Genomic DNA, 113,603 nt, shown 5'->3' on the forward strand with positions numbered 1-113,603 from the left:
CATCTGGCGGTAATCGACTTCCTGGAAGGCCTCGCGATCGCGCTGGTCGGAGGCGACCTGCCCGATGAACAGGATCATCGGCGTCGAATCCTGGAAGGCCGTGTGCAGGCCGATGCTGGCATTGGTCGCGCCGGGGCCGCGCGTCACGAAGCAGATGCCGGGCCGGCCGGTCAGCTTGCCCTGCGCCTCGGCCATGAAGGCGGCGCCGCCCTCCTGCCGGCAGGCCACGAAGCGGATGCGCTCGCGATGCTCATGGAAGCCGTCGAGGACCGCGAGATAACTCTCGCCAGGAACGCCGAAGACATCGGTGATGCCTTGCTCGATCAGGGCCTCGACGAGGACGTGACCGGCGGGACGGGTGACGGTGCGGTGCTGATCCATGGCGGACCACTGTAGCGAGCAGCCCCGCCATTGCAAGCCGGCGTTCGTCCCCTGTTGCGGCGCGGCCCCGGTCAAGCCCTCGGGAGCGGCAACTATGGGTAGAACACCGGCGGGCAAGCCCCTGTTCGGGGCCAGGTCTTGCCTAGCCTGCGCTGATCCGTGGGCGATCAGCCGCGGCCCTTGCGGACCAGGCTGGCCGCGCCGACGCCCAGCAGCAGCGCCAGCGAGGCGCCGAAGAAGACCGCGTTGTTCCAGTGGCGGTCCATCAGCGCGCCGAAGATCGGCGCGGCCACCGCGAAGCCGGTATCCAGGCCCGAATAGACGGTGCCGTACACGCGTCCCGTCGCGCCCGGGGGCGCGGCGCGCTTGATCAGCATGTCGCGCGACGGGCCCGCCAGGCCGGTGCCGAAGCCGGCCGTCGCCGCCGCGATCAGCGCCGCCGTCGCGGGCAGCCAGCCGGTGGCGGTCAGCGCCAGCAGCGCGGCGGCGGCGAACATCGCGCCGGCGATGTTGCGCTCCAGGTTCTGCGACTTCGCCACCAGGAAGCCGCCGACGATCATCCCCGCCGCGCCCGCCAGCATGTAGCCGGTCACCACGAAGGCGGTGCTGGCCAGGCTCACGCCGTACATCGCCGACAGCGCCGGCGAGGCGAAGCTCTGGATCGCGCTCAGCGCCGAGGTCGTGAAGAAGAAGAACGAGAAGCACAGCCACACCGACGGCAGCTTCAGGAAGGCCATCGGATGCTCGTCGACCGGCGCCTTGGCCGCGCCGGCCTTCTCATGGCCCCAGGCGCCCTGGCTGTCGTCGATCGCGTCGCGCTTGAACGCCAGCAGGGCGATCACGAACAGCGCCCAGGCCGCCGTCGCGGCGTAGCCGAGCCGCCATTGGCCGGTCGCCTCGTGCATCGAGATCAGCAGCACCGGCGCCACCGCCCAGCCCAGGTTGCCGGTGATGCCGTGCACCGAGAACGCATGGCCCAGCCGCTGCTGCGACACCCGCTTGTTGAGGATGGTGAAGTCCACCGGGTGGAAGGGCGAATTGCCCAGGCCGGCGAGCGCGGCGGCCAGCGCCAGCCCGGCGAAGCCCTGCGCCGTCCCCGCCGCCAGCGAGGCCAGCACGAAGCAGCCCAGCGCGACGAACAGCACCGGCCGGGCGCCGGTCTTGTCCACCAGGAAGCCCGACAGCGCCTGCCCCACGCCGGAGATCACGAAGAAGATCGTCACCAGCAGGCCCAGCTCGGAGTAGCTCAGGCCGAATTCCCGCATGAACACCGGGAACAGCGGCGGCAGCAGCATGTGGAAGAAGTGGGAGGTGCCGTGCGCCAGGCCGATCAGGCTGATGGTCTGGATGTCTCGCTTGGCGCTCTGCGCGGGGCTCAGCGACGGGAGCGCGGCCGCGGTGGCGGTGGTGGTGGCGGAATTCATGGGCGAAATGGTGACAGGGCCTTCACGACGGAATTACGATAGCCGGCCAAGTTCTGTCGAGTTTCCGCCATGAACCCCTCCCGCCCCGCCGCCTCCCCCCCTGCCCCCTCGGCGCGATCCCGTCCGTCCTCGGGGGGCAGCCCTTCGGGCGTCGTCGGAGCGGCCCGCGCGCCCCACGCGTCACGGGCCTCCCGGGCGCCGCTGCCCGAGGCCCCGGGCCGCACCAGCCTGCCGCCGCTCGATCCCCGCCGCTACGCGCCCAGCGCCGAGCGCCCGGTGCGAGCCAAGTCGCGCAGCCTGGACGGGCACATGGACATCCAGGCGCACTTCCACACCTGGGGCCAGTTCGTCTTCTCGGTGACCGGTGTCGTGCGGGTCAGCACCGACCGCGCCACCTTCCTGGTGCCGCCGTCGCGCGGGGTCTGGATCCCGGCCGGCGTGGTCCATGCGGTGACGGCGGTCGAGCGCTGCGAGCTGCGCACGCTCTACCTGCTGAACCCGCCGGCGGACGCCGCGCCTTGGGCCGCGAATCGGGTGCTGGAGGTCTCGCCGCTGCTGCGGGAGCTGGCCGTGCAGCTGGCCCGGGACGAGGTCGAGCCGGGCGACGCCGTCGCCGACCGCGAGGCCTGGATCGGCCAGTTGATCCTGGACGAGCTGCGCCGCGCGCCGACGCTGCAGCTGGGGGTCGCGCTGCCGACCGACAAGCGCCTGCGCCGGCTGTGCGAGGCGGTGCTGGCCGAGCCCATGCGCCATGCCAGCCTGGACGACTGGGCGGCCGAAGTCGGCGCGAGCGCGCGCACCGTGTCGCGGCTGTTCCGGCAGGAGCTGGGCAGCAGCTACGCCCAGTGGCGGCAGCAGGCGCTGCTGGCCGAGGCCTTGCGCCTGGCCGCGCGTCGCAAGCCGATGCAGGTGATCGCCGCGGAACTCGGTTATGCCAGCGCCAGCGCCTTCACCGCGATGGTCACCCGCACGGTCGGCATGCCGCCGAGCCGGTTTTTCGGTCACACCTAGAATTCCGGCCCTATGGAACAGGTTCTTTACGACTTCGCCCGCCAGGACGCGCAAGGCGCCACCTGCACCGCCCATGCCTGGGCCAAGGTGCCGGCGCCGCTGACGTCGAGCCAGCGCCAGCAACTGAAGGCCCGCGCCGCCGAGCTGCTCAAGGCCAAGGGCGCCGTGCTGGTGGCGCACTACTACGTGGACGGCGACCTGCAGGACCTCGCCCGGGAGACCGGCGGCATCGTGTCCGATTCGCTGGAAATGGCCCGCTTCGGCCGCGATCACGCGGCGCGGACGCTGGTCGTGGCTGGCGTGAAGTTCATGGGCGAGAGCGCCAAGATCCTCAGCCCCGAGAAGCGCGTGCTGATGCCCGACCTGGACGCCACCTGCTCGCTGGACCTGGGCTGCCCGGCCGAGGACTTCGCGGCGTTCTGCGACGCCCATCCCGACCGCACCGTGGTCGTCTACGCCAACACCAGCGCCGCGGTGAAGGCGCGCGCGGACTGGATGGTCACCAGTTCCTGCGCGCTGGAGATCGTCAGCGAGCTCAAGGCTCGCGGGGAGAAGATCCTGTGGGCGCCGGATCGCCACCTGGGCCGCTACATCCAGGAGCAGACCGGCGCCGACATGCTGATGTGGAACGGCGCGTGCATCGTGCATGACGAGTTCAAGGGCCTGGAGCTGGAGCTGCTGCGCGAGCAGCATCCGGACGCGATGATCCTGGTCCATCCGGAGTCGCCGGCCTCGGTGGTGGCGCAGGCGGACGTGGTGGGCTCGACCTCGGCGCTGATCAAGGCGGTGGTCGAGGGCAGCGCGCGCGAGTATGTGGTCGCAACGGACAACGGCATCCTGCATGCGATGCGCCAGCTGGCGCCGGGCAAGGTGCTGATCGAGGCGCCGACGGCGGGCAACAGCGCGACCTGCAAGAGTTGCGCGCACTGCCCGTGGATGGCGATGAATGGGCTGCAGGGCCTGGTCGATTGCCTGGAGCATGGCAGCGGGGAGATCTTCGTCGAGGAGCCGATCCGCTCGCAGGCGCTGGGGTGCATCGACCGCATGCTGGACTTCACCGCTCAGCTCAAGGCCCGCCAGGCGGCCGGTGCGCTGGTGCCGGGCATCGGCGCCGCCTGAGCGCGGCGCAAGACCCCTCACCCCCACCCTCTCCCCGCACGCGGGGCGAGGGAGTCATACCGCCCGCGATCATCCCCTCCCCCGCACGCGGGGTGAGAGCCTCATACCGCCCCGGTCATCCCTTCTTTCCGCACGCGGGGTGAGAGCATCAACCGCCCCGGTCATCCCCTCGCCCCCGAAGGGGGAGAGGGCGAGGGTGAGGGGGTTGGCCGCAGGACCGCGATGCCAACCTCACGCCCCACACGAACGAGGGGTCGCCGGGGGGCTTTTCATTTGCGCCGGAGCGCGCGATGCTGCGCTCCATCCCCGGTCATCCCGGCCAACCCGGCCACTCCGCAGGACGCGCCCATGGACTTCACCTCGCTCTACAACCACCACGAACGCGAAGTGTTCGCCGCGGTGATGGAATCCGCGCCGCAGTATCCCGAGATCCACCGCGAGCCCGAGCTGCTGGCCGATGTCGCCTGCGTCGCGCTCAACCGCCTGCCGCCACGCTACATCCGCCATGCCGTGGACTACTCGTTCTACCTGACCGAGCAGGAACGCCACGACGTCGACGCCGCGATCAAGGAAGCGGTCGCCCACGCCTTCGAATTCGTGCAGTCGCGCAGCGCGCTGCGGGCGAGACAGCGCTAGGCCCGGCGCCGGGCCCGCTCAGCGCGTATTGCCGTTGCGCACCAGCACGGTGGGCAGGCTGGCGGGCAGCGTGCGCGGATAGTCGCGGCTGTAGTGCAGCCCGCGGCTTTCATGCCGCAGCAGGGCCGAGCGCACGATCAGCTCCGCGCAATCGACCAGGTTGCGCAGCTCCAGCAGGTCGCGGCTGACGCGGAAGTTGGCGTAGTAGTCGTCGATCTCCGCGCGCAGCAGGTCGATGCGGTGCAGCGCCCGCTGCAGCCGCTTGGTCGTGCGCACGATGCCGACGTAGTTCCACATCAGCAGCCGCAGCTCGTCCCAGTTGTGGGCGATGACCACCTGCTCGTCCGCATCCTCGACCTGGCTCTCGTCCCAGGCGGGCAGCGGCGCGGGGTCGAGCTCTGGCTGCGACAGGATGTCCGCGGCGCATCCGCGGCCGAGCACGACGCACTCCAGCAGCGAGTTGCTCGCCAGCCGGTTGGCGCCGTGCAGGCCGGTGTGGGCGGTCTCGCCGACGGCATACAGGCCGGGCAGGTCGGCGCGGCCCTGCAGGTCGGACACGACGCCACCGCAGGTGAAGTGCACGGCCGGCACGACCGGGATGGGCTGGCGCGCGATGTCGATGCCCAGCGCCAGGCAGCGCGCGTGGATGGTCGGGAAATGTTCCTTGAGGAAGGCCTCGCCCAGGTGGGTGGCGTCCAGCCAGACGTGATCCAGGCCGTGCTTCTTCATCTCGAAGTCGATCGCGCGGGCGACGACGTCGCGCGGCGCGAGCTCCAGGCGTTCGTCGTGCGCCGCCATGAAGCGGGTGCCGTCCGGCAGCTTGAGATGACCGCCCTCGCCGCGCAGCGCCTCGGTGATCAGGAAGCTGCGTTCCTGCGGGTGGTAGAGGCAGGTCGGGTGGAACTGGATGAACTCCATGTTGGCGATGCGGCAGCCCGCTCGCCAGGCCATGGCGATGCCGTCGCCGGTGGAGGTGTCCGGATTGGTCGTGTAGCGATAGACCTTGCCGGCGCCGCCGGTGGCCATCACCACGGCGCGGGCGGCGATCGCGTCCACGCGCTGCGCGTCCATGTCGAGCGCGTAGATGCCGTAGCAGCGCGACGGCTCCTCGCGCTGCACATGGCGCGAGGTGATCAGGTCCAGCGCCATCCAGCGCTGGCGCAGCTCGATGTTGGGATGGGCCGCGGCCTTGGCCAGCAGCGCGTCGTGGATGGCCTTGCCGGTCGCGTCGGCGGCATGGGCGATGCGGCGCACGGCGTGGCCGCCCTCGCGGGTCAGGTGCAGGCCCAGCGGGCCCTGCTCGTCGGGGGTGAACGGGACGCCCTGCTCGACCAGCCAGCCGACGGCGTCGGCGCTGCGTTCGGCGATGAAGCGGGCGGTGGCCTCGTCGACCAGGCCGGCGCCCGCGTCCTGCGTGTCGCGGACGTGGCTCTCGATGCTGTCGTCGGACCCGAGCACGCCGACGATGCCGCCCTGGGCCCAGGCGGTGGCGGCCTCGTTGAGCTCCCGCTTCGCCAGGACGATCACCGGCACCCGATCGGCCAGGTGCAGCGCCACGGTCAGTCCGGCCAGGCCGGCACCCACGATCACCACCGGCGTCTGCGCGGCACCGGTCGGAACAGCTGCTGTCATCGTCATCGCCCCGTCACCAGGGCGTCATCGCTTGGGAGTCGGCGATTCTACGAGCGGTCAAATTGGCCCGCGTTCCGGTCGGCTCGAGCCAGTGCCTACCGCAAACGGCGCCAGTTGGCCATGGCCTCTCAAAGTCTGGTGTCGTGTCGGCTCGAAACCTAGAGTCGACGGCTTCAACAGCGCCGTCCTCTCATGAACCACGACGCAATCATCTTCATCTGCCTGCTCGTGCTCGCCATCGTGGCGCAAAGCGTGACGCATCCGACGCCGATCTATCTGGCGGGCGTTGCCGCCATCTACCTGCTTCGCAGGCTGCTGGAGCGTTGGGGCGGCTAGGGACGGGGCAACTGAAGCCGCGCCCCCTTGCGCTCAAGCCAGCAGCGACTGCTGCGCGAAGATGCCCGCCATCGCGCCCTGCGACGAAGCCTGGGTGACCGAGGGCAGGAAGGGCGTGGCCAGGTCGCCGGCGGCGTAGATGCCGGGCACGCTGGTCTGGCGGCGGTCGTCGACCTGGAGAACGATGCCGGTGGGCGTGTCGATCGTGGCCAGGCCCAGCGATTCATGCAGGCCGGCGGACGGCTTGTTGCGCGGGTGGGCAAACAGCACGTCGACCGTGACGCGGCGGTCGGCATCGAGATGAACGGCGGCGATGCGGCCCTCTTGATGGGCGATCTCGACGATCCGGCCCTCGACGACAGGGATGCCGCGGTTGGCAAGATCGGTCCGGACCTCTGGCGGCATGTCGTGCCCGTTGGCGAAGACGGTCAGCTGGTCGGTCCAGTGCTGGAAGAGCCGCGCCGACTGGTGGGACTGCGGGCTGGACCAGAGCAGACCCCAGTGCTGGCCGGCGACCTCGAAACCATCGCAGTAGGGACAGGGCACGATCGACGTGCCCCAGCAGTCCGCGAAGCCCGGAACGCTCGGCATCTGATCGGCCACGCCATAACTCAGGATCACGCGGCGTGCCCGACGGCGTTCGCCATCCCCGGTGAGGACCGAGAAATCGTCGATGGCGCCGGTGACGCTGTCCGCCCGCGCATTGACCAGCTTGACCGTCGGGTAACGCGCCAGTTGCCGCCGCGCCTCGGCCAGGATGTCCAGCGGTGACTTGTGATCGTGACCGAGCAGGCCATGCGAATGGCCGGCGAAGCGATTACGCGGCAGACCGGTGTCCAGGACAGTGACCTGGCGGCGGGCGCGGCCGAGCTGCAGGGCGGCGGCGAGGCCGGCAAAGCTGCCGCCGATGATGATGACGTCATCCATGGTGAGGGCTCCGTGTTGCAAGGGGAGTACGCAAGCTTGCGTCAATTATTGGACTTTCAAGTCCAATAATGTGCGGCCGCTATAGTGAACTGTCAAGTCCACTAATTGCGCCCATGTCTTCGACCCCGACTCCCGCTCCCAAGCCCCAACGCGGGCGGCCACGCGATCCGGAGCGCAGCCGACGCATCCTGGAGGCGGCGCAGAAGCACTTCAACGAGCACGGCCTGGAGCGTGCCAGCGTGGACGCGATCGCCGCGGACGCGGGGGTCTCCAAGATGACCGTCTACAACAACTTCGGCTCGAAGGAAGGGCTGTTCCAGGCGGTCGTGCGCGACCGGTCGGCACCGGTGGTGGCGGGCGTCCCGGGCGCCGGGGCGCTGGATCCGGAGCAGCCCGAGAAGGCGCTGCTCGCGATCGGTACCCGCTTCCTGGCACTCGCGCGCGGGGACGACGCCCTGGGGGCGTTGCGCGCCATCTACGGCGTCGCGGGGGTGCAGCCGGACGCCTGCCAGGCGTTCTACCGGGAAGGCCCGGAGCGCGTGATGGGCGAGCTGGCCACCTACCTGCGCCGAGCCCACGCGGCCGGCACGCTGAAGGTGCGGCACCCGCCTCAGGCCGCGGACCTGTTCCTGTCGATGTTCTTCGGCTCCGCGCACATGCGCGGGCTGCTGAAGCTGGAGACGCCAGATCCCCGCGAGAACCGCGCGCTTCTGCGCGAGGCCGTGCGGGTCTTCATGGCGGCGTACGGCGCATGAGCGCCTTCATCGGCGTGGACGCCAGGACGGGGTCTGAAGACGTTCCTAGAACACCGGCTTCTCGCCGGCCAGCACCCGCAGGTCGTCGAGCAGCTGGAGCTGATCGTGGGCCTTGTCGTAGAAGCCGTCGGCGCCGTGCTTCTCGCACAGCGAGCGGTAGAAGTCCGGGTCGCGGCTGCTGAGCACCCACAGCTTGCCGGTGTAGCCGCCGCGGCGCGCGCGGCTCAGCACATGCATGCCGGAACCCACCTGCAGGTTGAGGTCGACCAGCACCACGTCCGGCTTCAGCGCCGGGATCGCCTGGACCGCGTCCTCTTCGCTATCCGCATAACCCACCACCTCGACGAAGGCCAGGCCTTCGAAGAGCCGCAGGAACTGCGTGCGAATGAACTCGGAATCCTCGACGAGCAGAACACGCATGCCCTTTTCCCTTCCCCGGTCTGAATGCTGCGACGCATTCTGGCGCGAGGCCGATTCACGCAGCGGCGTCAGGGGCGTCGAGTTCGCAACGGGTCGTATCCGGCGCGCGAGCAGCGCACCGGTTCAGACCACGACGGCGATCGCCGTGCACACGCCGCCGAAGCCGGCCGCGGAAGCGAGGAAGGTGACGTCGCGCCGCTCGCTGCCGCCTCGCCAGGCCATCAGGGCGACAAGGGCCAGGGTCCCGGTGAAGAGCAGTCCGGCGATGACAGGCGTGGTGAGGAGGTCCAAGGTCGTGAGCGGCGAGGTGGAAGGAAGGCCGCAGTGTGGGCGGCCCGTCCGTGCCACTCAAGGCCGGACTTCCTGGGCGCCGCTGCGGCTTTGCCGAAGCGACGCCCCTCCCCGCCTGGGATCAGCCGATCGTGATGGTCCTGGGTTCGAGGAAGGCTTCCAGGCCCATCACCCCGAACTCCCGTCCCTGCCCCGACAGCTTCACGCCGCCGAACGGCGCGAGCAGGTCGGGCGCGACGCGGTTGACCAGCACCGTGCCGGTCTCGATCCGCCCGGCCACGCGGCGGGCCCGCGCTTCATCGGCCGAGAACACATAGCCCTGGAGGCCGTAGGGCGAGTCGTTGGCGATTGCGATCGCCTGTTCCTCCGAGTCCACCGGCAGGATGGACAGCACCGGCCCGAAGATCTCCTCGCGCGCGATGTCCATGTCGTTGCGCACGTCGGTGAAGACGGTGGGCCGCACGAACCAGCCGCGCGTCAGTCCCTCGGGGCGACCTTCGCCGCCGACCACCAGGGTCGCGCCCTGTTCCTGGCCGCGCCGGATGTAGCGCTGGATGCGCTCGAACTGGGTACGGCTGACCATCGGGCCGATCGCCGTCGCGGGATCGCGTGGATCGCCGACGCGCATCGTCGCGACCGCGGTCCGCACCTGCTCGACGACCTCGGCCAGCCGCGCGCGCGGCACCAGCAGCCGCGTGCCGGCGACGCAGGCCTGCCCGCTGTTCATGAAGGCCGCGCCCAGGGCCAGCGGCACGGCGACGCGCAGGTCGGCATCGTCGAGCAGCAGCGAGGCCGACTTGCCGGTGAGCGCCAGGCTCACCCGCTTCATCGAGTCCACCGCGGCGCGCGCGATCAACTGGCCGGTCGGCGTCGAGCCGGTGAAGGACAGCTTGGCCACGCCGGGATGGGTGCCGATTTCGGCGCCCACGTCGGCGCCGCGGCCGGTCACGACGTTGACGACGCCCGGCGGCAGGTCCGCGTCATGGATCGCGCGGGTGATCACCAGCGCCTGCCAGGGGCTCAGCTCGCTGGGCTTGATCACCGTCGCGCAGCCCGCGGCGATGGCCGCGGCGAGCTTGCTGGCGATCGTCCCCGCGGCGGCATTCCACGGCGCGAAGAGCCCGGACACGCCGACCGGCCGCATCTGCAGGATCGACACGCCGTCCACACCGACGGGCCGCTCGAAGGCATAACTCGACAGCGTGCGGGCGGCGTCGCCGAAGCACTGCGACGCGTAGTTGGCCACCCATTGGGACCGCGCCACCGGGCCGCCGTACTCGAGGATGGAGGACTCGCGCAGCGCATCGGCATTCGCGAGCATCGCGACCTGCAGCCGCTCCAGCATGGCCACGCGGTCCGTCACCGCGGTGCGGCCGAAGTCGGGCTGCGCGCGGACGGCGGCCTCGATCGCGCGGCGCGCGTCTTCGCGACTGGCCATGCGCGCGCGGCCGATCACCGTCTCGTCCGCGGGGTTGACGATGTCGACCTCTTCCTCGCCGGTGGCGGGGAGGAAACGGCCGTCGATGTAGGTCTGGTCGACGTGGATCATGGCGAACGGCCTGCCGGCCTCAAGCTGCGATGCGCTCAATGTAGGAAGCGATCGGCCGCTTGATAAGCCATACGAAGGTTGCAGCCGCGCCGCCGGATCCGGCGGCCGGGCTCAGGCCTTCTTGGCGACCAGCGTGAGGATGTCGTAGCTCGCGACGAGCTCGCCGCGCTGGTTGGTCACCTGCACATCCCAGGCCACGACGCCTTGCGGCGGCTGGTCCGGGCGATTGCCGCGGTCGATGCGCCGCTTGCAGGTCAGGCGCGCCTGGATGGTGTCGCCGATCGCCACCGGATTGACGAAGCGCAGCGTGTCCAGCCCGTAATTCGCCAGCACCGGCCCGGGCGCCGGCGACACGAACAGCCCCGCCGCCGCCGACAGCACGAAGTAGCCGTGCGCGATGCGCTGGCCGAATTGCGTTTCCTTGGCGGCGACCTCGTCGAAGTGCATGTAGAAATAGTCGCCGCTGATGCCGCCGAAGTTGACGATGTCCGCCTCCGACACCGTGCGCCGGTGCGTCAGCAGCGAGTCGCCAACCTGGATCTCCTCGAAGTGCTTGCGGAACGGATGGATCGCGTCCTCCGTCACCTTGCCGCCGCGCACGTACTCGCCGGTGATCGCCGTCAGCATCGTCGGCGAGGCCTGCACCGCGCAGCGCTGCAGGTAGTGCTTCACCGCGCGGATGCCGCCGAGCTCCTCGCCGCCGCCCGCGCGGCCTGGGCCGCCGTGCTTGAGCATCGGCAGCGGCGAGCCATGGCCGGTCGACTCGCCGGCCGCGTCGCGGTCCAGCACCAGCAGCCGGCCGTGGAAGGCGGCCGCGTGGTACACGGCCTGCGCCGCCAGCGCCGGCGTCTTCGTGATCACCGAGCCCACCAGGCTGCCACGCCCCTTGGCCGCGAGCGCCAGCGCTTCGTCGAAGTCGCCGTAGGTCATCAGCGTCGACACCGGCCCGAATGCTTCGACGCTGTGCACCGCCTCGTTGCGCATCGCATCGCGGCACAGCAGCAGCGTCGGCGCGAAGAACGCGCCGTCGCCGACGCCCTCTCCCACCGGGGCGAAGCCGTCGCGTTCGCCGTACACGATCTCGTTGCCCTGCGCCAGCTGCGCCAGGCGCTCGGCCACGTCGGCCTGCTGCGCCTTCGATGCCAGCGCGCCCATGCGCACGCCGTCGATGGACGGATCGCCGATCCTGATCTTCGCCAGCCGCTCGCGCAGCGCCGCGGCCACCGCGTCGACCTGCGCCGCCGGCACGATCGCGCGTCGGATCGCCGTGCACTTCTGGCCGGCCTTGGCGCTCATCTCCCGCATCACTTCCTTGACGAAGAGATCGAATTCGGGATCGCCCGGCTGCACGTCCGGCGCCAGGATCGCGCAGTTCAGGCTGTCCGCCTCGGCGTTGAACGGCACCGAGCGGCGGATCAGGTTCGCGTTGACGCGCAGCTGCGCCGCCGTGTCCGCCGAGCCGGTGAAGGTCACCACATCGGTCTCTTCCAGCCGGTCCAGCAGATCGCCGGAACCCCCGATGACCAGCTGCAACGCGCCCGCCGGCAGCAGGCCGGACTCCTCGATCATGCGCACGCAGGCCTCGGCGACGTAGCTCGTGGCGGTGGCCGGCTTGACGATGCAGGGCATGCCGGCGAGGAAGCTCGGCGCGAACTTCTCCAGCATCCCCCACATCGGGAAGTTGAACGCGTTGATGTGGACCGCGACGCCGCGCTTGGGCACCAGCACATGCGTGCCCATGAACTGGCCGACCTTGCCGAGCTGCTGGGCCGGGCCTTCATGAACGATGTTGCTGGACGGCAGCTCGCGCCGGCCCATCGACGCGTAGGCGAAAAGCGTGCCGAAGCCGCCCTCGATGTCGATCCACGAGTCGGGCCGGGTGGCGCCGGTGTGGGCGGAGATCGCGTAGAGCGTTTCCTTGCGCTCCTGCAGGTAGGTGGCCAGGGCCTTGAGGATCGCGGCGCGCCGTTGGAAGTCGAGCGCGAGCAGCGACGGCAGCGCCTGCCGTCGCGCGAAGTCGAGGCTTTCGCCGAAGTCGATCTCCTCGGCATGGGTCTGCGCCACCAGCCGGCCGTTGATGGCGCTGTGCAGGCCGCGCGCGGCGTTCGAGCCGATCCAGCGACCGGCGATCAGGCTTTGGAGGACGGGGGTGGCGCTGAGACTCATGGCTGATACTTCCAAGTTCCGTTTTCAATCTTGACCATCACGCGGGCGCGCTGGTCCAGGCCCAGGTGGTCATTCGGCGACATCGTGAACACGCCGTGCGCGGCCGGCAGTTCCTTCACGCCTTCGATCGCGTCGCGCAGCGCCGCGCGGAACTGCGGCGTGCCGGGCTGGGCCTTCTTGATCGCGTTCGGGATCGCCGCCTGCAGCAGCAGGCCCGCATCCCAGGCATGGCCGCCGAAGGTCGACACGCTGCCCTTGCCGTAGGCCCTCTCGTACTCGGTCACGTAGGCCTTGGCGCTCTTCTTGGCCGGATGGTCGGCCGGCAGCTGGTCCACCACCAGCACCGGGCCGGCCGGCAGGTAGGTGCCCTCGACATCCTTGCCGCCCACGCGCAGGAAATCGTTGTTGGCCACGCCGTGGGTCTGGTAGTACTTGCCCGCGTAGCCGCGCTCCTTGAGCGTCTTCTGCGGCAGCGCCGCCGGCGTGCCGCTGCCGCCCACCAGCACCGCGTCCGGCTTGGCCGCCATGATCTTCAGCACCTGGCCGGTCACCGAGGTGTCGGTGCGGTTGTAGCGCTCGTTGGCGACGATGCTCAGGCCCTTGCTGGCGGCGACCTTGTTGAACTCGCCGTACCAGCCCTCGCCGTAGGCGTCGGCGAAGCCGATGTAGGCCACCGTCTTCACGCCCTGCGCCTGCATGTGGGTGGCAATGGCCAGCGCCATCATGATGTCGTTCTGCGGCGTCTTGAAGACCCACTTCTTCTTCGCGTCCATCGGCTCGACGATGCGCGCCGACGCCGCCATCGAGATCATCGGCACCTGCGCCTCCGACACCGCGTCGATCATCGCCAGCGAGTTCGGTGTCACCGTCGAGCCCACCACCACGTCGACCTTGTGCTCGGTGATCAGCTTGCGGGTGTTGGCCACCGCGGTGGTCGTGTCCGACGCGTCGTCCAGCACGATGTAGTTGACCTTCTGCCCGGCGATGGTCTTGGGCATCAGCGCGAAGGTGTTCTTCTCCGGGATGCCCAGCGAGGCCGCGGGCCCCGTCGCCGACACCGTCACGCCGACGTTGATGTCGGCGCGGGCGGCGCCGCCCAGCGCCATCAGCGCGGCGCCGGCCACGGCCAGCAGGGTCTTCTCGATGCGTGTCATGTCGTCTCCTTGGAATGTCGTTGTTCAGGAACGCAAGGGAATAGGAGGTACTGCTACTGCGACTGCAAGGGGGCGATGCTCCTCCGCGAAACCTTCATGAGACTTGCGGCGCGGGATCGCGCGGGGCCGGGTCGGCGGCTTCGGTCCGGACCGCGCCCAGGCCGCCGAAGAACAGATCGGCCACCATCGGCGCGACCGCCTCGTAGGTCAGCGCGCCATCGGGGCGCAGCCAGGTGAAGGTCCAGTTGATCATGCCGAACAGCAGCATGGTCAGCGGCTTGTGCAGGTGGGCGCCGCGCAGCTCCGGCCGCACCGCGGCCACCGCGTCGGCGAAGCGCCCCACCACCTGCCGCTCCACTTCGACCATGCGCTCGCGGTGCTCGTCGTCCAGGAACTTCAGGTCCTCGGTCAGCACGCGGTGCTCGTTCTGCGCCTCGCCGTAGGCCTGCACGAAGCGATGGATCAGGCCGCGCAGGTGGTCCGGCGGCGGCAGGCCCTGCGCGCTCACCTCGTCGACCAGGTCGACCAGGTGCTGCAGGTGGTTCTGGCAGATCTGCGCGAGCAGCTCATGCTTGTCGCGGACATAGTGGTACAGCGTGGGCTTGCTGACCTCGCAGGCCTCGGCGACCTGGTTCATCGAGGTGGCCGGGTAGCCCTGGTTGGCGAAAAGTCGGGCGGCCTGCGCGAGGATCTCCTCGCGGGTGGCATCGAATCCGGGGGCGCGACCTCGGGCCATGGGTGTTGTTTTCCTTGTGAATCAGCGTTCGTCGAACGAGATCACGACGCGCGGCGTCAGGGCGTGGGCCTGACAGCTGAGGATGAATCCAGCCGCCACCTCGTGCTTCTCGAGGGCGAAATTCTTATCCATCCGGACCTCGCCCTCGATGAGCTTGCAGCGGCAGGTCGAGCACACGCCCGATTTGCAGGAGAACGGCACGTCCATGCCGGCCCGCGCCGCGGCGTCGAGCAGGCTGGGATCGCTCTTGCGGAACTCGATCTCGCGCGAGACGCCGTCGCGGATCACGAGCACCTTGGCGGCCTCGGCGTCCTCTTCATGGATCTCATGCGGCGCCGGACGGCCGGTCTGCATCTCCGGTGTGCCGAAGCGCTCGATGTGGATGCGGTCCTCGGGCACGCCGGCGGCGCGCAGCGCGGCCTCGGCCTGCTCGTTCATCTCGAACGGTCCGCAGACGAAGACCTGGTCGATGCCGGCCGCCGGCACCGGCCCGGCCAGGAACTCGCCCAGCTTGGCCTGGTCCAGCCTGCCCGCCATCAGCGGGGCGTCGACATGCTCGCGCGAGAACACGTGATGCAGCGTCAGCCGCGTCATGTAGCGGTTCTTCAGGTCCTCGAGCTCTTCCTTGAACATCGCCGAGGCCGGCCGGCGGTTGCCGTAGATCAGCGTGAAGCGGCTCATCGGCTCGCGCGCCAGCACGGTCTTCATGATCGACAGGATGGGCGTGATGCCCGAGCCCGCCGCGATGCCGACGTAGTGCCGCGCCGACGCCGGATCGATGGGCACGTGGAAGCGGCCCTGCGGCGGGAAGACCTGGACCTCGTCGCCGGCCTTCAGCTGCCGGTGGACCCAGGTCGAGAAGGCGCCGCCATCGACATGGCGCACGCCCACGCGCAGCTCGCCGTCGTCGACGCCGGCGCAGATCGAGTACGAGCGGCGCAGGTCCTGGCCGTCGACGTCGCCGCGCAGCGTCAGGTACTGGCCCTGCGTGAAGCGGAAGGTGTCGCGCAGCGCCTCCGGCACGTCGAAGCACAGCACGACGGCGTCGTCGGTGTCCTGGTGCTTGGCGCGCAGGCGCAGCGGGTGGAAGTGCAGGCTCATGGCGATGGCGAGTGAATCGTGAAGGGACGGCGCGACCGGGCGGCGGCTCAGATCGGCTTGAAGTGTTCGAAGGGCTCGCGGCAGGCGAGGCAGCGGTACAGCGACTTGCAGGCGGTCGATCCGAACGCGGACAGCTGCTCGGTGTGCGCGCTGCCGCAGCGCGGGCAGGCGATGGCCTCGCGGCGGCGCACGATGCGCACCGGCACTCCCTGCCCCGCGTCCACCGGCCCCGGCGGCGCGATGCCATAGCGGCGCAGCTTCTCGCGGCCCTCGTCGGTGATCCAGTCGGTGGTCCAGGCGGGCGCGCGGCGCATCGTGACGGTGATCTCGCCGAAGCGGGCCAGCGCCTCGCGCACGCTCTGCTCGATCGCCTCGGTCGCGGGACAGCCCGAGTAGGTCGGCGTCAGCACGACCTCCAGGCCATCGGCGGTCTCGAGCAGATCGCGCACGATGCCGAGCTCCACCAGCGACACCGCCGGCACCTCGGGATCGAGGACCTGCGACAGCACTTCCCAGGCCGCGGACAGGCGCCCGCAGCCGAGGTCGGTGGGACCGGGTCCCGCATCGGACGGGGCCGGACGCGGACCGGCCGTCGTCAGCGACGACAACCAATCCAGGTGCGAGGGCGTCGGGGCAGCGTTCATGGTGGTCCTCGAAGCGTGGGCGTCGCCGCGCTCACCACACCCCGCCGGGGTAGGCGCGCTGCAGCGACTGCATCGTCGCCAGCATGTGGCCCATGTGCTCGCTGTGGACGCCGCGCACGCCGGCGTAGACGTGCGGCGTGTCCTTCGGGCGGGCCAGGCGCGCCTCGGCCAGCACCTCGTCCATCGCGGCGTTCCAGTCCGGCTTGAGCGACGACCAGGCCGGGCCCAGGCCGCTCGCCTCGGCGGCGGCATCGACGGCGTCCGACGCGAACAGCTCGTTCACGTAGGGCCAGAGCGCCGCCAGCGCGGTCGTCATGCGGCGGGTCGATTCCTCGCTGCCGTCGCCCAGGCGCACGACCCATTCGGCGGCGTGCTGCTGGTGATAGCGGACCTCCTTCACCGCCTTGGCGGCGATGGCGGCGACCTCCGCGTCGCTGGAGGCCTGCAGCCGCGTCCACAGCGGCAGCAGCCAGCAGGCGGCGACCAGGTTGCGCGCCTGCGTGAACGCGAAGTCGCCGCGCGGCAGCTCCATCAGCACGGGGTTCAGGTAGTGGCGCTCCTCGCGCAGGTAGGCGAGCTGGTCCTCGTCGAGCGGCTGCTCGTTGAGCTGGCCGGCGCGGGTCAGCAGCGCGCGCGCCTGGCCCAGCAGGTCCAGCGCGATGTTGCCCAGCGCCAGGTCCTCTTCCAGCACCGGCGAGTGGCCGATCCATTCCGAGATCCGGTGCGACAGCACCAGGCAGGCATCGCCGACGCGCAGCAGGTACTGGACGTCCGCGCGCTGGCCGGGTTGAACGGAAGTGCTCATCGTCCGGTCCTCACATGTGGTCCAGCGAGGCGGGCAGGTCATAGAAGGTGGGGTGGCGATACACCTTGTCCTCCATCGGGTCGAACATCATCGACTTCTCGCCCGGATCCGACGCGACGATCGCCGACGAGGGCACGACCCAAATGCTCACGCCTTCCTGGCGGCGGGTGTAGACGTCGCGGGCCATCTGCAGGGCCATCTTCGCGTCGGGCGCATGCAGGCTGCCGCAATGCTTGTGGTCCAGGCCCGCCTTGTTGCGGACGAAGACTTCCCACAGGGGCCATTCGTTGGCGCCGGTCGTTTGGTTGATGCTCATGATTCGTGTGCTTCGAAGGTCGTGCGGAGGGCCTGGTCGTGCGATCAGGCCGCCTGGGCGGCGGTGGCGCGCTTGTTCGCGTGGGCCAGCGCGGCGTCGCGCACCCAGGCGCCCTCCTCCCAGGCCTTGACGCGGGTGGCCAGCCGCTCGGTGTTGCAGGGACCGTTGCCGCCGACGACGCGCCAGAACTCGTCCCAGTCGATCGCGCCGAAGTCGTGCTGCTCGCGCTGAGCATTCCACTTCAGGTCGGGGTCGGGCAGCGTCACGCCGAGCAGCTCGGCCTGCGGCACGGTCGCGTCGACGAACTTCTGACGCAGCTCGTCGTTGGTCAGGCGCTTGATGCCCCAGCGCATCGACTGCTCGGAGTTCGGCGAGTCCTTGTCCGCCGGGCCGAACATCATCAGCGAGGGCCACCACCAGCGGTTCACCGCGTCCTGGACCATCGCCTTCTGCGCCGCGGTGCCCTCGCGCATCATGACGAGCAGGCTCTCGTAGCCCTGGCGCTGGTGGAAGGACTCCTCGCGGCAGATGCGGATCATCGCGCGCGCATACGGCCCGTAGGAGCAGCGGCACAGCGGCACCTGGTTCATGATCGCCGCGCCGTCGACCAGCCAGCCGATCACGCCGATGTCGGCCCAGGTCAGCGTCGGATAGTTGAAGATCGAGCTGTACTTGGCCTTGCCGTTGTGCAGCGCGTCCAGCATCTGGTCGCGGCTGGTGCCCAGCGTCTCCGCGGCCGAGTACAGGTAGAGCCCGTGACCGCCCTCGTCTTGCACCTTCGCCAGCAGGATGGCCTTGCGCTTGAGCGTCGGGGCGCGCGTGATCCAGTTGCCCTCGGGCAGCATGCCGACGATCTCCGAGTGCCCGTGCTGGCTGATCTGCCGCACCAGCGTCTTGCGGTAGTGCTCCGGCATCCAGTCCTTGGCCTCGATGAAGTCGCCCGCGTCGATGCGGGCCTCGAAGGCCTCGTTGCGCTGCTGCTCCTCGGCGGTCTGCAGCTTGGCCGCCTGGTCCTGCGGACCGACGCTCATGGCTTGCGTGTACATGGGGACTCCTTACGAATGCTTCGGACGCTGGTCGACGACGCGGCGCGCCTTGCCCACCAGCGTGCGTTCGATCGAATCGGGCGCGCCGACCGTCACGCGGGTCGACACGCCGATCAGCGTCTTGATGCGGTGCTGCAGCGAGCGGCTCGCCGCCTGCGCGTCGCCGCCCGCGGCCGAGAGCTCGCAGCGCACCTCGACCTCGTCGAGGTGGCCGTCGCGGCTGACGACGATCTGGTACTGGCCCGACAGGCCGGGCTCAGCGAGCACCAGTTCCTCGATCTGCGTCGGGAACAGGTTGACGCCGCGGATGATCAGCATGTCGTCGCTGCGGCCGACGATCTTGCCCATGCGGCGCATGCTGCGCGCCGTCGGCGGCAGCAGCCGCGTCAGGTCGCGCGTGCGGTAGCGGATCACCGGTAGCGCCTCCTTGCTCAGCGAGGTGAAGACGAGCTCGCCCTCCGAGCCCTCGGGCAGCACCTCGCCGGTCTCGGGGTCGATGATCTCGGGATAGAAGTGGTCCTCCCAGATCACCGGGCCGTCCTTGGTCTCGATGCACTCGGACGCGACGCCCGGCCCCATCACCTCGGACAGGCCGTAGATGTCGACCGCGTCGATGCCGGCCTTGTGCTCGATCTCGCGGCGCATCGCCTCGGTCCAGGGCTCGGCGCCGAACACGCCGGTCTTGAGCGAACTGGCGCGCGGGTCCAGGCCCTGGCGCGCGAACTCCTCGACGATCACCTGCATGTAGCTCGGCGTGACCATGATCACGTCGGGCTTGAAGTCCTGGATCAGCTGGACCTGCTTCTCGGTCTGGCCGCCCGACATCGGGATCACGGTGCAGCCCAGCCGCTCGGCGCCGTAATGCGCGCCCAGGCCGCCGGTGAACAGGCCGTAGCCGTAGGCGACATGGACGATGTCACCCGCGCGCGTGCCGGCGGCGCGCAGCGAGCGCGCGACCAGGTCGGCCCAGGTGTCGATGTCGCGCCGCGTGTAGCCCACCACCGTCGGCTTGCCCGTGGTGCCCGAGGACGCGTGCACCCGCACGACCTGCTCGCGTGGCACAGCGAAGAGGCCGAACGGGTAGTTGTCGCGCAGGTCCTTCTTGGTCGTGAACGGGAACAGGCGCAGGTCGGCCAGGTCCTTCAGGTCGTCCGGATGCACGCCCTTGGCGTCGAAGGCGGCCCGGTAGTGCGGGACGTTCTCGTACGCATGCTTGAGCGTCCACTTCAGGCGCTGCAGCTGCAGCGCGCGCAGCTCGTCCTGGCTGGCGCGCTCGATGGGCTCGAGGTCCTCGGGCCGGAAGGTCTTCACCGTCATGGGTCTCGTCTCCTTGTCGCCGCGGGCTCGGGCCGGCTCAGCCGGGCAGCGGCAGGTCCGCCACCACGGGCCGGCCCTTCATGCGGTAGGACCGCCCGCGGAAGACCGCGATCAGCTCGTCGCGTTGATTGGTGATGCGGATGTCGTAGACGCCGGTGCGGCCGGCCAGCGAGGTCTCGCTGGCACGCGCCGTCAGGACATCCCCCAGCCGGGACGGCGCGACGAGGTCGATCGCGAAGCCCGACGCCACCGTCATCTCGTTGTGCGAGTTGCAGGCGAAGGCGAAACAGGAATCGGCCAGCGTCGTCACGAAGCCGCCGTGGCAGATGTCGAAGCCGTTGAGCATGTCCTCGCGCACCGTCATCGACAGCGTCGCGGTGCCGGGGCCGATCGCGTCGATGCACAGGCCCAGGCCCTGCGACGCGCGGTCGTTGGCGAACATGGTGTCGCGCACCGCCTCGGCGATGCGCTGCGGATCGAGGGCCTCGCGCATCAGCGGTCCTTGAACACCGGCGCGCGCTTGGACAGGAAGGCGGCCGCGCCCTCCAGGTAGTCGTGCGCGTAGCCGAGCTGGCTCTGCAGCTTGGCCTCGAGCTTGAGCGCGTCCTCGAACTCCAGGTCCATCGACGCATCGAGCGCCTGGCGCGTCTGCACCAGCGCGCGGGTCGGCATCTTCGCCAGCTTCTGCGCGGTGGCCATGGCTTCGCTCTGCAGCTCGCCGTCGGCGACGCAACGCGCGATCAGGCCCCAGGCTTGCGCGTCGGCTGCGGGCAGCTTGTCGCCCAGCAGTGCCAGTTGCAGCGCACGGGCGCGGCCCACCAGCCGCGTCAGCAGCCAGGTGCCGCCGCAGTCGGGCACCAGTCCGATCTTGGAGAAGGCCTGGATGAACGAGGCCGACTGGCCAGCCAGCACCAGGTCGCAGCCCAGCGCGAAGTTGGCGCCGGCGCCCGCGGCGACGCCGTTGACCGCGCAGACGGTCGGCACTGGCATGCTGCGCAGGCGCAGCGCCAGCGGGATGTAGTAATGGTCCAGCAGGTTGCCGATGTCCTTGGCCTTGGGCTTGCGCTGCGGATCGGCGTCGCCCGCGTGGTCGTCGAACTCGGGCTTGATGTGCGGGTCGGACAGGTCTTGGCCGGCGCAGAACGCGCGGCCGGCGCCGGTGATGAGCACCGCCCTCACCGCCTCGTCGTGCGCCGCCTCGTCCAGGGCGATGCGCAGCTGGCCCAGCAGGCCGGTCGTGAACGCATTCAGCGCCTGCGGCCGGTTCAGTGTCAGGACGCGCACGGCGCCTTCGGTGCTGATCAGCAGCGAACTGTCTTCGGCGGTGGACGGGGGGGTGGGGGTGGTGCTCATTCGGCTTGTCTCCTCGGCCTGAGGGGGATTCAGCTTTTGCAGCTTTTTTGATCGGCTTCTATTTACCGACCGGTCGGTAGATACTACGAGCCATCGGATCCCAACACAAGGCCAGTGACCTAGGGTTACCACCAAGATCGCGGTCATTTACAGGGAAAGTTCCCCTGGTGCTGGGGCCGAGGACGCCCGAACCACGATAGGAGACGAATCCATGCCCTGCTATGCCATCGACGGCCTGTCGCCGGTCGTCCATCCCAGCGCCCATGTGCATCCGACGGCGGTGCTGATCGGGGACGTGATCGTCGGGCCGGACTGCTACGTCGGGCCCTGCGCCTCGCTGCGGGGCGACTTCGGGCGGATCCGGCTGATGGCGGGCGCCAACGTGCAGGACACCTGCGTGATCCACGGCTTCCCGGGGTCGGACACCATCGTCGAGACCAACGGCCACATCGGCCACGGCGCGGTGCTGCACGGCTGCGTGGTGCGCCACGACGCGCTGGTCGGCATGAACGCGGTGGTGATGGACGAGGCGGAGGTCGGCGCCTACAGCATCGTCGCGGCCTGCGCGTTCGTGCGGGCGGGGCTGAAGCTGCCGGAGAGGTCGCTGATCGCCGGGCTGCCGGCCAAGGTGATGCGGCCGCTGACCGAGGACGAGATCCGCTGGAAGCGCGAAGGCACCGAGACCTACCAGGACCTGACGCGGCGCTGCCACGCCAGCCTGGTCGAGGTCAGCCCGCTGGCCGAGGAAGAGGCCGACCGACCGCGCCTGCAGGTCGGCGGCCCCAAGACGCTGGTGGCGACAAGACGCGAGGACGACGGCAGCGCCTGAGCGTGCTGGCACCGCCTTGAACGCGGTGGCGGCGCCTGGGCGCCGTCAGACCATTTCGGCCCGCTGCACCTGCACCTGATCGATCAGCGCGGTCACCAGGCCGGACGTCAGCCCGTGCACGCCCGCGCCCGAGCAGGCCGCGGCGCCGGCCGCGACGGCCCAGCGCAGGTGCTCCTCGGGCTCGTGGGTCGCGCCGTTCATCAGGCTGTAGAGCAGCCCGGCCATGGCGGCATCGCCGGCGCCGATCGTGTCCACGACCGCGTCCAGCGGCGGCGGCGCGGCGCTGAGGTCGGCCTTCGGATGGAACAGCTGGGCGCCGCGCTCCCCCAGCGTCAGCATCACGATGGCGCGCGGGTTCCAGGCGGCGATCTGCGCCAGGCCGACATGGTGGTCGCGGCTGCGGAACAGCCCGCGCAGGTCTTCGTCCGACACCTTGATCACGTCCGCCAGCCGGCACATGCGCTCCAGCGTGCGGTCATAGCGCGAGTCCATCGAGATCCGGTAGTTCGGGTCGTAGCTGATGCGGGCGCCCTCGTCCTTGAGGGACTCGGCCAGCGCGATCAGCCGCGCGGCCAGCGGCTCGCGCGTCAGGCTGATCGAGCCGAAGTGGGCCCAGCGCAGCGCCCGGCGCCAGCCGGCGGGCAGCGCATGGGGGCGGAAATGCAGGTCGGCGCTGTCGTCGCCAACGAAGGCGTACTCCGGCGGCGACACCTGATGGACGAAGGCCATCAGCGGCGACTTGGCGAACTGCTGGATGAAGCGCAGGTCCAGGTGGGCGTCCGCGCTGGCCTGCCAGAGTTCCTGGCCGAAGGGGTCCTTGCTCAGGCCACCGGCGAAGGCGCTGAGCTGGCCGAGCCGCGACATCGCGATGGCCACGTTCCACGGCGAGCCCCCGCTGCGGCTGCACCAGGTGCCGGGACCGGTGCGGATCATGTCGGTGAGGGCCTCGCCGAAGGAGACGAAGCTGGCCAGGTCCGCATGGACCACGGTCGTGGGGGTCAAGCTCATTCCGGGATTCGAACGCGCCTGACCTTCCGGTGCAAGTGACAAGTCCTACAGGGTGACGACCCGCGGGGCCGATTCAGCGCAGTTCCAACAGGACCTCCGGATGGGCCATCGCGACCCGGAGCAAGGCCCGGGCAGCGCCAGTCGGCTCGCGCCGGCCTTGTTCCCATTCCTGCAGCGTGCGCTTGGACACGCCCAGCAGTCCAGCGAAGTCGGCCTGCGACAGACCGGTGCGGGCCCGTGCTTCCGCGGCGCCAGGCACTTCGACGCGAGTGACTCGCGCGGCCTTGCCCGCTTTCATCTGCCGGATCGAGTCCAACAGATCCTGCTGAAACTTCTCCTGATCGTCAGGCATCTTCGACTCCTTGCTTCAGCTGTTCCGAAGATTGTGGCGACCCTCGACGAGTGGGCTGGCCAGGAACGGCTCGCCGTGTCCGATTCACGAGACACCGCGCCGCCCTTGACCATCCTCGGACGAGGCGATGCGGCCGGCGGCACAATCGCTCCCCATGACCGATGGTGTGATTCCGCTGCTCGATCTGCGCCAGATCGGGCGGACGCCTCCCGTGCCGCATCCCCTCCCCCCGCCCCGCCCGGGGCCGTGGCTGGACGCGCGCGGCCGGCCGCTGCGCGACCTGCGCATCTCGGTCACCGACCGCTGCAACTTCCGCTGCAGCTACTGCATGCCGAAGGAAGTGTTCGACAAGCACTACACCTTCCTCCCCCACCGCGACCTGTTGTCCTTCGAGGAAATCACCCGTCTGGCGGGCGTCTTCGCCGGCCTGGGGGTTCAGAAACTGCGCCTGACCGGCGGCGAACCGCTGCTGCGCCGCAACCTCGAGGCGCTGATCGCCCAGCTGGCCGAGCTGCGCACGCCCGAGGGCCAGCCGCTCGACCTGACGCTGACCACCAACGGCTCGCTGCTGGCGCGCAAGGCGCGGGCGCTGCGGGACGCGGGCCTGCGCCGGGTCACCGTCAGCCTGGACGCGCTCGACGACGCCATCTTCCGCCGCATGAACGATGTCGACTTCCCGGTCGCCGAGGTGCTGCGCGGCATCGAGGCCGCCCAGGCCGCCGGCCTGGCGCCGATCAAGGTCAACATGGTGGTCAAGCGCGGCACCAACGACGACCAGATCGTCCCCATGGCGCGCCACTTCCGCGGCACCGGCGTGGTGCTGCGCTTCATCGAGTACATGGACGTCGGCATGAGCAACGGCTGGCGCATGGACGAGGTGCTGCCGTCCGCGCAGGTCCTGGCCCGCCTGCGCGAGGACGCCGAGCTGGTCCCCCTCGCCGCCACCGTGGAGGGCGAAACCGCCACCCGCTGGGGCTACGCCGACGGCAGCGGCGAGATCGGCCTCATCTCCAGCGTCACCCAAGCCTTCTGCGGCGACTGCAACCGCGCGCGGCTCTCCACCGAGGGCCGGCTCTACACCTGCCTGTTCGCCGGCGATGGCCACGACCTGCGCGCGCTGCTGCGCGGCGACGGCGAGCACCCGCCGCGGTCCGACGCCGAGATCGCCGCCGCGCTGGGCGCGCTCTGGACCCGGCGCGGCGACCGCTACTCGGAGCTGCGCGCCAGCCTGCCGGCGGCGGACTCCGGCCCGGCGCGCCGCGTCGAGATGCACTACATCGGCGGCTGATGCGCGCCACCGCGCTGATCCTCTGCGGCGGCCGCGCCACCCGCATGGGCGGCGTCGACAAGCCGCTCCAGCCCTTCCAGGGCCGGGCGCTGGTCCACCATGTCATCGAGCGCATCGCCCCCCAGACCGGCGGCCGGATCCTCATCAGCGCCAATCGACACCTCGACGACTACCGCCGCCTCGGCCACCCAGTCCTGCCCGACCCGCTGCCGGACTTCCCCGGACCGCTGGCCGGCATCCTCGCCGGGCTGACGGCGCTTGCGGATGCCCGGACTGCCTCCGGCCCCCGCCTCACCGACGCCTCCGACGCGAACGGTGCCTCGCCCGTTGATCGCGGCCCCGACGACCGCCATCCCGGCGACCACAGCGCGGGCGATCGCGGTCACGGCGACGGCAATGACCGCGTCGGCACCGACTGGCTGCTCGTCGTCGGCGGCGACTGCCCCTGGCTGCCGACCGACCTGCTCGACCGCCTGGCCGCCGGGATCGGACCGGACCACAGCGCCGCGATGGCGCTAGGCCGCGAGGCGCCAGGCGAGCCGCTGCGCCCCCAGCCTTTGGCCAGCCTGATCCATGTCCGGCACCGTGCCGGGCTGGCGGCGGCGCTGGACGCGGGCGAACGGCGCGTCGAGGGCTGGCTGCGTTCGCTGCCGCTGGCGCGGGTCGCCTTCGACCGGCCGGCGGACGAGCGCGCCTTCGCCAACATCAACGACAGGAGCGAGCTTGAGCGACTCGAACGACTGGACCGCGGCTGAGGGCCGACCGGCCGAGGGCGTGATCACGCTGCGCCTGCTGACCGAAGCGGACCTGCCGGCCTACAAGGCCCTGCGCGACGCGATGCTCGCGCGGCACGAGCAGGCCTTCACCTCCGACGCCGAGACCGAGCGCGCCCGCGACGCGTCGAGCTACCGCGTGCGGCTGCATCCGCAGGCGGGCGGCAAGTCGCTGTTCACGCTGGGCGCGTGGTCGGGCGAGCGGCTGGTGGGTGCCCTGACCTGCGAGCACGAGAACCGCAAGAAGGTGATGCACGTCGCGCACCTGATCGGGATGATGGTTGACGACGAAGTCCGTGGACGCGGCATCGGCAAGCGCCTGCTGCGGCAGGCCCTAGCGCTGCTGCGTCGCGAGCCGCGGCTGGAGATAGTCACGCTCAGCGTCACGGCGGGCAACCAGGCGGCGATCGCGCTCTACCGGCAGGCGGGCTTCACCCGCTACGGCCACCTGCCCCGCGCCATCCGTCTCTCCGATGGCCGCTACTACGCCAAGGACCTGATGAGCCTCGACCTGAGGCCTTGATCGCCGCAGATGCCCAGGCCCGCCACCAGCGAGCATCGCTGGGGCCGGAATACCGCTTGGGGGTCCAGGAGGGATCCCCCATGCGGTGTGGAGAGCCCGCGCCTGGCGCCCCGCAGTCCTCCCGGCGCAAGGCGCTCAATCACACGCCACCGCGGGAACAGCCGCGACGTCGACGTCCACGGTCAACTCGTCCTGGATCGCGAGCAGCCCTCCGAGGATGGAGAACGGCGTGATGCCGAAGTCGCTCTGACGGAGGACGAGCGCCCCCTGCGTCCTCAGGACCGAGCTCCCCGCATCCCCCGCAGGACGGACCACCCGCACCGGCACGTCGAGCAGGCGGGTCTGGCCGTGCCAGTTGACGGCGAGCTTGAGCGCCAGCACCGGGAAGGCGCCAGCGACGGCGGTGCTGCGCATCGCGATGACCGGGAAGCGCTCGCCGTCGATGGCCCGGAGCAGGTTGGCGCGGGTGCCGGCCACGTCGGACGCGGAGGGTGTGCTGGCGAACCCGGGCCCGAGCGGCGCGCGCCACTCGGGTTTGTCGATGGCCAGGTCATCGAGCCGGAAGGCCAGTTCGACGCCGGCGCCGGCGATGCCGTCGGTGGGGACGAAGACCTGGCCGGTGAGCCGCTCGACGCCGATCACGTGGTTGTGGCCGACCTTGGCGAGGCGTCCGGCGCGAAAGACGTGGATGCGGACCTGCGAAGTGGCCGCGTCGACGCGATAGAGCCGGCCTTCGCCGCGTTGCTGCGCGGCGAGCCAGGCCGTGCAGGACGACGGGCCTGGCGACGATGGGGCCTCGCTGGCGCGGGCGCCGGACGTCGTGGCTGTCGGCGTTGTCGCTGTCGGCGTCGTGGCGGGAGGCGCGGTGCCGCACCCGGCCAGCGCGCCTCCGAGCAGCAGCGCGGCGATCGCCGACGCGGCCGACCTTCCGCCGCCGCGCCGATGCGCGCCTGGAGGCACCTCATTTGCCGGCGTCAACACTTGCATAGGGGTAAACCAAGAGTGGTCAGAACTGCATTCTGAACGGCATAAACAAGCTGGTCGCACTAGCATTGCGACATCATGACGACACCTCGCACGGAGACTGCCATGGCACGCCAAGCCACCGACCTGATGGCGCAGTACGCCGCCTACCACCGCGATCGCCGCAACATCGCCACCCATTTTGTCGGCATCCCGCTGATCGTCTTCGCGATCGGCGTGCTGCTGGCGCGGGCGCAATTCCATGTCGGCGACTGGACGGTTTCCGCCGCCTGGCTGGTCTGGGGCGGCGCGACAGTCTGGTACCTGACGCGGGGCAATTTCGTGCTGGGCCTGTCCACGGCGCTGGTCAACGCGGTGCTGATGGCGCTGGCGCATCCGCTGGCGGACGGCTCCTTCGGCAGCTGGCTGGCCTGGGGCCTGGGCAGCTTCATCGTCGGCTGGATCATCCAGTTCGTCGGCCACTATTACGAGGGCCGCAAGCCCGCCTTCGTCGACGACCTGGTGGGATTGCTGGTCGGTCCGATGTTCGTCGTCGGCGAGGCCCTGTTCGCGATGGGCTGGGGCCGCGACCTGCTCGCCGAGATCGAGCGCCGCGCCGGCCCGACCCATCTGCGCGACCTGACCCACCCGGCCTGAGCCGGGCCGGCTGGCGCGGCCGAGCGGGCCGATCCCGCCCGCGCGACCGCGCGTCACCCCTTGTGGGGGTCGGGTCTTGCAGGGGCTTGCAGCCCCGGTCCAAGGCGCTTATCTTGGACGTCCGAGTTCCGTCAGATGTCGCCAGGAGGCCCCATGAAACCGGTGTCCGAACTGCTGAAGAATCGCGGCCCGAGCGTCTGGCGCGTCGCGCCGGAAGCCACGGTGTTCGATGCGCTGCACCTGCTTGCGCAGCATGATGTCGGCGCCTTGCTGGTGATGGAGGGCGATCGGCTGCTCGGCATCTTCTCGGAGCGCGACTACACGCGGAAGATCGCCTTGCAGGGGCGTGATTCGCGGCACACGCCGGTCAAGGATGTGATGACGCCCAACGTGTTCGTGGTGAAACCCGACACCGACTGCCGCGAATGCATGAGCCTGATGAGCCAGCGCAAGATCCGCCACCTGCCCGTCGTCCAGGGCAACCAGGTCGTGGGCATGCTCTCGATCCGCGACTTGATGGACAACATCATCGCCGACGACGAGATGACTATCGCCCACCTCCAAACCTACATCTACGGCTAAGGGGCGAGGCCCTGATTGGGGCGCCCCGCGTCGTTGCAAATCCTCGCCATAGCGCTGCTATGGCTGCGGTTTGCGCCTAGCGCTGCACCCCAATCAGGGCCTCGCCGAACGCAGGACTGCGGCGAAGGCAGGGGCGGTCAGCCTGGCCAGAATTGAAGCGCACTGTCGGCGCCGGACTTCGGCGGGCGTGCCTTCGGGGGCTTGTCGGGGGATGAGGGGGTGCCCATCGCGATCCAGCCGAGCAAGGTCTCGCCCGGCTCGCAGAACGCGGCGATGAGGCCCGGATCGCGCGCCTTCGCACCGCTGAGCATCTTTCCGCCGAAACCCAGCGCCTGCGCGGCATTCAGGAAATTGGTCAGCGCGCCACCGACGCAGGCCCACTGCTCATGCGCCGGCACCTGCGGATGACCCAGGTCCAGGCGCGCGACCACCGCCACCGTCACCGGCGGGCGCAGCGCGCGCTCCTCGTCCATCGCGATGCCCGACTCGTCCTTGCCCGCCCGGCGCGCAGCCGCCGCGAACAGCGCGGCCATCGACCGGCGCGCCTCCCCGCGCACGACCTTGAATCGGAACGGCACCAGCGCCGCATGGTCAGGCGCGTGCAGCGCCGCCTCCGTCATCGCGGCCAGCGCCGCATCGTCCGGGCCCGGCTCGATCAAGTACTTCGGACCCACCGATGCGCGCGTGAGCAGCAGCTTCAGGGCTTGGTCGTTCATGGCGCCCCTCCTTCATCCAAGGGCTTGCGGCATCGTGCCGCCGAAGCGGCGACCCACGACGCCGCCAATCAATGATTCAAGCGCCGCCGCGCCGCGTAGGAGCAGGCATCGACGGCCATCACCAGCACCAGCATCGCCAGCAGCACGGTGCAAGTCTCCCGCATCTGGAACAGGCTCAGGTGCAGGCTGAGCATCTGCCCCAGACCTCCCGCACCCACGACGCCCAGCACCGTCGCGGCCCGGATGTTGTTCTCCCATCGGTAGAGCGTGTAGCTGAGCAGCTGCGGCGCCGCCTGCGGCAGCGTCGCGAAGGCGAAGACCTGCCAGCGCGACGCGCCCGCCCAGCGCAGCGCCTGGGCGGTCTGCGGCGGCGCGTTCTCGAGCGCCTCGGCCATCAGCCGGCCCAGCACGCCGGTCGTGTGCAGCGCCAGCGCCAAGGTGCCCGGCATCGGCCCCAGTCCCGCCGCCACCAGCAGCAGCGACGCCCAGACCAGCTCCGGCACGCTGCGCAGCGCATTGAGCAGCAGCCGCGATGCCCAGCGCAGCGGCCCCGGCGGCCGACTCGCCAGCAGCGCCACCGCGAGTCCGGCGATCGCCGCCAGCCCGCTGCCCAGCGCCGACATCGCCAGCGTCTCCAGCGCGCCCTGCCCGACCCGACCGAGGAAGTCCGGCGCGAGTTGAGGCGGGAAGAACTCGGCCAGGAAGCGGCCCATCTCCGCCAGGGCACCGGCGCCGAGCAGCTCGCCCCAGCGCAGCGGCAGCGTGACGACGCTCATCACCAGCAGCGCCAGCAGTGCCGCCAGCAACGCCCGCAGCCCCCAGCGCGCGGGCGGTCGGGCGGACAGCGGATGCCGCGACTCGCCGCCCTGCCCCGCGGTGCGCGCCGGCCGCAGCCAGGCGCTGATGCGGTCGGCCATGGCCACCAGGGCGATGAAGATCAGCAGGATGGTCGCCACCTCGGAGCCGGCGAACATCTTGGTCGCGTTGTCCAGTTGCTGGCCCAGCCCACCGGCGCCGACGAAGCCCAGCACCACCGAGGAGCGGATCGCGCATTCCCAGCGGTAGACGGTGTAGCTGACCAGTTCCTCCGAGCAGTTGGGCAGCGCACCGAACAGCAGCGCCTGCAGGCGCCCGGCGCCGCCGCGCAGCAGCGCCTGCGTCGGCGCGGCGTCGGCGCTCTCCAGGATCTCGGCGTAGACCTTGCCCAGCATCCCGCCGTAGGACAGCGCGATCGCCAGCACGCCCGCGCCCGGTCCCAGGCCGATCACGCGCACCAGCATCAGCGCCCACACGAGTTCCGGCACCGAGCGCAGCACGATCAGCACTGCTCGCACCGCCCAGCGCAGCGCCGCCGGCCCCGCCGCCATGCGGCCGCTCAGCGCCGACACGGACAGCCGCGCCGTCGCCAGCAGCGCCAGCGGCACCGCGATCACCCAGGCGAGCGCCAGCCCGACCGTCGCCATCGCCACGGTGCGCCAGGTGTCGGCGGCGAGCATGGTCAGGAACTCGAGGTCCACGCGCGGCGTCAGGAACTGCCCGGCAAAGCGCATCGTCGCGCGCAGGCTGCGCTCGTCCAGCAGCTCCCAGGGTCGGAACTCGCACCAGACCAGCAGCGGCCACAGCACGACCAGCGCGGCCACCACGAGCCCGAGCCGCCGAGCGGCCGCCGGGTCGCGCCGCCACGGCGCCGTGGCCGTCGATGACAACGCGCGGTCAGTGCCACCTCCGCCGCCACGACCACTTCCTGGGCCGTCGTGCCGTTCGGCGCTGCCGGCGTTCATCGGCACATCGCCTGCGGCGGTGCGGCGGTCATCGGCGCGTCGTCGGGCGTCGAGGGGGATTCATTCAGCAGGTCGGCGTAGATCTCGTCCAGCTGGCGGGCGCCGAGGCCCTGCGGCGGGCCGTCGTAGACGAGTCGGCCCTGGCGCAGCGCGATCACGCGCGGGAACAGGCGGCAGGCGAGATCGACCTGATGCAGGCTGCACACGAGGGTGCGGTCCTGGGCGCGCGCGGCGTCCTGCAGGACGGCGAGTACCCGCTGCGCGCGCTGCGGATCGAGGGCCGAGAGCGGCTCATCGGCGAGCCAGAGCCGTGCCTGGGACACCAGCAGTCGCGCCACGGCCACGCGCTGGCGTTCGCCGCCGGAGAGCTGGTCCACGCGCGACCAGAGCCGGGCGCCGAGCTCCAGCCGGTCCAGCGCGTCGAAGGCCAGCCGGGCCTGGGCCTGGTCGGGGCTGAACAGCATGCGCAAGCTGCGGGCCACCGAGGCACCGGGCAGCCGACCGGCCAGCACGGCGGTCACGACGCGCTGGCGTGGGGGCAGCGGTGGGTGCTGCGGCGCCAGCATCAGCGTGCGGCGCAGCTGGTGGCGTGCGCGTGAGGACAGCGCCCAGCCGTCCTGGCCGCCCAGGCGCAGCGTGCCAGCGGCGGGGCGCGAGGCCAGGGCCAGCGCATGCAGCAGCGAGGTCTTGCCGGCGCCCGAGGCGCCGATCAGTGCGACCTGCTCGCCGGGCTCGATCCGCAGCGACAGCGGCTCGATCAGCGTGCGCGCGCCGGCCTGCAGCTGCAGGCCGTCCAACACCAGCAGGGACATCGCGCTCGTCTCAGCTCACTTCAGCAGGCCGGCGTTCTCGGCGGCCGCCTTGATGCCGGCGTAGTTCTCCGGCTGCGTTGGCACGAACTTCGTCGCGCGCTGCAGCTCGAGGATCTCCTTGCCTTCCGGCGTCGAGGGGCTCAGCTTCAGGAAGGCGGCCTTGAGCTTTTCCTTCGTCGCGGCGGGCAGGTCGGCGTGGACGCTCCAGTTGTAGTCGTAATACGGCGGGGTGGTGAAGAACACCTTCAGGGTGCCGGTGTCGACCTTCTTCTCGGCGACCAGTTTTTCCCAGACGGAGATGTTGAGCGCGCCGGCGTCGACCTTGCCGGACGCGACTGCGGCGACGGTGGCGTCATGCGCGCCGGAGAAGGAGATGCGTTTGAGGTCGGTATCGGGATTGATCTTCGCGGCGAGGAGGAAGGAGCGCGGCATCAGGTGGCCGGAGGTCGAGGAGGCGGAGCCGAAGCTGAGCGTCTTGCCTTTGAGGTCCTCGAGCTTGCGGATGCCGGACTGGGTATCGGTGATGAAGACGGAGCGGAATTTTTCGTCTTCCTCGCGTTGCACGAGGGGGACGATCTTGCCGCCGGAGCGCACGTTCGCCTGCACGAAGGTGAAGCCTCCGAACCAGGCCAGTTCGACCTTCTTGTTGGCGAGGGCCTCGACGGCGGCGGCGTAGTCGGTGACGGGGGTCCACTCGACCTTCACGCCGAGTTCCTTCTCGAGGTACTTGCCGAGCGGCGCGAACTTGCGCGCCAGTTCGGTTGGTGACTCGTCGGGAATGGCGGTCACGCGGAGGACCGGCGGCGAGGTCTGGGCCTGGGCGGAACCGATGCTGCTCGCGATGATCAGCGAGGCGGTGGCGATCCCCTGCAGCGCACGGCTGACATGGTGGAAGAGGCTGGACATCAGAGAGCTCCTGGGGGTGAGTTATCCGCGGTCAAAGAACTGGCTGCCCGAGCGGCGGCCGCATGAGCCAGCGCCAAGAGGACTGCCGGCAGTCAAAGAATTTGCCGCCCTTAGGGCGGCCGCAGTAGCCAGCGACATCGGATGGCCGTTGCGAGCGGCCCGAGGTTGCGCCGAGGAGCGGAGCCGTACTGTCGTACGGCGAGCACCGCAGGCGCAAGATCGGGCCGCGCAGCCGGCCAGCCGATGTCGCTGGCGGAGGGGCGTGGGGGTCGAACCCACCCAACGGCGCATGGCGCCATTCACCGGATTTGAAGTCCGGCCGATCCACCGGGGTCGTTGCCTCTCCGTTGTTGGGGTGTGCGGTGTTCATGGGGGGTGGGCGGCGGTGGCGGTGGTGTGGCCGTCCTCCTCCATGAACAGTTGGCAGTCGTTCCGCAGGCGATGGGCGTCCCCCACGCGCCGGAGCAGTCCGACCTTGTCGAAGAACTCCAGCACCTGGATGGCGCGCTTGCGGCCCAGGCCGCTGCGGTCGCGGAACTCCGCGGCCTTCACGTCGCCGTCGGCTGCGGACTCCCGCGCGATCCGTGCCAGAGCCTGGATCGCCGGGGGCGCATGGTACAGGTCCTTCACCACCTGGAACAGTTCCCCGCGCTGGGCCAGCCGTGCCAGCGTCGTGCGCACCAGCGCCTCGGGCTCGCCGGCCTCCTTGGCCAGGTCGCGGGCCCAGACGCCTTCGAAGCCGGCCGCCAGCAGCCGCGGCATGACCTTCTGGGCCAGCCGCTCATCCAATGCCGACAGCTGCACCCCATGCGCCGGCAGATGCACGGTCGCCCCGCTGACGACGACGCGCCCTGCCGCGGCCAGCCGCTGCACGAGCGCGCGCCACAGCGGCTCGGCCATGCGCGGCGCGGCCAGCCGGCGCCAGCGCGCGAGGTCGGGCCCGAGTTCCTCCGGCTGCTCCTGGTGATAGCGCTGCAGGCGTTCCTGCGCGGTGTAGGCCCACTGGGCCGTCTGCGCGGCGCCGAGCGCCCACAGCGGCCCGTCGGCGCCCGGCACGACGGTGATGTCGCCCGCCGCCGCGGTGCCGGCGCTGCCCGCCGCGTCCCCCGTCGCCACGCTCGCCGCACCGCCCCCGGTCGTCCCCGCTCCACCCGCAGCGCCGACCCCCGCCACCAGCGCCGCGCGGGTTCCCCCGGCAATGCCCTGCCCGGCCGCAAAGCGGACCAGGTCCACGCCCATCGGCGCCTGGCCCAGCAGCCCTTCGAGCCGCTGCAGCGGCGTGTCCGCCGTCAGCGCGACCAGTTCCGCGAGCCGCTGCGGCGTGCGTCGATAACGCGCCGGCGCCTGCGGATCCAGCACGACGCCGCCGGCCAGCGCCTGCGTCGCCGAGGCATCGCGCAGCACGATCCGATCGCCGGCCCACGCGCCGATCGGTCGGTGCAGCACCACCTGAACGAACGCCTCGCCGCCGGGCTGCAGCGCCTCAACCGGCCTGCCGCCCAGGCCGCCGAGCACCGCCACCGAGCCCGTCACCTGCGCCGCGCCGACATGCACATGCACCGGCGTGCCGCTGCGCAGCGCCCGGGCCTCCTCGGGCCAGAGGCGCAGCCGCGCGTCCAGGCGCTCGGTCCACTGGGCGACTTCCGGCGCGGCCAGCCACTGGCCGTGTCCGACTTCCTCCTTCTCGAGCCCGACCAACCCGATCGCCACGCGCTGCCCGGCCGACGCCTTGACCGCCACCGCGTTCTGCGCATGCAGGCTGCGCACCCGCGCGCGCAGCGGCGCCTGGCCCGGCGCGGGCGGCAGCACCACGAGCTCGTCGCCGACGGCCAGCTCGCCCGCATGCGCGGTCCCCGTGCAGACAGTCCCGACGCCCGGCAGGCTGAACACCCGATCGACCGCGAGCCGGAAACCCAGCCCAGCCCCCACGCGCGGCGGCAGCGCCGCGGCTTCGGCGATCAGGTGCTCGCGTAGCGGGCGCACGCCGGCGCCTGTTGTCGCGGCGACCTCGAAGATCGGCGCGCCCGCGAGCGCCGTGTCCGCCACAAGCGCCCGGATCTCGTCATGCCGACGCGCACGGGTCGCGGCGTCCACCCGATCGCATTTGGTCAGCGCGATGGTGGCCCGCTCCAGGCCCAGCAGCGACAGCAGCGCCAGGTGCTCGCGGGTCTGCGGCATGACGCCGTCATCGGCGGCCACCAGCAGCAGCGCATGGTCGATGCCGGTCGCGCCGGAGAGCATCGTGTGCACCAGGCGCTCATGCCCGGGCACGTCGACGAAACCGATGCGCCGGCCGGCACCGTCGCCCCCTCGCCCCCCCTCGCCGCCCACGCCCTGGCCTTCGCCCCGCCCCTGGCCGGGAACAAGGTCCAGATACGCATACCCCAGCGCGATGCTGATGCCACGCCGCTTCTCTTCGGGCAGGCGGTCGGTGTCGACGCCGGTGAGCGCCTTCACCAGCGTCGTCTTGCCATGGTCGATGTGGCCGGCGGTCCCGACGATCACGCGAGCGACTCCTTCAGCTGCGCGAGCTGCTCGATGAACGCCGCCTCCTCGCGCGCCTCGTCCAGGCAGCGCAGGTCCAGCCAGAGCTCGTCCGACTGCACCCGCGCGATCACCGGCAGCGGCAGCGCGCGCAGCGCGGTCTGCAGCTCGTCGAGCGCGCGCCCCACGCCGCGCTTGCCCGGCAGTTGCGGCGTCAGCACCAGCCCCACCGACGGCAGCGTCTCCACCGGCAGCGACCCCGAGCCGATCTGTCCGCGCATCGTGCTCACCCGCACCGCGAAGCGCGGCGCGACCGCGGCCTGGACGCGCGCCAGCAGCCGGTCGGCCTGCGCCTCGATCTGATCGACCGGGCGCGTCAGCAGCCGCAGCGTCGGCAGGTCCTGCGTCAGCCGGTCCGGCCGCAGGTACAGCCGCAAGGTCGCCTCCAGCGCCGCCAGTGGCAGCTTGGACAGCCGCAGCGCGCGCTTCATCGGGAACTTGCGGATCTGCTGGATCAGGTCCTGGCGGCCGACGATCAGACCGGCCTGCGGCCCGCCGAGCAGCTTGTCGCCGCTGAAGGTCACCACGTCGCAGCCGTCGGCCAGCATCTGCTGCGGCAGCGGCTCGGCGGGCAGGCCCCACTGCGCCAGGTCCACCAGCGAGCCGCTGCCCAGGTCCGTCATCAGCGGCACGCCCGCCGCCCGGGCGATCGGTGCCAGCGCCGCTTCGCTGACCGAGGCGGTGAAGCCCTGGATCGCGTAGTTGCTGGTGTGGACCTTCAGCAGCAGCGCGGTGTGCGGTCCGATCGCGGCCTGGTAGTCCCGCGCGTGGGTGCGGTTGGTCGTGCCGACCTCGACCAGCTTCGCGCCCGCCGCCGCCATCACGTCGGGCATGCGGAAGGCGCCGCCGATCTCGACCAGCTCGCCGCGCGACACGATGGCCTCCTTGCCGCCCGCCAGCGCCGCGATGCCCAGCAGGACGGCCGCGGCGTTGTTGTTGACCACCGTCGCCGCCTCGGCGCCGGTGATCTCGCACAGCAGCGACTCGACCAGGCTGTCGCGGTCCCCGCGCTCGCCGCGCGCGAGGTCGAACTCCAGGTTGTTCGGCGATCCCATGCAGGCCAGCACCTGCTGCAGGGCCTCGTCGGCCAGCAGCGCGCGGCCCAGGTTGGTGTGCAGCACCGTGCCGGTCAGGTTGATCACGCGCCGCATCCGGGGCGCCAGCCGCTGTTCGCAGCGCCGCTCGAGCTCGGCGGGCAGGTGTCGCAATTCATGTGCCGCCAGCGTGCCCTCGACCGCGCGGCGACGCCAGGCCTCGAGCAGCCGGCGGGCCTCCCCGGCCACGAAGGCATGACCGTGGCGCGCCATCAGGTGGGTGACGGCCTCGTCGCGCAGCAGGCGGTCGACGGAAGGCAGGTCCTTCGGCGCGGCGCCGGTCGTCCCGGTGGCCGGGCCGTTGGCGCCGTTGGCGCCGCTGGTGGCCGTAGCCGCCGCCGCGGCGGTCGCGGCCGTGGTGCCAGGAGTGGAAGGGTCGGAAGCGGCTGCCGGGGAGCCTGCCGTCGGACCATGAACCATGGATGCCTCGGGCCTCATGCTCAGCGCCCTCCGGGATCGGGAGGCGGCGCGCCGGGCCGACCCGGCGGATCGAGGCCCGCGCCCGGGCCGCCATCCAGCGAGGCCTCGGCCTCGCCCAGGATCAGCATCGGATTGAAGCCCTGGCGCACCAGGCCGAGCTCGCCGACCAGCAGGTCCAGCGTCAGCGTGGCGAGGTCGTCGGCCAGCGGCTCGACCTGCAGGTCCTTCTCCATGTGGACCTGCTTGAGGTAATGCCCGCAGGTCTCGCAGCACTCGGCGGCGACCGCCTCGGCCTTTTTCCCCTCGTCGTCGACCAGCGTCTGGAAGCTGATGCCCTTGGTGCCCTGGCAATGCGTGCACTTGATGCGCACGTAATGCCATTGCGCGCCGCACAGCGAGCAGGCCAGGAAGCGCTGCCCGGACTGCTCGGCCGCGACGCGGGTGATCGAGGCCACCGGCCGCGAGCCGCAGCACGGGCACACCGTGGGGTCGTCGATCATGCCGAAGGGGGCAACGTTCTCGCCTTGGTCGCTGCGCTCGTAGCGCTCCTGCAAGCCGGTGACCAGCCGCGTCCAGTACACCTGCAGCGCCGCGGCGACCAACGGCGCCGCCGCCGGATCCAGGCCCGGTCCGCCGCCCGCCAGCAGCGCGGCGGCCTGCTGCTCCAACCAGCCCTCGTCGGCCTGCGCCAGCCGGGCGACCAGCGCCTGCGCCGGTTCCGGGATCGCCGCGCCGCGCATGGCGGTCAACAGCGCCTGGAGCTCTTCGCGCCAGACGGCGTCGCGCGGATGGCTCTGGGCCTCCACCGGCGGCAAGCCACCCACCATCGCGCCATTGATCAACACCTCGTCCGGCAGCTTCAGCGCGCGGGGCTGCTTCAGCAGCTCATGCTGGCGCTGCGCCAGCTCAGCCACGAACAGCAGGTAGTCCCGCATCGCATGCCCGTCGGCCAACTGGCGCAGCCGCAAGGCGCGCTCGGCGAAGAGGCCGGGTTCCGGCACCTTCACCGGCGCCGCGCGGGCGCCGGCATTGACGGCGATCTCTTCCGGGCTCATCACCCGGATGGGGCTGCTGGGGGTCATGCGGGGGGACGCTCCTTCACTGCCTTGTGCCACAGCGGATGATGGTGCGCGGCCCAGGTGTCGGTGACTGTGCCACGGGTCATCGCCCGGAACGAGCCCTTGACCCAGATCGCGGCGTAGACATGGATGATGATCGTCAGGATCAGGATCGCCGCCGCCGCCGCATGCAGCACCACCGCGATGCGGCGCATCAGGATGTTCCCGTCGGGGAACCAGGCGTGCCAGAACATGAAGCCGGTCACCAGCAGGATCAGCAGCGACACGACCATGATCCAGAACACGATCTTCTGGCCCGCGTTGTACTTGTGCGCCGGCTGCGTGCCGTGCTTGTGGCCGCCGAAGATCATGTCCCCGCTCTGGCGCATCCATTGGCGGTCCGCGTCGGTCCAGCGGTTGTCCCGCCACAGCTGCGCGGCCAGGAACGCGAACGCGACCACCATGCCCAGCCCCATGTAGGGGTGCAGGATGCGCGCCCACGGCCCGCCGCCGAAGAGATGGCTCAGGAAGAACAGGCTGGGATGGAAGAAGGCCAGGCCCGACAGCCCGGCGCACAGGAACAGCAGCACGATGAGCCAGTGGTTGATCCGCTGGCTGTCGCGATAGCGTTGCAGCAACATGTCGATCTCCCGGTGAAGGTCAGAGACCACCGCCCGCCGGCGGCACGGCGGGGTCGCGCGGCGCGTCGCCGTGCTTCGCGCGCTCGTAGGCGAGTTCCTCGTCCTCGTCCGGCTCGTCGTGTCCGGTCTTCTGCGGCCCGACCTTCATGTAATGGAAGAAGCCCGCCACCGCCGCGCCGATCATCGCGGCCACCGCCAGCGGCTTGGCCGCGCCCTTCCACAGCGACACCAGCGGACTGATGTGCGGATCCTTGGGCAGGCCGTGATAGAGCTCGGGCTGGTCGGCATGCTGCAGCACGTACATGACGTGCGTGCCGCCCACGCCCTGCGGGTCGTAGACGCCGGCGTTCTGGTAGCCGCGCTCCTTCAGGTCGACGATGCGCTCGGCGGCAAACTCGTGCATGTCCTCCTTCGAGCCGAAACGGATCGCGCCGGTCGGGCAGGCCTTCACGCAGGCGGGCTCCAGGCCCACGCCGACGCGGTCGGAGCACAGGCTGCACTTGTAGGCCTTGTTGTCGGCCTTGCTGATGCGCGGCACGTCGAACGGGCAGCCCGTCACACAGTTGCCGCAGCCGATGCAGTGCTCGGAGATGAAGTCGACGATGCCGTTCTGGTACTTCACGATCGCGCCGGGCGCGGGACAGCTCTTCAGGCAGCCGGGGTCCTCGCAGTGCATGCAGCCGTCCTTGCGGATCAGCCACTCCAGCTTGTTCTCGACGACCTCGACCTCCGAGAACCGCATCACCGTCCACGACTGCGGCGTCAGGTCACGCGGGTTGTCGTAGGTGCCGTGGGTGTCGCCGACATCGTCGCGCAGGTCGTTCCACTGCATGCACGCCACCTGGCAGGCCTTGCAGCCGATGCAGGACGACACATCGATCAGCTTGGCCACCTCCGGCGTGGTGCGCCGCGCGTCGGGACTGGGCAGCGTCGTGGCGGAGCGCAGCGCGATGTCCAGGGATTGCAATGAAGACATGGCGGTTCCTCAAGCTTTTTCGATGTTCACGGTGAAGCTCTTGAACTCCGGCGTCTGGGTGTTGGCATCGCCCACGAAGGGGGTCAGCGTGTTCACCAGATAACCGGGCTTGGCCACGCCGACGAAGCCCCAGTGGTTGGGCAGGCCCACCGTGTGGACCCGCTTGCCGCCGACATCCAGCGACGCCACCCGTTTGGTCACCACCGCCACGGCCTTGATGAAGCCGCGGTTGGAACTGACCTTCACCTGGTCGCCATTGGCGATCCCCTTCTCCTTCGCGAGTTCCTCGCCGATCTCCACGAACTGCTGCGGCTGGATCACCGCGCTGGTCCGCACGTTCTTGGTCCAGTAATGGAAGTGCTCGGTGAGCCGGTAGCTGGTCGCCACGTACGGGAACTTGTCCGGCTTGCCGAAGGCCTCGCGGTCGGCCTTGAACACCCGGCCCGCCGGGTTGTTCATCGCCTTGGCGTTGTTCGGGTGCATCGGGTTGACCGTCAGCGGCGACTCGAAGGGCTCGTAATGCTCCGGCAGCGGACCGTCCACCATGCCGCTGGGCGCGAACAGCCGCGCCACGCCCTCGGCGGTCATGATGAAGGGCCGCACCGCGTCCTCGTCGTTGGGATTGGCGTCGGGCCGGATGTCCGGCACGTCCGAGCCGCCCCACTTGTCGGTGAAGGACACCAGCCGCCGCTTCGGATTCCATGGCTTGCCGGTCGGGTCGCAGGAGGCGGCGTTGTAGAGCACGCGCCGGTTCGCCGGCCAGGCCCAGGCCCAGTTCAGCGTCTGGCCGATGCCCCACGGATCGCTGTTGTCGCGCCGCGCCATCTGGTTGCCGGCCTGCGTCCACGAGCCGGTGTAGATCCAGCAGCCGCTGGAGGTCGAGCCATCGTCGCGCAGCAGGCCGAAGCCCGACAGCTGCTCGCCCGCCTTGGCCAGGACCTTGGTCGGGTCCTTCGGATCGGTCACGTCGGCCAGCGCCTTGCCGTTGTATTCCATCGCCAGCTCCTCGGCCGAGGGGCTGTGCGGGATCTTGTAGGGCCAGCTCAGGTTGACGATCGGATCGGGGAAGGCGCCGCCGTCCTTCACGTACAGCGCGCGCAGGCGCAGGAAGATCTCCGCGATGATCTCGGCGTCGCCCTTGGCCTCGCCGGGGGGCTCGGCGCCCTTCCAGTGCCACTGCAGCCAGCGGCCGGAGTTGGTCAGCGAGCCCTCCTCCTCCGCGAAGCAGGTGCTCGGGAAGCGGAACACCACCGTCTGGATCTCCTCGCTCTTGACGTCGTTGTGCTCGCCGTAGTTCTTCCAGAACTCGGCGGTCTCCGTGTTGAGCGGGTCGATGATGGCGAGGAACTTCAGCTTGGACAGGCTCTCGACCACCTTCTTCTTGTTGGGGAAGGAGCCCACCGGGTTGAAGCCCTGGCAGATGTAGCCGTTGACCTTGCCCTGGTGCATCAGCTCGAAGGCCTGCAGCACGTCGTAGCCCTTGTCCCACTTGGGCAGGTAGTGGAAGGCCCAGTCGTTCTCCTTGGTCGCGGCCTTGCCCCACCAGGCCTTCTGCTGGCTGACGAAGAACTTGGGATAGTTCTGCCAGAAGCTCATCTGGTTGGGACGCAGCGGCTTGAGCGCGCGGGTCTTGTAGTAGGTCTCGAGGTCCTGCTCCGAGTCCTTGGCCAGCGACATGTAGCCCGTCAGCGAGGTCGACAGCAGCCCCAGGTCGGTCAGGCCCTGGATGTTGCTGTGGCCGCGCAGCGCGTTCATGCCGCCGCCCGGCTGGCCGATGTTGCCCAGCAGCAGCTGCATCAGCGCGCCGGTGCGGATGATCTGCGAGCCCTGGCTGTGCTGCGTCCAGCCCAGCGCGTACATCACCGTCATCACCTTGCCGGGGACCGAGGTCTCGGCGATCTGCTTGCAGACCTCCAGGAACTTGTCCTTGGGCGTGCCGCAGATCTCGCTCACCTTCTCCGGCGTATAGCGCGCGTAGTGCTGCTTCATGACGTTGAGCACGCAGCGCGGGTGCTGCATCGTCATGTCGACCTTGGCGAAGCCCTTCTCGTCCATCTCATAGGCCCAGGACGCGTTGTTGTAGGCGCGCTTGGCCTCGTCGTAGCCGGAGAAGAGGCCGTCCTCGAACTTGTAGCCCTCGTTGATCAGGAAGGTCGCGTTGGTGTAATGGCGGACGTATTCCTTCTGGATCCTGTCGTTGCTCAGCAGGTAATTGATGACACCGCCGAGGAAGGCGATGTCAGACCCCGCGCGGATGGGCGCGTAGTAGTCGCTCATCGCCGCCGAGCGCGTGAAGCGCGGGTCGACCACGATCAAGCGGGCCTTGTTGTGGTGCTTGGCCTCGATCACCCACTTGAAGCCGCAGGGGTGGGCCTCGGCGGCATTGCCGCCCATGATCAGGACGAGATCGGCGTTCTTGATGTCCACCCAATGGTTGGTCATCGCACCGCGACCGAACGTCGGGGCCAGACTGGCCACCGTCGGTCCGTGTCAAACGCGGGCCTGGTTGTCGAACGCGAGCATCCCCGTCGAGCGCATCGCCTTGTGGGTGATGTAGCCCGACTCGTTCGAGGACGCGGAGGCGCAGATCATGCCGGTCGAGAGCCAGCGGTTCACCGTCCTGCCATCGGCGTTCGCGGCGATGAAGTTGGCGTCGCGGTCCGCCTTGAGCAGCTTGACGAAGCGGTCCATCGCCTCGTCCCAGCTGACGCGCTTCCACTCCTTGGATCCGGCCTCGCGGATCTCCGGGTACTTCAGCCGGTTGGGGCTGTGCACGAAGTCCAGCAGGCCCGCGCCCTTGGGGCACAGGGTGCCGCGATTGACGGGGTGGTCCGGGTCGCCCTCGATGTGGATGATCTCCGGGGTGACGTTCTTCGCCTTGTCCCCCAGCGAGTACATGATGATCCCGCAGCCCACCGAGCAGTAGGGACAGGTGTTGCGGGTCTCGGTTGCCCGGGCGAGCTTGAACTGGCGCGTCTCGGCCAGTGCGGCGCTTGGAGAGAACCCCAAGGCCACGAGGCTGGAGCCCATCACGGCCGCCCCGCTCACCCGGAAGAAGTGCCTCCGGTTCATGTCCATCTCGTGTGCCTCCTGGGTTCGACGCCGTTGCCGACCTGGGTGAATTGCACGACCGTCACGCGGTCCGTCCAAGTATTTCGGCACAAAGCCCGGGCTTTGTCCAATACGGACTCACCCTTTGACGAGAGGACGAACCGCAGGACGCACGACGGATGGGAGAGGTTTTTCCTGAGCGCACCGTTGTGCGCTGCAGCAGCCGGCGGCGAGGGTCAGGTGTTTTTCGAGATGGTGATCGTCGGGAATTTCGACGAGTAGTCCTTGGCCTGCCCCGCCAGCTTCACCGCGATCTTGCGGGCGATCTGGCGGTAGGCCTGGGCATGCGGGCCGTCTGGCTCGGCCACGACGGTGGGCTTGCCGCTGTCGGCCTGCTCGCGGATGGACAGCGCCAGCGGCAGCGAGCCCAGCAGCTCCTGGCTGTACTGGTCCGCCATGCGCTGGCCGCCACCGCTGCCGAAGATGTGCTCGGCATGGCCGCAGTGGCTGCAGATGTGGATGGCCATGTTCTCGACGATGCCCAGGATCGGCACGCCGACCTTCTCGAACATCTTCAGGCCCTTCTTCGCGTCGATCAGCGCGATGTCCTGCGGCGTGGTGACGATCACCGCGCCGCTGACGGGCACGCGCTGCGACAGCGTGAGCTGGATGTCGCCGGTGCCCGGGGGCATGTCGATGACCAGGTAGTCCAGGTCGCGCCAGCGCGTCTGGCGCAGCAGCTGCTCCAGCGCCTGGGTCGCCATCGGGCCGCGCCAGACCATGGCCTGGTCGTCCTCGACCAGGAAGCCGATCGACATCAGCTGCAGCCCATGCGACTCCAGCGGCTCCATCGTCTGGCCGTCGGTGCTCTCCGGCCGGCCGTGGACGCCCAGCATCAGCGGCAGGCTGGGGCCGTAGATGTCGGCGTCCAGCAGGCCGACGGTGGCGCCCTCGGCCGACAGCGCCAGCGCCAGGTTGGCCGCCGTCGTGCTCTTGCCGACACCGCCCTTGCCGGAGGCGACGGCGATGATGTTCTTCACGCCCGGCAGCAGCTGCACGCCGCGCTGCACCGCGTGCGCGATCACCTTGCTGCTCAGCCCGACGCTGACGTTGCCCACGCCGGGCACCGAGCGGGCCGCCGCCACGAGCGCGGCGCGCAAGCCGTCGATCTGGCTGGCCGCGGGATAGCCGAGCTCGACATCGAAGCTGACCGTGTCACCGGCGATCTTCATGTTGCGCAACTGCTTCGTCGAAACGAAGTCGCGACCGGTGTTGGGGTCGATGACCTGTTGCAAGGCCTGGAGCAGCTGGGCTTCTGGGATCTGGGACATGGGCGTGCGGCGGAGCGGGTCGCGAGGACCCGGGGGATCGGAAAACGGACGGACGGGCGAACGGCGGGAGCGCCCGCTCGAGCGGGGCGCACGGGCGGCGGACGCTCGGGCCGAGCAGTCTAGCCCAGCCTGAAAAGGCCTCTGGTGGGCGGCGGAACCTCCACACCCGCAGGCCCACCTGCCCATTGAAGGAAATGCCGTTCATGCCGAGTCAGAGGGACGCCCAGGTCGACCGATCGAGGCCATGTCCTGCCGCCGCGCGCTCGCCCAGCATGCAGGCCCATGAAATTCAAGATCTGCGCCGCACTCCTGCAACTGATGCGCCCGGTCGCCGGCAGCCTCCACCGCCTATGGGCGCGAAGCCCTGGCCGGCGCAAGACCTGGTCCAGCCGAGCGCTCGTCGAGCCACCCCGACGCCCGGTCCCGCGCCTCATCTGGAGCTACTGGCATGACGCCAACCTTCCCGCGGTCGTCGCGGCCTGCGTGGCGAACTGGCGGCGCCACGCGCCCGGCTACACGATCCGACTGCTGCACCGCGACACGGCGCTGGCGGCGCTCGACGGGCTGCCGCTGCCTCGCGCCTTCGATGCCTGGCCGGCCTATCGGCAGGCGGACTGGTTGCGTGTCGCGCTGGTCGGCCGACATGGCGGGCTGTGGCTCGATGCCAGCGTGTTCCTGACGCGCTCGCCGGATTGGCTGCTCGCGCTGGCCACGCGCCGGCGGGGATTCGCGGGCTTTCACCTGAACGCAGGGGACGCCGGCGCCAGCGGGCCGGCGGCCTGGCCCTACCTCGAGAACTGGTGCTTCGCGGCACCACCGGGCGACCGATTCGTGCTGGCCTGGGAGGCCGAGTTGCGGCAAGCGATGCGCCACGGCGAGACCGCCTATCTCGCGCAGCTGGGCGACGCGCGGGATGCCCTGCTGGCAGGCATCGATGGGCCGCACTACCTGGTCATGCATGTGGCGGCTCGCGTCGTGCTGCGACGCGACGGGCCCTTCAACGTGCATCTGCTGCCGGCGGAGGATTCGGCCTTCTTCTACCAGTCTCGCACCGGCTGGCGCCGTTGGCGGTTGATGCTGGCCCTGCTCGGATGGGGGCGCCGCCAGGACACGCCGCTGGTGAAGCTCCGCGGCACGGAGCGGCATCGACTCGGCGCGCAGTGCGCGCAGCGGGCTCCGTTGCGGCACAGCCTCGTCGCGACGGAATTGCCGGAGCTCGCAGTGCGCCCCCGCGCTTGAATCGCCAAGCGGCGCAAGCTTCAGGCCAAGCGGAAAAGAAAAAAGGCCGCAGCGGTTGCTGCGGCCTTTTGATGCTTTTTGGCGCCTTGCTGGCGGCTCCGGGATCGATTCAGCGTCGTGATCCGATGTCGGAGCGAATTTGGTGGGCCCTGAAGGATTCGAACCTTCGACCAACGGATTAAGAGTCCGCTGCTCTACCAACTGAGCTAAGAGCCCGAGAATCTTTTCGTTCCGCTGGATTCTCTTGAATCCGGCGAAGCGGCGATTATGTCAGATATTCAGTCCGCTTGGCACCGAATCCTCGCTGACTTCGTTTCGTCGTCCAGGAATCGCACGCGAGTTGCGATTTTCATGTCGACGATCCGACAAGGATCGGTTGGTGGGCCCTGAAGGATTCGAACCTTCGACCAACGGATTAAGAGTCCGCTGCTCTACCAACTGAGCTAAGAGCCCCCAAGAAAACCATCCGAAGTGGGTGGTGGGTCGTGCAGGATTCGAACCTGCGACCAACGGATTAAAAGTCCGCTGCTCTACCGACTGAGCTAACGACCCGAAGCCGCACTTCAAGCAGTGAAGGCCGGGTTGCCCCGACCTCCGCTACGTCGCTTCGAGGTGTTTGCCCCTCAGCAGAGCCTCAGATTATAGGACGGATTTTTGCGATCGCGCAAGCGCCTTCAAATAGCGCCGCACCAACTCCGCCGCAGCGACCATGCCGAACCCGGCCGTGACCGCCACGCTCGAGCCATAGCCATGGCAATTCAGGTTGGCGTCCAGGTCGCAGGCCGCCACGCCCTCCGGCCGGGTGACCGGCTCGCGCGAGAACACGCAGGTCACGCCCATCTTCCCGGCGCGTGGCGCCGCATGGAACTTGCGCAGCCGCTGACGCAGGTTGGCCAGCAGCGGATCGTGCGTGGTCTCGGCCAGGTCCAGGATCTCGACGTCCTGCGGCCGATGCTTGCCGCCGGCCGCGCCGATGCAGACCTGCGGCAGCTGCAGGGCCCTCGCCCAGGCCGCGATCCGCGCCTTGGCGCGCACCTGGTCGCAGGCGTCGACGATGCCGTCCACCTGCACGTCGCCCAGCAGCGCGGGCCAGTTCTGGTCGTCGACGAAATCCTCGATGGTGAGGACCTCGCAACCCGGATGGATGTCGGCGATGCGCTGCTTCAGCGCCTCGGCCTTGGCCATGCCCAGCGTGCTGCCCAGGGCCTGCACCTGGCGGTTGATGTTGGATTCGGCGACATGGTCCAGGTCGACCAGCACCAGGCGGGCCACGCCCATGCGGGCCAGCGCCTCGACCACCCAGGAGCCCACGCCGCCCAGGCCGACGACGCAGAAGCGCGCGGCGCGCAGCCGCGCGTAGTCGCGCTCGCCATGCAGCCGGCGCAGGCCGCCGAAGCGGCGCTCGGCGTCCGCTTCCAGGTCGAGGGGGCCGTGCCCGGTGTCAAGGCTCACGATGGTCGCGCGGGGGCGCGGCTCAGCGCAGGCCGGCCGCGCGTTCCTTGGCGGCCCGGGCCGCCTCGCTGCCGGGATAGGCCTTCTGCAGGTCGTCCAGCGTCTTGCGGGCGCTCTTGGTGTCCTTGAGCTCGATCTGGCAGTTGGCGATCGCCAGCAGGCTCTCCGCGGCGCGCGGGTGATCCGGATTGGCGGCGACGAAGGCCTTGAAGGTCGCGATCGCGCCCTTGTAGTCGCGCTTGCCGTATTGGGCATTGCCCAGCCAGAAGCGCACCGAATCGGAATAGCCGCTCGCCGGGAACCGGGTCAGGAAGGTGGTGAAGGCGGACACCGCCTCATTGAAGTCGCCGCGGCGGATCAGGCCCATCGCGGCATCGAACTGGCGCTTCTCTTCCGGATCGGCCTGGAATTCCTTGCCGTCCAGCGACACCTTCTGCGGCTCCAGCGGGCGCAGCCGGTTGTCGAGCGTGGCCGACTGGTCGGCCACCTTGCGCTGGGTATCGGACAGGTCGCGCGCCAGCTGCTCGTTCTGGCCGCGCATGCGGGCCAGGTCCGACTTCAGCGCCTCGATCTGGCCGGAGAGGTCCAGCAGGCCGCGCCGGGCGGTCTCGAGCTGGTTCTGCAAATCCGAGATCCGGGCACGCTGCGACTCCTCGTTCTGCGCCATCTTGGTTCGCAGGTCGAGGATGGCCTTGCGGGCCTCGTCGTCCTCGAACAGCGCGGCCCGCGCGGGACCGGCGGCGCTCAGCGCCAGCAGCACGCCGAGCAGCGCGGCACGCGCCACGGCCGTCGGCGAAGAGGGGAAGGAACGGAGGGGTCGCAGCATGCTCATGTCACCGGATTACTTGTCGCGCAGCTCGACGCGGCGGTTCTTGGCCCAGGCTTCCTCGTTGTGGCCGGTGTCGGCCGGACGCTCCTTGCCGAAGCTCACCGGTTCGACCTGGTTGGCGGCCACACCCAGCAGCGTCAGCGACTTGGCGACGGCTTCAGCGCGCTTCTGGCCCAGGGCCAGGTTGTACTCGCGGCCGCCGCGCTCGTCGGCATGGCCTTCCAGGCTCAGCGCCAGCGTCTTCTTGTTGTTCAGGCGCTTGGCGTGGTTCTCGATCAGCGAGCGGTACTCGTCCTTGACGACGAAGCTGTCGAAGTCGAAATACACGACGCGCTGGTTGGACACGGCCGCGTCCAGCTGGGCGCCCAGGTCCACGGTCTGCACCGGACGCTGACCGGCGTTGTCGGTGGTCGGCGGGGTCGGGGCGGTGGTCTGCGTCGGGGTCTTGTTCTCGACCGGGGCCGGCTCATCCAGCTTGGTCGAGCTGCAGGCGGTCAGGGCTGCCGCGGCCACCAGGCCAAGCATCAGTTTTTCGATTTTCATGGGCATACGCTCCTATGGGTCAAAGCGGGCGGGGGTTACGGGCAGGACATGGCGGTAGGACTACGCCGCCGGTGAAGCCGCAGGAAACAGCAATTGTGAAGCATCGGCCGAGAGGTCCGCGAGGCAGGCCCGCGCGGGCGGCCAGTCGTCCGACACGTCGCGCTCATGGCTCGCACGCGGCGGGCGAAGCGCGACGCCAACGTAGGCAATCCATGTGCCCGGCGTTGCGAAAGCCTCGGGATTCTCGACAGGACGCAAGGCCGGCACCTGTGCCGCTCAGTTCCCGAACGGGCCCCACGCGGGCTCGCGGATGTCGGAAACCCCGGGCGTGGCGAGCTTGGCTTTGACCTTGCCGTCGAGCGTGGTGGTCATCAGCACGTCGCGGCCGCCGGAGCGGGTCGCGTAGACGATCAGCTTGCCGTTGGGCGCGAAACTCGGGCTCTCGTCGTCGCTGGTGTCGGTGATCTGCTGCACCTGGCCGCCGGCCAGGTCCATCACGCACAGCTTGAAGGTGCCGCCGCCGACGCGGGTCACGTAGGCCAGCGTGCGGCCGTCCGGGCTGATCGACGGGCTGATGTTGTAGTTGCCGCTGAAGGTCACCCGCTCCGCGCTGCCGCCGCCGGCGGGCATGCGGTAGATCTGCGGGGCGCCGCCGCGGTCGCTGACGAAATAGATCTGCGCGCCGTCGGGCGAGAAGGTCGCTTCCGTGTCGATGGCCGAGGTCTGCGTCAGGCGCTTGGCGCCGGAGCCGTCCTTGTTGATCAGGTACAGCTGGGAGCCGCCCTCGCGCGAGAGCGTCACCACCAGCTGCTGGCCGTTGGGCGAGAACGCCGGCGCGCTGTTGGTGCCGCGGAAGTCGGCGACCTTGCGACGGCGGCCGCTGCGCAGGTCCTGGATCCAGACCACCGCTTTGCGCGACTCGAAGCTGACGTAGGCCACCTCGTTGCCGTCCGGCGACCAGGCCGGCGAGATGATCGCCTCCGGGCTGTTGAGCACGGTCTGCTCGCCCTCGCCGTCAGCGTCGGAGACCCGCAGCGAATAACGCGGGCCGGCCTTGTTCACGTAGACCAGGCGGGTCGCGAAGACGCCGCGCTCGCCGGTGAGCTTCTGGTAGATGGCGTCGGCGATCTTGTGGGCCGCCAGGCGCAGGTCCGCGGCGACCACCGGCACGCTCTCGCTGCCCAGCTCGGTGCCCTTGACGACGTCCCACAGGCGGTAACGCACGTCGAAGCGGCCGTCGGCCAGCCGCGTCGCGGAACCCGCGGCCAGCGCGTCGGCGGCGCGCGCGCGCCAGTCGACGAACTGGGGTTGGGAGGTCTCGGTCATGCCGGCCTGGCCGGGCACGATGCTGAACTGGCCGCTGCGCTCCAGGTCGGCGCGGATGATCGCCGCCAGCGGCTGGCCGGTGGCCGACTCGTTGTTGAAGTCGCTGATCGCGATCGGCAGCCGGGTGGCGCCGACACCGGCGATCTCCACCCGGAACTGGGCCAGCGAAGGCATTGCCACTCCGGCGGCCAGGCCACCGAGCAGTCCGCGGCGCGTCAGCGCGCCCATGCCTTGAGGAAGAAGAGCGGAGGGGGAGGCAATCGTCTTGGTGCTCATCGGCTTGCGGAACGAATGGAGGCCCGATTGTGCCCGAGGCCTGTGCGGTTGTTACGAATCGGCGAGGTTACAAAGGGCAAAGCGGTCGGCAAGCGACGCGCCAGCCCATGCAGGTCGGTGCCCTCCCTCGATGCGGGTGGCTCGAAGCCACTGGCCTCAACTTCGGCCATGGCTGGCCCGGGGACAACTCCCCCAGACTTCGCGGTTCGCCACCTTCCCCGCCCTTGCCGTCGACACGAACCGCCCGATGACCAGCACCGCCTACAAGCATTTCATCGCCGCCTCGGCCCATCTCCATCGCCTGGTCCGGGCGCAGCTCGTCGGGGACGACGGCCTGCCCCACGCGCCGACGCAGATCCTGGGCGCCGCGCGCCTGGCAGGGCTGCTGATGTTCCGCGGCTTCCGCGTCGACAGCAGCGCCCTCGCGCCCGGCATGCGGATGCTGTCCGATGAAGCCCGCCTCGGCGGCCTGCGCCTGCGCGACGCGCTGTTCGCGACCTTGCGGCAACTGGGCCACTCGCTCGGCCCCGACGACCTGGACCCGCACTGCATGACGCCGGCGCTGTCGCGGCTGGCCTTCGTCGAGGTCCATGAGCGCCTCACCCCGTCGACGCTGGCCTATCTGGAGCAGTCGCCGATGGGCGTGCGCAACGCGGCGCTCGCGGCGGCGGCGGCCTGCGCCGGACTGGTCCACGACCACGTCGCCGCCCTGCCCGCGCACCAGGCGGCGGCCCTGGCCTGCTGCGGTTTCGACGAAGGCCTCACCACCGTCCCCTGGCCCCTGCGACCGGCGCAGCTCGTGGCGACGCGCGGCTGGGCCGCGACGGCTCACATCAGGACGATGTCGTAATGCTCGGTCTGGTTGGTCGGCTCGGCGGTCAGTGAGATCGGCTTGCCGATGAAGTCCGACAGCCCGGCCAGGTGCTGGCTTTCCTCGTCGAGCAGCATCTCCACCACGTTGGCCGCCGCGACCACGCGGAACTCCCTGGGATTGAACTGCCGCGATTCGCGCAGGATCTCCCGCATGATCTCGTAGCAGATGCTTCGCGCGGTCTTGACCTGGCCGCGGGCCTCGCAGGTGGGGCACGGCTCGCAGAGCATGCGGGCCAGCGATTCGCGGGTGCGCTTGCGCGTCAGCTCGACCAGGCCCAGCTGCGTGAAGCCGCCCACCGTCACCTTGGTGCGGTCGCGGTTGAGCTGCTTGCGGAACTCCTGCAGCACCGCGGTCTTGTGTTCCTCGCGCGTCATGTCGATGAAGTCGACGATGATGATGCCGCCCAGGTTGCGCAGGCGCAGCTGCCGCGCGATCGCGCCGGCCGCCTCGAGGTTGGTCTTGAAGATCGTGTCGTCGAAGTTGCGCGCGCCGACGAAGCCGCCGGTGTTCACGTCGATCGTCGTCATCGCCTCGGTCTGGTCGATGATCAGGTAGCCGCCGGACTTCAGGTCCACCCGCCGCGCCAGCGCCCGGGCGATCTCCGCGTCGATGTTGTTCAGGTCGAAGATCGGCCGCTCGCCCCGGTACAGCTCCAGCTTCGCCGTGGCGGCCGGCATGTAGGTCTCGCCGAACTGGCGCACCACGTCGTACTGCAGCTTGGCGTCGATGCGGATCGAGTTGGTCCGCTCGCTCGCCAGGTCGCGCAGCACGCGTTCGACCAGGCTCAGGTCCTGGAACAGCAGGCTGCCGGGCGGCAGGCGCAGCGACTTCTCGCGGATCGACGCCCAGGTCTTGCGCAGGTAGGCGATGTCGGCGCCGAGCTCCTCATCGCTCGCCTCCTCGGCGTTGGTGCGCAGGATGAAGCCGCCGGTGTTGCCGTCCTGGACCCCGGCCGAGACCAGCGTCTGCATGCGCGCGCGCAGCGCGTCGCGCGCCTCGGGCGAACCGATCTTCTGGGAGATGCCGATGTGATTGTCCTGCGGCAGGTGCACCAGCAGCCGACCCGCGATGGAGATCTGCGTCGACAGCCGGGCGCCCTTGGTGCCGATCGGGTCCTTGATGACCTGCACGGTCAAGGCCTGGCCCTCGTAGACGAGGCGCTCGATCGGGGTCGCCTGGCCACTCTCGCCGTGATGGCCGCGCGGGCTCACGCCGTTGAGGTGCAGGTCGGCCACGTGCAGGAAGGCCGCCCGCTCCAGGCCGATGTCGATGAAGGCGGACTGCATGCCGGGCAGCACCCGCGCCACCTTGCCGAGATAGACGTTGCCGACGAGGCCGCGTTCCAGCGTGCGCTCGATGTGCAGTTCCTGCACGGCCCCGTTCTCGACCACGGCCACCCGCGTCTCCTGCGGGGTCCAGTTGATCAGGATGTCTTCCATGTTCTTGTGCTCCAGCGCTCTCGTCAGCCTCGGGGCTGGCGGCAACGCTCGAGTCGCCTTCCGGATCGCCTGCTGGGGGTCTCCAGTCCTCGCGTCGGCCTCAGACCTCGAAGCCGCCCTCCCGCAACAACCGGGCCGTTTCGAACAACGGCAGGCCCATGATGCCCGAATAACTGCCGGCGATGTGTTCGATCCAGGCCGCGGCCTGACTTTGTATCGCATAGGCGCCGGCCTTGCCCATCGGCTCGCCCGAGGCCACGTAGGCCCGCAGCCGGTCCTGGCCGATCTCGGCGAAGCGCACCTGCGACACGTTGACGTCGCTGAGCACGCGCCCGTCCGGCAGACCCAGCGCGACGGCGGTCAGCACCCGGTGCGTCCGGCCGGAGAGGCGGGCGAGCATCGCCGCCGCATGGTCCGCGTCGTCCGGCTTGCCCAGGATGAGCGCGCCCAGCGCGACCGTCGTGTCGGAGCACAGCACCGGCGCGGGCGGCAGGCCGCGCGACGCGCGGCGGCGCAGCGCCGCCTGCAGCTTCGCGGCGGTGACGCGGGTCACGTAGTCGTCCGGCGATTCGCCATCGACCACCGCCTCCAGCGCCTCCGCGTCCTCGTCGGCGCCGGGCAGCAGCAGCTCGTGACGCACGCCGATCTGCTCTAGCAGCTGACGGCGGCGCGGGCTCTGGGACGCGAGGTAGAGAAAGTCGAAGGCAGCGGCGGAGGCGGCGGATGCAACCGAGGTGGCGGAAGTGGCGTCGGACATGAACGATTCACTCGCGGTGATACGGGTGCCCTTCCATCACGGACCAGGCGCGGTAGAGGCCTTCGGCCAGCAGCACGCGCACGAACGCGTGCGGCAGGGTCAGGTCGGAGAGGCGCAGCTTCTCGTCGGCGCGCGACTTGATGCTGTCGTCCAGGCCATCGGGGCCGCCGATGAAGATCGCGACATCGCGGCCGTCGCCGCGCCAGGTCTCCAGCCGCTGCGCGAGCTGCTTGCTGGTGACCCGCTCGCCGCGCTCGTCGAGCACCACGCGCCGCGCTCCTTTCGGGCAGGCGGCGTCCAGGCGCTGGGCCTCGGCCGCCATCAGCTGCTCGGTCGACTTGCCGGTGGTGCGCGGTTCCGCCTTCACCGCCTTGAGCTCCAGCCGCATCTCCGGCGGGAAGCGCTTGGCGAAATCCTCGTAGGCCTCATCGGCCCAGGCCGGCATCTTCTGGCCGACCGCGCACAGCACCAGGCGCACGGGGTCAGGCCTTGGCCTTGGACTTCGTGCCGGTCTTCACCGTCGTCTTCTTGGCCGCGGGCTTGGCGGCCGCCTTCTTGGCCGCCGGTCTGGCGGCCGGCTTGGCGGCAGCGACCTTGGGCGACAGCTTCTTCACCGCCGGCTTCTTGCTGCCGACCTTCACCGTCTCGACCACTTCCTTCTTCGCCGCGGGCTTGCGCGCGGTCTTGGCGGCGGTCGCGCCGGTCGTCGTCTTCTTCGCCGGCGCCTTGGCGGCGGTCTTGGTCGCGGCGGCCTTCGCGGCGGGGGCCTTCTTCGCCGCGGTCTTCGCGCCCGTGGTCTTGGCCGCGGCGGACTTGGTGCCGGTGGCGCGCGTGGGCGCCTTCTTCGACGCGGTCGCGACGGCCTCGCCGTCGGCGGACTTGGCCTTGGCCGGCTTCTTCGCCGACTTGGCGGCCTTCTTCGCCTTGGGCGCGTCCTCGTCCTCGTCGTCCATCGGCTCGGAGGCCTTCACCAGCTTCGTGCCGCTGTTGCCCAGCTTGAGCTTGACCGGCTTGCCGCCCCAGATTTCCTCGAGGTGGTAGTACTGCCGGATCGCCGGCTGCATCAGGTGCACGACGGCCGCGCCGCAGTCCACGATGATCCATTCGCCGTTGTCCTCGCCCTCGGTGCGCATCACCTGCATGCCGCGCTTCTTGACCGTCTCCCGCACGCTGGACGCCAGCGCCTTGGTCTGCCGGTTGCTCGTGCCCGACGCGATGATCACGCGCTCGAACAGGGGCGACAGGCGCTCGGTGTCGAAGACCAGGATGTCCTGCGCCTTCACATCCTCCAGACCATCGACGATGGCACGTTCCAGTTTCTTGATGTCCATTCAGTTCTCACTGTAGAGACGGTGCCGGGCAATATACCCCGCCACCTCGTCGCCCACCACGGGCCTCACGTCAGCGCCCTCGGCCGCCAGTCGGCGGGCCTCGGTGGATGACCATTGCAGCGCCGGCATCACCAGCCGGACCAGCCGATGCGGCCGCTCCAGCAGCGCCGCCGGCGCCCTCACCTCGTCCTGCGCGCGGGCGGCCACCGCCAGCCCCATGCGCTCGACCAGTTCCTCCCAGCCGTTCCAGCTCGGGAAGCCGGCCAGCTGGTCCTGTCCCAGGATCAGCCAGAGCGCGTCGCCCGGCCGTTCCTGCTGATACTCGCGCACCGAGTCGAGCGTGTAGCTCGGCCCGGCGCGCCGGATCTCGCGATCGTCGACGACGAAACGCGGATCGCCGCCCTCGCCCGCGATCGTCAACCGGACCATCTCGGCCCGGTGCGCCGCGCCGGCCATCCGGCGGCCCGACTTCTGCCACGGCTGCCCGGCGACGATCCAGCGCACCTCGTCCAGCGCGAGCTGGTCCAGCGCCGCGTGCGCCAGCGCCAGGTGGGCGCGATGCACCGGATCGAACGACCCGCCGAACCATCCGACCTGTCGCGCGCGGTTCGAATGGCTGCTGCTCACTCGGGACCCTTCAGAACCAGAGGTGCGTCGGCACCTCGTCGGCCCAGTCGCGCGGGCGGAGGAAGTCGGTGTAGAGCCGGGCCTCGGGCGAGCCGTCCTCGGGCTGCCAGTCGTAGCGCCAGCGCGCCACCGGCGGCATCGACATCAGGATCGATTCGGTGCGTCCCCCCGACTGCAGCCCGAACAGCGTGCCCCGGTCGAAGACGAGATTGAACTCGACGTAGCGTCCGCGGCGGTAGGCCTGGAAGTCACGCTCGCGCTCGCCATAAGCCAGGCCATGACGGCGCTCGACGATGGGCTCGTAGGCCGGCAGGAAGGCATCGCCCACCGACTGCAACATGCCGAAGGCGTTGTCGATGCCGCCCTCGGCGAAGTCGTCGAAGAAGATGCCGCCGACGCCGCGCGGCTCGTTGCGGTGCTTCAAGTGGAAGTACTCGTCGCACCACTGCTTGAAGCGCGGATAGAGGTCCTGGCCATGCGGCTCCAGCGCGGCGCGGCAGGTGCGATGGAAGTGCTGCGCGTCGCGCTCGAAGCCGTAGTACGGCGTCAGGTCCATGCCGCCGCCGAACCAGACGACCGGATCGCGGTCGGCGGGCAGCGCCGCGAACATGCGCACGTTCATGTGGACCGTCGGCACGAACGGGTTGTGCGGGTGCATCACCAGCGAGACGCCCATCGCCTCGAACGGCGATCCGGCCAGTTCGGGCCGGTGGGCCGTCGCCGACGGTGGCAGCACCCGGCCGCGCACATGCGAGAAATTGACGCCGCCGCGCTCGAACACCGCGCCGTTCTCGATCAGACGCACCAGGCCGTCGCCCTCCAGGCGGCCGCCGGGCTCGCGCTGCCAGGCATCGGTGATGAAGGTCTGGCCGTCCAGGCGCTCCAGCGTCGTGACGATCCGCTGCTGCAGGCCGAGCAGGTAGTCGCGCACCAACTGCGTGTTCATCGGGAATCTCCGTCCTGGCGCGCCCGGGGCGCGCCTTCATTGGGCTTGAAGCGGATCAGGCCGGCCTGGTCGGGCCGCTTGCCTTGGCGCCCCTGCAGCACCTGCGCGAACAGCGCCAGGTCCCGCGCGGGATCGCCGCTGAGCTCGACGAAGTCGGTGAAGATCACCTGCTTCGTCGCGAAGTCGAACGACGCCAGCCCCACCGGCACGCCGGCCTGCACCGCCACGTGGTACGCGCCCGACTTCCAGTGGTCGACATAGCCGCGCGTGCCCTCGGGCGCAACGATCAGCCAGAACGACTCCCCGCGCGACTTGGCGTCGAGCATCTGGCGCACGGTGTCGCCGACCAGCCCGTTGGCCGAGCGCCGGTTCACCGCCACGCCGCCGATCGCGCGCATCCAGTGACCGACCAGTGGCAGCTTGAACAGGCTGTCCTTGGCCCAGAACCGGAGCTCGAAACCCAGGCTCCACTTCGTCAGCACGCCGACCGGGAAATCCCAGTTGGAGGTGTGCGGGTACACCATCACCACGCCCTGCCGCGCCGGCAGGCCCTGGCAGACGATGCGCCAGCCGAAAAGCCGCAGCACCGCCCGCGCCAGCGCGCTGCCGCGCGGCATCGGCGTCAGCGCGCCGGTCCAGCGGCGCGGCAGGGCGCGCGCCTCGCCGTCCGCGGGGCGGGCGTCGAGGGTCTGCGGCAAGTCGAGGCTCAAGATGGGCAGCGGCGAGAGCAGTCGACCGGCTTCAGCGCTTGATGGCGCGGTAGCCGATGTCCTGGCGGTACTGCTTGCCGTCGAACTGGATCGACTGCGCGGTCTGATAGGCCAGCTGCTGGGCATGGCGCACCGCCTCGCCCAGCGCGGTCACGCACAGCACGCGGCCGCCGCTGGTGACGAGCTGGCCGTCCTCGCGCAGCGTCGTGCCGGCGTGGAAGACCATCGCGTCCTCGCCGTCCTCGGGCAGGCCGGTGATCGCATCGCCCTTGCGCGGCGACAGCGGATAACCGCTGGCGGCCATCACGACGCCCAGCGCCGCGCGGCGGTCCCACTGCAGCTCGACCTGGTCCAGCGTGCCGTCGGTCGCGTGCATCAGGACCTCGAACAGGTCGCTCTTGAGCCGCATCATGATCGGCTGGGTCTCGGGGTCGCCCATGCGGGTGTTGAATTCGACGGTGCGCGGCTGGCCGTGCGCGTCGATCATCAGGCCGGCGTAGAGGAAACCGGTGAACGGGGTGCCGTCGCGGGCCATGCCCTGGATCGTCGGCATGACGATCTCGTGCATCACCTTGGCATGGACGTTGGGCGTCACCACCGGCGCCGGCGAGTACGCGCCCATGCCGCCGGTGTTGGGCCCCTGGTCCGCGTCGAGCAGGCGCTTGTGGTCCTGGCTGGTGGCCAGCGGCAGGACGTTGCGGCCGTCGCACAGCACGATGAAGCTGGCTTCCTCGCCTTCGAGGAACTGCTCGATGACGACGCGCGCGCCGCCCTCGTTGTGGACCACGCCCAGCTTGTTGTCGGCCAGGATCCAGTCGATCGCCTCATGCGCCTCGGCCAGCGTCATCGCCACGACGACGCCCTTGCCCGCCGCCAGGCCGTCGGCCTTGATGACGATGGGCGCGCCCTGCGCGTCGACATAGGCATGCGCCCGGGTCGCGTCGCTGAAGGTCTCGTAGGCGGCGGTCGGGATGCCGTGGCGCTTCATGAACTCCTTGGCGAAGGCCTTGGAGCTCTCCAGCTGCGCGGCCGCCTTGGTCGGGCCGAAGATGCGCAGGCCGCGGGCGCGGAACTCGTCGACGACGCCAGCGGCCAGGAAGGCCTCGGGGCCGACCACCGTCAGCGCGATCTTCTGCTCGACGGCGAAGTCGGCCAGCGCCTTCACGTCGGTGATCGGGACGTTCTTCAGGAGCGGATCGCGCGCGGTGCCGCCGTTGCCGGGCGCCACGAACACCTGCGTGACGCGCTCGCCCTGCGCCAGCCGCCAGGCCAGCGCGTGCTCGCGGCCACCATTGCCAAGGACCAGGACCTTCATTCGGACAGGCTCGCGTTGTGATAGACCTCCTGGACATCGTCCAGGTCCTCGATGACATCGAGCAGCTTCTGCATGCGCGCGGCGTCGTCGCCGGCCAGGTCGATGGTGTTCTCGGCCCGCATGGTGACCTCGGCGATCTCGGGCTTCAGGCCGGCGGCCTCCAGCGCGTTCTTCACCGCTTCATAGTCGCCGGGGGCGGTCAGCACCTCGATGGCGCCGTCGTCGTCGGTCAGGACGTCCTCGGCGCCGGCTTCCAGCGCCACCTCCATGACCTTGTCTTCGGACGTGCCGGGCGCGAAGACCAGCTGGCCGCAGTGCTTGAACTGGAAGGCCACCGAGCCTTCGGTGCCCAGGTTGCCGCCGTACTTGCTGAACGCGTGGCGGACCTCGGCGACGGTGCGCACGCGGTTGTCGGTCATGCAGTCGACGATGATCGCGGCGCCGCCGATGCCGTAGCCCTCGTAGCGGATTTCCTCGTAGGTCACGCCGTCGAGGTTGCCGGTGGCCTTGTCGACGTTGCGCTTGATGTTGTCGGCCGGCATGTTGGCGGCCTTGGCCTTCTCGATCGCCAGGCGCAGGCGGGGGTTCATGGTGATGTCGCCGCCGCCGGTGCGCGCGGCGACGATGATTTCACGGGTCAGACGGGTCCAGACCTTGCCGCGCTTCTCGTCCTGGCGGCCCTTGCGGTGCTGGATGTTGGCCCATTTGGAATGCCCTGCCATGTCCTCGTTCTCCTATGAACGACGGCCCGGAAAAACTCCGGGCCGGCGCTGTTGATGCTTCGTTAGACTGCGATTTTAGCTTTTTGCCTCTGGAGACTTCCGCATGGCCGACCCGATCCTGCTGGCCCGCCACGGCGACACCGAATGCCAGCTGCTTCCGGCGCTGGCCAACCGGCACGGACTGATCACCGGCGCGACCGGCACGGGCAAGACGATCAGCCTGCAGAAACTGGCCGAATCCTTCAGCCAGATGGGGGTGCCGGTCTTCATGGCGGACGTCAAGGGCGACCTGACCGGCATCTCCCAGACGGGCGCGCCGTCGACCAAGCTGCTGGCGGTGCTGAAGGAACGCGGCATCTCGCCGCCGGCCCCGATCGCCTGCCCGACCACGCTGTGGGACGTCTTCGGCGAGCAGGGCCATCCGGTGCGGGCGACCGTCTCCGACATGGGGCCGCTGCTGCTGTCGCGGATGCTGGGCCTGAACGAGACCCAGGCCGGCGTGATGCAGATGGTTTTCAAGATCGCCGACGACCACGGCCTGGCGCTGCTGGACCTGAAGGACCTGCGCGCGATGCTGCAGCATGTCGGGGAGAACGCCAGCGAGTTCACGACCCAGTACGGCAACGTCTCGGCCGCCAGCGTCGGCGCGATCCAGCGCGGCCTGCTGCAGATCGAGGCCCAGGGCGGCGACAAGTTCTTCGGCGAGCCGATGCTCGACATCCACGATTTCATGCAGACCTCGGATGGATTGGGCGTCATCAACATCCTGGCCGCCGACAAGCTGATGGCCGCGCCGCGGCTGTACGCGACCTTCCTGCTGTGGATGCTGTCGGAACTGTTCGAGACGCTGCCGGAGGTGGGCGACCTGGACAAGCCCAAGCTGGTGTTCTTCTTCGACGAGGCCCACCTGCTGTTCAAGGACGCGCCGGCGGCGCTGGTCGAGCGCATCGAGCTGGTCGTGCGGCTGGTGCGGTCCAAGGGCGTCGGGGTCTATTTCGTGACGCAGAACCCGCTGGACATCCCGGACACGGTGCTGGGCCAGCTCGGCAACCGGGTGCAGCACGCGCTGCGCGCGTTCACGCCGCGCGACCAGAAGGCGGTCAAGGCGGCGGCGGACACGATGCGGCCCAAGCCGGGGCTGGACATCGCGATGGCGATCACCGAGCTGGGCGTCGGCGAGGCGCTGGTCAGCCTGCTCGACGAGAAGGGCCGGCCCTGCATCACCGAGCGGGTCTTCGTGCTGCCGCCCGGCAGCCAGATCGGCCCGATCACGCCGGAGCAGCGCAAGGCGCTGCTGGCCGGGTCGCTGGTCGCGGGGGTCTATGAGAAGCAGGTCGACCGCGAGTCGGCCTACGAGAAACTGACCGGCCGGGTCGCCGCGACGGCGGACGCGGCGCAGCAGCCGTCGCAGTCCGGCACGCCGCGCGGCAGCGCCGGCGCCGGCTCGATGGCCGAAGAAGCCGACCAGGCGCTGCGCCGCGCGCCGACGACCGGCCGCGGCGGCGCCCCCGCGCCCGCGCCCGCCGAGGACGACGGGGGCATGCTCGGCGGCCTCAAGGACGTGCTGTTCGGCAGCACCGGGCCGCGCGGCGGTCGCCGTGAAGGGCTGGCCGAGGCCGCGGCCAAGTCGGCGCTGCGGTCGATCGGGTCCTCGGTCGGACGGGAGATCGTCCGCGGCGTGCTGGGCAGCTTGCTTGGCGGAGCGACCAAGCGGCGCCGCTGAGCGGTCGGCGCCGCGAGGTTTCCCCCGGGAGAGCCCCCTCACCCTAGCCCTCTCCCCCTCCCGGGGGCGAGGGGATGGCTCGCTGGCGAGGAAGACTCGCTGGAAAGGGGGCGGCTCGCTGGAAAGGGGATGGCTCGCTGGCGAGGGGACGGTCCGCCGGCGAGAGGAAAAGCTCTCTTGAGGGGCTGCGCTGTGGACGCCCTCTCCCGCTTGCGGGAGAGGGCGGGGGTGAGGGTCTTCGAACGCTCGCCCGGCCCCTCTCCGCCTGACAAGGCTCAGGCGTTGGCCGCCGGAGCATGGGGCCACAGGCGGCAAGCGCCTGAACCCCATGCCCCGCCGTCCCCAACCACCGTCGCACGTCGACGAGTTCCCCGGCGAAGCTCGAACGGAGACCGTGCGCGACCCGGATGGCGAACGGCGGCGACAACTCGCGCCGCTGGGCAGCGCTTCGTCGCAGGCCGCTGGGCGCGGCGGCGCCCGTCCGCAACAGTCGCGTCCATCGACCACGCCCCACCACCGGAGCCCGCCATGCACCCCACCCCGCTCGACATCCTCACCCACGTGCCCAAGTACGTCTGGGTCATCCTGCTGGTGATCACGATCATCGGCCTGCGGCAGTGCCGCGAGACCGCGATGCGGCCCCGCCGCCTGGTAATCCTGCCCGCCTTGTGGCTGATCTTCGGCGCCTGGGGCGTGGAGAAGAGCTTCGGTCTGGACGGCCTGCCGGGCCTGGCCTGGCTCGTGGGCATCGGGCTCGGCGCAGGCACGGTCCGCGCGCTGCGCTGGCCCGGCCAGGCGCGTTTCGACGCCGCCACCCGCCGCTTCATCGTCCCGGGCAGCTGGGTGCCGCTCGCGCTGATGCTGAGCATCTTCGCGCTGAAGTTCGCCTCCGGCATGAGCCTGGCCCTGCACCCGGGCCACGCCACCCACCTCGGCATCGCGATGGCCTCCAGCGCGGCGTTCGGCCTGTTCAGCGGCGCCTTCCTGGGCCGGGCGATCAACATCCTGGCCGTGCGGCCGCGCAGCGGCGGCACGGTGGTGGCCTGACCGCGGTCCGGACGCGGCCGGATCGCCGACACTCCCTGCCCATGCGCCCCCTGCCCCTCCCCCCGCCGCTGCACTGGCTCCTGCGCCACGTGCTGCTGGTGCTGTTGCTGACGGTGGTCGTGTCGGTCGCCCTGGTGGTGGTGTTCAACCAGTCGCCGGGACCGACGCTGGTCTACTGCTTCTTCATCTCGCTGTTCTGCGCGACCTGCATCAACCTGCTGCGCTTCGGGCTGGGCTGGCTGCGCTGGCAGGCCCTGCAGCGTCTCGGTCGCGCGCCTCGCGACGCGTTCGACTGGCCCGGCTGGCCGCTCATGACGGTGTGCCTGATCCTGGGCACCGGCCTGGGCTACAGCATCGGCCTGGAGGTGGGCAACTTCGTGACCGGCTTCCAGGAGCGCAGCCTGCTGGCCAGCCCGCTGCGCCGGGTGATGGCGGTGATGGTGATTTCGCTGATCCCGGGCTTCGCCGCCACCTTCTTTCTGCTGTACCGCCACCGGATGGCAAGCGCCGAGGCCCATGCCGAAACGCTGCGCCGCCAGGCCGCCGAGACGCAGCTGCGGCTGCTCGAGTCGCAGCTCGAGCCGCACATGCTGTTCAACACACTGGCCAACCTGCGGGTGCTGATCGGCCTGGACGCCGAACGCGCGCAGGCGATGCTGGACCACCTCATCGCCTTCCTGCGGGCGACGCTCTCCGCCTCGCGCGTGGAGCGCCACCCTCTCAAGGAGGAATTCGCCCGGTTGGCCGACTACCTGGCGCTGATGCAGGTGCGGATGGGCGCGCGCCTGCACTTCGAGTTCGAACTGCCGGAGACGCTGCGCGAGCTGCCGGTGCCGCCGCTGCTGCTGCAGCCGCTGGTGGAGAACGCGATCAAACACGGTCTGGAGCCGCATGTGGGCGGCGGCACGCTGCGGGTGGCCGCGACGGCCGCGGACGGTCAGCTGTGGCTGGACGTGGAGGACGACGGTGCCGGCTTCGATCCGGCGCGGCCGGCGACACCGGACGGCGGCTTCGGCACGGTGCAGGTGCGCGAGCGGCTCGCGGTGGCCTTCGGCCCGCGCGCGGCGCTGGAACTGTCGCGCCTGGACCTGTCCCGCCCGACCGGCGGCGGCACCCGCGCCCGGATCCGCCTGCCGTTGCCGGCTCCGGCCTGATCAAGCGTTGCCCGCCACCTTCGTCCTTCCGACTGCCGCACGCTCGTGCCCGTCGCCCGCGCCGTTCAAGCTGCCCCTTTCATGCCCGCTTCATTCCCCTCTTCACATGGAGACGCCCGCATGCCCACCGCCCTGATCGCCGAAGACGAGGACCTGCTGGCCGCCCATCTGCGCCAGGAACTGAAGGCGCTGTGGCCGGCGCTGGACATCGTCGCGATGGCGACGCACGGCGAGGAGGCGGTGATGCTGGCGCTCCGGCACCAGCCCGAGGTCTGCTTCCTGGACATCCGCATGCCGGGCATGACGGGGCTCGAGGCGGCGGCGCTGCTGGCCGACGAGTGGCCGGACGGGACACCGTTCCCGCTGCTGGTCTTCGTCACCGCCTATGACCAGTTCGCGCTCCAGGCCTTCGAGCGCGCCGCGGTGGACTACCTGCTCAAGCCGGTGCAGCGGGAGCGCCTGGCGCAGACGGTGACCCGGCTGCAGGCCGCGCTCGCGCAGCGGCAGGCGCCGCCGGCGACCCTGGCCTCGGCGATCGATCAACTGCGTGGGTTGCTGGGCGTGCAGGCCGCGGACCCGAAGCCGGCGGGCGGCAGTCCCGTCGCGCCGCTGCGGCACCTGCAGGTCGGCGTCGGCGACGCCATCGTGCTGGTGCCGCTGGACGAGGTCGTCTACCTGGAGGCGGCGGACAAGTACGTGCGCGTGATGACGGCGGACCAGGAATACCTGGTGCGGATCTCGCTGCGCGAGCTGCTCCCGCAGCTCGATGCGCAGCGCTTCTGGCAGGTGCACCGCGGCCACATCGTGCATGTCGACGCCATCGACCGCGTGCATCGCGATGACACCGGCAAGCTGACCCTGCGGCTGCGCCACCGGCCGGAGAAGCTGGCGGTGAGCCGGATGTACGGGCATCTGTTCAAGGCGATGTGAGGCGGCGGCCGGACCGCCGCCGCCTCCTCGTCAGATCACGGCCATGCCGGAGGCGGTCTTCACGGACAGCAAGGCATCGCCGTCGAGCGCCGTGACCAGGATCGACAGCCCGTAGATCCCGTGCTTGCCATCGCTGGTGACCGTCAGCGCGATCGTGCCGTCCTTGAGCACCTCCTTGACGAAGAAGTCGTCGCGCGTCGCTTCGGTATAGCCCGCGGTCAAGGCGCTCAGGTCGAGCACGTCGCCTTCGCTGCGCTTGTAGTCCAGGACGAGGTCGACGCCGGTCTGCCCCTTGAACCATCGGAAGGTATCGGCGCCAGCCCCACCGGTGAAGAGGTCACTGTCCGCAGACGCGTTCAGCACATCGTTGCCCGCGGTACCGCGTTCCTCGTGATTCAACGCCCATTGGGGGCCTGAGGCCTCGTCCCTCCGCATGATCAGCGCGGGCTGGACACTGGCCGGGTCCGACGCCAGCTTCACCGGAATCTCCATGGCATTGCCCGCGCTGTCGATGGCGTAGAGCCGATAGGCGCCATGCAGGGTGGCGGCAACACTGCGGCTGCCGGCAGCAAGCAGCATGCTCTGGCCGCTCCGCACCGCGTCGGGTTGCCAATCCTGGACATTCATGGTGCTCTTGCCGTAGCTCACGAACATCAGTTCGACATCCTCCTGAGAGGTCACCGTCAAGCTGCCATCCCTGCCGCGTTCGGCGACCACCGTCGGCGCCTTGGTGTCGTAATCGAACTCCAGGCGCTGGATCGCGCTCTCGTTGCCCGCGACGTCGAACTGCCGGACCAGCAGTTCATGGCGCCCCTGCGACAACTGCGCTGGCAGCTTGAGGTTGGTGCCGGAGCCACTCGACCAATCCTGACCACCATTGAGGCTGTACAGCCACTGGCTGTTGGTCTCCAGGCCCACGTCGATGGACCCGTTGGCATTGACCGCCTTGCTGTTCAGGTAGAAGTCGCGGGCCGGGAAGCTGGCAGGCCGGCCCGTCCAGTAGCTCCGGATGGCCGAATTGAAGGTCAAATCGGGCGCGTCGACCTGGGTGTCCAAGGTGAACTTCAACTCGGTCGAAGCGCTGACATTGCCGGCGAGGTCGACCTGCCGCACCAGCACCCGCTTGTCGCCATCGCCGGCGAACTCGCTCGCGGCGATGGACTTCCCAGTCCCGGCGGTCCAACTGATGCCGTCGCGGCTGTACTGCCACTGCGCGTCATCCTCCAGCCCGTCGATGTTGACCGTCGCCACCGAGGTGATCCGGTCGGCAGCGCTGGCGCCGGTGTCCTGGGCCAGGGTGACCTTCGGCGCGGTGACGGTGCGATCGAGGGTGAAGTTCAGCATGGCCGTGCCGACGTTGTCGGCGACATCGACCTGGCGGACCTCGACGCTGTAGGTGGTGTCGATGTGGAACTCGCTGGCGGCGATGCGATCGCCGCTGCCGGTGCGCCAGGCGCTGCCGCCGATGCGGTATTCCCAGCGATTGCCCAGCTCGAGGCCGGTCACGACGATGCCGGCCTCGTTGGTGACACGGTCGCCGGCGGTGCCCGAGTCCTTCACCAGCGCGAGCGCGATCGGAGGGCCCTGCCGGTCCAGCGTGAAGTCGAGCGTCGCGGTGCTCACATTGCCCGCCACGTCGATCTGCCGGACCTCCAGCGCCTTGGTGCCGTCCGTACCGAACTCGCTGGCCGCGATGCGGTCGCCATTGCCGGTCTTCCAGGCGCCGCCACCGATGCGGTACTCCCAGCGGTTGCCCAGTTCGACGCCGGTCACGGCGATGGTGGCGTCGTTGGTGATGCGATCGCCTGCGGTGCCCGAGTCGTTCACGAGCGCGGCCTCGATCGGGCTGACCTGCCGATCCAGCGTGAAGTCGAGCGTCGCCGAACTCACGTTGCCCGCGACGTCGATCTGCCGGACCTCCAGCGTCTTGCTGCCGTCCGCGCCGAACTCGCTGGCCGCGATGCGGTCGCCGCTGCCGGTCTTCCAGGCACCGCCGCCGATGTGGTATTCCCAGCGATTGCCCAGTTCGACGCCGGTCACGGCGATGGTGGCGTCGTTGGTGACGCGGTCGCCGGCGACGCCGGAGTCGTTCAGCAGCGCGACCGCGATCTGGCTGACCTGCCGGTCGAGCGTGAAGTCGAGCGTCGCCGAACTCACGTTGCCCGCGACGTCGATCTGCCGGACCTCCAGCGTCTTGGTGCCATCGGCGCCGAACTCGCTGGCCGCGATGCGGTCGCCGCTGCCGGTCTTCCAGGCGCCGCCGCCGATGCGGTACTCCCAGCGGTTGCCCAGTTCGACGCCGGTCACGGCGATGGTGGCGTCGTTGGTGACGCGGTCGCCAGCGGTGCCCGAGTCGTTCACGAGCGCGGCCGTGATCGGGTCGACCTGCCGGTCCAGCGTGAAGTCAAGCGTCGCCGAACTCACGTTGCCCGTGCTGTTGGCCTGCCTCACCTCGACGGTGTAGGGACCATCCTTGGCGAAGTCGGTGGCCGGGATGCGGTCGCCGCTGCCGGTCTTCCAGGCGCCGTTGCCGATGCGGTACTCCCAGGCCCGGCTCGCGTCGAGGCCGCCCACGGCGATGGCAGCATCGTTGGTGATCCGATCGCCGGCCGTTCCGGAATCGTTCACCAGCGCCGCCGACAAGGCGCCGGCTTGCCGGTCCAGCGTGAAATCGAAGGTGGAGGAACTCTCGTTCTCCGCCGGGTCGGTCTGGCGCAGTTCGACGGTGTAGCGGCCGTCGGCGCCGAACTCGCTGGCCGCGATGCGGTCGCCATTGCCGGTCTTCCAGGCGCCGCCGCCGATGCGGTACTCCCAGCGATTGCCCAGCTCGACGCCGGTCACGGCGATGGTGGCGTCGTTGGTGATGCGGTCGCCGGCGATGCCGGAATCGTTCACCAGCGCGGCCTCGATCGGGCTGACCTGCCGGTCCAGCGTGAAGTCCAGCGTCGCGGTGCTCGCGTTGCCCGCGATGTCGATCTGGCGCACCTCGATCTTGTGGGCGCCGTCGGCGCCGAACTCGCTCGCCGCGATGCGGCTGTCGACGCCGGCCCGCCACGCACCGCCGTCGATGCGGTACTCCCAGCGGCAGTCCGGCTCGAGCCCGCTGACGATCACCGTGCCGTCACGGGTGAGACGGTCGCCAGCGATGCCGGTGTCGTCGGCCAGCGCCACGCCCGGCGGCGGCGCGATGCGGTCCAGTTGGAACTCGTACACCGTCGTCGCCTGATTGCCGACCGCGTCCAGGTGCCGGACCTCCACGCGCTGCCGGCCGTCCGTGGCGCGCTCGAACTCCCTGCCATCGATGAGGCTGCCGGTCCCGGTCTTCCATTCACCGCCGTTGATGCGGTAGTCCCAGCTGCCGCCCCATTCGATGTCGAGCACCCGCAGCGTGCCGTCGTGGGTGATCCGGTCGTCGGCCGTCCCGGTGTCGTTCACCAGGGACACGGTCGGCGCGGTGGCCTGGCGGCGCAGGTCGAAGGCAAGGGTCGAACCGGCTTCATTGCCCGCCGCGTCGATCTGCCGCACCCGGACCAGTTGGTAGCCATCCGCCACGCCGTCGAAGGCGGCCTTGTCGATGCGATCCCCGTGACCGCGCCGCCATTCGCCGCCGTTGATCTGGTAATCCCAGATCGCGAGGCTCTCCAGGCCGCTGACCAGCACGGTGGGGTCGTTGGTCCGCTTGTCCCCGGACACGCCGGAGTCGACCGCCAACTGGACGCCCGGCGACACGGTGTGGGTGTCCAGGACGAAGTCGAGCGCGGCCGTGCCGCGATTGCCGGCGCCGTCGACATGCCGCACCTCGACCCGGCGCTCGCCCGCCGTCGTGCCGAACTCCGACGCCGCGATCGTGTCGCCGGTCCCGGTCACCCACGGACCGTTATCGATCCGGTACTCCCATCGCAGGCCGGATTCCAGGCCGTTCACCTTCACCGTCGCGTCGCGCGTGATGCCGTCGGACGCCGACAGCCCGGTGTCCATCGCGAGCGCGAGCGTCAGCTCCGCCGCGCGAGTGTCGAGCAGCAGGCTCAGGGTGGCGACCGGACCCTCGTTGCCCGCGGGGTCCACCTGCCGGACCCGGACCTCCTTGAGGCCGTCGGGGCCGAGTTGCGCGGTGGACAGCGTCGCGTCCGTCCCGTTCCACCAGGTCGCGCCGCCGTCCACGCTGTACTGCCAGCGCGCGTCCGGCTCCAGGCCGTCGATGCGGATGCGGCCGTCGTTCGTCCAGCCATCGGTCGCGGAACTGCCGGTGTCCGATACCAGGGTCAGGCCGGGACCGGGCGGCGCGATGGTGTCCATGTCGAACTTCAGGCTGCCCACCGGGCTGCGGTGGCCTTCCACGCTGATCTGCACCACCTGCAGCGACTTGCTGCCGTCCGTGCCCAGGGCCGACGGAGCGATCACCGAGCCGCTGCCGGCATGCCAGGTCTTGCCCTCGTCGAGCGAGTATTCCCAGCGCCCGTCCGTCTCGAGCGCGCCGAGGCGGATCTCCCCGGCGCTACCGAGCAGGCCCTCCCGCTGGGCGCCCGGCGAGTGCAAGGCGGGCTGCGGAGCCGGCGGCACGCGCACGGCGGGATCGGGGTTCGGATGGGGATCCGGCTTCGGGCCGGGATCCGGGTTGGGGTCCGGCTTGGGACCCGGATCCGGATTGGGATTCGGATCTGGCTTCGGACCGGGATCCGGGTTCGGGTTCGGGTCCGGCTTCGGGCCCGGCTCGGGTTTCGGCGCGGGATCGCCTTCCGGCTTCGTGTCCGCGCCGCCATTGCCCGAGCCTCCGGACAGCGCCACGGCGGAGCCCGCCGAGAGTGCCGCCCCCAGCAGCCAGGTCACCATCGCGGCGACGGACTTTTCCGTGGACTTCTCATCCTTGCCGTTCGCATCTTGGGCGGCTTCGCCGTTCCCGGTGGGGCTTTCGGACGGGACACCGCTCGCGGCCGGCTCCTGCGCGGCCTGCACCGTCTCGGTCTGCTGAGGCTCCTGAGCGGGCGCGGACTCGGCGCTGGAGTTCTCTTGCTCCTCCTCTTCTTCCTCCGCCAGCCGCCGTGGACGCGCCGGCGCCTCGGACGGTGGAGCGCCGGCGTCGGCGGGCGCGTGGACTCGGGAAGCACGGTGGGCGGGCGTCGTCGGAAGTTGCATGGCTGCGGCCTTGGAAGGTCGAATGAAAAGTTGGGCAGTATCAAAAGCACCCCGCGTGCGCGCCATGACTGCTCCGAGTCAGATCCTTCGACCGGTCTGACGGATTTGCTGCGGCCGCTCCCTCAGACAGGAGGGGTACCCCACCCCACGTAGAATCTGCGGCCTCATTCGAGAGTCCATTCATCGATGTCCAGCCACGACAAGACCGCCGGCGCTCCGGCGCCCGACAAGACGGACGCCACCGCCGTCAAGCCCAGCAACTTCCTGCGCGCCATCATCGAGCGCGACCTGGACCAGGGCTTCCAGCCGGCGCGCCACTTCGCCGGCAGCCCGGGCGACGCGGCCCACCATGCCGCCGGTCCGCTGGACCCGGCCCGCATCCGCACCCGCTTCCCGCCCGAGCCCAACGGCTACCTGCACATCGGCCATGCCAAGTCGATCTGCCTGAACTTCGGCCTGGCGCGCGACTACGGCGGCATCTGCCACCTGCGCTTCGACGACACCAATCCGGAGAAGGAAGAGCAGGAATACGTCGACGCGATCAAGGAGATGGTGGCGTGGCTGGGCTGGACCTGGGACGCCAAGGACGGCGCCGGCCGCGAGGTGGACCACCTCTTCTATGCCAGCAACTACTTCGACTTCATGTACCGCGCGGCGGAGTACCTGGTGTCGCAGGGGCTGGCCTATGTCGACGAGCAGACACCCGAGGAGATGCGCGCCAACCGCGGCGACTTCGGCACGCCGGGCAAGAACAGCCCCTTCCGTGACCGCTCGCCCGAGGAAAACCTGATCCGCCTGCGCGAGATGCGCGACGGCAAGCATCCGGATGGCTCCATGGTGCTGCGCGCCAAGATCGACATGGCGTCGCCCAACATCAACCTGCGCGATCCGGCGCTGTACCGCATCCGCCGGGCGACCCATCACAACACCGGCGACCAGTGGTGCATCTACCCGATGTACACCTACGCCCACCCGATCGAGGACGCGCTGGAGTGCATCACCCACAGCGTGTGCACCCTGGAGTTCGAGGACCAGCGGCCGTTCTACGACTGGCTCGTCGAGCACCTGGCCCAGGGCGGCCTGCTCGCCCGCCCGCTGCCGCACCAGTACGAGTTCGGCCGGCTGAACCTGACCTACGTCGTCACCAGCAAGCGCAAGCTGCGCCAGCTGGTCGAGGACAAGCACGTCGACGGCTGGGACGATCCCCGCATGCCCACGCTGGTCGGCATGCGCCGCCGCGGCTACACGCCCGAGGCCATCCGCGCGATGGTCGAAAGCACCGGTGCGTCCAAGACCAACGCCTGGATCGAGTACTCGGTGCTGGACGGCTACCTGCGCGCCGACCTCGAGGGCAAGGCCGCCCGCGCGATGGCGGTGCTGGATCCGGTCAAGCTCAAGCTCGAGAACTACGCGGAGATCTTCGGCTCGCTCGAGCATCGCGAAGCCTGCTCGGCCCCGGCCCATCCGCATGTGCCGGAACTGGGCACGCGCCAGTTCAGCCTCGGCCCCGAGCTGTGGATCGAGCGCGAGGACTTCATGGAGACCCCGCCCAAGGGCTACCACCGCCTGTTCCCCGGCAACAAGGCACGGCTGAAGTACGGCTACGTGATCGAGTGCACCGGCTGCGAGAAGGACGCCGACGGCACCATCACCGCGGTGCTGGCCCGGCTGGTGCCCGACACCAAGAGCGGCACGCCGGGCGCCGACGCGGTCAAGGTCAAGGGCGTGATCACCTGGGTCGGCGCGCACGAGGGCATCGCCACCGAACTGCGCCTGTACGACCGCCTGTTCACCGAAGCCCAGCCCGACGCCGGCGAACGCAACTTCCTGGAGCTGCTGAACCCCGACGCCAAGCGCGTCGTGCGCGGCTACCTGGAGCCTTCGCTGCGCGCGGTCGCGCCGGATGCCAAGGTCCAGTTCGAGCGCCACGGCTACTTCGTCGCCGACCGCGTTGACCATCGCGCCGATGCGCCGGTGTTCAACAAGATCACCGGACTGAAGGACAGCTTCGGCAAGTGAGCCTGGGCTGGACCGGGTGCGCGGGACGCGCGCCCGGTCCTCCACTGACCGCAACCGGGCGCCTGGCCCCGCCTCAGCCGGCAAGGACTGCCCCCGAGTCCGGCGTGGACGCCAGCACCAGTTGCGGCGCCAGCGGCGCCGTGGTGTCGAGCCAGAAGTCCAGCGTCGCGGACGCGCTGTTGCCCGCCGCATCGACCTGGGTGGCGACGACCCGGCACAGGCCTTCCATGCCCGCGAAACGCGACGCCGGGATTTCCGCCCCCTGCCACTCGATCGGGGGCTCTTCCTGGATCGACACCGTCAACGTCGCCGTGGGATCCAGGCCCAGGATCTCGATCGTCGGATCGGAGGTCCAGCGATCGGTCGCGCTGCTCCCCGTGTCGCGCTTGAGCCGCAGCGTCGGTACCTCGGGCGGGGTCTGGTCCAGCTCGAACACGAGCGACGCTTGCGGGCTGTCGTTGCCCGCGAGGTCGGTCTGGTAGACCAGCACGGACTTGCGGCCGTCGCCGCCAGCCTTCGCCGCCTCGCTGCCGGGGATGCGGTCCAGGTCGCCCGGATGCCAGGTCGCGCCGCCGTCGAAGCTGTAGGACCAGCGCGCATCGGGCTCCAGGCCATGGACCCGCACGGTGCCGTCGCGGGTCAGGGGCGTGCCGTCTGGCATCGTGCCCGCGGCGAAAACCTGCAGGCCCAGGACGGCCTCGGCGGGGCGGTGGCCCGTCCCGCCCGCGCCGCCGCCGGACGGCGAAGTCGATGGATCGCCGCCCGGTGCCGAGGGCCAGCCGTCGAGGGCGGGCCACGTCGCTCCACCGCCTGCGGCGATGGCCCCCGGGGCCGAGCCACCTCCGCCACCGCCGGCGGCGCCGACGCCCAGCGTGCCAAGGCCCAGCCCGCCCAGCAGCAGCGGCAGCGGCAGCGGCATCAGCGAACGATCATCGTCGTCCTGGGGCGGCGCGCGGTCCGGCATGGCGGTCGCGCCGGCCTCGATCGAGGTCGACTGGGCATCGACGGCGGCAGGCGAGCTCGGATCTGCGGTGGCATCGTCGTTCAGGGCATTGGTCGCGGCGTCAGTCGAGGTGTCGGCCGTGGCGTCGTTCGGCGCGTCAGTCGGGGCATCACTCGGGACGTCAGTCGGGTCGGTGGCTCGCGACCGGCCGCGGCGGGTGTCGTCCCGGGCGGTGGGCACGCCATCCGCATCGAAGTCAAGGGCAGCGGCAGGCGTCGGCAAGGAAGAGCGGGGCATGTCGAATCCAAGAGGGTGAGAGGAGCCGCCAGTGTTGGCCCGCCGGCCCGCGGGCGCATCTGCCCGGACCAGTAGCGCATCGGCCTCCGGGCCCGGACACCAGTAGGTCGACCGACTCGTTGCCGTCGTCCGGCCCGTCGCCCTGCCCGTTGTCCCCCGCTGTCCCCCCCTGTCCGTCGCCATCCGTCGCTGTCCGCCCGCTGTCCGTGCGAGTGTCCGCGGACACCCCTGCGCTGGCGGCTCTTTGCGGCAAGTCTTTGATTCCACGGAGGATTTCCTTCCCCGGGCCGATGGCACGCGCCTTGCGATCCGGTGTGGCATCGATCACACGGACCACCCTCGGACACCTTCATGATTCGCGACACCTCCGGACAGGACGTTCCCCTCGCCCGCCCCCAGGGACGGCGCCGGCTGTGGCTGGCGCTGGCGGGCGCCGGGCTGCTGGCCGCCGCGTTCGCCGCCGCGCCGGCGGTGCAGCGGATGATGGGCAGCGGCAACTCGGTCAGCTTGCAGCGCCTGTCGGTCGCCGCGGCCGAGATCGGCCCGCTGGTGCGCGACATCGCCGGCGAGGGCAAGGTGGTCGCCGCGATGAGCCCCACCGTCTATGCGCTGCACGGCGGCAACCTGGTGCTCAAGGTCAAGGCCGGCGACAAGGTCGCCAAGGACCAGTTGCTGGGCGTCATCGACAGCCCCGACCTGCGCGCCCGGCTCGCCCAGGAGCAGAGCAACGCCGACGCGCTGCGCACCGAGGCGTTGCGCGCCGAGGTCGACGGTCGCGAGCAGCGCGCCGCCCTGCGCTCGAGCTACGAGAACGCCGCCATCGACCTGCAGACCGCCCGCAACGACCTGGAGCGCCAGACCAAGGCCTACGAGGCCGGCGCGGTCGCCGGCATGCAGGTCGAGAAGGCCCGCGACGCGCTGGAGAAGGCGCGCATCACCGCCGCCCACGCCAAGGACGGGCTGGGCCTGAAGGACGACAGCCTCAAGTTCGAGCTCCAGGCCAAGCAGCAGGCGCTGCAGCGCCAGCAGCTGCTGGTGAAGGACCTGCAGCGCCAGGTCGCCGAGCTCGAGCTGCGCTCGCCGGTGGACGGCCAGGTCGGCCAGCTGCTGGTGGCCGAGCGCGCCAACGTGAACGCGGGCACCGGCCTGCTCACCGTCGTGGACCTGAGCGCGCTCGAGGTCCAGATGCAGGTGCCCGAGAGCTTCGCCCGCGACCTGGCCATCGGCATGCCCGGCGAGATCGCCGGCAACGGCCGCCAGTGGAAGGGCCTGGTCAGCAGCGTCTCGCCGGAGGTCGTCAACAACGAGGTCGCCGCGCGGCTGCGCTTCGACGGCGCCACGCCCGACCAGTTGCGCCAGAACCAGCGCCTGTCGGTGCGCGTGCTGCTGGACCGCCGCGAGAAGGTGCTGACCGTCGCGCGCGGCAGCTTCGTCGAGGACGGCGGCGGCCGCTTCGCCTACGTCGTGCAGGACGGCCAGGCCGTCAAGCGCCCGATCCGGCTGGGCGCGCAGAGCCTGTCCAAGGTCGAGGTGCTGGAGGGCCTGCGGCCCGGCGAGCGGGTCGTCGTCTCCGGCGCGCAGGCCTTCGAAGGCGCCGAGCGGGTGACGCTCAGTCCCTGAGCGCCGCACGCGCCCTCCCCACCGGCCCCGACCACCGACGTCGACGTCTGACACCGCCGTCATCGCCCATTCACCGCCCCATTCATCGCCCACCACCGCCCGCGAGGAACCCCATGCTGAAGATGCAATCGCTGTCCAAGGTCTACCGCACCGAGATGATCGAGACCTACGCCCTGCGCGAGTTCAACCTGGACGTGCGCGAAGGCGAATTCGTCGCCGTCACCGGCCCGTCGGGCTCGGGCAAGACGACCTTCCTGACCATCGCCGGCCTGCTGGAGGCCTTCACCGGCGGCCGCTACGAGCTCGACGGCGTCGACGTCAGCCGCATGGACGACACGCAGCGCTCGCGCATGCGCAACGAGAAGATCGGCTTCATCTTCCAGGCCTTCAACCTGATCCCCGACCTCAACGTGCTGGACAACATCGAGGTCCCGCTGCGCTACCGCGGCATGAAGTCGGCCGAGCGCCAGCAGCGCGCCCGCGACGCGCTGGCCCGGGTCGGGCTGTCGGCGCGCGAGCGTCACTACCCGGCCGAGCTGTCCGGCGGCCAGCAGCAGCGCGTGGCGATCGCCCGCGCGCTGGCCGGCTCGCCGCGCCTGCTGCTGGCCGACGAGCCGACCGGCAACCTCGACAGCGCGATGGCCCGCAGCGTGATGGACCTGCTGGAGGAACTGCACCGCGACGGCGCCACCATCGTGATGGTCACGCACGATCCGCAGCTCGCCGCGCGCGCGCAGCGCAACGTGCATGTGATCGACGGCCAGGTCGTCGACATCGCGGCCGAGCTGCACATGGACCCGGCGCTGCTGCGCGCCGCGGCGGCCCCGTCCAAGACGCCCACCTCGGCCTGACCATGCGCGCACGCTTCCCTTCCCGGCCGGCGGCGCTCGCGGCGGTCGTGGTGGCCGCACTGTGCGCGGGCTGCTGCCTGCCCGCCGCCGCCGAGGACCTGCTCGAGGTCTACGCGCAGGCGCGCGGCGCGGACCCGGTGCTGTCGGGCGCGCGCGCGGTCCGCGGCGAGCAGCAGGAGCTGGCCGTCCAGGCCCGCGCCCAGCTGCTGCCGCAGTGGTCCGCCCAGCTGAGCGAGTCGCACCAGCGCGACGACGGCCGCCAGCACCAGCTCACCCACAGCCTCAGCCAGGTGCTGGTCGACCTGAGCCGACTACGCAGCTGGGATGCCGCGAAGACGCTGGTCAGCGCCGAGGACGCCCGCGTGCGCGCCGCCGAGGCCGACCTCTGCGCCCGCGTCGCCCGCGCCTATTTCGGCGTGCTGACGGCGCAGGCCGCGCTGGCCACCGCGCAGGCGATCGAGGACGTCTACGGCCAGCAGGTGGCGCAGGCGCAGTCGCGCTTCGAGGCCAGGCTGTCCGCGTCGCTGGACGTCGAGCAGGCGCGCGCCTACTACGAGCTGGCGCGCGGCACCACCGCGCAGGCGCGCGAGGAACTGCTCGACGCCCGCCAGGCGCTGGCGCAGATCACCGGCCGCATGCCGGGCGAGCTGCAGCCGCTCGCGCCCGAGCTGGCGATGCTGATGCCCGAGCCGGCCGACCCGCAGGCCTGGGTGACGCAGGCGCTGCGCGACAACCCGGCGCTGCAGGCCGCGGCGCTGGCCGTGACCGCGGGCGACCAGCGCGTGGCCGCCGCGCGCGCCGCCCACCTGCCGACGCTGAGCGCGGGCCTCGATGGGCAGCGCCTGTCCGGGCCGGCCGTCGCGCCGCAGGACACCGGCCGCTACACGACCACGATCGGGCTGAAGCTCACCATCCCGCTGTTCGCCGGCGGCGCGACCGAGTCGCAGAAGCGCCAGGCGATCTACCAGCGCGAGCAGCTGCGCGACGACCTGGAGGGCGCGCGCCGCGCGATGACCCGCGAGACGCAGGCGCAGTACCAGGCGGTGCTGTCGGCGCTCAGCCAGATGCGCACCGCCGGCGCCGCGGTGCAGGCGGCGGAGAAGGCGCTGGCCTCCACCCGCAGCGGCCTGGACCTGGGCGCACGCACGATGACCGACCTGCTGCTGGCCATCCAGACGCAGAGCAACGCCCGCAACGCCTGGGAGCAGGCGCGCCACCGCTACGTGCTGTCCAAGCTGCTGCTGCAGCAGGCGGCCGGCGCGCTCGGCGAGCCCGAGCTGGCCGCCGTCAACACGCTGCTCGGTCCGGCGCCGGTCCCGGCCCCGATCCCGGCCACCCCGCCTTCGGCCGCGCATGCCCCCTCGCCCGGGACCGTGCCGGCGACCGCGTCCGTGACCACCCCTGCCGCGCTCGCGGCGCGATGAGCTGAGAGAGGACCTCCGATGCTGACCTACTACCTCGAACTGGCCCTGCGCGCCTTCCGCAGCCATCGCGGCCTGACGGTGCTGATGCTGCTGTCGATCGCGATGGGCGTGGCCGCCTGCATGACGACGCTGACGGTGTTCCACGTCCTGTCGGGCGATCCGATCCCGCACAAGAGCGACCGGCTCTTCAACGTCCAGCTCGACGCCGAGACCCGGCGCGACTGGAAACCCGGCGACGAGCCCGAGCTGCAGCTCACCCGCTTCGATGCCGAGCAGCTGCTGCGCGCGAGACGCGGCGTGCATCAGGTCATGATGACCGGCGCCTTCATCGCGATCGACCCGGCCGGCTCGGGCGACGCCGCGCAGCCGCCGTTCTTCACCGGCGGCCGCTGGACCTCGGCCGACTTCTTCACCATGTTCGACGCGCCGTTCCGCTACGGCAACGGCTGGACCGCCGCCGACGACGGCGCCGAGGCGCGTGTCGCGGTGCTCTCGGCCGAGCTCAACGACAAGCTCTTCGGCGGCCAGGACAGCCGCGGCAAGACGGTGCGGCTGCGCGACAAGGACTTCACCGTCGTCGGCGTGCTCCAGCCGTGGCGGCCGGCGCCGCACTACTTCGACCTGACGCTGGGCTCCTACGCCAAGCCGGCGGACGTCTACATCCCGCTGTCGACCTCGCTGACGCTGCGCTTCGGTGGCGCCGGCAACATGAACTGCTGGGGCCGCTCGGACGGCATCGATCCGCGCTCGCTCAACGCGCCCTGCGCCTGGCTGCAGTACTGGGTGCAGCTGGACACGCCCCAGCAGGTCGCCGACTACCGGACCTACCTGACGCAGTATTCCGACCAGCAGCGCGAGGCCGGCCGCTTCGAGCGGCCCGCCAATCCGCGGCTGACGGGCGTCATGGCGTGGCTGAGCCAGCGCAAGGTCGTGCCCAGCGACATCCAGCTGCAGGTGTGGCTGGCCTTCGGCTTCCTGGCCGTGTGCCTGACCAACACCGTGGGTCTGCTGCTGGCCAAGTGCCTGCGCCGCAGCGGCGAGATCGGCGTGCGCCGCGCGCTGGGCGCGCCGCGGCGGCAGATCTTCCTGCAGTTCCTGGTCGAGGCCGGCACGCTCGGCCTCGTGGGCGGCGTGCTGGGCCTGGCGCTGACCTGGATCGGGCTGTGGGTGGTGCGGCAGAACCCGTCGGACTACGCCCAGCTCGCGCGGCTGGACTGGCAGATGCTGGCCACGACGCTGGGCGTCTCGCTGGCGGCCAGCGTGCTGGCGGGGCTGCTGCCGGCCTGGCGCGCCTGCCAGATCACGCCCGCCATCCAGCTCAAGACGCAATGACCCGCTGACCCCGAGTCAAGGAGAACGCCGACATGGACATCCTGCCCATCCTCTCGACGCTCAAGCGTCACAAGACCGCCGCCGGGCTGATCGTGCTGCAGATCGCGCTGACCTGCGCGATCGTGTGCAACGCGCTGTTCCTGATCTTCCAGCGCATCGAGCGCATCAACGCCGACACCGGCGCCGACGAGCAGGCGCTGGTGACCTTCTCGCTGGCCAGCATGGCGCGCGTCGAGAACCCCGAGCCGCAGACGCAGGCCGACCTGGCCGCGCTGCGGCAGGTGCCGGGCCTGGCCTCGGTGACGCTGACCAACCAGTACCCGTATGGCCGCAGCTCCAACAACTCTGGCGTGCGGCTGACGCCGGACACGACGCAGTCCAGCCGCGTCGTCGCCAGCCACTACACGACCGGCCCCGGCTTCATCGGCACGATGGGGCTGAAGCTGGTCGAGGGCCGCGACTTCGAGGCCAACGAGTTCGTGCCCGGATCGACGCTGGACGCCAATCCCGATCCGCGCGTGCCGGCGGTGATCATCAACAAGACCATGGCCGAGCGGCTGTGGCCCGGCGAATCGGCGCTGGGCAAGGCGATCTACGTCTACGGCAACGAGCCGCAGCGCGTCGTCGGCGTGGTGCGCGACCTGCCCTCGCCCAACCCGGGCTCGGAGGACGAGAACGCGCTCAACACGATGATGTTCCCGGTGCAGCCGAGCTTCCGCGGCGGCGGCTTCATGATCCGCGTCGCGCCGGGCGCCGACCGCGAGGCGGTGCTCAAGGCGGCCACGGCCAAGCTGCTGGCCAACAGCCCGGGGCTGCGCCGCGTGATCCGGGACCAGAACACGCTGGTCAAGCTGCGCGCGGACTACTACCGCCAGGACCGCTCGATGATCCAGCTGCTGGCCGGCGTGTGCGTCGGGCTGCTGGTGGTGACGGCCTTCGGCATCGTCGGCCTGGCCAGCTTCTGGGTGCAGCAGCGCACGCGGATGATCGGCACGCGACGGGCGCTGGGCGCCACGCGCGGCCAGATCCTGCGCTACTTCCAGACCGAGAACCTGCTGCTGTCCAGCGCCGGCATCGTGCTGGGCATGATCGGCGCCTACGGCATCAGCCTGCTGCTGATGAAGAACTACGAGCTGCCGCGCCTGCCCTGGATCTACCTGCCGATCGGCGCGCTGGTGCTGTGGACCCTGGGCCAGATCGCGGTGTTCGCGCCGGCGCGGCGGGCCGCGGCGCTGCCCCCGGTGGCGGCCCTGCGCGGCGGCTGAGCGCCGGCCCCCTTGCTATGCTGCGCCACCCATGAGAACCGTCCTGATCATCGATGACCACGCCGGTGTCGGCGAGGCGCTGTCGCTGCTGCTCTCGCTGCACGACATCGAGGCGCTGTACGCGGCCTCGCCGGCCGAGGGCCTGGCCGTGCTGGCGCGCCGGCGCGTGGACCTGGTGATCCAGGACATGAACTTCAGCGCGGACACGACCTCGGGCGAGGAAGGCCGCGCGCTGTTCCAGCAGCTGCGCGAGCGTCATCCGGACCTGCCCATCATCCTGCTGACCGCCTGGACGCAGCTGGAGCAGGCGGTGGCGCTGGTCAAGGCCGGCGCGGCGGACTACCTGGCCAAGCCCTGGGACGACGCCAAGCTGCTGGCGACGGTCGAGAACCTGCTCGAGCTGGCCGAGAACGGCCGCGCGCTGCGCGAGAGCCGGCACGAGCAGCGCCAGCGTCGCGAGGAACTGCGCCGCCGCTACCGACTCGGCGGCCTGGTCTTCGAATCCCCGGCGCTGCTGCGCTGCCTGGAGCTGGCCTGCCAAGTCGCCCGCTCGGCGGCGCCGGTGCTGGTCACCGGGCCGAACGGCAGCGGCAAGGAGCGCATCGCGGCGATCGTGCATGCCAACTCGGCGGTCGCTGGCGGACCCTTCGTGGCGATCAACTGCGGCGCGCTGCCGGGCGAGCTGATCGAGGCCGAGCTCTTCGGCGCCGAGAGCGGTGCCTACACCGGCGCGGCGCGGGCGCGCGAGGGCCGCTTCGAGACCGCCGACGGCGGCACGCTGTTCCTCGACGAGATCGGCAACCTGCCGCTGGCCGGCCAGGTCAAGCTGCTGCGGGTGCTGGAGACGGGCCGCTTCGAGCGGCTGGGCTCGAGCCGCACGCGCCAGACCGCGGTGCGGGTGATCTCGGCCACCAACGCCGACCTGCGCGCGATGGTGCGCGCCGGCACCTTCCGCGAGGACCTGTACTACCGGCTCAACGTCATCGAGGTCGCGCTGCCCGGCCTGGCCGAGCGGCCGCAGGACATCCTGCCGCTGGCCGAGCACTTCCTGGCGGGTCGGGCCACGCTCAGCGACGGCGCCCGCGAAGCGCTGATGGCGCACCCCTGGCCGGGCAACGTCCGGGAGCTGAAAAACGCCATCGAGCGCGCGGCGCTGCTGGCGCCGGGCCATGTCATCGGCGAGCAGGACCTGGCGCTGCCGGCCGCCGCGCCGCTGGCCTCGCGCAACCTGGACGAGCCCAGCCGCGAGGCCGTCGTCGCCGCGCTGGACGCCGCGGCCGGCGTCGTCAGCCGGGCGGCGCAGTCGCTGGGGCTGTCGCGCCAGGCGCTTTACCGGCGCATGGAACGCTACGGGCTGAGCGCCGATGCGTGAGGCTCGCGCGACTCGCGTGGCTTGTGAGGCTCGCGGGATGCTTCAGGCTCGCGAGGCTCGCGAGGCTCGTGAGGAACGCGGGGGACGCGAGGCGCGCTCCGAGCGCCGCGGCCCGAGATCGACCCGGAGCCCGCATGCGCGAGCCTGACCCACCGCGGCGCGCGCGCTGGCACCGCTCGTTGCGCCTGCGCCTGGCGCTGTGCCTGATCGCCGCGGCGGTCGCGGCGCTGTCCATCCACCTGACGCTGACCTGGTGGCCGGTGCCGCGCCTGATGGCGGCGCTCGGGCGCGAGGCGCTGGCGCCCTGGAGCGCGACCGCGCTGGCGCTGACCGGCGCGTTGATGCTGCCGATCGCCTGGGGCCTGGCCAGCCTGCTGCTGATGCCGCTGACGCGGCTGCTGCGCGCGCTGGAAAGCACGGTGCTGAGCTACCGCGATGGCGAGTTCGGCAGCGCGATCGCGGCCGATCCGCCGGGCGGTCTCTCGGAGCTGTCCAGCCTGATGCGGCTGCACAGCGAGCTCGGCCAGGCCCTGCGCGAGCAGCGCCAGCACCTGGCGCAGCGCGAGCTGCTGCTCGACACGGTGGTGCAGAACACGCCGGTCGCGCTGGTGCTGACCGACGCGCGCGAGCGCATCGCCTACGCCAACATCGCCGCGCGTCAGCTGATGGACCGCGGCCGGGGCCTGGCCGGCCGCGACCTGGACGAGGTGCTGTCGCAGGCGCCGGACGACCTGCGGCAGGCCTTCGCCGGCACGCAGGACGGGCTGTTCAGCGTCGTGCTCGACGGCGAGGAGGAGCGCTTCCACCTGTCGCTGCGCGACTTCCGGCTGCAGGGCCAGCCGCATCGGCTGCGACTGCTGCGGGGAATGACGCGCGAGCTGTCGCGCCAGGAGGTCGCGAGCTGGAAGCGGGTGATCCGGGTGATCAGCCATGAGCTCAACAACTCGCTGGCGCCGATCTCGTCGCTGGCGCACAGCGGCGCGGAGCTGGCGCGGCGCGGCATGCACGAGCGGGTACCCGGCGTCTTCGCCAGCATCGGCGACCGCGCGCAGCACCTGCACCAGTTCCTGGCCGGCTATGCGAGCTTCGCGAAGTTGCCCGCGCCGGTGCTGACGCCGGTCGAGTGGGCGCCGTTCATCGAATCGCTGAGCGCGCATTACCCGTTCACGCTGGGCAGCGAACTGCCGGCGGCGCCGGGGCGCTTCGACGCAGCGCAGATGGCGCAGGCGCTGATCAACCTGCTGAAGAACGCGCACGAGTCCGGCAGCGCGCCGCAGGGCGTCAGCCTGAGCGTGGGCGCGCCGCGCGAGGATTGGCGCATCGAGGTCGGCGACCGCGGTCCCGGCATGACCGAGACGCAGCTGTCGCAGGCGCTGCTGCCGTTCTACTCGACCAAGCGCAGCGGCAGCGGCCTGGGTCTGGCGCTGGCGCGCGAAATCGCCGAGGCGCACGGCGGCCGGATCGCGATGGGCAACCGCGAAGGTGGCGGACTGTGGGTGGCGATCAGCTGGCCGCGGTCATGACCGCGGGCGATCTCACTTGTAGAAGGCTTCGACCTTGCCCTTGAGCTTGATCATCAGCGGCTGGCCCTTGCGGTCCAGCGTGCGGCCGGCGGGCACCTTGATCCAGCCTTCGGAGATGCAGTACTCCTCGACGTCCTTGCGTTCCTTGCCGTTGAAGAGGATGCCGATGTCGTGCTCGAACACGGCGGCGACGTAATGCTTGCTGCGCGGGTCGATGGACAGGTGGTCGGGCAGTTCGGGGCGGGTGGTGTCGCTCATGGCGGGGTCATGCAGGGGGAAACCGAAAACGCGGCATTGTCCCGCAGACGGACGCCCTAACATCCGCCGCATGCCCACCATCGACAACTCGCGCTCTTGGAGCGCCCCGAGCGCGCCGAGCGCCTCAAGCGCCTCAAGCGCATCGGTCGCGCCGACCTCATCGGTCGCGTCCCCTGCTCCCGCATCCGCCGTCGACGCCGTGACCCTGGCGGCGCTGGCGGCCTTCCCGGCCCAGCTGGCCGCGCATTTCGCGCTGTTCCCCGCCGAGGCGAGGCACTGGGCGCCGCCGTCGTGGGACGGCGTGCCGAGCGAGCCGCTGACGGCGATCGAGCAGCTGTGCCATGTGCGGGACATCGAGATCGACGGCTACCAGCAGCGCATCCGCCGCACGCTGGGCGAGGACGATCCGCTGCTGCCCTCGCTGGACACCGACGCGCTGGCGCGGGAGCGCCGCTACGACGAGGACGATCCGGCCGCCGCGCTGGCGGCTTTCGCCGCGGCGCGCCGGGAGACGCTGGCGATGCTGGCCGAGATCACGCCGGAGCAGCTGCGGCGCCGCGCCCGCTTCGAAGGCTACGGGCCGCTGACCTTCAAGTCGCTGATCCATTACCTGTGCAGCCACGACCAGCAGCACCTGGCGGGGCTGCAGTGGGTGCTGGGGCAGTACGACGCGGCGCAAGGCGCCGTGCGCTGACGCGGTTCAGCGGTGGCCGGTCCGCGGGGGCCGGCCGCGGGTCATTCGTCGCAGCGCTGGACCACCGGGGTCGCGTACTCGTGGCCGACGACGGCGCGGGCGAACAGGTAGTTCTCGCGCGCCTGCTCACTGAGCTGGTCCAGCGTGACCTGGCCGCGCTCATCGCAGGGGAAGCAAAGACCGCGACCTGCGTGGAACAGCGATTCGAAACGCAGCAGATAGCGGCCCTGGCCGGCACCGCCGCGGACGGAGGACTGGCGCTGGAGCGCGCCGAACTGGGAGGGACTCATGGACGGACTCCGTGGCCCGCGGGGAGGATCGGGCCGGACGATCCAACCTTAGGCCGCCCAGCCCCGGCCCGCGCGTGCATACGTCGCGAATGGCGCGATTGTTTCGGATGTTCCCCGCGGTCGCGTGTGGTCGTGCGCTCGTGTGAAGGATGGATCGACCAGCACGGCGGGTCTGGCGGGGCCCGCCTCCCCCGCGGCTGCCACCGACGCAACCTTCCGGCGGACTGGCCACCGACGTGGCCAGTCCTGTCTTCGCTTCATCGGGTGCCGACGACCATGGTCGCCGGCTCTTGCGCCCCTCAGAAGCTCATGTGGCGGGTCGGCTCATTGACGGCCATGCTGGGCATCCGCTGCGACGTGTCGGACGTGGAGGCGACCGACGATGTCGTACCCGACGCGGTGAAGGCCGCCATGGCCGAGACCAGCGACTGGGCCTGCGTGTCGGTGAGCACCGAGCCATCGCCGAAGCGGAACTCCTCGACGTGGTACTTCGTGCCGAGGTACCAGTCCTGCAGCGTCAGCACGTCGCTGGTGCCCTTCACCTTGGCCAGCAGCGCGTTGCCGCTCTTCTGGAAGGTGATGTCGCCCTTGGCGATGTTGGCGCCGAAGCTGACGAAGTCCTTCACGCCGGTGGTCGCGTCGTTCTCGACGATCGTGTCGCTGCCGTAGCCGCGGCCGAAGACGTAGCCGTCCGCGCCCGCGCCGCCGGTCAGCGTGTCGTTGCCGCCGGCGCCGTCGAGCGTGTCGTTGCCCGCAGCGCCGGACAGCGCGTTGGCGCCGGCGTTGCCGGTCATGACGTTGTCAGCGCCATTGCCTGTGGCGCCCAGGCTCGACGTCCCGGTCGCCAGCGTCACGTTCTCCAGGTTGGTCGCCAGCGTCAGGGTGACCGAGGTCAGGACGGTGTCCATGCCCTCCGAGGCGTTCTCCGTGATCACGTCCGTGGTCGCGTCGACGACGTAGGTGTCGTCCCCTGTGCCGCCGAGCATCGTGTCGTTGCCCGCGCCGCCGTTCAGCGTGTCGTTGCCGGCGCCGCCAATGAGCGAATCCACTCCGGCCGCGCCGACCAGCGAGTCGTTGCCCCCGCCACCGTCGAGCTTGTTGGCGCCGCCGTTGCCGGTGAGCACGTTGTCCAGCCCGTTGCCGGTCCCGGCCAGCCCGCTGGAGCCGCTCAGTGTCAGGTTCTCGACGTTCGCGCCGAGCGTCCAGTTCACGCCGCTCTGCACGAGGTCGACGCCTTCGCCCGCGTTCTCGATCACGACGTCTCCAGTCGCATCCACAACGTAGGTGTCGTTCCCCAGCCCGCCGCTCATCGTGTCGTTGCCCGCGCCACCCGACAGCACGTTGGCGCCGACGTTGCCGGTCAGCACGTTGGCCAAGGTGTTGCCGGTGGCATTGATGTCGGCGGAGCCGGTCAACGCCAGTTGCTCCACGTTGCTGCCCAGCGTGTAGCTGATGCCCGCCTGCACCTTGTCCGAGCCCTGGTTGGAAGACTCCGTCACCACGTCGCCCGCGTTGTCCACCACGTAGGTGTCGTCGCCCGCGCCGCCCTTCAACGTGTCCGCGCCCGCGCCACCGTCAAGCAGATTCGCGCCCGCGTTGCCGTCGAGCTTGTTGTTCAGCGCATTGCCCGTCGCCGAGATCGGCGCCGTGCCCGTCAGCACGATGTTCTCGACGTTGGCCGACAGCGTGTACGAGACCGACGCCTGGACGATGTCGACGCCCTCGTCCGCCGCTTCGACGACCACGTCGCCAGTCTGGTCGACGACGTAGGTATCGTCGCCGGTGCCACCGATCATCGTGTCGTCGCCAGCGCCGCCGTCCAAGGTGTCGTTGCCGCCCAGGCCGATGATCCGGTCGTTGTCTTCATGCCCCTCCAGGCGCTCGGCGGCATCCGAGCCGTGGATGGCGACCAGCGATCGAATGTAGGCAATGTCCCGCACCGTGCCGTCGGAGAAACGCACCGCGGAGACGCTGCTGCCGCCCGCTCCCGCGAGGCCATCCTTGATCTTGATCGAATCGCTCCCGAAGTACAGCATCAGATCGTTGGGCCAATAGCGGCCCACCTGCAGGTCGGCTTCATTGAGACCGGCCCCGAGCACGATGACGTCGGCACCGTTCGTGTCGACGATCTCGTCCCAACCGTCCCCCGCAGCGAAGCGATAGATGTCGTCCCCCAGGCCGCCGACCAGCGTGTCGCTCCCCTGCCCGCCAGAAAGGTCGTCATCACCACCACCGCCGCCGATGCTGTCGTCGCCGCCAGCACCCGCCAGGGTATCGGCACCTGGGCCGCCAATGATCAGGTCCGCTTCGTCGGTCACCGCATTGCCGTTGCCCGCAAGGAAGCGCGTCCTCAGTTGATCGGCGTTCACCTGGAAGCCGTCGGCGAAAGCGAGAGCCGACAAGCCCAACTGGAAGGCGTCCGGGACGTCCGGTGAAAACACGTTGCGCAAGCTCACCGAGTCCGCCGACGTGCCCAGTTGCAGGAGCAGGTCGTTGTTCCGACGGCTGAGTACCAGCTCGCCTGCCTCAATGCCGGCGCCAAACTGGATGACGGCCCCGGTATACCCACCCTGGATCCAGACCGAATCCGCGCCGTCGCCGCGGCTGAACAGCACACGCGCCCGCGAGTCGGTCACGCTGCTCAAAGCCAGCGTGATGGTGTCATTGCCAGCGCCGCCCGTGATCAGGTCGTCTCCGCCGGTCGAGTAGATCTGGTCGTCGCCAGCCCCGCCGTCCATCGTGTCGGATCCCGAAGAGAACCGACCCGACCAGCGGTCGTAGGATGAGCCGTCGCTGATCGTGTCGTGGCCACCGCCGCCCAGGATGCGGTTGTTCGCAGCGTTGCCCTGCAGCGACTCGCCCGCCTCGCCGCCAAGGATGTCCACGGCGCCCGCCGCATCGTCCAGGATCAGGCGCTCCACCGACGTCGACGGGTCGAGCGAGAACGAGGTCCTGCTGCCCGCGGACACGATCACGATCGTGTCCGTGCCTTCGCCGACCAGTTCGACAACGACGTCGGACGCGTCGACCCGGTAGGTGTCGTCGCCCTGGCCGCCGATCAGCGTGTTCGCCGCCGCGTTCCCGCTGCCGTCGAGCACGTTGCCCAGCGCATTGCCGGTGCCGCGCGTCGCCGCCGTTCCGGTCAGGACCAGGTTGTCCACGCCCTCCCCGAGGGTGTAGGACAGCGAGGTCTCCACGGTGTCCTTGCCGGGACTGCCGTTGGGCCCGTTCTCGTTCTCGATCACGTCACCGACATCGTCGATGACGTAGGTGTTGTCGGCATAGGCGTTGCCGATCAAAGTGTCGGCGCCGCGTCCGCCGTCCAGGCGGACGTCGTACTCGACCACGCGGGCATCGATGACGTTGTCCAGGTCGTTCCCGGTGTACAGGTGGGCGATGTCGGCGTTGGTATAGGTGTCGTAGAACCCTTGCCGGTTATAGGTCACCAGGTCTTCGACGTTGTCGGCCAATGTCGCGTGGTACGCGGTGGTGACGACCGTGTCGCGCCCCTCGTCGACCAGCTCGACGACAAGGTCGTCGGCATAGGCAATGCTCGATGCGCTGTTGATGTAGGGATTGCCTTCGCCGTTGATCGAGTTCGTGTAGTAGACGTCATCCCCTGCGCCTCCGATCAACGTGTCGCGTCCCTCGCGGAGCGTGCTGCCCAGGAGCCGCGGATCGAAGATGCGCGACCAGGTGGAGCCGTTGAGGAACATCGGGGCGTTGAGCTGGTTGGACACGCTGTCACCGACCAGCGTGTTGTCTGCGGCATCTCCGCGGATGCCCTTGTCGAGGAGCGCCAGCAGCGCGTCGGTGCTCAGGACGTTGCCGTCGGCGAATCGGAACCGCTCGACGCGTGCACCGGCGTCGGTGCCCCAGTTGCGGAATCGCAGCGAATCGTTGCCGCCGGCGATCGTCAGCAGAAGATCATTGCCGGAGCGCTCGACACGGAGGTCCGCGACCGCGATGCCGGTGCCGAACTCCACGACGTCCTCGTACCCCGCACTCTCCGCGATGACCTCCTGACCACTGCCTCGGACGAATCGATAGGTGTCGTCGCCCGCCCCCCCCGCCAGCGTGTCGTTGCCGAGTCCGCCCTCCAGGGTGTCCTTCCCCATGAAGCCCACGATCGAATCGTCGCCGGTCGAATAACGCAGCGACTCGATCTGCAACTGGGCGAAGTCATACGTGGTGCCATCGCCGAGCGTCACCTTGTCGATTGCGCGGTAGTCCTTGCCGCCGTAGTCGTTGAAGGCATTCTCGAGAACGACCGTCAGGTTGCCGCCCGTGATCGAGAAGCCGGTGCCCGTGGAGCGCACCAGGGTGGAGGCCGCGGTGAAGGCTTCACCCACGAAACGGAGCTCATCGCCGTAGCCGCCGTTGTCAGCGATGGTCCAGGTCTGCCGGACGTCACCGGCGACGGCGTCCAACGGTGTCGCGACGTAGATGTCGTCGGAATAGCCACTGTCGTTCGCCGAGGACGTGATGTCCGCGCCGGTGCCGTAGCCCAGGACGTAGGTATCCTGGCCGTCGCCGCCGCTCATCGTGTCTCGGGCGTGGCGCGTGCGGCTGTACAAGGTGTCGTTGCCGTCGCCGCCCAGCAGGAGGTTGACGCCTTCGCCGCCATCGAGCGTGTCGTCGCCGGCATCGCCCTGCAGCGTGTCGTCGCCTGACTGGCCCTGCAAGGCGTCGTTGCCGTCGCCGCCAACGAGTTGGTCGTTGTCCTGACCGCCGTCGATCTGGTCGTTGCCGACGCCGCCGTAGAGCGTGTCCCGGCCGGCGTCGCCGAAGAGGCGGTCGTCGCCGGCCTTGCCATCGATCCGGTCATGTCCGGTGCCCGCATCGACTTGCTCGTTGAACGGGCTGAGGACGATCACGTCGTCGCCGGCAGTGCCCTGCGGTCCGCGGCTGCCGGGTGCGGCGATCGCCGCCTCGATCGCGGCGGCGTCCCAGACCGCGCCGTTTTCAAAGACGAAGCGTTCGATGACGCCGCCGTTGAAGTGGTTGGTGAGCACGAGACCGCGCTCGCCGTCGGGCGTCCAGATGCGCAGGTCGTCCCCCACGCGGTCAAGGCGCAGGTCCGCCGGCAGGATGGCGGGTCCGAGGCGGAGGGTGTCGATGTCACCGACGTTTCCGGCCGTCTCGGCGATCACCGCCAGGCCGCCCGTCGCACCCCAGCGATAGAGGTCGGAGCCGGTACCGCCATCCATGAACTCGCCTTCGGTCAGGATGTCGTCGCCCGCGCCGCCCAGCAGCGAGTCGATGCCCTCGCCGCCCGAGAGCGAATCATTGCCCGCGTCGCCGGACAAAGTGTCGTTGCCTGCGCTGCCCGACAGCGTGTCCGCGCCGTCCAGGCCGTTGATGACATCGTCGCCGGCAAAACCGTCGACGCGATCGTCCTCCACGGTGCCCGGATAGGTGTCCGCGCCGTCGCTCATGCCGGTGGTGACGTTGGCGCGGATCGTCGCCGCGTCCCAGCGGGTGCCGTCGTCGAAGACGATGGCCTCGATCGCCTGCGTCGCGAAGTGGTTCGCCACCGTCATGCGGTCGCCGCCGCGGACGATCACGAGGTTGTCGTACAGGCGGATGAGCTGCACGTCGGCGGGCTTCACGCCGTCGACGACCCGCACGATGTCGACATCTCCGACGCCGCCCGTCTCCTGGACGTACTCTTCCTGGCTGCCGGCTGCGAACACGTAGGTATCCGAACCGTCGCCGCCGCTGAGCGCGTCGTAGCCGGCGCCGCCCTGCAGGACGTCGTCGCCGGCGCCGCCGTGCAGGGAGTTGCCGCCGGCGCCGCCCTTCAGCGTGTCATTGCCGGCCCCACCTCGCGCCTCCTCGATCACCGTGCCGAAGCCGATGAAGGACTGGTTCTCCGCGAGGATGCTGTTCGCCTTGGCGCCGCGGTAGTTCCACGAGCCCGGCGTCAGGTCGATGTAGACGCCCTGGGTTTCCGCGCTGGCGTCCAGCGTGTCGTAGCCGCCGCTGTCCTGCACCCAGCGGGCGCCGAACTGGTGGATGTCGCTCCACGGGTTGATGGTCCCGGCAACGCCGAACAGCCGCTGCAGCGCGGCCACGTCGAACGCCGCCAGCTGCGTCGCCGGTCCGTCCGGCCGCGTGTAGGACATGACGGTATTGGCGTTCGTGTTCTCGGCGTTCGGCAGCACGGGTGCCTCGAACGGATGCTTCAGGCCAAGCGCGTGGCCGATCTCGTGCAGCAGGGTTTCGAAGCCGGAGGTGCCGATGTCCAGCGAGCGCTGCGGCTTCGTGTTGCCGAATTCGTCCTGGACGCTCTTCGAATAGAAGGTGCTGTTGAGATGGATCTGTCCTGTCGCGGGCTCGGCGTACCCGGCGAACGCGCCGAGTCCTTCGGACGTCAGGTCATCGAGATGGAAGCTGAGGTCCGACTGGGAGCCCTCCGGGAGTTCGTAGAACTGCAGGTTCAGCACGTCGCTGAATCGCCTGAGCGCGGCCCGCACCGACTGCTTCTGCGCCTCGGTGAATTGGTAGGCCCCCGTGACGCCCGCCGCCGCCCATGCGGCGAAGGAGTAGCTCAGCCAATGCTTGCCGGCGACCTTGATGGTCTCGCGGGAGACCAGCGCGTTGACGAAGTAGGTCGAGGCGAGCGACGCGAACGGGTCGGGGGGGACTTCGCCCGCAGCGGGGGGAGGCGCCATCGCGAAGATGTCTTCGCGGTCCCAGACCGTGCCGTCTTCGAACGTGATTTCGGCAATCGCACCCGGGACACCGTCGTCGCCCGTGCCATTCACGCTCGCGGAGGTATCGCCGATTCCGAATGCGTTGCTCTCGTAGAAGCCTGCGACGCGCACCAGGTCATTCACGCCGTACTTGATGACGAGGTCGACGCCTTCGCGCTTGATCGAGCGGATCTCCTTGCTGTCGAACTTGAACGCCAGAAGGTTGCGCGTGCCGTTCGCGGCATCGTCCCGGATGACGTCCTGCCCATCCCCCTTCGAGAAGACATAGAGGTCGTTCCCACCGCCGCCACTCAGTTCATCGTTGCCTGCACCGCCCTCGAGGACGTCGTCGCCGTCGGTGGACTCGCCCCCGTCGCCATAGAGCTTGTCGTTGCCGTCCCCGCCTCGCAGGATGTCCCGTCCACCGCCGCCGAAGATCAGGTCGTTGCCGACGCCCGCGTCGAGGATGTCGTCGCCATCGTCGCCTTGCAGGTCGTCGTCGCCGGAGCCGCCGGCGAGCAGGTCGTTCCCCTCGCCTCCGTACAGCTTGTCGTTCTCGGTGCCGCCGTCGAGATAGTCATCGCCCTTGCCGCCCCACATCACGTCGGCGCCCGCCTCGCCGAAGCCGTGATCGTTGTCCTCGCCGCCGGAGATCGAGTCGTCCCCGATACCGCCGAACAGGTAGTCGTCGCCGAAGTTGCCCCACATGCCGTCGTTGCCCGCGCCGCCGACGAGGTAGTCCCCACCCATGCGCGCGGTGTCCATGCCTGGCGGCAGGGTATTCGTCGGATAGAGGTTCATCGCGTCGCCATACAACTTGTCGTTGTCGGCACCGCCGTACAGCACGTCGGCGCCGTAACCGCCGACCAGCATGTCGTCGCCCTTGCCGCCCTTGACAAGGTCTCGCCCGGCGCCACCGGACAGTTCGTCGTTGCCTTCCCCGCCATCCAGCTCGTCGTCGCCGTCGTAGCCGACCAGCACATCGTTGTCGGCATCGCCGTAGAGCTTGTCGTTGTTGTTGCCGCCGTAGACGAGGTCGTTGCCTTCGCCGCCGTGCAGTTCGGCGCCCTGGAGGTTTGCACCGGCATAGAGCAGGCGATCGCCTTGAGAGTCATACACCGTGATCGTGATCGGCTTGCCGAAGGTCGGACCGGGTTCCTCCGGCAGGAAGTCGCGATTCTGCACGTGCTTGTCGCCGACCTTGATGTCTCCGACCTGCAAGGTGAAGGTCAGGTAGGGCTCCAGGCTTGCATCTGCCGCCTCGACGTTCGCCCACCATAGGTGGCCGGTGTAGGTCGGGTTGGTCGACAGCTGCGCTTCGAAATGAATGTCGAATACGGAGAGCTCCGGGTGCGCGATCTCACGCGTTTCGCCGGGGACCTGGTAGGAGAACATATGGGCGGTATCGAGCGTGCCGCGGTAGCTGTAAAGCCACCATGTGTCGTCCATGCCCTGCGCCCAGAACAGATCGTCGTAGACGTTGCGCTGCACTTTGAAATCGAGGCCGGCGCGCAGCATGTCGTCGCCTTCGCCGCCGTAGGCGACGTCCTTGCCCTCGCCGGTGAAGATGACGTCGTTGCCCTCGCCGCCTTCCAGCCAGTCATCGCCGCCCCAACTGTCGATCAGGTCGTTGCCCTTGCCGCCGAGGATCACACTCCGTTCGTCGGTGCCGTACAGGATGTCGTTGCCTTCTCCGCCGTCGAAGGCGTTCATCCAATCGGGGAACTCAGGACTGTCGACGAAGTTGTTGATGGCCAGGGCTTCGGGCGTCTTCAACGGGACATTCGGCCGCTCGCGCTCCTGCGCCTCGCCGGACAGCGTGATGCCGTACTGCCCGGGGGTCCAGTCGCGGAGGTAGATCGTGTTGAGCTTGTCGCCGGAGTAGCTCAGTGAGAGGGTGGTCGATCCGTCGAGGTCGTACTTGCGGATCTCCATGCCGTTGGCGGTGATCCAGGCGAGCTTGTCGGCGTCGTAGCTGGCGGCGCCGATCTGCGCGTCGTCGGCGAGGATCTTGTCGGAGCCGGCCAGGTCCTCGATCATGTCCGCGCCGAAGTCACGTCCGGTGAAGTTGTAGCGGTCGTTCCCGGCCCCGCCCTTCAGGTAGTCGGCGCCCTTGCCACCCGTGATGTCGTCGTTACCGCCGCCGGCCTCGATGACGTCGGCGCCGTCGCCGCCGTCGACGGTGTCGACCTCGTCGCCGCCGCGGATGCTGTCGTTGCCGCTGCCGCCATTCAGTGTGTTCTTGCCCTTCGCGCCGATCAGGATGTCATTGCCGGCGCCGCCATCGAGCGTGACCTCACCGTCGCCGCCTTTGACTTCGAGGACATCGTTGCCGTCCTCGCCCCACATCCTGGTGGTGTCGGCTTCTCCCTGGTCGAACAGGTAATCCGCGCCGTCACCGCCACGCAGCTCATCACTGCCCGCTCCGCCGTTCAGGAAGTCGGTGCCACTGCCGCCGTCGAGCTTGTCGTTGCCGTCACCGCCGAACAAGGCATCGCTGCCGTTGTCGCCGGAAAGCTCATCGTTGCCCGCTCCGCCGCTCAGCACGTCCACATTGTTGCCACCGAAGAGCTTGTCGTTGCCGCTCCCGCCATCCAGGCGATCGTTGGACGCGCCGCCGGACAGGATGTCGTTGCCCTGGCCACCGAAATAGAAGTCGCGTCCCTCCGTGGCGGCGATCTCCTCGCTCGTGGTCCGATTCTTGTCGGACCCGAACACGACGTGGCGCGTCCGCGCCGTCATCGCCCCGTCCTTGAGGCTGGCGGAGCGCCAGATCTTGATCTCTCTGTCCCTGTCCTCCCAGATGACGTCATCGGCGTCGTAAAGGCCCTTCAGAGACGCGTCCTCCACCCCACCGTTACCGTCGGCCTTGCCCTTCACGTAGTCGAGGTTCTTGGCGTTCAGGTCGTTGAGGGTGCGCAGATACTCCGCGCGCTCCGAGAGCCACTTGTCGCTCACATACCTTGGCGTCCTATCAGATGGGTCGATCTCCCCTGCTACCCGCTTGCGATCTTCGTTCCATTCCTGATAGACCCCGCCCCAGGCTGCCATCATCGCGGCGTCCTTGAGTTCGCCCGTCCCGAGCTGAATCACGAACGGACTGCCCGAATAAAGCGCGGCATAGACGCCGAAGTCGTTGCGCGCCAACTCTTTCAAGTTGAGAGCATCCGTGGGGATCAATGTGAGCTTCGCGCGGCCTGCTGCGGCCTCCTTGTAGAAGGTCGAATCCTGGATCTGCTTCAGCACCTTGTGCAAGGCTTGCCGGCCAATGGTCAGCTCATCGCCCATGTCGGCCCACGTGCCGCCTTCGTTGGACGCCTTCAGCCGGCCCTTGCCATCGGCGGTTGCGCCCAGGAACAAGTCGGCTAAAGCATTGACGGCGCGCTCAAGCGCATCGCCTTCCGCCTTCCCCTGCTCGCCTACATTCGTTTCCTTGCGCCGATTGGACGCGTCGCGCAAAGCGCGGTCGATCAATTCAGAGGTGCTCGACAGCTGCTCGTCTGACAGGGGACCTGCGAGATTGAGCAGCGTGTTCTGCACGCTCAACGAATCGACGAGAAGCACAAGGCTGTGCGTATCGCCAAAATCGTTCTTGTCGTAACCGTTGACGAGAAGCTTGATCGCATTCCACTTCCACGACTGGTCCAGTACCTTTCCAATAACCTCCCCGCGCAACAGCGGCTGGTCCTCGATAAATACCCGGACCTCCTTGCCCACATGCAATTGAGAATTGGCGACTGCTGACGGGGACGTATCGCCCTGAACGTCAAACTGATTACGCAGGGACTGGTGAACTACGCGTCCATTGAAAGTCTGGATGAGGTTCTGGACAAGCCCGGTTGCATCAGAGCTTTTCCGAATCTCCAGGAGTGCAAGCTGATAATCCAGCCCATACTGCGCAATGGAAGTCAAATCGACGGAAACCGGGGTAGTCGGACTCTTGATGTCGCTTTTCAGCCGCTTGACCTCCTCCGCAATCAGCTTGGAGCTATCAAGCGCTCTTTGCAGTCGCTCGGCGTCGAGAACGGCCTGAGAGTCACCCTGTTGGTTGTCATGTCCGTTTTGGACGATGAACGCTAGCGCCTTCTGATCGGCTTCGGAAACCTCCAATCCCTGCGCCATGGCATCACGAGTTCGCCGGTAAATCGCATCCAGGGTCGGATCGTCAAACTTGAAACCGTCCGCCCGCATATTAGCGAAGCTCTTGACCAAGGAAGACAGCGTCTTGTCCGGGTCGTAGCCGCCAATGCCAGCGCCATTGAAAGTGACGACCTGCGATACCTCGCTGTTGTGCATCACATTGAAGGCAGTGGCCAGATGACCGCCAAGACTGTAGCCGGTCACCGAGAACTGGCCAGGTTTCAGCACATCGTCCTTGACCAGTTTCGCGTACCAGTCCTCCATGTCCTGAAGCTGCCCCCAGGCGAACCCAGTTTCCTTGATCTCCAGGGTGTTAGTCGCCACGTTGTCGCGAGCAGCGTCATCTACAAATTCGGTACTGCGGAAGCTGAGAATCCGCTCACCCTTCTTCGCGCCGGTAGCAGGGTCATCATTGATGCATTCAAACACGGTACCGCTGAACCCTGAGCCGGTGTTTGGCTGCTGGGCAACCACGCTCCAGTGCTTCACGAAATTCTCGGCTCCGACTGCTGTGAATCGGCTCGCATGCTCATTGCCGGTAAGCAGAGCATCCTTAAGGGCCGCACCCACTAGCACTTGGTTGGACGGATGCCCTTTCTCTGTAAGGAATGCCTCCGCCGCCATCTGCAGATTGGCATACTTCAGAAGATTCGGAATACTTAATTTATCGCCGTCATTTTGCATAATTACTCCCTCCTTTAGGGCTGCACCCGCAACACCTTCTCCACAAATCGCTGTGTTTGGCGTGGCTGATTTCTATTCTTGTGAGTCAGCGTCCAAGTTGATTTCGGAAAATCACGATCAAAGTCAGGACAAGCGTTGTCCGCTGCAAAAAGCCAAGGGGATCGCCCACCGGCTTTGCTTCCCTGCGCCCAATCGACCATATATCCGACTCGTTCCGCAATCACCGAACCATCCTTCAGGTCAATAACCTTCAAAGAACTCCCGGCAATCCAATTATCACGCTCTTGCTGCGTCGATATGTCATCGAACCGAATCCCATATCGGGCGGTACGACCAGCAATCGGATCCTTGTCAACTACAAACCTTAAGTACCCCTTCAGATAGCTCTTGTCATTCTGCCAAGGCTCCTCAACCCGACCGGTATAGCGATAGAGCCGACCGTCTTTTGCATCAACCGCCTCGACGAATGAATACCCCTTGTAATCTGGCCACCCCTCTGGAGGCGGGGCCTTTCTCCCATAACCATAGCTGCCCCTCAGGAACGTCTGGATATACCCTTCATCGGTCAAATCGCGCCCATATGGATCATTCATTTCATATTGATCCGCGAGATTCAATGCCGTTCGCACATTAATAAGGAATACGCCGTCGACACCGTCAACCACCCTATGAATGAACTCGCCAGATTGCTGACAACGCTCCCTCCACATTTCTAAAGCGCGCTCCTGCCGGCCGCCTTGGTAATCGGTAGATTCCGATTTAACAGGGCGCGCACCACAGGCGGCGAGCAAGCAGAAGACAGAAGCGGCGGCAATAGAACGCCGCCAGCGAAGAAAGCCATTCCTCATGAACGAATTGTCAATATTCATCACAACACCCATCTTTTAAAAAATTATCACAACTCGGAACTCCAATTAGAGTCGTGGAAATTTGCAGATCACTATAGAAGAGGTTTCAAGACCTTCTCAACGAAGCGCAGCGTCTGATATGCCTGTCGCCTCGACTTATACGGAGGATTACTTAACGGATCCGGAAAATCGCGATCAAAATCCGGACATGCGTTGTCGGCGGCAAACAGCCAAGGGGAGCGGCGCCGATCAAGCTTGTACATAGCGCTCGCCGGTCTATAGGAATTTAGCGACGAGCCACGTCTGATCCGAAGACCATGCTCCTCGTCTCGTCTTCCTCAATCAAGGCAGGAAATATCGGCGACAGACGGGTCAATGTGACAGCCGGAAGGCCATAAAATCCATATTCTTCAAATGCGCTCGCAAGCGCACTCTTCAGTCGTTCATAAATATCGAAACGCGGGCTGCAACGTACAAATTCAATCTGTGGACTCGACGGGCTTTCAATCCGAAAGCAATAGCTTTCATTCTCAAAATGAAAGAAATACCATCGAGAACTGATGTCGCGAATAAAAACTGGTGATCGACATAACCAGCTGTTCCGCCCCTCACTAAATGCGATGCCACCGTCAATCGCAACGCTTGGCCAGCCTTGGCGCTCAGCGATATTTCGCCACATCTCGGGCAATTGCCGCGCAACTTTTACCCATATGGCTTCCGTCATCTGCTCAAGTTTATAGCCCATATACCCGCCCTTCTCGCAACCAGCAGATTTCTCAACCTTCGATGATTGTGGCCTTCAAGCTCCGCTCAACGAAATCCAGCGTTTGCCCCGGTTGTGACGCAGAGGCCGGCAAACGTCTTGGAAGCCCATGAAAGAAATCCGGACAAGCGTTATCGGCCGCCCATAGCCACGGCAATCTATTTCCGGCTCGACTCCCCTGTGCTCGATCAATCATGTAGCCAATGCGTTCGCCGAGAACCTCGGCTGTATCGAGGTCAATTACCCGCAACGAGCTTCCCGCGATCCATAAATCGCGCTCTTCGCGCGTCGAGATGTCCCTGAACTCAACGCCAAAGCGCGCGGTACGTTTGTGGATCGGACGTTTCACCAAGTCAATACGAGTGGGGGCCCCAGGAGAATTGCTGGCAAGGCCCGAATATCGATACAGCTGCCCATCCTTGGGATCAATCGCCTCCACATAGGAGAAACCGTTACGCGGAGCATCCGGAAATGGGGCCCCTCCATCCGGTGCGCGTGGGTGAGCCCCACGCAGGAAACTCTTCATGTAGTTATCGCCCACGGAGTCATATCCATAGGGATCGTCCAGCGCGAACTGGTCCTCTTGCGATTCCCCGAAGTTGGATCGGCGTCGCACGTTGATCAGATAAATTCCTTCGACGTTTTCAATGGTTTTGTAGATGAAGACGCCCGATTTCTCGCAACGTGACTTCCACATCGCCATTGCGCGCTGCCGTTGCGCCTGCTGTGCATCCAAGGCGTCCCGCCTCGCAGGCGACCCGCCGCAAGCGACCAGCAACACCAAGCTGACGAGGCCAGCCAAGTAGATCGACTTCATGCTCGTCTCCTCTCGGCCAAGCCTTCGCCCATACACAGCGCTTCCAGCGCCTCCGTCCCCTTACCGGTCCCAAATGCCGACGCGCGCTGTGTCGCCGCTTGGCTCAGACGTTCTCGCTGATGCGGTGCCAACTCCAAGGTCTCAACCGTCCGCCCCACCAACTGCTCGGCATTAAACATCCCGACCAGCCGCCCGTTCACGTCGTCTTCGATGACTTCCCTGACCGGCGCCGTATCCGATCCAACCACCACGCACCCGGTCGCCATCGCTTCCAACATCGACCAGCTCAGCACGAACGGATAGGTCAGATACAGATGCGCCGCTGACAGCTGCAGCACCCGCTTGTAGTCCGCATACGGCAACTTCCCGAGGAAGTGCGTGCGCGCAGGATCGAGCTTCTCCCCGACCTCCTCCAACATCGCCTGACGCCAGGTCTTGCCCCCGCCCGGGGCCCGCCCATAGCTGACGTCATCTCCCCCGACGATCACCGCGTGGCATGTCTTGTGCTGCTTCTGGATCTCCGGCAGCGCCCGCATGAACCGATGGAAGCCTCGATACGGCTCCAGGTTCCGCGCCACGTACGTGATCACCGGATCGCCTTCCTTGAGCACCGCGCCGTTCGGCATCGTCATCCGCGCCTGCGAATCCGGCCCCAATCCGTCGAGATCGATCCCCTCGTGCCCCACCACGATCTTGTCGAGGTACGCCTTCGGATGCTGCGCCTTCTGCCACTGCGTCGGGCTGATCGCCGCATCGCAGTTCTCCAGGTTCAGCAGATGCAGCGCATTCCACGCCCGGATGCGCGCCCGGTCGTCGAAGCTCGCCGGGAATTCCGGATCGAAGCCGATGTCCGCGCCCTGCCAATCCGGGCTCAGCCCATTCCCTTGCGCCGGCGCGTTGTAGAACCACTCGCAGAAGTGCACGAGCCGCGCGTCCGGGAACACGTCCTTCGCGTTGAGCGTCTCGCCCCAGCCCGGATGCGCCAGGATCACGTCCGGCGTGAAGCCCCGCGCCTTGAGCTTGAGCATCACGCGCGCCACGGCCTGCCCATGCAGCACGGCCTCCTCCATGCGTCGCAGGTAGTGGTGCTGCTCCTTGCCCACCTCGCGATGCGGCTTGTAGCGGATCAGCGTGAGCCGCCCGCTGCGCTCAAGCTCCGGCATCCCCGGCGCGGTCTCCCGGCCGATGCCCACGACCTGCCAGCCCGGCCGCTGCGACCACGCCTTGGCCACATGCCGGAACTGCCCCGGAAAGTTCTGATGAACGATCAGCACCCGCATCACCGCTCCCTCAGGCTTTCCTGCACGTGCTCCTGCACCGGGTTGAACAGGTACTCGATGACGCGCCGTCGTCCGGTCTTCACCTCCGCCGTGACATTCATCCCCGGCGTCAGCCGCACCGGCTTGCCATCGACATCGATGGCCCCTTCCCCCAGCACCAGCGTCACCGGGAAGATCGCCCCGCGCTTCTCGTCGTTCACCGCATCCGCAGTCACGCTCTTCACCGTCGCCGGCACCGTGCCGTAGCGCGTGTACGGGAAGGTCTCGAGCTTGATCTCTGCCTCCTGCCCTGCGCGCACGAAGCCGATGTCCTTGTTCTCGAGCACGACCTCCGCGGTCACCTCGGCCTCATCGGGCACCAGTACCAGCAGCACCTGCGCCTCGGTCACAACGCCGCCGGCCGTGTGCACCGCCAGCTGCTGCACGGTCCCGTCCACCGGCGCGGTCAACTTCGTCAGCTGATTGCGCTTGTTGGCCTTGGCACCTTCCTCGGCCAGCTGCTTGAGCTTCAGATCTGCTTGCGCCTCGCGATCCCTTAGCGTTCTCAGCGTCTCTGCCCGGTACGACGCCGCCGAGCCGCGCGACTCCGCCAGCGCCGCCTGCGCCTCGCGCTGGCGCGCCAGCGCCATCGCCAGGTCCTTCTCCTGCTCCACTCGCTCTCGCGTGCGGTCCTGCCCCGCGTGCCCCGCCACGAAGCCCTGATCGCTCAGCGCCTTGTAGTCGCGCTCGCGCTGCTGCGCCATCGGCACCGTGCTCTGCAGTTTCTCGACGAGCTGCTTCGCCGTGGCGATCTCCGCCTCGCGCCGCTCCAGCTCCGCCTGCAGCTTCGCCAGCTTGGCCGAGATGTCCGCCCACTCGCTCTGCAGCTGGAAGCGCGCGCTGTCCGCGTCCTCGCGCGGCATCGTCTTCACTGCCTCGGTGGTCAGCAGCGGCATCCCGCCGCCCGTCAGCGACTGCAGCAGCGCCCGCGCCCGCAGCACTTCCGACAACGCCGCCACGCGCTCCTTCTCGACGCGGTGGCTGTCCGCCTCCGTCATCGTCGAGTCCAGCGCGATCAGCAACTGCCCCACCTTCACCTTGTCCCCGTCCTTGACGAAGACCTCCCGCACCACGCTGGTCTCCAGCGGCTGGATGGTCTTGCTGCGGTCGCTGACGATGATCCGCCCCTGCGCCACCGCCACGATGTCGATCTGCCCGAGCATCGCCCAGGTCAGCGCGATCAGGAACAGCGCGCAGATCGCTATCGCCGCTCTCCTGGGCGCCGGATGCGGCGGCGTCTCCTGCAGCTCCAGCGCCGCGGGCAGGAAGGCGCGCTCGTCGGCCATGCGCCTAGGCCCGGCGAGCTCCTCGCGCCGCTCCCACGCGGCCTTGAACACGGCGGCATATCGTGCGAGCAGCTCGCGCGCCGGATGACGCGGCGCCTCGGGCGCCGTCGTCGCATCGATCGGTGCCGCGCTCATTCCGAGCCTCCTTCGCCCTGCATGCGCCACAGATGCGCATAAAGCCCCTGAGGCTTGGCGATCAGTTCCTCATGGCTGCCCATCTCCGCGATGCGGCCCTTCTCCATCGCGATGATCCGGTGGGCATGCCGCACCGCGCTCAGCCGGTGGGCAATGATGAACACCGTCCGCCCCTGACAGATCGCGCGCATGTTCTTCTGGATGATGGCCTCGCTCTCGTAATCCAGCGCGCTGGTGGCCTCGTCGAAGATCAGGATGCGCGGCTGCCCGAACAGCGCCCGCGCGATCGCGATGCGCTGGCGCTGTCCGCCCGACAGCCCCGTGCCCTGCTCGCCCACCACCGTGTCGTAGCCCTCGGGCAGCTCGGCGATGAAGTCGTGCGCCCCGGCCAGCTTGGCTGCGTGGATCACCGCCTCGATCGGCGCTGCCGGATCAGCGATGGCAATGTTCTCCCGCACCGATCGGTTGAACAGCATGTTCTCCTGCAAGACGACACCGACCTGGCGGCGCAGCTGCGTCGCATCGGCCATGGCGATGTCCTGGCCGTCGACCAGCACCCGACCCGACTCCGGCACGTACAGCCGCTGCAGCAGCTTGGTCAGCGTGCTCTTGCCCGAGCCGCTGCGGCCCACGATGCCGATCACCTCGCCCGCGCTCACCGCCAGGTCCACGCCGTGCAGCACCGGCTGCGCGTCGGGGCGGTAGCGGAAGGTGACGTTCTCCAGCGTCACGTCGCCGCGCACGCGCGGCATCGCGCCGGCGCTTTGCGGCCGCAGTTCGGTGCGGGTGTTGAGCACGTCGCCCAAGCGCGCCATCGAGATGCCGGTCTGCTGGAAGTCCGTCCACATCTGCGCGATGCGCATGATCGGCTGCGCGACGCGGCCGGCGAACATGTTGAACGCGATGAACTGGCCCACGCTCAAGTGGCCTTCGATGACGAGCTGCGCGCCCCACCACAGCGTGGCCGCGTTGACCAGCTTGCCGATGAGGTTGATGCCCTCGTTGCCGTACTGGGCCAGCGTCTGTGTGCGGAATGACGCCGACACGTAGGCGGCCAGCTGCTCATCCCACTTGCGCGCCATCTGCGGCTCCAGCGCGCTGGCCTTGACGGTCTGGATGCCGGTGACTGTCTCCACCAGCAGGCTCTGGTTCTCGGCGCCGCGAGCGAACTTCTCGTTGAGCCGGCCTCGCAGCACCGGCACGATCGACAGGCTCAGGATCAGGTACAGCGGCAGCGAGATCAGCACGATCAGCGTCAGCGTCGCGCTGTAGCTGAACATCACCGCGATGAAGATCACCGAGAACAGCACGTCCAGCACCAGCGTGAGCGCGTTGCCGGTGAGGAACTGTCGGATGTTCTCGAGCTCGCGCACGCGGGCCACCGAGTCACCCACGCGCCGCGCCTGGAAGTAGGCCAGCGGCAAGCTCAGCAGGTGGCGGAACAGCCGCGAGCCCAGCTCCACGTCGATGCGGCTCGTGGTGTGGCTGAAGACGTAGGAGCGCAGGATGTTGAGCGCGCTCTCGAACAGCATGATCACTACCAGCCCGATGACCAGCACGTCCAGCGTGGTCAGGCCCCGGTGCACCAGCACCTTGTCCATCACGACCTGGAAGAACAGCGGGCTGACCAGCGCGAACAGCTGCAGGAACAGCGAGATCGTCAGCACCTCGCCCAGCAGCCGCCGGTGCTTCACGATGCTGGGGATGAACCAGGAGAAGTCGAACTTGGCGAGTTCGCCGGCAAGGCTTGCTCGGCTGGTGATCAGGATCAGTTCGCCGGTCCATTCGGCGGCGAAGGTCTCGATGGGCTCGATCGTGGGGCGCGCCGACGCCTCATCGCCGCTGGGGTCCATGAACAGCACCCGCTTGCCGTCGCATTGCGCCAGCACCACGGTGCGGCCGTCCCGCAGTGTCGCCAGCGCGGGCAGCGCGGCCAGCGTCAGGCGGTCGATCGTGGTACGCGATGGCTTGGCCTTGAGCCCCAGCCGCTTGGCGGCGAGCAGCAGGTCCCGCATCGAGGGGGTATCCGTTGCGCCCAACCCCAGGCTGTGACGCAGCGACGGCACGTCGGCCGCCACATGGTGCAGGCGGGCCACGATCGCCAGCGCCGCCAAAGCGCCATCTCGGGCTTCGGCGGGCTGCTGGCTTGGGACCACTTCTTTGCGCGGTTCCTCGGGCCCGCGCCCTCCCATCAAGGCGTCTTGCGCGCCCGTCATTCCCGACATCACTCCCACCCTTTAGCTGCCGTCTATGGCGGCTCAAATTTGTATTACTAAAAGGTTAAGTTAGGTGGTGATGTGTTGCCCACCCCACCAAAAAGGGGTGTGACTTCAAAACGTCTTCTCCGGTCGCCTGGCGCGCAGCGTAGTTAGGAATCGGTGATGGGAGGCCTAACCACCCGCCTTCTTCGGCGCGAACCCCGCCTGCGTCAGCCAGGCCATCACCTTCTCCAGGTGATCCCCCTGGATCTCGATCGTGCCGTCCTTGACGGTGCCGCCGCTGCCGCACGCCGCCTTGAGCTTCTTCGCCGTCTCGGTCAGCTCCGCCGCCGTCATCGGCAAGCCCAGCACCACCGTCACGCCCTTGCCCTTGCGGCCTGCCGTCTCGCGTCGCACCCGCACCTTGCCGTCGCCCAGCACGGCCGAGGCCGACTGCGCCTTGCAGCGGCAGTCCGCCTGCGCCTGCCGGCATTGCGGGCAGACCCGCCCGCTCTCCGTTGAATAGACCAGCGCCATCGCCTGCTCCCAAGTCCTTGTCCGTTGCCCTGTTCCGCCCCAGCGCTCAGCGCGCCAGCGTGCGCGCGAAGAAGGCGTCGATCGTCCGGTACAGGTGCAGCTTCGCGCTGCGACCGGCGATGCCGTGCGCCTTGCCCGGATAGATCATCAGCTCGAAGGGCCGCGCCTCGTTCTGCAGCGCCTCGGTCAGGCGCAGCGTGTGCTCGAACAGCACGTTGTCGTCCGCCGTGCCGTGCACGATCAGCAGCGGCTTGGTCAGCAGCTTCGCGCGGTCCACCAGGTTGGCCTGCCGGTACGGCGCCGTCTGGCCGCCCTTGCCGTCCTGCGGCATGCCCAGGTAGCGCTCGGTGTAGGCGGTGTCGTAGAGCGTCCAGTCGGTCGGCGGCGCGACCGCCACCGCCGCCGCCAGCGGCGTGTCGGCGTCCAGCATCGCGCGCTCGGCCAGGAAGCCGCCGTAGGACCAGCCGAAGAAGCCGATCCGCTTCGCATCCACGCCCGCCACCTGCTTCGGCAGCTGGCGCACCGCCGCGAACAGGTCGCCGACGTCCACCTCGCCGAACGCATGCCGGTGCGCGCGCGTGAACTCGCGGTCGCGGTTCTGCATGCCGCGCGTGTCCAGCGTGAACACGCCGTAGCCGCGACGCTGCCAATAGGCGATCAGCGCCGTGTCGCGATTCCAGTTCCAGTTGGTCGTGGAGGTGCCCGGGCCGCCGTAGGCCATCGCGATCACCGGGTGCGGACCGGCCCGGCCGTCCAGCGGCGCGAAGTACAGCGCGTTCAGCGGCGTGCGTCCGTCGGCGGCGGTGATGTCCACCACCTGGGGCGCCGGCACGATGCGCGTCAGCAGCGGATCCGGCGCGTCGCCCGGCAGCGCCACCGGCTGCGCGCCGGGCCGCACCGCCTGCAGCGACAGCGCCGGCGGCTCACCCCAGGCGCCGCGCGTGACCAGCAGCTGGCCGCAGGCGCCGTCGCCGCGCGCATCGCGCCACTGGCGTGGCTGGGCGCCGTCCAGCGCGCGGCGCGTGCCGTCCAGGTCGATCGCGAACAGCTCGCGCGAGCGGCCCCGGTCGCGGGCCGCCGCGTAGACCACCGTCTTGCCGTCGCTGCACACGCGGTGCGCGACCGGCTCGGGCTCGTTCGTCAGCGGGCGGCGCTCGCCGGTGCGGCGGTCCACCAGCACCAGCTGGCGGCGGCCGGAAGCCTCGCTCGACCACAGCAGCGCCGGCTGGCCGGACAGCGTCAGGCCGTCGATCTCCAGCAGGTCGTCGTGGACCTCGACCCAGGCCGGATCGCGCTCATCGATCACCGTGCGGCCGGGGCCGGCACTGTTGGCGTATTCGGTCAGCGCCAGCTTGCGCTGGTCGCGCGTGAGCGTCTGCAGCCACGGCGTGCCGTCGCCGAACCAGCCGGCCCGCGCCACGTATTCCGCGTCCATCGGCAGCGGCAGCGGCGTCATGCGACCGTCCGCCACCTGCAGCGTCCATGCGGTCACGCGGGCGTTGTGCTCGCCGGCGCCGGGGTAGCGCTGCTGCGTCATCGTCGTCCGGTCGGCGAAGATCTGCGCCCGTGTCTTCACCGGCACCGCGCTTTCGTCGACGTTCAGCGCCAGCAGCTGCTTCCCGTCCGGCGACCACCAGTAGCCGCGCTGGCGGCTCAACTCCTCCGCCGCGATGAACTCGGCCAGGCCCCAGAAGCGGGTCTCGGTCGCGCCCTTCGTCAGCGCGCGCGCGTCGCCGCCATCCAGCGGCTGCACCCACAGCTCGCCGCCCTTGACGTAGGCGATGCGGCTGCCGTCGGGCGAGCAGGTGGGGTCCTGCTCCGGCACCTGCTCGTCGGCCGTCAGGCGCTGGGCCTTCGGTCCCTGGTCGGTGAGGCGCACCAGGTACAGGTCGCCCGACAGCGGGAACAGCAGCGCCTTGCCCGACGGCCCGCACCACTGGTAACCGGTGATGCCGCCCTGCGAGATGCGCTTGCGCTCCAGCGCCATGCGCTCCGCCTCGGTCAGCTGCTGGCTGCGCCCGCCCAGCACCTCCGCCGCCGACACCAGCTTGCGCGGCGCGCCGCCGGCCGTCGGCTGCGCCCACAGCTCGAGCTGGTCGCTGTCGGTCTCCGAGGGACGCAGGTAGCTGACCCAGGCGCCATCGGGCGAGATCTCGGCCTGGCGCACCAGCCGGCCCTGCAGCGGCGGATCGCCGAAGACGCGTTCGAGCGTGAGCGGCGTGACGCCCTTGTCCTTCGCCGTCGCGGCGGGCGCGGTGGAGGCGGCATCGGCGAACACCGGCGCCAATGCGGCGGCGAGCGCCAGCAGGCGCGTGGTCAGCAGGGAAGCGGTCATGCGGCGATCAGCGTGTCGCTGTCTTGTCGTTGATCGGAATCGGTGGGACGGTCGAGCGCGTCGTCGGCCTCGCAGGCAGTGGAGGCGTCGACCAGGTCGTCCTCGTCGCCGCCCTCGGGCGGTGCCTGGGGATCGAGCGCGTCGCCGAAGAGCGTCAGCGCCAGCAGATCCGGCGCGTTGATCGTGCGCACGCGCTGGTAGGTGTCCTCGGCCTCGGGATAGCGGCGGCGCAGGTAGTGCAGCCACTGCTTGAGCCGGCCGGCCTGGTGGCGCGTCGCGACCTTGCGGCGCACCTGCGCGAAGAAACCCGCCATCAGCGGCAGCATCTCGGCCCACGGCAGCGCGCCGGCCGTCGCGGCGCCCTCCACGCTGGACGTTCCGGCCGCGCTGGTCCCGAGCGCGGCGCGCAGCGCCAGCGCCAGGCCCGGATCGGCCACCATGCCGCGACCGAGCATCAGCGAATGGCACCCCGATTCGCGCAGGCAGCGCAGCGCGTCCTCGACGGTCCACACCTCGCCGTTGGCGACGACGTCGATCGCGACGGCCTCGCGCACGACGGCGATCTGGTCCCAGTAGGCGGGCGGCTTGTAGCCGTCGCGCTTGGTGCGGCCGTGGACGACCAGTTCCGACGCGCCGGCCGCCTCGATGGCGCGGGCGCAGTCGAGCATGCGCTCGCGATCCTCGTTGCCGAGCCGCATCTTGGCCGACACCGGCAGATGCGCCGGCACCGCGCGACGCACCGCGGCGACGATCTCGCCGACGAGTTCGGGCTCGTCCAGCAGCACCGCGCCGCCGCGATGACGGTTCACCGTCTTGGCGGGGCAGCCGAAGTTCAGGTCGATGCCTTCCGGATCCAGCTCGGCCAGCCGCGCGGCGTTCTCGGCCAGGCACTGCGGATCGGAGCCCAGCAGCTGCGCCCGCACCGGCACGCCGGCGCGCGTGCGCCCGCCGTTCAGCAGCTCGGGCACGATGCGCGTGAACACGCGGCGCGGCAGCACCTGATCGGTGACGCGGATGAACTCGGAGACGCAGCGGTCCACGCCGCCGACACGGGTCAGCGTGTCGCGCAGCATGTGGTCCAGCAAGCCCTCCATGGGCGCCAGCAGAATCATGGGAAGCGAGGGGATCCGCCGTGCTCGTGGCGCCGCGGACCGGGGTCTGGAAAGGCCGAGAGCATAGCGGAAGCGCCTGTTCCAGGGCCTCGGCGCGGCCGCGCGGGAGCGCCCACCGGGGCGGACGTCACGGGCCGTCCGCGTCGCCGCCGGTGCCGGTCTTCCCGCGCTTGGCCAGCGCCTCGTCGTGGTCGCGTACGCTCAGCCACAGCCGCACGTCGAATTCCAGCTGCGCGTAGCCCGGCTCCATGTGGTGGCACAGCGCGTAGAAGGCCTTGTCGTGCTCGAGCTCCTTCAGATGCGCCAGCTCGTGCACGACGATCATCCGCAGGAACTCCGCCGGCGCCTCGCGGAACAGCGTCGCCACACGGATCTCGCGGCGCGTCTTGAGCCGGTTGCCCTGCACCACCGCCTGGCGCGTGTGCGTGCCCAGCGCATGCTGGATGACCTTGAGCCGGGCGTCGTAGGCCACCAGCGCCAGCGGCCCGGCGTTGCGCATGAAGCGCTGCTTCAGCGCCTGCGTGTAGTCGAACAGCGCCTTGTCGCTGCGGACCTCATGCGGCTCCGGATACTTGCGCGCCAGCAGCGGGCCAAGTTCGCCCGCGTCCAGCAACTGCCGCGCCTGCGCCACCAGCGCCGGCGAATAACCCTGCAGGTACTTCACCGCGCCGTCACTGCAGCGCCGCGGCCGGCGCGCCGTAGTGCGCGCCGATCCACTGCTCGAAGCGCTCGAACATCGCGCGCTCCGCCGCGTCGCCGCCATCGCCGTTGTCGGCCAGCAGCTCCGCGCCGTGGACCACCATCACCCGCGCTTGCAGCGGCGGGCCGTCGTCGGTGCGCGCGCCTCGGCGCTCGGCCGCTTCCAGCTGGTCGAGCGCGGTCGCCCACGCCTGCTCCACCGTCTCGTCGCAGGCCTGGGCCAGGTAGCGCGCCGAGAAGCCCTCGCCGGTCAGCCGCCGCAGCGTCTGGTCATGGCTGAGGCTGTTGCCCGGCGCCCAGTAGGCCTCGGCCAGCGCGGGGCCGATCGCGGGGTTGTCGGTCAGGTAGCCGTCGCGGCGCAGGAAGAAGGCGCGCGTCTGGTAGACGGCCATATGCGCGAGCAGGTAGCCCTGGTAGGACGCGGCGGACTCCTGGTTGAGCAGGTGCGGGATCGCCAGGATCGGCCGCGGCGCCCGGTCCACGCCCTGGATGCGCCGCTCCATCGCGCGCGCCAGCGCCAGCACCGCCTCGGGCGTGCGCTCGGCATCGGGCATCGCGTACAGCGCCGCCTCGAAGTAGGCCACCACCGCGATGGCGCGCTCGTCGAAGGCGCGCATCGGCTGCGTCGCGGCGATGCGCTCGCGGATCAGCTCGTCGGGGATCGTCGCGCCGTCGACGGTGCGCGCGTAGCGCTTGAGCCAGTCCGCGTCGCCCAGCAGGCTGTCGCAGAACATCGACTGCGTCTCGGCATAGGCCATCGAGGTCGGCGCGAACTCCTGCGAGAAGCACGGCGCGTTCTGCGTCACGTTGGCGAAGTGCGCCGCATGGCCGCCTTCGTGGAACAGCGTCACCAGCCCGCGCGCGCCGCTGCCGATCTGGTCGGGCTTGGCCTCGGCGGTGAAGTTGATCTCGCCGGCGTGCCAGCGGCCCTGCTCGTCGAACCAGGTCGGCAGCGGGCCATGGCAGAAGCCGTTCTGGTACTTGCCCGGCCGCTGCAGCAGGTCCAGCCGCAGGGTCGCGCCGCGGTACTGGATGCCCAGCCGGCGGAAGCTCTGCACCCAGCGGCGCAGCGCCGGGCCGAACGGCAGGTAGGGGTCCAGGCGCCGGGTCACGTCGCCGGCGCTGTGGAAGCGCAGGTTCCAGGGCTCCAGCGCCGAGGCGCCATGGCGCGCCACCAGCGCATCGAGCGCGCGCCGCTGCGCGGCCTCGGTCCGCGCGACGAAGTCGTCCAGGATGCCGAACAGCTCCGCCTTGGTCATGCGCTCGTTCTTGCGCAGCTTCATCTCGAAGTAGTCGCTGAAGCCCAGCGCGCGGGCCAGCCGGTTGCGCAGCGCGACGATCTCCAGGAAGCCGTTGTCCAGCACCCAGCGCTCCACTGCCGCCAGCCCGTCGTAGGAGCTGCGCCGGCGCGACTCGTCGGGATTGGTCGACGCGTTGGTCGACAGCATGGTCAGCGTCGCGGCCTCGGTCTCGCCGCGGTCGTTGACATGGGTCGGCGCGAAGTCCTTGCGCCGGGCGAAGAGCAGGCGCTCGGCCTCGATCAGCTCGGCCATCAGGCGCCGGCCCTCGTCGTTGTCGATGATGTTGGCCTCGAACACGCCCAGCCAGCCCCGCAGGCCATGCGCCAGCGCCTTCACCGCGTCGGTGGCGGGCGTCGCCTCGATCGCCGCGTCGACCGCGGCCAGGTGCGCGCGCGTGGCGGCCAGGCGGTCGGGGTCGGCGATGAAGGCCTTGTAGTCGGTCTCCGCGCGGCCGAAGCCTTCGTGGTCGTCGCTGGTGGCCATGTAGGTGGCCCAGAACAGGTCTTCCTTGCGCTTGTGCACCGCGACGTAGTCGTGGTTGAGCTGGTCGAAGAAGGCCTGGGCGGCCTGCACGGCCGGCGTGGGGAGCGAGATGTCGGGCATCGGCGCAGCTTAGCGCAGGGCATCATGGCGCCCATGAGTCACGCCCCTGATGCCGCCGGGGACTCCGGCGACCGCCCCGAGACCGCGCCGGCCGTTCACGCCGTCGAGCTCCAGCCCCAGGGCTGGCGCTTCGACGCGCCCGAGGACCAGACCCTGCTGCTGGCCGCGCTGGACCACGGCCTGCGCCTGCCGCATTCCTGCCGCAACGGCACCTGCCGCGCCTGCATCGCCCGGCTGGTGACGGGGCGCATCGACTACCGCATCGACTGGCCCGGCCTGTCCCGCGAGGAGAAGGACGAGGGCTGGATCCTGCCCTGCGTCGCCTGCGCGCGCTCGGACCTGGTGCTGGACCAGCCGCAGGCGATCAACCTGTTCGAGGTTCCGGCGCCGCCCAGCGCCCGCGGGTGACGCCCCTCGCACGCATCGCCGGGGCGCGCCGACGCGAAAACCCGACACCCCCCCGCGCGGCCGCCGGTTCCGCGCTTTTGTTCACGCGACACCCCGCATATCCATCGATCAGGGGCAACCCTGACAAGGCAGCATCGCGTCCGTCTCACGGAAACACCACGACGCCATCACCGCGCCCAGGGGGCCGGTCGGGGCGCGCAGAAGAAGGACCTCCGAATGCTGAACTTGAATCGATGGCGGCTGCGCAGCCGCGTGCTGGCCGGCTTCGCGCTGGTGATCGTGCTGATGGCGGTGGCCTCGGCGGTGGGGGTGATCCGCGTGTCGATGCTGCACCAGCGCATCGAGCGCCTGGTCGAGGTCGACATGCACGCGCTGGAGCTGTCGCGCCAGTGGTCCGGCCTGACCGAAGGCAACATCCAGCGCCGCATCGTGCAGCTGGTCGTCGATGACGAGACCTTCGTCAAGGCCTTCACCGCGCGCTCCAAGGAGCTGTCGGCGCGCATCGACAAGATCCAGAAGGAGCTCGACGAGAACGTCACCGACCCGGTGGGCAGCAAGCTGATCGACGAGATCGGCGCGGCGCGCAAGAAGTACCAGGACGCGCGCGATGCCACGGTCAAGGCCAAGGAAGGCGGCGAGGACGTCAAGCCGGTGGCCGCGACGCAGCTGATCCCGGCGATGAACGACTACCTCGCGGCGATCGACAAGTTCGCCGAGCACACCCGCGACCTGCTGCAGGACGCCCGCAAGGAGGCGCAGGCCGAAGCGACGAGCACCCGCCAACTGGTCGTCACGCTGATGGTGGTGGCGATCGCGCTGGGCGTGGGCATCGCGCTGGTGATCACGCGCTCGGTGACCGAGCCGCTGGCCCAGGCCCAGGCGCTGAGCCGCGCCATCGCCGACGGCGACCTGAGCCGCCGGGGCGGCGAGGTCGACGGCACCGACGAGGTCGCCACGCTGCGCCGCTCGCTGCAGGAGATGCAGCGCCGGCTGGCCGACACGATCGCCGGCGTGCGCTCCGCCGCGGACCAGGTCCGCCACGCGTCGTCCGAGATCGCCACCGGCAACGCCGACCTGTCCAACCGGACCGAGCAGGCCGCCAGCAGCCTGGAGGAAACCGGCGCCGCGATGGCGCAGCTCGGCGAGGGCGTGAAGCTCAATGCCGAGTCCGCCCGCGAGGCCGATGCGCTCGCGCAGACCGCCTCCCAGGTCGCCGGCCGCGGCGGCGCGATGGTGGAGCAGGTCGTGGCGACGATGAACGAGATCCAGCAGTCGTCCAACAAGATCGCCGACATCATCGGCGTCATCGACGGCATCGCGTTCCAGACCAACATCCTGGCCCTCAATGCCGCGGTCGAGGCCGCGCGCGCGGGCGAGCAGGGGCGCGGTTTCGCGGTGGTGGCCGGCGAGGTGCGCTCGCTGGCCCGTCGCAGCGCGGAGGCGGCCAAGGAGATCAAGTCGCTGATCTCGGCCTCGGTCGAACGCGTCGACGGCGGCTCCCGCCTGGTCGGCGAGACCGGCTCGACGATGCGCGAGATCGTCAGCAGCGTCGAGCGCGTGACGCGCATCATCGGCGAGATCTCGGCCTCCAGCGCGGCGCAGTCGCTGACGCTGGGCGAGATCGGCCAGGCCGTGCGCCAGCTCGACCAGATGACGCAGCAGAACGCGGCGCTGGTCGAGGAATCGGCCGCGGCGGCGGAGTCGCTGAAGGACCAGTCTGCGCAGTTGGTCGACGCGGTGGCGAGCTTCAGGCTGGGCTGACCGGGCACGGCCGCTGGCCCTCACCCCCCGCCCTCTCCCGCGAGCGGGCGAGGGAGCCATACCGGCCAGCGCATCTCTCCCGCAAGCGGGCGAGGGAGCCAGTGGCAGCGCGCCGCCCGGGAGCATCCTCCTCTGCGAAGGGGCCAAGGGGTGCTCGGTAAACTGCCCCGATGAATGCGCCAATGCAAGGGGCCGGGCCGGCCCGCTGGACCCATCGATACGCGAGTCTGGGACCGGATTTCTACACCGAGCTGCCCGGCACCGGCCTCCCCGACCCGCACTGGGTCGCCACCAGCCCCGATTGCGCCGCCCTGCTGGGCTGGTCCGCCGACTGGTGGACCCGCCCCGAGATGCTCCAGGCCTTCAGCGGCAACGCGCCGCTGCCCGGCATGAAGCCGCTGGCCACCGTGTACAGCGGCCATCAGTTCGGCGTGTGGGCCGGCCAGCTCGGCGACGGACGCGCGCTGCTGCTGGGCGGCGTCGACGGCCCGAACGGCCATTTCGAGCTGCAGCTCAAGGGCGCCGGCCTGACGCCCTACTCGCGTCGCGGCGACGGCCGCGCGGTGCTGCGCTCGTCGATCCGCGAGTTCCTCTGCTCCGAGGCGATGGCCGCGCTGGGCATCCCCACCACGCGCGCGCTGGCCATCACCGGCTCCACCACGCTGAAGGTGCAGCGCGAGCGCGTCGAGACCGGCGCCGTCGTCACCCGCGTCGCCCCCAGCTTCCTGCGCTTCGGCCACTTCGAGCACTTCACCCACCACGGGATGGAGGCTCGCACGCGCGAGCTCTTCGACTTCTTCATCCGCCACCACGCGCCGGAATGCGCCACCGCGCCCAATCCCGTCACCGCCGCGCTGGCCAAGGTCGCCGCGCAGACCGCGGAACTCGTCGCGCAGTGGCAGGCCGTGGGCTTCATGCATGGCGTGATGAACACCGACAACATGTCGATGCTGGGCCTGACCATCGACTACGGCCCCTTCGGTTTCATGGACGGCTTCGACCCCGGCCACATCTGCAACCACTCGGACCACCAGGGTCGTTATGCCTTCGCGCGCCAGCCGCAGGTAGCGTTCTGGAACCTGCATGCGCTGGCCCAGGCGCTGCTGCCGCTGATGCCGGGCGTCGACACCGACGCCGAGGCGGCCGGCGATGCGCTGATCGAGTCGCTGGAGATCTACCGCGAGCGCTTCGGCGCCGCGCTGCTCGGCGCGATGCGCGCGAAGCTGGGCTTGAGCGCGGAGGTCGATGAGCGCGGCGAGGACGGCCCGCTGATCGACGACTGGCTGCGGCTGCTCGCCACCCATCGCACCGACTACACGATCGCGCACCGGCGCCTGTCGGGCTTCGATCCGGCGCAGCCGGTCGAGGCGCCCGCCCATGCGGCCCTGCGCGACCTGTTCCTGGACCGCGCGGCCTTCGATGCCTGGGCCGGGCGTTACGCGGCGCGCTTGAAGATCGAGCCGGCGGACGCACATGCGACCCGTGCCGCTCGCATGGACGCGGTCAATCCGGCGGTGGTGCTGCGCAACCACCTGGCCGAGACGGCGATCCAGCGGGCCGAGGCCGGCGACTTCGACGAAGTGCGCCGGCTGCTGGAGGTGCTGCGCCGCCCGTTCGACGCGCCCGCCCAGGCGTCCGACGCCGACTTCCCGCCCGACTGGGCGCAAACGCTGGAGGTTTCCTGTTCATCATGAGCCGCTACGACAAGTTCACCGAGAACGCCACCGAGGTCGACCGCGACCGCGACACCGCCTACCCCGTCCGGAAGACCGATGCCCAGTGGCGCGAGCAGCTCGACCCGACGCAGTACCAGGTCGCCCGCCACGCCGCCACCGAGCGCGCCTTCACCGGCAAGTACTGGGACCACTGGGAGGCCGGCCGCTACAACTGCGTCGGCTGCGGCACGCCGCTCTTCCAGGCCGACACCAAGTTCGACGCCGGCTGCGGCTGGCCCAGCTACTACGAGCCGATCAACGCCGAGGTCATCGAGCGCGTCGTCGACAAGACGCATGGCATGGTGCGCGTCGAGGTGCGCTGCAACCGCTGCGGCACCCACCTGGGCCACGTCTTTCCCGATGGCCCGGAACCGACGGGCGAGCGCTTCTGCATCAATTCGGCCGCGATAGACTTCGAGCCCCAGCGCTGAGCGCTGCCGAACTGGTCCCTGAATGAAGCTGTTGCTCGATTTCCTGCCGCTCCTGCTGTTCTTCGTCACGTTCAAGTACGCCGATGGGCAGCCGGAGTGGGCAGCGGCCTTCGCGACCGAGCACCTGGGTTTCCTGGTGTCCGGCGGCAAGGTCGGCCCCACCGAGGCGCCGGTGCTGCTGGCCACCCTGGTCGTGATGTTCGCCACCATCGCCCAGGTGCTCTACCTCAAGCTGCGCCGCCGCAAGGTCGACCTGATGCTGTGGGTCAGCCTGGGGCTGGTGATGACGCTGGGCGCGGCCACCGTCTACTTCCACAACGAGACCTTCATCAAGTGGAAGCCGACGATGCTGTACTGGGCGTTCTCCGCGGCCTTCCTGGTCAGCCATCTCTTCCTCGGCAAGAACCTGCTGCGCAAGATGCTGGGTGCCGAGCTGCACCTGCCGGATCCGGTCTGGGCGCGCCTGAACTGGGCTTGGGTGACCTTCTTCGCCGCGATGGGTTTTGCGAATCTTTACGTCGCTTACTCGTACAGCACCGAGGCCTGGGCCAACTTCAAGGCCTTCGGGTCGACGGGGCTGATCCTGCTGTTCACGCTCGGCCAGGGCGTCTACATGAGCCGGCACCTGCCGCAGGAGAGCGAGGCCCCGGCCGAGGAGACCAAGCCATGAGCGGCGGCGCGGGATCTTCTCCCCCGTCGGCGCCCAACCCGGCGGCGACGCCGTCGATCGAGATCGAGGCCCGGCTGCGGGCCGCGCTGGCGCCGGTCTCGCTCTCGCTGCGGGACGACAGTGCCCACCACGCCGGCCACGCCGGTGCCCGCGAGGGCGGCCACTATTACCTCGAAATCGTGAGCCCGCGCTTTGCCGGTTTACCCAGGGTGGCGCGGCATCGGCTCGTATATCATGCGCTCGCCGATCTGATGCAGAAGGGCATTCACGCGCTGGCCATCGATGCCCGCGCGCCCGACGAACAGCAGAAACCAGGTCCCTAGTAGCGCCGCCTGCCGGCGCTTTGTTTTGGAGCGTTCGCGCTCACCCGGGAGTCGAAAGGCCCTTTACCCATCATGAAGAAGTTTGTGCTTGCCGCCACCGTGGCGGCCATCGGCGCCGTGACCCTGCCGGCCATGGCCCAGAACATCGCGATCGTGAACGGCAAGCCCGTGCCCAAGGCCCGCGCCGACGTGCTGATCAGCCAGATCACGAAGGCCGGCCAGCCGCGCAGCCCGGAAATGGAATCGAAGGTGAAGGACGAGGTCGTCCTGCGCGAGATCTTCCTGCAGGAAGCCGAGAAGCGCGGCCTGAACAAGACCGACGACTACAAGAACCAGATGGAACTGGCGCGCCAGTCCCTGCTGATCCGCGAGCTGTTCTCGGACTACGCCAAGAAGAACCCGGTCAGCGAAGCCGACGCCAAGGTCGAGTACGAGAAGTTCAAGGCCCAGGCCACCGGCACTGAATTCCACGCCCGCCACATCCTGGTGGAGAAGGAAGAAGACGCCAAGGCGCTGATCAAGCAGCTCAACGGCGGCGCGAAGTTCGAGGACGTCGCGACCAAGAACTCCAAGGACACCGGCTCCGCCCAGAACGGCGGCGACCTGGGCTGGTCCGCCCCGGACGCCTACGTGCCCGAGTTCAGCGCCGCGATGGCCAAGCTCAAGGCCGGCGAGATGACGCAGGAGCCGGTCAAGTCGCAGTTCGGCTTCCACATCATCAAGCTGGAAGAGACGCGCCAGGCGCAGTTCCCGGCCTTCGACGACGTCAAGGGCCAGATCATCCAGCGCATGCAGCAGCAGAAGGTCGCGGAGTTCCAGGAAGAACTGCGCACCAAGGCCAAGACCGACTACAAGTTCTCCGCGAACTGATCGTCGTTCCGACCGGTCTTTGCTGTACCGTTCGAAGCCCGCGCCGCTGCCTGGCAGCCGCGCGGGCTTTTCACATCTGACGTTCCCCATGTCCGCGGGCATCGCGCCCCTCTGAGCTCTCCTCCATGACGGCTTCCCGACTTGCCCGCCGCCTGCTGCCTTCGCCGGAGTCCCTGGAACAGACCAAGGGACTGAAGTGGCTCGGCCATTACCTGCGCGAGCGGCCCTGGCTGTGGGTGGCGCACCGCCGGCGCGTGGCGCTGGG

General features: G+C 69.4%; 95 protein-coding genes and 4 tRNA genes (2 of these 99 running past the window's edge). 34 read left to right on the plus strand and 65 right to left on the minus strand.

The window, feature by feature from the left end:
• A protein-coding gene (locus FHT38_RS15025) for a thiamine pyrophosphate-binding protein (RefSeq protein ID WP_183492232.1) crosses the window boundary here: on the minus strand, window positions 1-381 show its 5' portion. The gene continues 1,344 nt to the left of window position 1, outside the view; 381 of the gene's 1,725 nt are visible here — the first part of the coding sequence; the start codon lies at window positions 379-381; its stop codon lies beyond the left edge, outside the window.
• A 167-nt stretch (window positions 382-548) separates the two neighbouring features.
• Window positions 549-1,805, minus strand: a complete 1,257-nt coding sequence (locus FHT38_RS15030) for an MFS transporter (protein ID WP_183492233.1) — start codon at window positions 1,803-1,805, stop codon at window positions 549-551.
• A gap of 69 nt (window positions 1,806-1,874) precedes the next feature.
• Here FHT38_RS15030 and FHT38_RS15035 point away from each other — a divergent pair, with 69 nt between their 5' ends.
• From FHT38_RS15035 to FHT38_RS15045, 3 genes are all read left to right on the plus strand, one after another.
• The gene (locus FHT38_RS15035; protein WP_183492234.1) at window positions 1,875-2,816 is read left to right on the plus strand and encodes a helix-turn-helix domain-containing protein; all 942 of its coding nucleotides are present in this window, start codon (window positions 1,875-1,877) and stop codon (window positions 2,814-2,816) included.
• Between the two features lie 12 nt (window positions 2,817-2,828).
• Window positions 2,829-3,935 (plus strand): quinolinate synthase NadA, encoded by a 1,107-nt coding sequence (gene nadA, locus FHT38_RS15040; RefSeq protein ID WP_183492235.1) that lies wholly within the window; start codon window positions 2,829-2,831, stop codon window positions 3,933-3,935.
• 348 nt (window positions 3,936-4,283) lie between these two features.
• Window positions 4,284-4,571, plus strand: a complete 288-nt coding sequence (locus tag FHT38_RS15045; protein ID WP_091731999.1) for a late competence development ComFB family protein — start codon at window positions 4,284-4,286, stop codon at window positions 4,569-4,571.
• Window positions 4,572-4,589: 18 nt separating this feature from the next.
• On the opposite strand, the gene nadB is transcribed toward FHT38_RS15045, so the two are convergent.
• Window positions 4,590-6,203, minus strand: coding sequence for an L-aspartate oxidase (gene nadB, locus FHT38_RS15050; protein WP_091733767.1), 1,614 nt, complete (start codon window positions 6,201-6,203; stop codon window positions 4,590-4,592).
• A 192-nt stretch (window positions 6,204-6,395) separates the two neighbouring features.
• Between nadB and FHT38_RS15055 the strand changes: the two genes are divergently transcribed.
• Window positions 6,396-6,539: a hypothetical protein gene (locus FHT38_RS15055; RefSeq protein ID WP_183492236.1), complete on the plus strand. Its 144-nt coding sequence runs from the start codon at window positions 6,396-6,398 to the stop codon at window positions 6,537-6,539.
• A gap of 33 nt (window positions 6,540-6,572) precedes the next feature.
• Here FHT38_RS15055 and FHT38_RS15060 read toward each other — a convergent pair whose 3' ends face one another.
• A complete protein-coding gene (locus tag FHT38_RS15060; protein WP_183492237.1) occupies window positions 6,573-7,466 on the minus strand; it encodes an NAD(P)/FAD-dependent oxidoreductase in 894 nt (297 codons plus the stop codon).
• A gap of 113 nt (window positions 7,467-7,579) precedes the next feature.
• Between FHT38_RS15060 and FHT38_RS15065 the strand changes: the two genes are divergently transcribed.
• Window positions 7,580-8,221, plus strand: coding sequence for a TetR/AcrR family transcriptional regulator (locus FHT38_RS15065; RefSeq protein WP_183492238.1), 642 nt, complete (start codon window positions 7,580-7,582; stop codon window positions 8,219-8,221).
• A gap of 45 nt (window positions 8,222-8,266) precedes the next feature.
• On the opposite strand, the gene FHT38_RS15070 is transcribed toward FHT38_RS15065, so the two are convergent.
• The 14 genes from FHT38_RS15070 to FHT38_RS15135 all read right to left on the minus strand — a co-directional run bounded on the left by FHT38_RS15070 (window position 8,267) and on the right by FHT38_RS15135 (window position 21,119).
• Window positions 8,267-8,641, minus strand: a complete 375-nt coding sequence (locus tag FHT38_RS15070) for a response regulator transcription factor (protein WP_091731985.1) — start codon at window positions 8,639-8,641, stop codon at window positions 8,267-8,269.
• Window positions 8,642-8,764: 123 nt separating this feature from the next.
• Window positions 8,765-8,932: a hypothetical protein gene (locus tag FHT38_RS15075; protein ID WP_175538442.1), complete on the minus strand. Its 168-nt coding sequence runs from the start codon at window positions 8,930-8,932 to the stop codon at window positions 8,765-8,767.
• Window positions 8,933-9,053: 121 nt separating this feature from the next.
• Window positions 9,054-10,481 carry an aldehyde dehydrogenase family protein gene (locus FHT38_RS15080; protein ID WP_183492239.1) on the minus strand — a complete coding sequence of 476 codons (1,428 nt, stop codon included), beginning with the start codon at window positions 10,479-10,481 and terminating at the stop codon, window positions 9,054-9,056.
• A 111-nt stretch (window positions 10,482-10,592) separates the two neighbouring features.
• Window positions 10,593-12,647, minus strand: a complete 2,055-nt coding sequence (gene paaZ, locus FHT38_RS15085) for a phenylacetic acid degradation bifunctional protein PaaZ (RefSeq protein WP_183492240.1) — start codon at window positions 12,645-12,647, stop codon at window positions 10,593-10,595.
• Window positions 12,644-13,801 (minus strand): ABC transporter substrate-binding protein, encoded by a 1,158-nt coding sequence (locus tag FHT38_RS15090; protein WP_183492241.1) that lies wholly within the window; start codon window positions 13,799-13,801, stop codon window positions 12,644-12,646. Before FHT38_RS15090 ends, paaZ begins: the two co-directional genes overlap by 4 nt.
• A 94-nt stretch (window positions 13,802-13,895) precedes the next feature.
• Window positions 13,896-14,537 (minus strand): TetR/AcrR family transcriptional regulator, encoded by a 642-nt coding sequence (locus FHT38_RS15095; protein WP_183492242.1) that lies wholly within the window; start codon window positions 14,535-14,537, stop codon window positions 13,896-13,898.
• Window positions 14,538-14,558: 21 nt separating this feature from the next.
• Window positions 14,559-15,638 (minus strand): 1,2-phenylacetyl-CoA epoxidase subunit PaaE, encoded by a 1,080-nt coding sequence (paaE, locus tag FHT38_RS15100; protein WP_183492243.1) that lies wholly within the window; start codon window positions 15,636-15,638, stop codon window positions 14,559-14,561.
• 47 nt (window positions 15,639-15,685) lie between these two features.
• Window positions 15,686-16,282: a 1,2-phenylacetyl-CoA epoxidase subunit PaaD gene (paaD, locus tag FHT38_RS15105; RefSeq protein WP_183492244.1), complete on the minus strand. Its 597-nt coding sequence runs from the start codon at window positions 16,280-16,282 to the stop codon at window positions 15,686-15,688.
• A gap of 31 nt (window positions 16,283-16,313) precedes the next feature.
• On the minus strand, window positions 16,314-17,087 hold the full coding sequence (gene paaC, locus FHT38_RS15110; RefSeq protein WP_183492245.1) for a 1,2-phenylacetyl-CoA epoxidase subunit PaaC: 774 nt from the start codon (window positions 17,085-17,087) through the stop codon (window positions 16,314-16,316).
• A 10-nt stretch (window positions 17,088-17,097) separates the two neighbouring features.
• Window positions 17,098-17,403: a 1,2-phenylacetyl-CoA epoxidase subunit PaaB gene (gene paaB, locus FHT38_RS15115; protein WP_147242123.1), complete on the minus strand. Its 306-nt coding sequence runs from the start codon at window positions 17,401-17,403 to the stop codon at window positions 17,098-17,100.
• 44 nt (window positions 17,404-17,447) lie between these two features.
• Complete coding sequence (paaA, locus tag FHT38_RS15120) at window positions 17,448-18,449, minus strand: 1,2-phenylacetyl-CoA epoxidase subunit PaaA (protein ID WP_183492246.1); 1,002 nt, start codon at window positions 18,447-18,449, stop codon at window positions 17,448-17,450.
• 9 nt (window positions 18,450-18,458) lie between these two features.
• On the minus strand, window positions 18,459-19,766 hold the full coding sequence (paaK, locus tag FHT38_RS15125) for a phenylacetate--CoA ligase PaaK (protein WP_183492247.1): 1,308 nt from the start codon (window positions 19,764-19,766) through the stop codon (window positions 18,459-18,461).
• A gap of 37 nt (window positions 19,767-19,803) precedes the next feature.
• Window positions 19,804-20,259: a hydroxyphenylacetyl-CoA thioesterase PaaI gene (gene paaI / locus FHT38_RS15130; RefSeq protein ID WP_183492248.1), complete on the minus strand. Its 456-nt coding sequence runs from the start codon at window positions 20,257-20,259 to the stop codon at window positions 19,804-19,806.
• Window positions 20,259-21,119 carry an enoyl-CoA hydratase-related protein gene (locus FHT38_RS15135; RefSeq protein ID WP_183492249.1) on the minus strand — a complete coding sequence of 287 codons (861 nt, stop codon included), beginning with the start codon at window positions 21,117-21,119 and terminating at the stop codon, window positions 20,259-20,261. Before FHT38_RS15135 ends, paaI begins: the two co-directional genes overlap by 1 nt.
• Window positions 21,120-21,330: 211 nt before the next feature.
• Here FHT38_RS15135 and FHT38_RS15140 point away from each other — a divergent pair, with 211 nt between their 5' ends.
• The gene (locus FHT38_RS15140) at window positions 21,331-21,948 is read left to right on the plus strand and encodes a phenylacetic acid degradation protein PaaY (protein WP_183492250.1); all 618 of its coding nucleotides are present in this window, start codon (window positions 21,331-21,333) and stop codon (window positions 21,946-21,948) included.
• Window positions 21,949-21,993: 45 nt separating this feature from the next.
• Here FHT38_RS15140 and FHT38_RS15145 read toward each other — a convergent pair whose 3' ends face one another.
• Window positions 21,994-22,956 (minus strand): carbohydrate kinase, encoded by a 963-nt coding sequence (locus tag FHT38_RS15145; RefSeq protein ID WP_183492251.1) that lies wholly within the window; start codon window positions 22,954-22,956, stop codon window positions 21,994-21,996.
• A gap of 73 nt (window positions 22,957-23,029) precedes the next feature.
• Window positions 23,030-23,308 carry a DNA-binding transcriptional regulator gene (locus tag FHT38_RS15150; protein ID WP_183480850.1) on the minus strand — a complete coding sequence of 93 codons (279 nt, stop codon included), beginning with the start codon at window positions 23,306-23,308 and terminating at the stop codon, window positions 23,030-23,032.
• 154 nt (window positions 23,309-23,462) lie between these two features.
• On the opposite strand from FHT38_RS15150, the gene moaA reads away from it, so the two are divergent.
• Genes moaA through FHT38_RS15160 form a run of 3 tightly spaced genes read left to right on the plus strand, consistent with a single transcriptional unit; the run spans window position 23,463 to window position 25,892 of the window.
• Entirely contained in the window at window positions 23,463-24,596 is a 1,134-nt protein-coding gene (gene moaA, locus FHT38_RS15155) for a GTP 3',8-cyclase MoaA (protein ID WP_183492252.1), read from the plus strand.
• Window positions 24,596-25,351, plus strand: a complete 756-nt coding sequence (mobA, locus tag FHT38_RS25375; protein ID WP_255488697.1) for a molybdenum cofactor guanylyltransferase — start codon at window positions 24,596-24,598, stop codon at window positions 25,349-25,351. The genes moaA and mobA overlap by 1 nt, the downstream gene beginning before the upstream one ends.
• Window positions 25,320-25,892, plus strand: a complete 573-nt coding sequence (locus FHT38_RS15160; protein ID WP_255488698.1) for a GNAT family N-acetyltransferase — start codon at window positions 25,320-25,322, stop codon at window positions 25,890-25,892. The genes mobA and FHT38_RS15160 overlap by 32 nt, the downstream gene beginning before the upstream one ends.
• A gap of 135 nt (window positions 25,893-26,027) precedes the next feature.
• Here FHT38_RS15160 and FHT38_RS15165 read toward each other — a convergent pair whose 3' ends face one another.
• Window positions 26,028-26,879 (minus strand): YceI family protein, encoded by an 852-nt coding sequence (locus FHT38_RS15165; RefSeq protein ID WP_183492254.1) that lies wholly within the window; start codon window positions 26,877-26,879, stop codon window positions 26,028-26,030.
• A gap of 102 nt (window positions 26,880-26,981) precedes the next feature.
• Between FHT38_RS15165 and FHT38_RS15170 the strand changes: the two genes are divergently transcribed.
• The gene (locus tag FHT38_RS15170) at window positions 26,982-27,512 is read left to right on the plus strand and encodes a DUF962 domain-containing protein (protein WP_147241341.1); all 531 of its coding nucleotides are present in this window, start codon (window positions 26,982-26,984) and stop codon (window positions 27,510-27,512) included.
• A 153-nt stretch (window positions 27,513-27,665) separates the two neighbouring features.
• Window positions 27,666-28,094 (plus strand): CBS domain-containing protein, encoded by a 429-nt coding sequence (locus tag FHT38_RS15175; RefSeq protein WP_147241340.1) that lies wholly within the window; start codon window positions 27,666-27,668, stop codon window positions 28,092-28,094.
• A 137-nt stretch (window positions 28,095-28,231) separates the two neighbouring features.
• Here FHT38_RS15175 and FHT38_RS15180 read toward each other — a convergent pair whose 3' ends face one another.
• The 12 genes from FHT38_RS15180 to apbC all read right to left on the minus strand — a co-directional run bounded on the left by FHT38_RS15180 (window position 28,232) and on the right by apbC (window position 43,424).
• Entirely contained in the window at window positions 28,232-28,810 is a 579-nt protein-coding gene (locus tag FHT38_RS15180) for a nitroreductase family protein (RefSeq protein ID WP_183492255.1), read from the minus strand.
• Between the two features lie 68 nt (window positions 28,811-28,878).
• Window positions 28,879-30,516, minus strand: a complete 1,638-nt coding sequence (gene phnE / locus FHT38_RS15185) for a phosphonate ABC transporter, permease protein PhnE (protein WP_255488699.1) — start codon at window positions 30,514-30,516, stop codon at window positions 28,879-28,881.
• A gap of 71 nt (window positions 30,517-30,587) precedes the next feature.
• Window positions 30,588-31,403 (minus strand): phosphonate ABC transporter ATP-binding protein, encoded by an 816-nt coding sequence (locus FHT38_RS15190; RefSeq protein WP_183492257.1) that lies wholly within the window; start codon window positions 31,401-31,403, stop codon window positions 30,588-30,590.
• A 15-nt stretch (window positions 31,404-31,418) separates the two neighbouring features.
• On the minus strand, window positions 31,419-32,309 hold the full coding sequence (locus tag FHT38_RS15195) for a putative selenate ABC transporter substrate-binding protein (RefSeq protein ID WP_183480873.1): 891 nt from the start codon (window positions 32,307-32,309) through the stop codon (window positions 31,419-31,421).
• Window positions 32,310-32,559: 250 nt separating this feature from the next.
• Window positions 32,560-32,655: transfer RNA gene (locus FHT38_RS15200), tRNA-Sec, on the minus strand.
• A 20-nt stretch (window positions 32,656-32,675) separates the two neighbouring features.
• Window positions 32,676-34,814, minus strand: coding sequence for a SelB C-terminal domain-containing protein (locus FHT38_RS15205; RefSeq protein ID WP_183492258.1), 2,139 nt, complete (start codon window positions 34,812-34,814; stop codon window positions 32,676-32,678).
• Window positions 34,811-36,367 carry an L-seryl-tRNA(Sec) selenium transferase gene (gene selA / locus FHT38_RS15210; protein WP_183492259.1) on the minus strand — a complete coding sequence of 519 codons (1,557 nt, stop codon included), beginning with the start codon at window positions 36,365-36,367 and terminating at the stop codon, window positions 34,811-34,813. Before selA ends, FHT38_RS15205 begins: the two co-directional genes overlap by 4 nt.
• Window positions 36,368-36,387: 20 nt before the next feature.
• On the minus strand, window positions 36,388-37,449 hold the full coding sequence (fdhE, locus tag FHT38_RS15215) for a formate dehydrogenase accessory protein FdhE (protein ID WP_183492260.1): 1,062 nt from the start codon (window positions 37,447-37,449) through the stop codon (window positions 36,388-36,390).
• On the minus strand, window positions 37,446-38,066 hold the full coding sequence (locus FHT38_RS15220; protein WP_183492261.1) for a formate dehydrogenase subunit gamma: 621 nt from the start codon (window positions 38,064-38,066) through the stop codon (window positions 37,446-37,448). Before FHT38_RS15220 ends, fdhE begins: the two co-directional genes overlap by 4 nt.
• Before the next feature lie 19 nt (window positions 38,067-38,085).
• Window positions 38,086-39,042: a formate dehydrogenase subunit beta gene (gene fdxH, locus FHT38_RS15225; RefSeq protein ID WP_091733978.1), complete on the minus strand. Its 957-nt coding sequence runs from the start codon at window positions 39,040-39,042 to the stop codon at window positions 38,086-38,088.
• Between the two features lie 9 nt (window positions 39,043-39,051).
• Window positions 39,052-42,120 carry a formate dehydrogenase-N subunit alpha gene (gene fdnG / locus FHT38_RS15230; protein ID WP_183492262.1) on the minus strand — a complete coding sequence of 1,023 codons (3,069 nt, stop codon included), beginning with the start codon at window positions 42,118-42,120 and terminating at the stop codon, window positions 39,052-39,054.
• Between the two features lie 209 nt (window positions 42,121-42,329).
• Entirely contained in the window at window positions 42,330-43,424 is a 1,095-nt protein-coding gene (gene apbC, locus FHT38_RS15235; protein WP_091733984.1) for an iron-sulfur cluster carrier protein ApbC, read from the minus strand.
• Window positions 43,425-43,706: 282 nt separating this feature from the next.
• Here apbC and FHT38_RS15240 point away from each other — a divergent pair, with 282 nt between their 5' ends.
• Entirely contained in the window at window positions 43,707-44,663 is a 957-nt protein-coding gene (locus FHT38_RS15240; RefSeq protein WP_183492263.1) for a glycosyltransferase family 32 protein, read from the plus strand.
• Between the two features lie 140 nt (window positions 44,664-44,803).
• Here FHT38_RS15240 and FHT38_RS15245 read toward each other — a convergent pair.
• The 7 genes from FHT38_RS15245 to tolB form a co-directional block, all read right to left on the minus strand.
• Window positions 44,804-44,879: transfer RNA gene (locus FHT38_RS15245), tRNA-Lys, on the minus strand.
• 161 nt (window positions 44,880-45,040) lie between these two features.
• Window positions 45,041-45,116: transfer RNA gene (locus FHT38_RS15250), tRNA-Lys, on the minus strand.
• A gap of 23 nt (window positions 45,117-45,139) precedes the next feature.
• A tRNA-Lys gene (locus FHT38_RS15255) sits at window positions 45,140-45,215 on the minus strand.
• Between the two features lie 87 nt (window positions 45,216-45,302).
• Window positions 45,303-46,115: a ThiF family adenylyltransferase gene (locus tag FHT38_RS15260; RefSeq protein ID WP_091733988.1), complete on the minus strand. Its 813-nt coding sequence runs from the start codon at window positions 46,113-46,115 to the stop codon at window positions 45,303-45,305.
• Between the two features lie 22 nt (window positions 46,116-46,137).
• Window positions 46,138-46,941 (minus strand): tol-pal system protein YbgF, encoded by an 804-nt coding sequence (gene ybgF, locus FHT38_RS15265; RefSeq protein WP_091734171.1) that lies wholly within the window; start codon window positions 46,939-46,941, stop codon window positions 46,138-46,140.
• 15 nt (window positions 46,942-46,956) lie between these two features.
• Window positions 46,957-47,487: a peptidoglycan-associated lipoprotein Pal gene (gene pal, locus FHT38_RS15270; RefSeq protein WP_183480897.1), complete on the minus strand. Its 531-nt coding sequence runs from the start codon at window positions 47,485-47,487 to the stop codon at window positions 46,957-46,959.
• 276 nt (window positions 47,488-47,763) lie between these two features.
• Window positions 47,764-49,041, minus strand: a complete 1,278-nt coding sequence (gene tolB / locus FHT38_RS15275) for a Tol-Pal system beta propeller repeat protein TolB (RefSeq protein WP_255488818.1) — start codon at window positions 49,039-49,041, stop codon at window positions 47,764-47,766.
• Between the two features lie 295 nt (window positions 49,042-49,336).
• Here tolB and FHT38_RS15280 point away from each other — a divergent pair, with 295 nt between their 5' ends.
• Window positions 49,337-49,939, plus strand: a complete 603-nt coding sequence (locus tag FHT38_RS15280) for a hypothetical protein (protein WP_183492264.1) — start codon at window positions 49,337-49,339, stop codon at window positions 49,937-49,939.
• Here FHT38_RS15280 and rng read toward each other — a convergent pair.
• From rng to FHT38_RS15325, 9 genes are all read right to left on the minus strand, one after another.
• Window positions 49,918-51,402 (minus strand): ribonuclease G, encoded by a 1,485-nt coding sequence (gene rng / locus FHT38_RS15285; protein WP_091733996.1) that lies wholly within the window; start codon window positions 51,400-51,402, stop codon window positions 49,918-49,920. The two genes, FHT38_RS15280 and rng, sit on opposite strands and share 22 nt — an antisense overlap.
• A 100-nt stretch (window positions 51,403-51,502) precedes the next feature.
• Window positions 51,503-52,159, minus strand: coding sequence for a nucleoside triphosphate pyrophosphatase (locus tag FHT38_RS15290; protein ID WP_183492265.1), 657 nt, complete (start codon window positions 52,157-52,159; stop codon window positions 51,503-51,505).
• Between the two features lie 7 nt (window positions 52,160-52,166).
• The gene (rlmH, locus tag FHT38_RS15295) at window positions 52,167-52,637 is read right to left on the minus strand and encodes a 23S rRNA (pseudouridine(1915)-N(3))-methyltransferase RlmH (RefSeq protein ID WP_091734000.1); all 471 of its coding nucleotides are present in this window, start codon (window positions 52,635-52,637) and stop codon (window positions 52,167-52,169) included.
• A gap of 4 nt (window positions 52,638-52,641) precedes the next feature.
• Complete coding sequence (rsfS, locus tag FHT38_RS15300) at window positions 52,642-53,490, minus strand: ribosome silencing factor (RefSeq protein WP_183492266.1); 849 nt, start codon at window positions 53,488-53,490, stop codon at window positions 52,642-52,644.
• Window positions 53,491-54,117 (minus strand): nicotinate (nicotinamide) nucleotide adenylyltransferase, encoded by a 627-nt coding sequence (nadD, locus tag FHT38_RS15305; protein ID WP_183492267.1) that lies wholly within the window; start codon window positions 54,115-54,117, stop codon window positions 53,491-53,493.
• Window positions 54,118-54,127: 10 nt separating this feature from the next.
• Complete coding sequence (gene hemF / locus FHT38_RS15310; RefSeq protein WP_183492268.1) at window positions 54,128-55,063, minus strand: oxygen-dependent coproporphyrinogen oxidase; 936 nt, start codon at window positions 55,061-55,063, stop codon at window positions 54,128-54,130.
• Window positions 55,060-55,761 carry a 1-acyl-sn-glycerol-3-phosphate acyltransferase gene (locus FHT38_RS15315; protein ID WP_221211001.1) on the minus strand — a complete coding sequence of 234 codons (702 nt, stop codon included), beginning with the start codon at window positions 55,759-55,761 and terminating at the stop codon, window positions 55,060-55,062. Before FHT38_RS15315 ends, hemF begins: the two co-directional genes overlap by 4 nt.
• A gap of 43 nt (window positions 55,762-55,804) precedes the next feature.
• The gene (purD, locus tag FHT38_RS15320) at window positions 55,805-57,088 is read right to left on the minus strand and encodes a phosphoribosylamine--glycine ligase (protein WP_183492269.1); all 1,284 of its coding nucleotides are present in this window, start codon (window positions 57,086-57,088) and stop codon (window positions 55,805-55,807) included.
• Window positions 57,085-57,810, minus strand: a complete 726-nt coding sequence (locus FHT38_RS15325; RefSeq protein ID WP_091734010.1) for a YebC/PmpR family DNA-binding transcriptional regulator — start codon at window positions 57,808-57,810, stop codon at window positions 57,085-57,087. The genes purD and FHT38_RS15325 overlap by 4 nt, the downstream gene beginning before the upstream one ends.
• Before the next feature lie 103 nt (window positions 57,811-57,913).
• Between FHT38_RS15325 and FHT38_RS15330 the strand changes: the two genes are divergently transcribed.
• The 4 genes from FHT38_RS15330 (at window position 57,914) to FHT38_RS15345 (ending at window position 62,664) form a co-directional block, all read left to right on the plus strand.
• Complete coding sequence (locus tag FHT38_RS15330; RefSeq protein WP_183492270.1) at window positions 57,914-59,533, plus strand: helicase HerA-like C-terminal domain-containing protein; 1,620 nt, start codon at window positions 57,914-57,916, stop codon at window positions 59,531-59,533.
• Window positions 59,534-60,061: 528 nt separating this feature from the next.
• Window positions 60,062-60,580 (plus strand): DUF6622 family protein, encoded by a 519-nt coding sequence (locus FHT38_RS15335; protein ID WP_183492271.1) that lies wholly within the window; start codon window positions 60,062-60,064, stop codon window positions 60,578-60,580.
• A 41-nt stretch (window positions 60,581-60,621) separates the two neighbouring features.
• The gene (locus tag FHT38_RS15340; protein ID WP_255488700.1) at window positions 60,622-61,734 is read left to right on the plus strand and encodes a sensor histidine kinase; all 1,113 of its coding nucleotides are present in this window, start codon (window positions 60,622-60,624) and stop codon (window positions 61,732-61,734) included.
• Between the two features lie 120 nt (window positions 61,735-61,854).
• Window positions 61,855-62,664, plus strand: a complete 810-nt coding sequence (locus FHT38_RS15345; protein WP_183492272.1) for a LytTR family DNA-binding domain-containing protein — start codon at window positions 61,855-61,857, stop codon at window positions 62,662-62,664.
• A gap of 30 nt (window positions 62,665-62,694) precedes the next feature.
• Here FHT38_RS15345 and FHT38_RS15350 read toward each other — a convergent pair whose 3' ends face one another.
• Window positions 62,695-67,797, minus strand: a complete 5,103-nt coding sequence (locus tag FHT38_RS15350; protein ID WP_183492273.1) for an Ig-like domain-containing protein — start codon at window positions 67,795-67,797, stop codon at window positions 62,695-62,697.
• Window positions 67,798-67,983: 186 nt separating this feature from the next.
• Here FHT38_RS15350 and FHT38_RS15355 point away from each other — a divergent pair, with 186 nt between their 5' ends.
• Entirely contained in the window at window positions 67,984-69,816 is a 1,833-nt protein-coding gene (locus FHT38_RS15355) for a glutamine--tRNA ligase/YqeY domain fusion protein (protein ID WP_183492274.1), read from the plus strand.
• A gap of 73 nt (window positions 69,817-69,889) precedes the next feature.
• Here the strand turns inward: FHT38_RS15355 and FHT38_RS15360 are convergent, their stop codons facing one another.
• A complete protein-coding gene (locus tag FHT38_RS15360) occupies window positions 69,890-71,056 on the minus strand; it encodes a hypothetical protein (protein ID WP_183492275.1) in 1,167 nt (388 codons plus the stop codon).
• Window positions 71,057-71,407: 351 nt separating this feature from the next.
• Between FHT38_RS15360 and FHT38_RS15365 the strand changes: the two genes are divergently transcribed.
• The 7 genes from FHT38_RS15365 (at window position 71,408) to FHT38_RS15395 (ending at window position 80,443) form a co-directional block, all read left to right on the plus strand.
• Complete coding sequence (locus FHT38_RS15365; RefSeq protein ID WP_183492276.1) at window positions 71,408-72,676, plus strand: efflux RND transporter periplasmic adaptor subunit; 1,269 nt, start codon at window positions 71,408-71,410, stop codon at window positions 72,674-72,676.
• Window positions 72,677-72,789: 113 nt separating this feature from the next.
• Complete coding sequence (locus tag FHT38_RS15370; protein ID WP_183480937.1) at window positions 72,790-73,527, plus strand: ABC transporter ATP-binding protein; 738 nt, start codon at window positions 72,790-72,792, stop codon at window positions 73,525-73,527.
• 2 nt (window positions 73,528-73,529) lie between these two features.
• Window positions 73,530-74,951: a TolC family outer membrane protein gene (locus FHT38_RS15375; RefSeq protein WP_183492277.1), complete on the plus strand. Its 1,422-nt coding sequence runs from the start codon at window positions 73,530-73,532 to the stop codon at window positions 74,949-74,951.
• An 18-nt stretch (window positions 74,952-74,969) separates the two neighbouring features.
• A complete protein-coding gene (locus FHT38_RS15380; RefSeq protein WP_091734029.1) occupies window positions 74,970-76,283 on the plus strand; it encodes an ABC transporter permease in 1,314 nt (437 codons plus the stop codon).
• A gap of 32 nt (window positions 76,284-76,315) precedes the next feature.
• Window positions 76,316-77,548 carry an ABC transporter permease gene (locus FHT38_RS15385; RefSeq protein WP_183492278.1) on the plus strand — a complete coding sequence of 411 codons (1,233 nt, stop codon included), beginning with the start codon at window positions 76,316-76,318 and terminating at the stop codon, window positions 77,546-77,548.
• Window positions 77,549-77,579: 31 nt separating this feature from the next.
• On the plus strand, window positions 77,580-78,920 hold the full coding sequence (locus FHT38_RS15390) for a sigma-54 dependent transcriptional regulator (protein ID WP_183492279.1): 1,341 nt from the start codon (window positions 77,580-77,582) through the stop codon (window positions 78,918-78,920).
• Window positions 78,921-79,054: 134 nt separating this feature from the next.
• Window positions 79,055-80,443 carry a PAS domain-containing sensor histidine kinase gene (locus FHT38_RS15395; protein ID WP_183492280.1) on the plus strand — a complete coding sequence of 463 codons (1,389 nt, stop codon included), beginning with the start codon at window positions 79,055-79,057 and terminating at the stop codon, window positions 80,441-80,443.
• A gap of 12 nt (window positions 80,444-80,455) precedes the next feature.
• Here FHT38_RS15395 and FHT38_RS15400 read toward each other — a convergent pair whose 3' ends face one another.
• Window positions 80,456-80,701 (minus strand): DUF3297 family protein, encoded by a 246-nt coding sequence (locus tag FHT38_RS15400; RefSeq protein ID WP_091734035.1) that lies wholly within the window; start codon window positions 80,699-80,701, stop codon window positions 80,456-80,458.
• A 199-nt stretch (window positions 80,702-80,900) separates the two neighbouring features.
• Here FHT38_RS15400 and FHT38_RS15405 point away from each other — a divergent pair, with 199 nt between their 5' ends.
• Window positions 80,901-81,395, plus strand: coding sequence for a DinB family protein (locus FHT38_RS15405; RefSeq protein WP_310737384.1), 495 nt, complete (start codon window positions 80,901-80,903; stop codon window positions 81,393-81,395).
• A 41-nt stretch (window positions 81,396-81,436) separates the two neighbouring features.
• Here FHT38_RS15405 and FHT38_RS15410 read toward each other — a convergent pair whose 3' ends face one another.
• The 13 genes from FHT38_RS15410 to FHT38_RS15470 form a co-directional block, all read right to left on the minus strand.
• Window positions 81,437-81,685, minus strand: coding sequence for a hypothetical protein (locus tag FHT38_RS15410; RefSeq protein ID WP_183492524.1), 249 nt, complete (start codon window positions 81,683-81,685; stop codon window positions 81,437-81,439).
• Window positions 81,686-81,984: 299 nt separating this feature from the next.
• Window positions 81,985-93,207 carry a calcium-binding protein gene (locus tag FHT38_RS15415; protein ID WP_183492282.1) on the minus strand — a complete coding sequence of 3,741 codons (11,223 nt, stop codon included), beginning with the start codon at window positions 93,205-93,207 and terminating at the stop codon, window positions 81,985-81,987.
• A 14-nt stretch (window positions 93,208-93,221) separates the two neighbouring features.
• Window positions 93,222-94,076, minus strand: a complete 855-nt coding sequence (locus FHT38_RS15420; RefSeq protein WP_183492283.1) for a hypothetical protein — start codon at window positions 94,074-94,076, stop codon at window positions 93,222-93,224.
• Window positions 94,077-94,341: 265 nt separating this feature from the next.
• The gene (locus FHT38_RS15425; protein WP_183492284.1) at window positions 94,342-94,800 is read right to left on the minus strand and encodes a hypothetical protein; all 459 of its coding nucleotides are present in this window, start codon (window positions 94,798-94,800) and stop codon (window positions 94,342-94,344) included.
• 31 nt (window positions 94,801-94,831) lie between these two features.
• Window positions 94,832-95,635 (minus strand): hypothetical protein, encoded by an 804-nt coding sequence (locus tag FHT38_RS15430; protein ID WP_183492285.1) that lies wholly within the window; start codon window positions 95,633-95,635, stop codon window positions 94,832-94,834.
• Window positions 95,632-96,915 carry a glycosyltransferase family 4 protein gene (locus FHT38_RS15435; RefSeq protein WP_183492286.1) on the minus strand — a complete coding sequence of 428 codons (1,284 nt, stop codon included), beginning with the start codon at window positions 96,913-96,915 and terminating at the stop codon, window positions 95,632-95,634. The genes FHT38_RS15430 and FHT38_RS15435 overlap by 4 nt, the downstream gene beginning before the upstream one ends.
• Complete coding sequence (locus tag FHT38_RS15440) at window positions 96,915-98,375, minus strand: HlyD family type I secretion periplasmic adaptor subunit (RefSeq protein WP_183492287.1); 1,461 nt, start codon at window positions 98,373-98,375, stop codon at window positions 96,915-96,917. Before FHT38_RS15440 ends, FHT38_RS15435 begins: the two co-directional genes overlap by 1 nt.
• Window positions 98,372-100,567, minus strand: a complete 2,196-nt coding sequence (locus FHT38_RS15445) for a type I secretion system permease/ATPase (protein ID WP_183492514.1) — start codon at window positions 100,565-100,567, stop codon at window positions 98,372-98,374. The genes FHT38_RS15440 and FHT38_RS15445 overlap by 4 nt, the downstream gene beginning before the upstream one ends.
• 198 nt (window positions 100,568-100,765) lie before the next feature.
• A complete protein-coding gene (locus FHT38_RS15450; RefSeq protein WP_183492288.1) occupies window positions 100,766-101,110 on the minus strand; it encodes a translation initiation factor Sui1 in 345 nt (114 codons plus the stop codon).
• A 46-nt stretch (window positions 101,111-101,156) separates the two neighbouring features.
• Window positions 101,157-103,445: an alpha/beta fold hydrolase gene (locus FHT38_RS15455; RefSeq protein WP_183492289.1), complete on the minus strand. Its 2,289-nt coding sequence runs from the start codon at window positions 103,443-103,445 to the stop codon at window positions 101,157-101,159.
• The gene (locus FHT38_RS15460) at window positions 103,442-104,557 is read right to left on the minus strand and encodes a tRNA-dihydrouridine synthase (protein WP_255488701.1); all 1,116 of its coding nucleotides are present in this window, start codon (window positions 104,555-104,557) and stop codon (window positions 103,442-103,444) included. Before FHT38_RS15460 ends, FHT38_RS15455 begins: the two co-directional genes overlap by 4 nt.
• A gap of 127 nt (window positions 104,558-104,684) precedes the next feature.
• The gene (locus FHT38_RS15465) at window positions 104,685-105,221 is read right to left on the minus strand and encodes a M48 family metallopeptidase (protein WP_254783599.1); all 537 of its coding nucleotides are present in this window, start codon (window positions 105,219-105,221) and stop codon (window positions 104,685-104,687) included.
• A gap of 7 nt (window positions 105,222-105,228) precedes the next feature.
• Window positions 105,229-107,160: a M3 family metallopeptidase gene (locus FHT38_RS15470; RefSeq protein WP_183492290.1), complete on the minus strand. Its 1,932-nt coding sequence runs from the start codon at window positions 107,158-107,160 to the stop codon at window positions 105,229-105,231.
• Window positions 107,161-107,193: 33 nt separating this feature from the next.
• On the opposite strand from FHT38_RS15470, the gene FHT38_RS15475 reads away from it, so the two are divergent.
• The 8 genes from FHT38_RS15475 to FHT38_RS15510 all read left to right on the plus strand — a co-directional run.
• Window positions 107,194-107,568: a 2Fe-2S iron-sulfur cluster-binding protein gene (locus tag FHT38_RS15475; protein ID WP_183492291.1), complete on the plus strand. Its 375-nt coding sequence runs from the start codon at window positions 107,194-107,196 to the stop codon at window positions 107,566-107,568.
• Window positions 107,569-107,784: 216 nt separating this feature from the next.
• Entirely contained in the window at window positions 107,785-109,329 is a 1,545-nt protein-coding gene (locus FHT38_RS25660; protein ID WP_183492292.1) for a methyl-accepting chemotaxis protein, read from the plus strand.
• 170 nt (window positions 109,330-109,499) lie between these two features.
• Window positions 109,500-111,023, plus strand: a complete 1,524-nt coding sequence (locus tag FHT38_RS15485) for a YdiU family protein (RefSeq protein WP_183492293.1) — start codon at window positions 109,500-109,502, stop codon at window positions 111,021-111,023.
• Window positions 111,020-111,475 carry a peptide-methionine (R)-S-oxide reductase MsrB gene (msrB, locus tag FHT38_RS15490; RefSeq protein ID WP_091734049.1) on the plus strand — a complete coding sequence of 152 codons (456 nt, stop codon included), beginning with the start codon at window positions 111,020-111,022 and terminating at the stop codon, window positions 111,473-111,475. The genes FHT38_RS15485 and msrB overlap by 4 nt, the downstream gene beginning before the upstream one ends.
• Before the next feature lie 22 nt (window positions 111,476-111,497).
• On the plus strand, window positions 111,498-112,145 hold the full coding sequence (locus FHT38_RS15495) for a septation protein A (protein WP_091734050.1): 648 nt from the start codon (window positions 111,498-111,500) through the stop codon (window positions 112,143-112,145).
• Window positions 112,142-112,468, plus strand: a complete 327-nt coding sequence (locus FHT38_RS15500) for a BolA family transcriptional regulator (protein ID WP_183492294.1) — start codon at window positions 112,142-112,144, stop codon at window positions 112,466-112,468. Before FHT38_RS15495 ends, FHT38_RS15500 begins: the two co-directional genes overlap by 4 nt.
• A gap of 72 nt (window positions 112,469-112,540) precedes the next feature.
• Entirely contained in the window at window positions 112,541-113,338 is a 798-nt protein-coding gene (locus FHT38_RS15505) for a peptidylprolyl isomerase (protein ID WP_091734053.1), read from the plus strand.
• A 125-nt stretch (window positions 113,339-113,463) separates the two neighbouring features.
• Window positions 113,464-113,603, plus strand: partial view of a DUF2062 domain-containing protein gene (locus FHT38_RS15510; protein ID WP_091734054.1) — the start only. It continues 421 nt past the right edge of the window; only the first 140 of its 561 coding nucleotides appear in the window; the start codon lies at window positions 113,464-113,466; the stop codon falls past the right edge of the window.

It is taken from the genome of Mitsuaria sp. BK041, assembly GCF_014193085.1.
GTDB lineage: Bacteria > Pseudomonadota > Gammaproteobacteria > Burkholderiales > Burkholderiaceae_C > Roseateles.

Coding starts and splice junctions, on each gene's coding strand:
- FHT38_RS15030 (WP_183492233.1), bottom strand. CDS start 1,805: ATGAATTCCGCCACCACCACCGCCACCGCGGCCGCGCTCCCGTCGCTG.
- FHT38_RS15035 (WP_183492234.1), top strand. CDS start 1,875: ATGAACCCCTCCCGCCCCGCCGCCTCCCCCCCTGCCCCCTCGGCGCGA.
- nadA (WP_183492235.1), top strand. CDS start 2,829: ATGGAACAGGTTCTTTACGACTTCGCCCGCCAGGACGCGCAAGGCGCC.
- FHT38_RS15045 (WP_091731999.1), top strand. CDS start 4,284: ATGGACTTCACCTCGCTCTACAACCACCACGAACGCGAAGTGTTCGCC.
- nadB (WP_091733767.1), bottom strand. CDS start 6,203: ATGACAGCAGCTGTTCCGACCGGTGCCGCGCAGACGCCGGTGGTGATC.
- FHT38_RS15055 (WP_183492236.1), top strand. CDS start 6,396: ATGAACCACGACGCAATCATCTTCATCTGCCTGCTCGTGCTCGCCATC.
- FHT38_RS15060 (WP_183492237.1), bottom strand. CDS start 7,466: ATGGATGACGTCATCATCATCGGCGGCAGCTTTGCCGGCCTCGCCGCC.
- FHT38_RS15065 (WP_183492238.1), top strand. CDS start 7,580: ATGTCTTCGACCCCGACTCCCGCTCCCAAGCCCCAACGCGGGCGGCCA.
- FHT38_RS15070 (WP_091731985.1), bottom strand. CDS start 8,641: ATGCGTGTTCTGCTCGTCGAGGATTCCGAGTTCATTCGCACGCAGTTC.
- FHT38_RS15080 (WP_183492239.1), bottom strand. CDS start 10,481: ATGATCCACGTCGACCAGACCTACATCGACGGCCGTTTCCTCCCCGCC.
- paaZ (WP_183492240.1), bottom strand. CDS start 12,647: ATGAGTCTCAGCGCCACCCCCGTCCTCCAAAGCCTGATCGCCGGTCGC.
- FHT38_RS15090 (WP_183492241.1), bottom strand. CDS start 13,801: ATGACACGCATCGAGAAGACCCTGCTGGCCGTGGCCGGCGCCGCGCTG.
- FHT38_RS15095 (WP_183492242.1), bottom strand. CDS start 14,537: ATGGCCCGAGGTCGCGCCCCCGGATTCGATGCCACCCGCGAGGAGATC.
- paaE (WP_183492243.1), bottom strand. CDS start 15,638: ATGAGCCTGCACTTCCACCCGCTGCGCCTGCGCGCCAAGCACCAGGAC.
- paaD (WP_183492244.1), bottom strand. CDS start 16,282: ATGAACGCTGCCCCGACGCCCTCGCACCTGGATTGGTTGTCGTCGCTG.
- paaC (WP_183492245.1), bottom strand. CDS start 17,087: ATGAGCACTTCCGTTCAACCCGGCCAGCGCGCGGACGTCCAGTACCTG.
- paaB (WP_147242123.1), bottom strand. CDS start 17,403: ATGAGCATCAACCAAACGACCGGCGCCAACGAATGGCCCCTGTGGGAA.
- paaA (WP_183492246.1), bottom strand. CDS start 18,449: ATGTACACGCAAGCCATGAGCGTCGGTCCGCAGGACCAGGCGGCCAAG.
- paaK (WP_183492247.1), bottom strand. CDS start 19,766: ATGACGGTGAAGACCTTCCGGCCCGAGGACCTCGAGCCCATCGAGCGC.
- paaI (WP_183492248.1), bottom strand. CDS start 20,259: ATGCGCGAGGCCCTCGATCCGCAGCGCATCGCCGAGGCGGTGCGCGAC.
- FHT38_RS15135 (WP_183492249.1), bottom strand. CDS start 21,119: ATGAGCACCACCCCCACCCCCCCGTCCACCGCCGAAGACAGTTCGCTG.
- FHT38_RS15140 (WP_183492250.1), top strand. CDS start 21,331: ATGCCCTGCTATGCCATCGACGGCCTGTCGCCGGTCGTCCATCCCAGC.
- FHT38_RS15145 (WP_183492251.1), bottom strand. CDS start 22,956: ATGAGCTTGACCCCCACGACCGTGGTCCATGCGGACCTGGCCAGCTTC.
- FHT38_RS15150 (WP_183480850.1), bottom strand. CDS start 23,308: ATGCCTGACGATCAGGAGAAGTTTCAGCAGGATCTGTTGGACTCGATC.
- moaA (WP_183492252.1), top strand. CDS start 23,463: ATGACCGATGGTGTGATTCCGCTGCTCGATCTGCGCCAGATCGGGCGG.
- mobA (WP_255488697.1), top strand. CDS start 24,596: ATGCGCGCCACCGCGCTGATCCTCTGCGGCGGCCGCGCCACCCGCATG.
- FHT38_RS15165 (WP_183492254.1), bottom strand. CDS start 26,879: ATGCAAGTGTTGACGCCGGCAAATGAGGTGCCTCCAGGCGCGCATCGG.
- FHT38_RS15170 (WP_147241341.1), top strand. CDS start 26,982: ATGGCACGCCAAGCCACCGACCTGATGGCGCAGTACGCCGCCTACCAC.
- FHT38_RS15175 (WP_147241340.1), top strand. CDS start 27,666: ATGAAACCGGTGTCCGAACTGCTGAAGAATCGCGGCCCGAGCGTCTGG.
- FHT38_RS15180 (WP_183492255.1), bottom strand. CDS start 28,810: ATGAACGACCAAGCCCTGAAGCTGCTGCTCACGCGCGCATCGGTGGGT.
- FHT38_RS15190 (WP_183492257.1), bottom strand. CDS start 31,403: ATGTCCCTGCTGGTGTTGGACGGCCTGCAGCTGCAGGCCGGCGCGCGC.
- FHT38_RS15195 (WP_183480873.1), bottom strand. CDS start 32,309: ATGTCCAGCCTCTTCCACCATGTCAGCCGTGCGCTGCAGGGGATCGCC.
- selA (WP_183492259.1), bottom strand. CDS start 36,367: ATGGTTCATGGTCCGACGGCAGGCTCCCCGGCAGCCGCTTCCGACCCT.
- fdhE (WP_183492260.1), bottom strand. CDS start 37,449: ATGACCCCCAGCAGCCCCATCCGGGTGATGAGCCCGGAAGAGATCGCC.
- FHT38_RS15220 (WP_183492261.1), bottom strand. CDS start 38,066: ATGTTGCTGCAACGCTATCGCGACAGCCAGCGGATCAACCACTGGCTC.
- fdxH (WP_091733978.1), bottom strand. CDS start 39,042: ATGTCTTCATTGCAATCCCTGGACATCGCGCTGCGCTCCGCCACGACG.
- apbC (WP_091733984.1), bottom strand. CDS start 43,424: ATGTCCCAGATCCCAGAAGCCCAGCTGCTCCAGGCCTTGCAACAGGTC.
- FHT38_RS15240 (WP_183492263.1), top strand. CDS start 43,707: ATGAAATTCAAGATCTGCGCCGCACTCCTGCAACTGATGCGCCCGGTC.
- ybgF (WP_091734171.1), bottom strand. CDS start 46,941: ATGCTGCGACCCCTCCGTTCCTTCCCCTCTTCGCCGACGGCCGTGGCG.
- pal (WP_183480897.1), bottom strand. CDS start 47,487: ATGAAAATCGAAAAACTGATGCTTGGCCTGGTGGCCGCGGCAGCCCTG.
- tolB (WP_255488818.1), bottom strand. CDS start 49,041: ATGGGCGCGCTGACGCGCCGCGGACTGCTCGGTGGCCTGGCCGCCGGA.
- FHT38_RS15280 (WP_183492264.1), top strand. CDS start 49,337: ATGACCAGCACCGCCTACAAGCATTTCATCGCCGCCTCGGCCCATCTC.
- rng (WP_091733996.1), bottom strand. CDS start 51,402: ATGGAAGACATCCTGATCAACTGGACCCCGCAGGAGACGCGGGTGGCC.
- FHT38_RS15290 (WP_183492265.1), bottom strand. CDS start 52,159: ATGTCCGACGCCACTTCCGCCACCTCGGTTGCATCCGCCGCCTCCGCC.
- rsfS (WP_183492266.1), bottom strand. CDS start 53,490: ATGGACATCAAGAAACTGGAACGTGCCATCGTCGATGGTCTGGAGGAT.
- hemF (WP_183492268.1), bottom strand. CDS start 55,063: ATGAACACGCAGTTGGTGCGCGACTACCTGCTCGGCCTGCAGCAGCGG.
- purD (WP_183492269.1), bottom strand. CDS start 57,088: ATGAAGGTCCTGGTCCTTGGCAATGGTGGCCGCGAGCACGCGCTGGCC.
- FHT38_RS15325 (WP_091734010.1), bottom strand. CDS start 57,810: ATGGCAGGGCATTCCAAATGGGCCAACATCCAGCACCGCAAGGGCCGC.
- FHT38_RS15330 (WP_183492270.1), top strand. CDS start 57,914: ATGGCCGACCCGATCCTGCTGGCCCGCCACGGCGACACCGAATGCCAG.
- FHT38_RS15335 (WP_183492271.1), top strand. CDS start 60,062: ATGCACCCCACCCCGCTCGACATCCTCACCCACGTGCCCAAGTACGTC.
- FHT38_RS15340 (WP_255488700.1), top strand. CDS start 60,622: ATGCGCCCCCTGCCCCTCCCCCCGCCGCTGCACTGGCTCCTGCGCCAC.
- FHT38_RS15345 (WP_183492272.1), top strand. CDS start 61,855: ATGCCCACCGCCCTGATCGCCGAAGACGAGGACCTGCTGGCCGCCCAT.
- FHT38_RS15350 (WP_183492273.1), bottom strand. CDS start 67,797: ATGCAACTTCCGACGACGCCCGCCCACCGTGCTTCCCGAGTCCACGCG.
- FHT38_RS15355 (WP_183492274.1), top strand. CDS start 67,984: ATGTCCAGCCACGACAAGACCGCCGGCGCTCCGGCGCCCGACAAGACG.
- FHT38_RS15360 (WP_183492275.1), bottom strand. CDS start 71,056: ATGCCCCGCTCTTCCTTGCCGACGCCTGCCGCTGCCCTTGACTTCGAT.
- FHT38_RS15365 (WP_183492276.1), top strand. CDS start 71,408: ATGATTCGCGACACCTCCGGACAGGACGTTCCCCTCGCCCGCCCCCAG.
- FHT38_RS15370 (WP_183480937.1), top strand. CDS start 72,790: ATGCTGAAGATGCAATCGCTGTCCAAGGTCTACCGCACCGAGATGATC.
- FHT38_RS15375 (WP_183492277.1), top strand. CDS start 73,530: ATGCGCGCACGCTTCCCTTCCCGGCCGGCGGCGCTCGCGGCGGTCGTG.
- FHT38_RS15380 (WP_091734029.1), top strand. CDS start 74,970: ATGCTGACCTACTACCTCGAACTGGCCCTGCGCGCCTTCCGCAGCCAT.
- FHT38_RS15385 (WP_183492278.1), top strand. CDS start 76,316: ATGGACATCCTGCCCATCCTCTCGACGCTCAAGCGTCACAAGACCGCC.
- FHT38_RS15390 (WP_183492279.1), top strand. CDS start 77,580: ATGAGAACCGTCCTGATCATCGATGACCACGCCGGTGTCGGCGAGGCG.
- FHT38_RS15395 (WP_183492280.1), top strand. CDS start 79,055: ATGCGCGAGCCTGACCCACCGCGGCGCGCGCGCTGGCACCGCTCGTTG.
- FHT38_RS15400 (WP_091734035.1), bottom strand. CDS start 80,701: ATGAGCGACACCACCCGCCCCGAACTGCCCGACCACCTGTCCATCGAC.
- FHT38_RS15410 (WP_183492524.1), bottom strand. CDS start 81,685: ATGAGTCCCTCCCAGTTCGGCGCGCTCCAGCGCCAGTCCTCCGTCCGC.
- FHT38_RS15415 (WP_183492282.1), bottom strand. CDS start 93,207: ATGCAAAATGACGGCGATAAATTAAGTATTCCGAATCTTCTGAAGTAT.
- FHT38_RS15420 (WP_183492283.1), bottom strand. CDS start 94,076: ATGAATATTGACAATTCGTTCATGAGGAATGGCTTTCTTCGCTGGCGG.
- FHT38_RS15425 (WP_183492284.1), bottom strand. CDS start 94,800: ATGGGCTATAAACTTGAGCAGATGACGGAAGCCATATGGGTAAAAGTT.
- FHT38_RS15430 (WP_183492285.1), bottom strand. CDS start 95,635: ATGAAGTCGATCTACTTGGCTGGCCTCGTCAGCTTGGTGTTGCTGGTC.
- FHT38_RS15435 (WP_183492286.1), bottom strand. CDS start 96,915: ATGCGGGTGCTGATCGTTCATCAGAACTTTCCGGGGCAGTTCCGGCAT.
- FHT38_RS15440 (WP_183492287.1), bottom strand. CDS start 98,375: ATGAGCGCGGCACCGATCGATGCGACGACGGCGCCCGAGGCGCCGCGT.
- FHT38_RS15445 (WP_183492514.1), bottom strand. CDS start 100,567: ATGGGAGGGCGCGGGCCCGAGGAACCGCGCAAAGAAGTGGTCCCAAGC.
- FHT38_RS15450 (WP_183492288.1), bottom strand. CDS start 101,110: ATGGCGCTGGTCTATTCAACGGAGAGCGGGCGGGTCTGCCCGCAATGC.
- FHT38_RS15455 (WP_183492289.1), bottom strand. CDS start 103,445: ATGACCGCTTCCCTGCTGACCACGCGCCTGCTGGCGCTCGCCGCCGCA.
- FHT38_RS15460 (WP_255488701.1), bottom strand. CDS start 104,557: ATGATTCTGCTGGCGCCCATGGAGGGCTTGCTGGACCACATGCTGCGC.
- FHT38_RS15470 (WP_183492290.1), bottom strand. CDS start 107,160: ATGCCCGACATCTCGCTCCCCACGCCGGCCGTGCAGGCCGCCCAGGCC.
- FHT38_RS15475 (WP_183492291.1), top strand. CDS start 107,194: ATGAGTCACGCCCCTGATGCCGCCGGGGACTCCGGCGACCGCCCCGAG.
- FHT38_RS25660 (WP_183492292.1), top strand. CDS start 107,785: ATGCTGAACTTGAATCGATGGCGGCTGCGCAGCCGCGTGCTGGCCGGC.
- FHT38_RS15485 (WP_183492293.1), top strand. CDS start 109,500: ATGAATGCGCCAATGCAAGGGGCCGGGCCGGCCCGCTGGACCCATCGA.
- msrB (WP_091734049.1), top strand. CDS start 111,020: ATGAGCCGCTACGACAAGTTCACCGAGAACGCCACCGAGGTCGACCGC.
- FHT38_RS15495 (WP_091734050.1), top strand. CDS start 111,498: ATGAAGCTGTTGCTCGATTTCCTGCCGCTCCTGCTGTTCTTCGTCACG.
- FHT38_RS15500 (WP_183492294.1), top strand. CDS start 112,142: ATGAGCGGCGGCGCGGGATCTTCTCCCCCGTCGGCGCCCAACCCGGCG.
- FHT38_RS15505 (WP_091734053.1), top strand. CDS start 112,541: ATGAAGAAGTTTGTGCTTGCCGCCACCGTGGCGGCCATCGGCGCCGTG.